This window comes from Micromonospora tarapacensis, assembly GCF_019697375.1.
Taxonomy (GTDB): domain Bacteria; phylum Actinomycetota; class Actinomycetes; order Mycobacteriales; family Micromonosporaceae; genus Micromonospora; species Micromonospora tarapacensis.
Genome location: NZ_JAHCDI010000004.1, coordinates 713854 through 829196 on the forward strand (window position 1 = coordinate 713854; position 115343 = coordinate 829196).

Genomic DNA, 115343 nt, shown 5'->3' on the forward strand with positions numbered 1-115343 from the left:
CTGCAACGATCGTAGTGCCATGTGCAACGCTGTCAACGGTCAGATTGCGTCTGGGGCGTACTTCATTGCATACGATGCAACCGGCGGCCGTCGGGGCTGCCGCGCGGAGGGAGACATCACCGTGTCGCAATCGATTCGCCGCGCGGTCGAGCTGATCCGTCGCGCCGCGGAGCACCCGCTGTCCCTCACCGAGGCGGCGGCGGTCCTGGGTGTCCACAAGTCCACGGCCCTGCGGATCCTCCAGACGCTCGAATCGGCGCGCTTCGTCCGCCGGACCGGCGCCGGGACCTACGTGCTCGGCAGCGGCATCATCGAACTGTCGGAACTCGCACTCGGCTCGATGGACCTGCGCCAGTTCGCCGCCGCGCCCCTGCGCGCGCTCCAGCGCGAGACCGGCCACACCGTGCACCTCGCGCAGTTGACCGGCGACGAAATCGTCTACATCGACAAGGTCGACAGTCCGGCTTTCGACGCCGTCAAGCTGCCGTCCCGGATCGGGCGCGCGGTCCCGATCTACGCGAGTGCCGTCGGCAAGATCATTCTGGCGTCCCTGCCCGCGGAGGAACGCGACCGCCTCCTCTCCCACGTCGTCTTCGAACGATTCACCCCGACCACGTACGCCGACCGCGAGTCTCTCGACGCCGAACTCGTCCACATCCGGGAACAGGGCTGGGCCGTCGACAACGGCGAGCACGACACGTACGTCATGTGCGTGGCGGCGCCGATCAGGGACTCGCGCGGGCGGGTCGTCGCCGCCGCCTCCCTTACCGCGATCGAGGTCATCGCGAGCCTCGACCAGCTGAAGGCCAGCCTTCCTCTCCTGCTCGACACCGCGAACCAGATCTCCGGCGAACTCGGCCACACCTCGGACATCGGTTGAGCCCAGCCGGCCTATCTGGACCGGACCGGCACCCAGTCGGTGAACCGGCGGTGCAGGTCGGCCGGCGGCCCGCCGCCGCCCAGCCCGGCGAGTTGCTCGGTGGCCTCCTCGCGCAGAATCACGAGATAGACCATCAGGCCAGGCATGTTCTCCCGGTACTCGGCGAGCAGCCGCAGCTTCGCCGGAGAGCAGGGCCAGGCGATCCCACACGCCTGGCATCGCCAGGTGGGGCGGGACGCGACATGCTCCTGCGGCCCGGCGCTCATCCGGCTACCCGCGCGGGGCGTGAGCGGGGCGGGTGCCGGTCGGCCAGCTCGCGGATCACCCGTACCAGGATCGGGCTGACGAACTGCGGCGAGGTTGCCCGATCCAGGAGGTACACGCCAGGCTGGACCGTCGGTGTTCCGTCCGCCCGGTGCGCGGTCACCGGACATCGCGGCGGCCGACCCGGTCGGACCGGCGGAAGGTCGGTCCGGCGTTCGTGGGCTTCGGCACGGGCACGGTGGGGCCTCCCCAGTCGACACGGAGTGTGGGAGGGCCGCCCGAGAGTGCTCGCCCGCCGGGCGGCCCGGTGCTGGTCCCGCCGACCGGCCGTGCCACGCCCGCGGTTCCGCTGGTGACACTCTGATATGGAACCCGCTACTCTCGGAAGGTGCTTCCGGCGTCCGGGCTGAGCTGGCGAAACGGCCGCCGGATCCGTGGCGGGCTGGGTAGTCGATCTATGGTGTGGGGAGCCCTGAATGCCTGACATGCCGAACCCCGTAGCGGCCTTCATCGTGGGTGAGATCCGTCGGGCGCGCGGCACGGCCGGCATGACGCAAGAGGCGTTCGGTCGCGGTGCCGGCTTCAGTGCCTCCCACGTCAGCGCCGTTGAAGGCGGCACCCGGGCAGTGACGTTGGACTTCGCCCGAGGCGCCGACCGCGCGCTGAGCAACGGTGGCCTGTTCGAGCGGCTGGCGATGAAGCTCGGGGTGCCGTCCTGGTTCCTGCCGTGGCTCGATGCCGAGCGCGGTGCGACGCAGCTTCGCTACTTCGAGCCCAACCTGATTCCGGGCCTGTTGCAGGTGGAGCACTACGCCCGCACGGTTCTGCGCACCGTGGACAGCCTGACCGATGACGAGGTCCCGTCCGCGTGGCGCGCGTTCGTCGCCCAGGTCACCGATCGGGCATGACCGAGACGCGCGAGTGCGCCCGCCTCTTCACGGGGCGGGCGCTTTCGCGCTTTCGCGGCCGGCGGCGCGAACGTTTCCAGCAGAGTTAGCCGTCTTGTTTCATCTGCGCCTCGACGACGTCCAGCAGCCCCACAAGGTCGAGCCCTTCCGGCTGCCTGGCCACCCGCTCGGTGGTCAGTGCCCAGCCGGCACTCGCCACCACCGGATCCGGATCGGCCGACCAGGCCCGGCGTAGCTCCTCGGCGTGCGGGTTCTTCTTCACCACGTAGTTGACGAGCCAGTCGTGCACCTTGGGGGTGCGCGCCTCGCGCAACATGACGGCCGGGCAGTCAGTCGCCGGGCTCCGGCCGACCCGGCTCGTGCGCCAACGCCTCCAGTAGGTCGGCCTCCCGGCCGCCGCTCAGCCCAGCACGCCGGTCCCGGTGCAGGCCCGCCGTGCGCTCCCAGGCGAGCGTGTCGCGCAACAGGTCGGTGCGTGGCCGGTGACGCAGCCCGGCGGCGACGGCCGCCGCGCCACTGCGGGCCGACCAACCCTGCCAGCCGGGCTCGACCAGCCACATCGCCAGCGACTCCGGGCCCATGTACTGGGTGACGCCCCGGGCCACCAGCCAGTCCGGGTCGACGTCGACCACCGGACCGGTGTGCCCGCCCACCTGGCGGGACCGGAAGATCCACTCACCGAACGGCACCATCGGGCCGACCGCGTCGAACGTGCCGACCGTCCCGGACTGTGCGCTGTCCAGCAGCCAGGTCGCCAGGTCGCGTACGTCGACGACCTGGGTCGGCAGATCGGGGGTGCGGGGTACCAGCATCGGCGCCTCGGGGTCGCGGGCGGCGCGGGCGACCCAGTAGCCGGAGCGACCACTGTGGTCGCCGGGCCCGCCGATCAGGCCGGCACGGGCCACCAGCAGCCGGTCGCCCACCCGCGCGGTGGAGAGCTGCTCGCAGGCCACCTTCGCCTCGCCGTACTCCTCGCGGTCGACCACGTCCGACGCCGCCGCCGGCAGGGTGGTCGCCGATTCGTCGGCGCCCGGTGCGTCGTGGCCGGCGTAGGCGCTGACCGAGGAGACGTAGCACCAGTGCCGCGCCCGGTCGCGCAGGGCCTCCAGGGCGTCGCGGACGAAGCCGGGCTGCCACGACACCTCGATCACGGCGTCCCAGTGCTGGTCGCGCAGCGCCTCGTACGCGGTGGGATCCGCGCGGTCGGCGGGGACGAGGACCGCGCCGGGCGGCACCGCACCGCTCTCTCCTCGGGCCAGGCAGGTGACCGCGTGCCCCCGGTCGACGGCCTGCCGGGCCACCTCCCGCCCGAGCCACGCCGTCCCGCCCAGCACCAGCATCTTCATGCCCGCCAGCCAAGCAGCGGACGACCGTACCTGCCAAGGATCTTCGCCGTGGGCAGAAGGCCCGCCGGACACCGGGCTGCGGCTGCGTCGACCAGCCGAAGCTGACCGGCGGCAGGGCCCTGCCCCGAGGACGCCGGCGGGTCAGCCCGCCCAGGTGACCCGTGGTGGCAGGGCGAGGAAGTCGGCATAGCGGCCGAGCGCCTGCTCGACCTGCTCGCGTCGGGCCGGATCGAGGTCGACCAGGGGCGCCACGGCCAGCGTGACCCGGGTCTTGGCCAGGGTGCGCTTCCAGGTGCCGACGACCCGGCCGCCGATCACGACGGTGGCCTGGAAGACGCCGTTACCGCCGGGGATGATCGCCTGCTTGTGCTCGGGGTCGAGCATCAGCGCCCGGTCCTTGTAGCCGAGCAGGTATTCGTCGAAGCCGGGCAGGGTCAGCACGGCGCCCGCCTCGGCGCGGGGTGCGTCGAGCAGCGGAGTGTGCAGCACCGCCTCGACGCCGTCCACCAGGACCGTGGTCAACTCGTCACCGGCGGCGGCGATGGCGCGCTTGGCGTCGGTGGCGGTCAGGCCCGTCCAGCCGGCGAAGTCCTGCCGGGTGGTGGGGCCGTGGCTGCGGAAGTAACGCAACGCCAGGGTGGCCAGCGCCTCCTCCCGGTCGAGTTGGTGCTGGCCAGGTGCCCACTCGTCGAGCAGCGCGAAGGTCTGCTCGGTGCCGATGTTGGGGGCGATGCAGGTGACGCCGCGCTGGGCGGCATACCACAGCAGGTGGTAGCCGCGTTGGCCCGCGCCGTCGATGCCGGCCGCGACGAGCGCGGCGACGCACTCGTTGCGGGTCAGCCGGCCGCCGCCGGACAGGGTGCTGCCCAGCACGTCGGCCGCGTGATCCGCCGCCGACTCGGTGAGCCCGAGGAACTCGCGTCGCCGGGCGGCCCCGGCCAGGGCACGGACGCCGGTCAGCTCCAGCAGCCAGCGGGCGTCCCGGGCCGGCACCAGGTGGATGGTGCCGCGCATCGGCCAGGTCCGCAGGGCCTCCCGCCGCTCCAACGCGCCGTGCACGTCGGCGTGGGTCGACCCGGGCAGCCGGACGCCCAGCGACCACATGCCGCTGGCGAGATCCTGTGCCTGCATGGCGCCGAACCACTCCACCACCTCGGCCACGCTCCCGGGCGGGGCGGCGGTGGGATGGGGCCGCAGGCGGAGGCTGGTCATCCGCAGGGCGAGCGCCTCGGCGCCGGTCAGCGCCGTCGAGCCGGTGGATGCCACGGGATCGCCGCCTTCCGTCGATGGTCGACGGCAGCATAGGCGCGGGCACCGACAGTCGGGGCCGGATCGGCGCCCCCTGATCGCGCTACGCCAGCGCCGTTGGTGGCGGAGCGCGATCCCCCGTTCAGGTTCGCCGGCGCGGGGCGGCGATGGAGGTCGCCGGCACCGGTGCCATCAGGATGGCGCTTTCCGGCCCGGCCGAGAACTGTGATCCAGACAACTTGCGGACATCTTGAGCAAGCTTCCGCCCGGTCGGCGCGGCGGCGGTCAACCCTGGCGGGGCTGCGGCACCCGTACCGCCGCCATGCCGGCTGCGGCGGCGGCCCGCATGCCCAGGTCCGCGTCCTCGAAGACCAGGCAGGACCGCGGGGGTACGCCGAGCAGTTCGGCGGCGCGCAGGAACGGCTCCGGGTCGGGCTTGGCGCGGCGGTAGTCCCCGGCACAGACCAGCACGTCGAAGCGGTCCAGGATGCCCAGCGCGTCGAGTGAGGCGGTGACCGCCTCCCGGGTGCTGCCGGAGACCACGGCGAACGGGATCCGGCCGTGTGCGTCGTCGATGTGGTGCAGCACCCCCGGGATGCCGGTCGCCGTGGGCAGCAGTTGCTGGAAGCGGGCCTCCCGGCGGGCGACGACCGTCTCCAGCGGCATGTCCAGGCCGTGTTGTTCGTTGAGGGCGGCCACGATGTCGGCCGTCGGCCGCCCGGCCCAGGCGTAGAAGAGTTCCTCGGGGAAGGCACAGCCCCACTGGTCGAGGGTTTCCCGCCAGGCGGTGTAGTGCTGGGGCATCGAGTCGACGATGGTGCCGTCGCAGTCGAACAGGTACGCCTGGAACGCGCCGGTGGGCAGGGGCAGCATCACCGGCCCAGGCTATCGGGCGGTTCGGACCGGCTGCGCGGCCGGTCAGAGCCGCTGGTACATGACCAGCAGGTCGACGTAGCCCCCGGATGGATGGTGGAAGCCCTCCGGGATCCGGCCGACGACCTCGAAGCCCAGCGACCGCCACAGCCCGACTGCCCGGGTGTTGCTGGCCACCACCGCGTTGAACTGCATCGCGCGGTAACCGTCGGCGCGGGCCAGGCCCAGCACGTACGTCCCCAGGGCGCGGCCGATGCCACGCCCGGCCGCCCGCGGAGCGACCATGAAGCTGGCGTTGGCGACGTGGTCGCCGGGGCCGAGCTGGTTGGGGGCCACCTTCGCCGAGCCGAGCGCGGTGCCGTCGGGGTCGACGGCGACCACGGTGCGGCCGGGCGGAGGCACCAGCCACATCTCGCGGGCCCGCGCCTTGTCGACGTCCCGGGGCCAGGTGTACGTCTCGCCGGCCGAGACGATCTCGCGCAGGAAGGGCCAGATGCCCGGCCAGTCGTCGGCGGTCGCGTTCCTGATCTCCATCGCCGTGAGCATGGCAGGCACCGCCGGCACCGGCCAGCGGAATATCCCCGACCCGCGCCCACGGCAGGCCGGCGGCGATCGCCGGTGTTTGTCGGCGCAAACATCGGGTAGTCGCCGGAGCTGATCCCGAGATGGAAGGACAAGCCATGGCAGCACAGGTCAACGTGGCGGTTATCTACTACAGCGCGACCGGCATCACCTACCAGATGGCCCAGTCGGCCCGGGAGGCCGCCGAGGACGCGGGAGCGCAGGTGCGGCTGCGCAAGGTACGCGAGCTGGCGCCGGACGAGGCGATCCGCTCCAACTCGGGATGGGAGGCTCACCGCCTAGAGACGCAGGATGTCGACGAGGCACAGCCGGACGATCTGACCTGGGCAGACGTGGTGATCTTCGGCTCGCCGACCCGCTACGGACTGGTCGCCGCCCAGCTCAAGCAGTTCATCGACGGCACCGGCCCGCTCTGGGCGCAGGGCGCGCTGGCCAACAAGGTCTACTCGGCCTTCACCTCCACCGCCACCCAGCACGGCGGGCAGGAGTCCACGCTGCTGTCACTGTTCCACGTCTTCTACCACTGGGGCGGCATCGTGGTCACCCCCGGGTACACCGACCCGAGCCAGTTCACCGCCGGCAATCCGTACGGAGCCTCGCACACCAGCAACAACGGCGAGACCGCCCCAGACCACGTCGCGCTCGGGGCGACGGCGCTGACCGCCAAGCGTGCGGTGCAGATCGGCGCCGCGCTCAAGCAGGGCCTGGCCGGCTGACCGACGCGGACCGGCGACTCGGGCGGGGGCTCTCAAGACCCGCCCGGGTCGCCGGCTGTCCACAGCGCTACCCCCGATCGGCCCGGCTATGCCTGGCGCGCCGTGGACAACTCGCCGGCCGGTGCCGGCAGCAGTTCGCGCAGCAGGTCGGCCAGGACCGCCACGCCGTCCGGGCTGAGCACCGACTCGGGGTGGAACTGCACGCCGGCGAAGGCCCGCCCGCGCAGCGCGTGCACCGCGCCGTCGGTCTCGTCGCGGGCCAGCTCGACCGGGCCGTACGGGCCGTCGGCGCGGTCGGCGGCGGCGCGGGCGGTGAAGGTGGCGTAGAAACCCACCCGGCGGGGGGCACCGAAGAGTGTGATCGTGCGCTGCATCCCCTGGTACGGCGCATCGCGTCGGTGCACCGGCAGACCGAGCAGTCCGGCGAGGAGCTGGTGACCGAGGCACACGGCGAGCGTGGGGTGCCCGGCCTCCAGCAGAGTGGCGAGCAGGCCGCGCAGCCGGACCATCTTCGCCGTGTCGCCGGTCGGGTCGCCCGGCCCCGGCCCGACCACCACCAGGTCGTACCCCTGCACCGGCTCCGGCACGTGCCACGGCCGGACGGTCACCGACAGCCCCAACGCCCCCAACTGGTGGGCCAGCATGCCGGTGAAGGTGTCCTCGCCGTCGACGATGAGGGCCCGGCGGCCGGCCAGCGCGGGCACGGCCAGCGCGCCGGACGGACGCTGGTCCAGCCAGAACCGGGCCAGCGGAGCGTTGCGGGCGGCCAGGGCGGCACGGACCTGCGGGTCGTCGGCGAGGCGGGCCGCCGGTCGGGCGTCCGGGTGCGGCGCCTGCGGTCCCAGGCCGAGGGCGGCCAGCACGCCGGCGGCCTTGGCGTGGGTCTCGGCGACCTCGGAGGCGGCCGTGGAGTGGCGCACCAGAGTCGCCCCGACCGCCACCCGCAGCTCGCCCGTGGGGGAGATCTCGGCGGTGCGGATGAGGATGGGCGCGTCGAGGATCTGCCGGCCGGTGTCGTCGTGACCGAGCAGGGCGAGCACCCCGGAGTAGTAGCGGCGCCCGGTGCGCTCGTGCCGGGCGATCACCCGGCAGGCGTTCTCCATCGGGCTGCCGGTCACGGTCGGGGCGAACATCGTCTCCCGCAGCACCTCCCGGACGTCCTTCGAGCCGCGTCCGGCGAGCAGGTACTCGGTGTGCGCCAGGTGCGACATCTCCTTCAGGTACGGCCCGATCACCTGCCCGCCCCGCTCGGCGACGGTCGCCATCATCTTCAGTTCCTCGTCGAGGACCATGTACAGCTCCTCGGTCTCCTTCTCGTCGGCGAGGAAGCGCAGCAGGGCGGCCCGGTCGGCGGCGACCCCGGTGTGCCGGAACGTGCCGCTGATCGGGTTCATCATCACCAGCCCGTCGTCGACGCTGACGTGCCGCTCGGGGCTGGCGCCGACCAGGGTGCGCGTGCCGGTGTGCACGACGAACGTCCAGTACGCGCCCCGCTCGCGCAGCAGGCGAGCGCAGCGCGGCCAGCGCGGCGGTCAGCGGGGCACCCTGCACCCGGCCACGCAGCGTGCGGTGGATGACGAAGTTCGCACCCTCGCCGCGGCCGATCTCCTCGGCGAGCACCCGGGCGACGATGTCGGCGTACTCGTCGTCGGTGATGTCGAAGGCGGCGTCGGCGGTGCGTACCGGCCCCTCGGGCAGCGCGTCGAGGGCGGTCGCCAGCGGCAGCCGGTCGTGGCGGACGATCCGCAGGCACTCCATTGGTACCCCGTCGTCGACACAGGCGAAGCCCCGCTCGGCGACCTGCCGGTAGGGCACCAGGGCCAGCGTCGCCGGGCCGGGTGCTCCGGCGGGCAGCGGGATGTCGGCGAGCCGGTCCACGGTGCACACGGTGCCGGTGAACAGGTCGAGATGGTCGGCGCCGTCGCGGCGTACCAGTGCGAACGGGCCGGGGTCGGCGCCGGCGGCGAGCGCGGCGAGCAGGTCGGTCAGCGAGTTCATTCGGTCTCCTCGGGCCGGGTGCCGCCGTCGTGGGCGGCCCTCGGGCCGGAAACTGACCGGCGGTCGCCTCGTCGGGCGGCCGCGTGGGGGAAGCTACGCGCGGGGGAGGGCCGCCGGATCGGCGGGCCACCAGCAGGACAGTCGCGCGGGCATGCGAACACCCTACGCGTCGAAGGCGGGTGTGCAAAGCCGATCGGCGTACCCGGTGCGCGCTGGCGTTGCGGCAGCGCGATCACCGGGTACGTTGACCCGCGATGAAGATTCTCGCGCTGGACCTGGGCACCTCGTCGGTGCGTGGGCTCGTGCTGGACGGCGACGTCCGGCCGCTACCGCGGGCGCTGGCCCGACGCGGCATGGTGGTCACCGTCGACGACGACGGTGCCGGCACTCTCGACGCCCGCCACTACCTGGACTGCCTGATGGAATGCCTGGACGAGCTGGGCGGGCAGGGTTGGCTGGACGGGGTGGAACTGGTGGCGGTCAGCGCCCAGTGGCACTCGGTGGTGCCGCTGGGCGTGGACGGTGAGCCGCTCGGCCCGGTGCTGACCTGGCTGGACACCCGGCCCGAGCCGGTCACCGCGACCACCGGCCCGGCCGACCCGGACGCCTTCCACCAGCGCACCGGCACCTGGTGGCACCGCTGCTACTGGTCGGTGCGGCTGCCCTGGCTGCGGGCGCAGAGCGGGGCCCGGGTGGCCCGCTTCAGCGGCCTGGCCGAGTACGTGCTGGCGCACCTGCTCACCGACGCGCCGATGTCGGTGTCCCAGGCGTCCGGCACCGGTCTGCTGGACCTGCGCACCCTGGACTGGGACGCCGAGGCCTGCGCGCTGGCCGAGATCCGTGGTGCGGACCTTCCCGAGTTGGCCCCGCGCGACTGGCAGGGCCGGCTGCGGGCCGGTCACGCCCGGCGGTGGCCCGGCCTGGCAACGGCCCGATGGACGCCGCCGATCGGTGACGGCGCCGCCTCCAACGTCGGTTCCGGCTGCGTCGACCCCACCCGGGCGGCGGTGACCGTCGGTACCTCCGCCGCGGTGCGACTGCTGCAGCGGATGCCCGCGCACACCGACCTGACGGTCCTGCCGCACCGGCTGTGGCGCTACCGCGTCGACCACGACCACGTGGTGACCGGTGCGGCGTACTCCTCCGGCGGGAATCTGTTCGCCTGGGCCGAGCAGGCGCTGCGGCTACCAGCCGGCGAGGCGTTGGCGGAGGCGTTGGCGTCGCTGCCGCCCGACGGTGTACGGCCGGCGAACATCCGCTTCGGCGGCGACCGCCCACCCGGCCACGAGCGGGCCGGTCTGGGCGAACTGCGCGGGCTGGGCTTCGGGACCACCGCCGTGGAGATGCTGGCCGGGTTGATGCGCGGGGTGTGTGAGCAGGTCGTCGACGATCTGGCAGTGCTGGAGTCGACGGTGGGTCGACCGGTGGAGGTGGTCCTCGGCGGCGGCGCGATGGCTGCCTCACCCTGGTGGCGCGAGGCGTTCGCCGCGGTGCTGGCCCCGCGGCAGGTCCGGTACGGGCGCCACCCGGAAATCGGTGCGACCGGTGCGGCGCTGGTGGCCACCGGCCGGATCACCGACGCCGTGGCGGTGGCCGACATCGGCCGGACGGATGATCAAGCCTCGGCGACCACGGCATAGGGTGGCGGCCGGCAGTACTCTTCCTGAACCATTCATAAGGGCAGGACGTTGACACTGCTCCGGGGCCTGGTTGGATGGGCGGCGCTCGGCGGGCCGCGGCGCAGGTGTGGGGGGAGGAGGAACGGGTGGGTGTAGGACCGGACCAGACGCACGGGGTGTCGCACCACCGTCGGCGTCGGTTCGACGTCCGGGTGGTGCCCCACCGGCGTCGCTCCCCGCTGCGCCTGCAGGACTGGCGGATGCGCACCAAACTGGCGACGGTGCTGGTCATCCCGTCGGTCGCCTTCCTGGTCCTGGCGGGCGTGCAGACCCAGAGCCTGGTCGGCCGGTCCAGCACCCTGGGTGACTTCGCCGCGCAGGTCGGCATCGGGCGCGAGATCACCGCGCTGGTGCACCGCCTGCAACAGGAACGCGACCGCACGGCCGGCGAGTTGCCCGCCCTGCGCGACGCCTCCGACGAGGAGAGCGCGGAGATACTGGTCACCCTGCAGCCGTACCGGGACGCCTCGGACCAGGCGGCGGCGGTCCTGCGCCGGGCGGCCGAGCCGCTCGCCGACGCGGACGCCTCCTGGCGCGACACCTACGTAGTGGCCTCCCAGGCGTACCAGCAGGTCGGCTACATCCGCAACACCATGGCCACCGTGCTGCTCAGCGACGACACCATTCTCGGCAACTACCACCGCGCGGTCGACTCGCTGCTGACCCTGCTCGCGCAGCCGACGCCCGGTTCCGACCGGCCGGAGCTGGCCGACGCGGTGTTGCGGTACGTGCAGTTCGCCCGGGCGAAGGATCTGTCCTCGCGGGTGCGGGCGGAGCTGTACGCGGCGGCCCGGGCCGGCGGCTACGACACCGAGGACGCCGCGCAGCTGCCCGACCTTCGGGCCCGTCAGCTGACCGCGCTCGGCGCGTTCCGGATCGCCGCGACGAACGCGCAGGTCTCCCGCTACGACGAGATGAGTGTGGATCCGGCGTTCGTCGCCGCCGCACGCCTGGAGGAGCAGGCGCTCGCGCAGGGTACCGCCGGTTCGCCGGTGCTGGACGCAGAGCAGTGGTGGGCGGCCAGCGAAGAGCGGCACGAGCTGATGCGGCGGTACGAGGCCGAGGTGGTGGCGGCGTCGGCGCGTCAGGCCGACGACGCGAGCGACACCCAGCTGCGCGAGACGCTGTTGGTGGTCGGCGGGATCATCGCCGTGCTCATGGTGGCGGTGCTGATCTCGGTGCTGATCGGTCGCTCGCTGGCCCGGTCGATCCGGTTGCTGCGGTCGCAGGCCCTGCGGATCGCGCAGATCGAGCTGCCCGAGGCGCTGGCCCGGCTGCGGTCGGTCTCCGGTGGCGTGCCGCAGATCGAGGTGTCACCGGCGGTGGTGCGGTCGTTGGACGAGATCGGCGAACTGGCCGAGTCGTTCGTGGCGGTGCACCGCAGCGCCGTCGGCGTGGCGGTCGAGCAGGCGACCATGCGCCGCAACGTCAACGCGATGTTCGTCAACCTCGCCCGACGCAGCCAGGTGCTGGTGGAGCGGCAGCTGGAGCTGCTCGACGACCTGGAGCGTGAGGAGGGCGACCCCGAGCAGTTGGAGAACCTGTTCAAGCTGGACCACCTCGCGGCCCGGATGCGCCGTAACGACGAGAGCCTGCTGGTGTTGGCCGGCACCGAGTCGACGCGCCGGTGGAACCGCCCGGTCGGGTTGAGCGCGGTGCTGCTGGCGGCCAGTGCCGAGATCGAGCAGTACCAGCGGGTGCGGCACGAGGCGGTGGCGGACCTGCACGTGGTCGGGCATGCCGTGGGCGAACTGGTGCACCTGCTCGCCGAGCTGCTGGAGAACGCGACCGCGTTCTCCCGTCCGGACACCATCGTGCAGGTGATGGCCCGGGCGGAGGGTCCGTCAGCGGTGATCGAGGTCGCCGACCAGGGCCTGGGCATGAGCCCGACGGCGCTGGCCGAGGCGAACGCCGTGCTCGCCGTGCCACCTGCCGCGGACGTGGCGGCGGTCGAGCGGATGGGTCTGTTCGTGGTCAGCCACCTGGCCGCCCGGCACGGTATCGAGGTGCGGCTGCACGGTGGGGCCGGCGGGCTGGTGGCCCGGGTGCGGCTGCCCGGTGCGCTGCTGGCGGTGGCGCCGCCGCCGAGCCTGGACCCGGCGCCGTCGCCGCGCGGGCTGCCCGCTGCGCCATCCCGGCCGGACGCGCCACGGACCCCTGGAGCGGCGGAGCTGCCGGTGGCCGGGCGCCGGCCGACCACGGTGCCCCGCCCGGCCCGCCCGGTGCCGGTGCGCGCCGCGGACGTGCTCGCCCCGGCAGGGACGCCGGCCGGTGGCGCGGGTTGGTGGTCCCGGGAGGGACCCTCGTCGGCGGTGGCGGCGGTGGGTGCCGGGATGCCGGCGCCGCCGGCGGTGCCGGTGACGGCGGGGACGAACGAGCGGGGCCTGCCGGTCCGGGTGCCGATGGCGCAGCTGAGCGCCGTGACCCAGCCGGCTCGTCCGGAACGGCAACCGGCGGCCCGGCACGATCCGGACCCGGCGGCCGTCGGCGGCATGTTGTCGAGGCTGTACGGCGGTGTGCGGCGGGCCGAGGCTGAGGAGACCACCGAGATGCCCGTGCCGCCGCCCGGGGTCCGGAGCGAAGGAGGACGGAAGTGACGATGTTGTCGCAGGAGGCTCGAGACCTGAGCTGGCTGGTCAGCGGGTTCGCGGAGCGGGTGCCGGGCGTGGCGCACGCGGTGGTGGTCTCCTCCGACGGGTTGCTGGTCGCGATCTCCGACCACCTGCCGCGCGACCACGCCGACAAGCTCGCCGCGGTGACGTCGGGGCTGATGAGCATCACCGCCGGTGCCGCGCAGATGTTCGACGGGGACATCGTCAAGCAGACCGTGGTCGAGATGGGCCGCGGCTACTTCCTGGTGATGCAGGTGCGGGACGGCTCGATCCTGGCCACCCTGGCGGCGGCGGACGCCGACATCGGCGTGGTCGGCTACGAAATGGCCCGGTTGGCCAAGCAGGCCGGCGAGATGCTGACCCCGGCGCTGCGCGCCGAACTACAGCAGGCGCTGCCCCGCTGACCGACCGGCCGGCGGGTCGACGGCCGGCAGCGCCCGATCGGCGGAGGCGGTGGTGGTTGCGGATCGGCGCAGGTGGAACCACTCGCCGGCGACCGGTGGCCGCCGGCGAGCGGATGCGGTCGGGGCGACCGCTGCTCCTGCCTCAGAGGGCGTTGTCCGCGATGACCTGGCGATACCAGTGGGCGCTGCGCTTGAACACCCGCCGCTGGGTGGGATAGTCGACGTAGATCAACCCCCAACGCTGCTCGTAGCCCTCGGCCCACTCGAAGTTGTCGAGCAGGGACCAGACGTGGAAGCTCTCCAGCGGCACCCCGTCGCTGATGGCGCGGTGGGCGGCGGCGAGGTGGTCGCGCAGGAAGGTGACCCGGCCGCTGTCCTCGACGGCGCCGTCGGGGGTGAGCACGTCGGGGGTGGGCAGGCCGTTCTCGGTGACGGTCAGCGGGATCGGACCGTAGTCGCGGGTGACCCGGGTCAGGGTGTCGTACATCCCGTCGGGGTAGATCTGCTGCCACTCCGCCTCGGAGGTGGGCCAGCGACGGACGGTGCCGCCGGCCGGGGTGATGTAGAGCGGGGTGTAGTACTGCACGGCGAGCAGGTCGATCGGGCTGGAGATGATCTCCAGGTCGCCGTCGCGGATGCCACGGACCATCCGGCTGTCCGGCCCGAGGTCGGCCAGCACGTCGGCGGGGTAGCTGCCGGTGAGTGCGGAGTCGAGGTAGAGGCGGTTCTCGTAGCCGTCGTAGAGACGGGCGGCCTCGGCGGCGGCGGGGGAGTCGTCGGCGGGGTAGCAGGGGTGCAGGTTGAAGGCCGGGCCGATGCGGCCGGTGCCGCCGGTGGCGCGCAGGGCCCGGACGGCGAGGCCGTGGGCGAGTTGCAGGTGGTGGGCGACGAGGTAGGCGGCGTCCGGGTCCTGCCGGCCGGGGGCGTGGTGACCGGAGAGGTAGCCGTTCTGCACGACGGTCTTCGGCTCGTTGACGGTCAGCCAGACCGGCACCCGGTCACCGAGGGCGGCGAAGACGATGTCGGCGTAGTCCGCGAAGCGGTATGCGACGTCACGGGACTCCCAGCCGCCGGCGTCCTGCAGGGTCTGCGGCAGGTCCCAGTGGAACAGCGTCGCCATCGGCGCGATGCCGCGCTCGTGCAGGCCGTCGACGAGGCGGCGGTAGAAGTCGAGCCCCCGTTGGTTGGCGGCGCCGGTGCCGTCGGGCTGGATGCGCGGCCAGGAGATGGAGAACCGGTAGCTGCGCAGCCCCAGGTCGCGCATCAGATCGAGGTCGTCGGCGTAGCGATGGTAGTGGTCCGCGGCGACGTCGCCGGTGTCGCCGTTGCGGGTGCGTCCGGGTGCGCGGCTGTAGGTGTCCCAGACCGACTCGCCGCGGCCGTCGTCCTTGGCGGCGCCTTCGATCTGGTAGGCGGAGGTGGCGGCGCCCCAGCCGAAGTCGGGCGGGAAGGTCAGCCGGGTGGCCGGGCTCGGGGCCGGCGCCGTGCGGTCCGCGGGTTCGTCGAGCTGGCTGCCGTCGAGAGCCTCGGCGTCGAGAGCCTCGGCGTCGAGGGCGGCGCCGGCCGGGTCGGCGGCGGTCGCCGGAGGCGCCGCGTGGCGCGGCAGGTGGCGCCTGGTGGGTGTCGACATGGGTTCTCCTCGTGGATGGGTTGACCGCCTGAGCCCGGGAGCGCTCCCAACACAGGGTAGAGGGTAGGCGGTCGCCGCCGGTGGCCGGTCGTCGCAGAAACGGCCGGCAGCCGCGGTGGCGGTGGGTTGCTGGGGTGGGAAGGACGCTGGGCCGGTCGGGCGGGGTGCGGCGGGACCGGGTGCGCCGAGTCGCGCGGGCGGACCGGCGGTGCGCGCCCGGACGGTCGGCGGGGCGTCGCGGATGGCGGTCGGCGGGCGGGTCGACTGCCGTGCGGGGCGCGCGGGTGATGCGCGTCTGACCCGTCGGCCTCTTTTCCCATCGTGAACGGGGGTTTAGTGTGGGGACGGGGGAGGGCAACCCCCGTCCCCACCGTGTTGCGGTACACGCACAAGCGGATTTGGCGTCCCAGTAGTGCGTGTCGCGCGGGAGCCGGGCCACGCGAGTGGCTTGAGGATCCACCTCCCTCCACTGTGGTGGGGCGACGGCTGACGGCGGTGTCCGGGCTGGCCCGCCGTCGGCCTGCGGTCTGCTCACCGGCACCGTGGGCACGACGCCGGTCGATCTTTTGGGTGGAACTTTGTCGATGGAAGCGCTCCCATCGACGTTGTTGCGACTGTAACGCCCGTCACGGCATTGTGAAAGCCCCAAAACGAGATCGAAACAACTCAGTGTTTCCGGAAGTCCTGTCCCTGGTGCTGGGAGCGCTTCCATGGCACACTGTCGATCGACCGCGCGGAGCCAGGAAGCGTGAGCGTGGGTCGCCGAGGGCATCCGGCGCGTCCGGTACGGCGTCCCGCCAGCAGCGGGTGCAGCAGTCGTCCCGACGCCACCCCGCCGCCGCCGGCCATCGGGCCGGACGAGACCACCATCCACTGGCGCCCCCCCGGACCCAATCGTCCGACGCGGGCGTCACCGCCGGGGCGTCACCGTCCCCGGCCTGGTCCGAGGAGACACCGCGCAGATGAGAAATCTGGCTAGACGTCGGCGCTTGGCGTGGCTCGCCGCCGCGGCGCTGGCGATCGGTGGGGTAACCGTGCCCGCCGCCGCCGCACAGGCCGCTCCGGCCTGCGACGTGGTTTATGCGACCAACGACTGGAGCAACGGCTTCACCGCCAACGTCACCATCAGGAACCTCGGCGACCCGATCAACGGCTGGACGCTGAGGTTCGCCTTCCCGGGCAACCAGCGGGTCACCCACGGCTGGTCAGCCCGGTGGAGCCAGACCGGCAACGAGGTCACCGCCGTCAACGAGTCCTGGAACGGCAGTATCGCCACCGGGGCCAGCACCATCATCGGCTTCAACGGCTCCTACACCGGCAGCAACCCGAAGCCGACCTCGTTCTCGATCAATGGAGTCACCTGCGGCGGCGCACCGCAGCAGCCGCCGACGGTGAGTCTGTCGGTGCCCGCCGGCCCGTTCGCGGCCCCGGCCGACGTGCCGCTGACCGCCACGGCCAGCGATCCCGACGGCACCATCGCCAGGGTCGAGTTCTACCGCAACGGCCTGCTGGTCAACACCGACACCACGGCGCCCTACGGGTACACCCTGGAGGACCTGCCGGCCGGCAGCTACACCGTGCAGGCGCGGGCGTACGACAACGCCAACCTGTCCGCGGTGGCCGAACGGTCGTTCACCGTCACCGCCGCCTCCGGCCCGGCGCTGGTCGCCACCCCGTCGTCGGTGAGCGTGCCCGAGGGCGACAGCTCGACGGTCAACCTGAAGCTGGACCAGGCGCCGACCTCGGACGTCGGGGTGACCCTCGCGCATACCGGTGACGCCGACATCAGCGCCACGCCGACCTCGTTGACGTTGACCCCGTCCAACTGGAACGCCGGGGTCGACGTGACCGTCCAGGCGGCCGAGGACTCCGACACGGTGGGCGGCACCGCCACCGTCACCGCCTCGGCCACCGGCTTCGCGCCGCTGGCGGTCACCGTCACCGAGATCGACAACGACGTGCCGGGTGGCGGCGACGGCGAGTACGTCGAGCGCTTCCTCGACCAGTACGGCAAGATCAAGAACTCGGGCTACTTCAGCCCCGAGGGTGTGCCCTACCACTCCATCGAGACGCTCATCGTCGAGGCGCCGGACCACGGCCACGAGACCACCTCGGAGGCGTTCAGCTTCTGGCTGTGGCTGGAGGCCTACTACGGGCGGGTGACCCAGAACTGGGCACCGTTCAACAACGCCTGGACGGTGATGGAGAACTACATCATCCCGTCCGACGCCGACCAGCCGACCGCCGGGTCCGCCGGTGACGCCACCTACGCCGCCGAACACGACCTGCCCAGCCAGTACCCGTCGCAGCTGGACTCGAACGTGCCGGTCGGCCAGGACCCGCTGCGCTCGGAGCTGCAGTCGACCTACAACACCGGCTCCATCTACGGCATGCACTGGCTGCTGGACGTCGACAACGTCTACGGCTACGGCCGCTGCGGCGACGGCACCACCCGCCCCGCCTACATCAACACCTTCCAGCGGGGCACCCAGGAGTCGGTGTGGGAGACCGTGCCGCAGCCGTCCTGCGACACCTTCGCCCACGGTGGTCAGTACGGCTACCTGGACCTGTTCATCGAGGAGTCGCAGGCGCCGGCCCAGCAGTGGAAGTACACCAACGCCCCGGACGCCGACGCCCGCGCCGTGCAGGCCGCGTACTGGGCGCTGACCTGGGCCAAGGAGCAGAACAAGGCGGCCGACGTCGCGGCCACCGTGGCCAAGGCCGCCAAGATGGGTGACTACCTGCGGTACGCCCTGTTCGACAAGTACTTCAAGCGGGTCGGCAACTGCGTCGGGGCCAGCGCCTGCCCGGCCGGCTCCGGCCGCGACTCCGCCCACTACCTGCTGTCCTGGTACTACGCCTGGGGTGGCGCGTACGAGACCAGCCAGAACTGGTCGTGGCGGATCGGTTCCAGCCACAGCCACTTCGGCTACCAGAACCCGTTCGCGGCGTGGGCGCTGACCAACGTCGACGAGCTCAAGCCGCGCTCGCCGACGGCGGCGGCGGACTGGACCAACAGTCTCGAACGCCAGTTGGAGCTCTACACCTGGCTCCAGTCGGCCGAGGGCGGTATCGCCGGTGGCGCGACCAACAGCTGGGGCGGGCACTACGGCCAGCCGCCGGCCGGCACGGCCACCTTCTACGGCATGTTCTACGACGAGGACCCGGTCTACAACGACCCGCCGTCGAACCAGTGGTTCGGCATGCAGGCCTGGTCGATGCAGCGCATCGCCGAGCTGTACCTGGTCAGCGGCAACGCGCAGGCCAAGGCGCTGCTGGACAAGTGGGTGCCCTGGGCGATCGCCAACACCACGCTGGGCGACGACTGGTCCATCCCGTCCGACATGCGCTGGACCGGGCAGCCGAACAACTGGAACCCGGACAACCCGCAGCCGAACACCAACCTGCACGTCGAGGTGACGGTCCAGGGCCAGGACGTCGGCGTCGCCGCCGCCTACGCCCGCACGCTCATCGCGTACGCGGCGAAGTCGGGCGACACCGCGGCGAAGGACACCGCCAAGGGGTTGCTGGACGCACTGCACTCCGTCAGCGACGACCAGGGCGTCTCGACGGTGGAGACGCGGGGCGACTACGAGCGCTTCGACGACGTCTACGACGCCTCCACCGGACAGGGCCTGTACATCCCGCAGGGCTGGACCGGCGAGATGCCCAACGGCGACGCCATCGCCCCGGGCAAGAGCTTCGTCGACATCCGGTCGTTCTACAAGAACGACCCGGCGTGGCCCAAGGTGCAGGCGTACCTCGACGGCGGGGCGGAGCCCGAGTTCCGCTACCACCGGTTCTGGGCCCAGGCGGACGTCGCCATGGCCTACGCCGACTACGGGAAGTTGTTCCCGAACGGCTGACCGAACTCCTCCGGGTGGGCGGTGACCCGCCCGAAGGCGTGGCCGGGCCTCGGGGGTAGAGGCAGGTCCGGCTGAGCGGCCTGACACCCACGGTCAGGCCGGGGTGGGTCGACCCTCTGGCCGACGCAGCGGAGCGGTCGGCCCACCCCACCACGTCCGAGCCGCCCGGCTCGGTGCGCAGATCGCGAAAAAAAGTGGCCGCCCCGGGATCACAACCCGGCCCGGGACGGAGTAACGTACATCACCGGAGAGGCCGCTCCCCCCGTGGCGGCCTCTCCCTTAATGTCCCGGCCCGTATTGTCCCGGCCCGTTGTCCGGCTCCCGCACCGGCTCGCCGTCGTCGCCCGCCGTCGCGGCCGGTCCGCCGTCCGGCGTCACCGGATGCCGCAGCCCCGGATGCCCGGCCGGCAACGACCGGCGCACCACCGCCCAACTGAGCGCCAGGGCCGCCGCCACCAACGGCCAGGTCAGCCCGACCCGCGCCGCGGTCAGGGCGAGCACCTGCCCGCCGAGGTACAGCGGCAGGAAGACCGCCACCCGCAGCACGTAGGTCGCCGTCCACACCCAACTGCCCAACCCGTACGCCCGCAGCAACGCCGGATCACGTCGCCACCGCCCACCTTGGCCCAGCGCCACGCCGACGACCACCCCGAGCAGCGGCCAGCGCACCACGATGCTGACCGCCCAGACCAGGGCGCTGGCGGCGTTGGCCAGCAACTGCACGAGGAAGAAGTCCTCGGCGCGACCGGTGCGGACCACGACCAGCGCGGCCACGCAGACCGCGAGCAGCCCGACCAGCACGGACCGGGGCCGGTCGCCCCGGCGCAGCCGCCCCCGGCCACCAGCGCGCCGGTGGCCAGCGCCGCCACCACCCCGACGGTCACCGACTGGCCGGCCAGCAGCCAGCCCGCCGCGAACGCGACAGGCGGCGCAGTGGCGTCGACGGCTCCCCGACGGCCGCCGAGCAGGTCGGCGAGCGACTCGGGCCGCCCGGCCGCCACGGGATCACGTTCCGACGTCCCGGTCACCGTCGCCTCCTTCACCTGCGCCCCAACCTATCGCCACGACTGGGCCGGGCCACCGGGCGAGGGGCGCCGGTGTGCCGCTAAGTTGTGCGGGTGCGCGTGACGGCGAGGGGCGGGACGGCGGTCTGGCTGGTCGTGCTGGCCCTGATCCAGGCAGCGGCCTTCATCGCCGTCTGGCAGTTCGCGCTGCACGTCGAGGTCGGGCAGTGGATCGACACGGTGGCGTTGACCGGCAACCAGATCGGCCGCAACCACATCGACGAGCCGGTGGACCGGATCCTCAACGCCATGTCCGTGGTGTCGCTGCTGGCGGTCACCGTGATGATCGGGTTCATCGCGCTGATCCGGGGCCGGATCGCCCTGGCCGTCGCGGCCACCCTGCTGATCGCCGGCGCCAACGTCACCACCCAACTGCTCAAGTACGGCCTGACCCGACCGGACTACGGCGTCGATCCGGAGCGGATGTACGTGGGCAACAGTCTGCCCAGCGGGCACACCACGGTCGCCGCGTCGGTGGCGGTGGCGTTGGTGCTCGTGCTGCCGCCGAAGGTGCGGGCCTTCGCCGCCGTGATCGGCGCCGGCTACGCCGCGACCGCCGGGGTGGCGACCCTGTCGGCGGGCTGGCACCGGCCCAGTGACGCGGTGGCCGCCTTCCTGGTGGTCGGGGTCTGGGGGGCGCTGGCCGGCCTACTGCTGCTGGTCACCCAGCGGGAGCGGGCGGAGGTCGCCGCGGGTGACGCGCACCGGCGCACCGCGCTGCTGCTGGGGCTGGGCGGCGTGCTGGCGCTCGCGGCCTGCGCGCTGGCGCTGTGGTGGCTGGTGAGCCTGCGGGCCACCGCACCGGCGGAACTGCCCCGCCGGCCCCTGTTCGTCGGCTACGCCGGCGGCGCCGCCGGTATCGCCGGATCCATGGCCGTGGTGATGGCGCTGATGCTCACCGCCGTGCACCGCCTCGTTCCCCGCCACCAGGGCTGAGGCCGTGGCCGAGGTACGCGACGCCTTCCGGGACGAGTGCGCCAGGCTCGGCGAGGTGCTGCGCACCCTCGAACCGGCGGACCTCGACCGGCCCACCGGATGCCCGCCGTGGACCGTGGCGGATCTGCTGGCGCACGTCCACACGGGCGCCGCCCGGCTGGCGGGCATGCTGGCCGCCCCGGCACCCGCCCGGGCGCGGGTCGACGCCGCCGGCTACTTCGATGCGACCAAGTTCAGCCCCGAGGTGGATGCCGCGCGGGTCGAGGCGGCCCGGGTCGAGGCGGTGCGGGTCGAGGCGGTGGAGGCCGGGGTTCGCGTCGGCCCGCCCGAGCATCGGCGGGCGTCCGGGCCGGGGCTGGCCGCGGACTTCGAGCGGGCCTGGCGGGCCACGCTCGCAGCGGTCGACGCCCACTCGCCGGACCGGGTGGTACGCACCCGACACGGCGACGCGATGACGACGACGCAGTTTCTGCGCACCCGCGTGGTGGAGGTCGGCGTGCACGGCCTGGACCTGGCCGCGGCGCTGGGCCGGCCGCCGTGGCTGACCCCGGCCGCCGGCCGGGTGATCGCCGACCTGCTCACCGGTGGGCGGGCACTGCCGGCCGAGCTGGGCTGGGACCGGCTCACCCTGATCGCCAAGGCCACCGGTCGTACCGCCGGTAGCCCCGCCGAGCAGGCCACGCTCGACGCCGCCGGCATCCGCCTGCTCCGCTTCGGCCGGCAGCCCACCAAGCTGTCGTAACCCCACCGGACGCCCCTGAGGTGGGCGGACCCGGAATCCGACGAGATCTTGCCCGGCACCCGAACGCCGGGGCACGATCGACCGATGACGACGCGATGGGCAATGACGGTGCCGTTGGGCGGAATCCCGCTCGCCGACCACGCCGCGGTGTACGCGGCCCTGGCCGAGGCCGGCTACACCGACGTGTGGTCCTCCGAGGTCAACGGCACCGACGCGTTCACCCCGCTCGCCCTGGCCGCCGCCTGGCAACCCCGGCTGCGGCTGGGCACCGCGATCACCCCGGCGTTCACCCGCGGGCCCGGACTGCTGGCGATGAGCGCCGCCGCGCTCGCCGACGTCGCTCCCGGCCGGTTCGCCCTCGGCATCGGCGCGTCGTCGCCGGTGGTGGTCTCCGACTGGAACGCCGTCGAGTTCACCGAGCCGTTCCGGCGCACCCGCGACATGCTGCGATTCCTGCGCGCGGCGCTGCGCGGGGAGACCGTCGACGGGGCCTTCGACACGTTCGCCGTCCGGCGCTTCGCCCTGGAACGGCCGCCGGTGGTGCCACCGCCGCTGCTGCTGGCCGCGCTGCGTCCCGGCATGCTGCGGCTGGCCGCCGCCGAGGCCGACGGGGTCATCCTCAACTGGCTCGCCGCCGCCGACGTGCCCCGGGCGGTCGCCGAGCTGGGGCAGCGGCGTCCACAGTTCGACGTGGTCGCCCGCATCTTCGTCTGCCCCACCGAGGACGCCGCCCACGCACGTACCCTCGGCCGCCGGATGATCACCAGCTACCTGACCGTGCCCGCGTACGCGGCGTTCCACCGCTGGCTCGGCCGGCAGGACGCGCTGGCCGGCATGTGGCAGGCATGGGCGGCCGGAGACCGGCGCGGCGCCCTGGCGGCCGTGCCGGACGAGGTGGTCGACGCGCTGATCCTGCACGGCTCGCCCGAACAGTGCCGGAAACAGGTCCACCGCTACGTCGAGGCGGGGGTGGACGTGCCCGTACTGGCGCTGCTGCCCACACCGGAAGTGGCCGCCGGGGACGCCGCGGCGCTGACCACGCTTGTCGCCCGGCTCGGCCCCGGCGTGCAGGAGACGCTGTGAACCTCACCGGCCGGGTCGCGGTGATCACCGGTGGGGCCGGCGGGATCGGGGCGGCGCTGGCCCGCCGGTTCGCCGCCGAGGGCGCCGCGGCGCTCGTGCTGGCCGACCTGGACGGCGCCGCCGCCGCCGCGGTCGCCGCCGCCGTCGGCCCGCCGGCCACCGGCGTCGCGGTCGACGTCGCCGACGAGGAGCAGGTACGCGCCCTGGTCGCCGACACGCAACGCCGCTACGGCCGGATCGACGTGTTCTGCGCCAACGCCGGAGTGGCCACCGGTGGGGGAGTGGAAACCGACAACGCCAGCTGGGAACGGGCCTGGCAGGTGAACGTGCTCGCACACGTCTACGCGGCGCGGGCGGTGCTACCGGCGATGCTCGCCCGGGGCAGCGGCTACCTGCTGCACACCTGCTCGGCCGCCGGCGTGCTGACCTCGGTCGGCGACGCCGCGTACGCCACCACCAAGCACGCCGCGGTGGGGTTCGCCGAATGGCTCTCGGTGACCTACCGCGACCAGGGGGTGCGGGTCAGCGCGCTGTGTCCACAGGGCGTCGACACCCCGATGCTGGCCGACGGACTGGCCGCCGGGCACCTCGGGGCCCAGGTCGTCGCGGCGTCCGGTGCGGTGCTCAGCCCGGACCAGGTCGCCGCCGCGGCAGTGGCCGGGATGGCGGAGGAGCGGTTTCTGATCCTGCCGCACCCGGAGGTCGCCGGCTACGCCCGGCGTCGTGCCGAGGACCCCGACGGCTGGCAGTCCGGCCTCCGTAAGCTGGTCCGCCGCCTAACGGCCACCGGATAGCCCGCCACCCCTTCGTCGATCATGGAGTTGTGGTGCCGGAAAAGTCGCTGATGACCTAATTTGTCAGGCGCCACAACTCCATGATCGACGCTGCGGGTCAGCGGTGCCAGCGCAGCGGGCCCGGATGCACCGACCAGAGCAACCGACGCCATCGGGAGCGGGCCGCGCGCAGCGCACCGTGGTAGGTCGTGGCTGCCCCGGCGGCTGCCCGGGCCTGTTCGGCGGTGGCCGTGCCGGGCGCGAAGCCGACGTGGTTGATCAGCCTGGCCAGGTCGTCGACGGCGCGGTGTGCCGCCGTGAGCCCCGGACGATCGCCGCCGGCACCATGGCCGGCACCGTCCTCCGCGCCCCAGCCGTCCGTGTCACCGGCACCGGCGGCACCGGCACCGGCACCGGCGGCACCGGCACCGGCACCGGCGGCACCGGCACCGGCACCGGCACCGGGGCGGCCGTGGCGAGGGTGGGGGCGGGGTGCCCCGGCAGGTCGCTGCGGTCAGGGCGTGCCGGGCCCGCTCGGCGACCTCGGTGGCGGACAGGTCGGCGGCGACCGGCCAGCCGGCCAACCGCAGCGCATCGGTCAGCTCCCGCCAGGCGCCGGCGATGCGGTGGCCGGGGTCGCCCCGGTACAGCCGACCGCGGGACTGCGCCCGCCGCAGCCCGGCGAGGGCGGCCAGCAGCGCCACGACCACGAGCATCAGCCCACCGCCGGCGCCACCGACCAGCACCGGCGTCGGTACGCCGCCGGACTCGGCCCGGCCGGCCGGCCCCGCCAGCGGTGGCGGCGAGGCGCTTGGCTCCAGCGTCGGCTCCGGCTGCTCCGACGGCGGCGGATCCTCCGGCTGCGGGCGGAAATCCTCCGCCACCGGCCGAGGCTCGTCGTCCGGGCGGGGCAACGGGTCGAACGACACCCACCCCAGACCCTCGAAGAGCACCTCCGGCCAGGCGTACGCGTCGGCGGCCCGCACCGGCCCCGAACCCGGGGCGGCGAACCCGACCACCACCCGCGTGGGCAGCCCGGCCAGCCGACCCAGCACCGCGAAAGACGCCGCGAACTGTTCGGAGGTGCCGCGCTGCCCGCCACCGGCCGGCGGTCCGAACAGGAAGAACTCCAGGTTCGGATAGGCGTGCCCGCTGGGCGCGTCGGCAACCAGCCGGTAGTGCTCGGCGAGCCACTGCTCGATGGCCGCCGCCCGGGCGTACGGAGCACCGTTCTCCTCGGCCAACTGGGCGGCGAGCCGGCGCAACTGGTCGGGCACCCCGTCGGCGACGTGCAGCACCCGGGCCACCTCGTCGCCGGCCGGGGTGTTCGCGGTGGCCAGCAGGTTGACGTCCGGGTGTTCCCGCGCCGACGTCACCGTGTAGCGCAGGCCCGGGGTGAGGCCGTCGGGGCGGAGCAACGTGCCGGTGTCCACGTCGTAGGCGACCCGGGCGCCGCTGACCTCGCGCGGGGTCGGCACGGCGGGTAACAGCCGACCGCTCAGCTCGCCCACCGTGATCTCCTGCCGCACCGTCTCCACCCGCGCGTGCGCAAGCGGCTCCGCAGCCGGCAGGATCCGGCCGGCGTTGCGGTACGTGGCGCCGACCCGCCAGGTCACCCCGTCGTAGTCGCTGAGCACGGCGAGCCGGACCCGCACCCCGCCGCCGTCCGCCACCGGATCAGCCGCCGCCGACGCCGGCCCGGACCCGCCGGGCCGGTCGGTGGCCACCTGGAACAGCTGCTGGTCCGGATTCAACGCCCAGCCGGAGATCCGGATCAGCGGGCTCTCGTCCAGCGTCTGCACCTGCGGCGGCTCCACATAGCGCCGCGGATCCACCGGCCGGGTGTCCACCAGCGCCGCCACCGCCGGGCCGAGCACCGCCGCCAACGCCACCACCAGCGCCGTACCGGCGGTCGAGGCCACGGCCAGCCGGACCCGCACCCCGGACCGCACGGCCGGGACGAGCCCGTCGACCGGGTCGCCGCCCACCGGCCGCCCCGACACCGCCAACCCGAGCGCCGCCACCGCCACCAGCACCACGGTCTGCCCGATCGCCGGCTCCGTGTTCGGCCCGACCACGTACAACGCACCGACGTAGAGCAGCACCGGCGGCAGATAGCCCAGCAGCACCCGCCCGGCCCGCACCGCCACCTCCGCACCGGCCAGCCCGGCCAACCACGCGGCGACCAGCGGCAACAGGATCGTGTCCGGAGTCGGCTCCACCGGGATCATCGCCGTCAGCAACCGCGGAATGGCGTTGCGGGCGGCATCACCGGCGACCTCGGCGAAGCCGCCCGGCAACTGCGCCGTCGCCGCCGCCCGCCACAGGCACCACGCCGTCCACGAACCCATCGCCAGCACCGACACCGGAGCCACCAGCCAGGACGGCAGCCGTCGCATCGCCACACTGATCAACACCGAGCCGACCGCCGCGCCGGCCATCAGCACCGGCAGCAGCGACCCCGCGTACACCCGGCCGAGCACCACGCCGGCCAGCGTGACCATGGCGACCAACGCCGCCGGTACCGGCGCCGCCCGCAGCAGCCTCACCACCGGCGCACGCCGTCCCACTCGGCGGCGAACGCCGCCCCGTCGACGGCGTCGACGACGACCAGACCCGCCCCGCCCGGCGTCGGCTCCGCGGCGCCGAACACCCCGACCACCACCGACGGGTACGCCCCCCGCAGCGCGCCGACGTGCCCCAGGTCGTCGCGGCCACCCGGCCCGGTGAGCACGACCAGGGTGTCGCCGAGCCGATCGCGGCGCAGCCGCGCCGCCGCGGCCTCCAGCGTGCCGTCACCGGCCAGCGACACCGCGGCCAGCCGGTCCAACGGCCCGACGGCGTGCCGGTCCGTCGCCCCACCACCGCCGGTGGACCCGCCCCCGCCCGGCTGCGCCACCGCCCCGCCCCGACCGGGCCCGGCCGGCCCGGCCGGTTCCGCCGCCGGATCGGAAGCGACGAAGACCAGCACCACCGGCAGATCGTCCCGCACCGCCGCGGTGACCACCGAAGCCGCCGCCTCGCAGGCCGACTCGAACGACTCGGCCACCCCGGCGACCCGCTCGGGGTGCGCGGCAACCCGGTTGTCCACCAGCACCACGATCCGGGGCAGGCTGGTGTCCACGTTCTCCCGCACCATCAGCTCACCGACGCGCGCGCTGGTGCGCCAGTGCACCCGGCGCAACTCGTCACCGACGACGTACTCGCGCAGCGAATCGAAGGTGATCGAACCGTGCGGCACCGCGTCGACCCGCCCGTCGAGACTGCGCCCCGCGCCGGTCGGCACCGCACTCAACGGGTGAATGCGCGGGTGCACCCACACCGGCACGCTGCCACCGTACGAACGGGCCAGCACCAGCAGACCGAGCGGATCGCGTCGGGTCACCCGCAGCGGCCCGACCGGCACCACCCCCCGCCGGCTCGTCGGCACCTCGTAGCGGGCCGTGGTGTCCGCGCCGGCACGCAACCGCAGCACCGGCACCGGCACCACCCGGTCTCCGCAGCGGTCGGTGGCCAGCAGGCTCGCCGCCGGCAGCCGCCCCGCGTTGCGCACGGTCAACGTCATCGTCGCCGGCTCGCCCCGGGCCACCCGGTCCGGCTCGGCCTGCCGGTGCACGGTCAGCCGGGGCCGCCGGGCCGCGACGGCCGCAGCGACCGCCAGGGCGGTGCCGGCCGCGGCGCCGAGCAGCGTCAACTCCGGGTACGCGAACCGGAAGCCGGCGCCGAGCAGCAGCACCGCGGCGACAAGCAGCCCGATGCCCCGGGCGGTGATTCCCACGCCGACCCTCGCCGGTCAGGGGTGCGCCGGAGCCGGCTGGCCCGACGGCAGCGGCACCGGCACCGAGGCGACGGCCTGGCGCAGCACATCCGCGGCGGTCACCCCGCGCACCTGCGCGTCGGGGGTGAGCAGCAGCCGGTGGGCGAACACCGGTTCGGTGAGAACCTTCAGATCCTCCGGCATGATCCAGCCACGCCCGTCGATCAGCGCGTACGCACACGCCGCCCGGGTCAACGCGATCACCCCGCGAGGGCTGACGCCGACCCGCACCTGCGGATGGGTACGGGTCGCCGCGGCCAGCCGCACCGCGTACGCGTACAGCGGCTCGGCAATGTGCACCCGCAGGGCCATCCGCACCATCTCCCCGACGGTGGCGGTGTCGGCGACCGCGGCGAGCGCCTCGGGGGACCGCACCGTCGCCCCACGCAGCACCTCGACCTCCACCGACTCGTCCGGATATCCCACCGACAACTTCACCAGGAACCGGTCCAGTTGCGCCTCCGGCAGCCGGTAGGTGCCGTCCATCTCCACCGGATTCTGGGTGGCCACCACCAGGAACGGCTGCGGCACCGGATGACGCACCCCGTCCACCGTGACCGTCCGCTCCTCCATCACCTCCAGCAGCGCCGACTGCGTCTTCGGCGACGCCCGGTTGATCTCGTCGGCGATGACGATGTTGGCGAACACCGGCCCGGGATGGAACTCGAACCCCCGGCTGGCCTGGTTGAAAATGGTCACCCCGGACACGTCCGAGGGCAGCAGGTCCGGCGTGAACTGGATCCGCCGCCACTGCCCCTTCACCGTCGCCGCGATCGCCCGAGCCAGGGTCGTCTTGCCCACCCCGGGTACGTCCTCCAGCAGCACGTGCCCCTGGGCGAACAACGCGGTCAGCGCCAGGCGGACCACCTGCGGCTTGCCGAGCACCACCGCGTTGACGTTCTCGGCCAGCCGGGCGGCAAGGGCGGCGAAGCCCTGCACCTCCTGCTGGGTGAGCGGTTCGTGGCTGTTCACGGTGGTGCTCCTCGGCTGGGCGGATCAGCAGGTGGGCAGGACGTCGACGTCGTCCCCGCCCTCCAGGTTGAGCCAGGCCCAGGGGATGTAGTTGCGCCCGCTGTACTCGACCTGCACCCACCAGGTGCTCTGCTTGTTGTCGTTGTAGATCCAGGAGTCGATGTTCGTACCCCGCACCCGGCAGTACGCCCTCAGCCGGGTGCCGGGCTCCGCCCAGCCCACCTGCCGGTCGTTGTCCTGCCGCGGCACCGCGAAGACCTCGTTGCCGTTGCGGCCGTCGCGGTCCCGGTCGCAGTACGTGCGCTGGTCACCGTCCGGGCCGTTGTTGCAGGTGGCGACCCCGTACAGGGCGTCCGTCGGCTGGGCCCGGGTGGCCGTCCCGTCACCGGCGGCGTTGGTCGCCGTCACCGTGAACGTGTAACCGGTGCCCGGCGTCAACCCGCTCATCGTGATGCTCGAACACGGCCCGCTGCGCGCCGGCTGACCCGACCTGCTCAACGTGCAGGTCGCCTGCCCGCCACCGGCGTCCACGGTGAACGTCACCGTCGCCGCCGTGGCAGTCGCCGACGACCCGGTCACCGTCACCCGGGGCGGCGCCACCGTTCGCGCCGTCGTCGTCGCCTCCGGACCTTCGCCGGCCTCGTTTACCGCCCGGACCCGCACCGTCACGTTCTGCCCGTCACCCAGGCCACCCACGGTCGCACCGGTGTCGGTCACCTCGCTGCGCCGACCATCGACGTCCACCACGTACCCGGTCACCGGCCGGCCGTTCGCCACCGCCGGCGCCCACCGCACCGCCACCGTCCCCGGCTGGTCGGCCACCGTGCCCGCCCGCAACTCCAGTGGCTCACCGGGCACCGTGAACGGCACCACCGTGTTGCTCACCGGCGACGCCTCCGACGCCGCACCCTTGTCGTTGACCGACACCACCGCGAACGCGTACTGGGTGCCGTACTCCAACTCGCCGGCCTCGACGACCAACTCGGTGCCGGTCGACTCGCCGACCGGAGCGTTCGTACCGGCCGACGTGGCCGTCACCGCGTACCGGGCGATCTTGTTGCCCTGCCCGTTCGCCTCCGGCCAACTCACCACCACCGTGCCGTCCGCCCGTGCCTCGGCCGTCACGGCGGTCGGCGCGTCCGGCACGTCCGCCGTCGGCGTCACCGGGTTGCTCGTCCGCCTCGGCCCCGCACCCTTCGCGTTCACCGCCTGCACCGAGAACCGGTACGTCTCGCCGTTGGTCAGCTCACCGACCTCCACCGAACGCTGGTTCGCGCCGACCTCCAGCCGCTGCCCGGCACCCTCCACCACGTACCGGATGATCTCCGCGCCGTTGGCCGACGCCGGCCGCCAACTCACCCGAGCCTGCGCGTCACCGGCCGCCGCGGTCACGCTGCGCGGCGCACCGGGCGGCCCGCCTCCGGCTTCCTCGGCGGCGGAGGCGGCGGCGGGGGCTCCGGCGGCGGGTCACCGCCGAGCACGTCGTTGGCGTACTTGTCGACCTCCCGCACCTGGTGCGAGTCGTCGACCACCCGTGCGGTGGCCGCGTCGGGGGCGTTGATGAACAGGTAGTTCTCCCGCACCTCCAACTCCAGCGGACCACCCCACCTGCCCCGGATCGTGTCGGTCAGCCGGCCCTGCGCGTCGAACGCGTACACCGTGCCCGCCGCCTCGTCAGCGCAGTAGAACCGCCCGGCCCACGCCACCGCCGCACCGAGCCGATCACCATCACCCGGCACGGTGAACGAGCGCATCTCGCCGCCGTCGGCGATCGCGTGCACCTGACGCTGACCCGGCACCGTCACCGGCACCACCGGCCCGCTGGTGCGCACCGGCATGATGCCCGGCCCGGTCAACGTCGAGGCCAACGCCGTGCGCCGCGTCGTACCCCGCACCACCGTCACCAACGCCCCGGCCGTGCGATCCAGCACCGCCACCCCGTCGTCCAACGTGGAGACCACCAACTCGTGGCTCGCCTCCGCCACGTCGTACGTCTCCACCTGCCGCGGACCCACCGGCGAGCCCTCCGCCGGCGCCGACGGCAACGCCGCCGGGGTGATCGCCGAGACCGTACCCTCCGCCGGCACCGCGATCCACAACCGGCCCTCGCCGTCGAACGCCCCACCGGTGATCCCCGGCGGGTAGCGCACCGGCTCACCCACCGGGGCCAGCGACCGCGGGTCCAACTGCCGCACCACACCCTGCACCGCGTCCACCACGAACGCCGCGTCCTCGTGCAGCGCCACACTCACCCCCAACCCGGGGGTGGTCGGCGTCGTCGCGGTGAGCTGCAGCGTGGCCAGGTCCAGAGTGCTGATCTGACCCGTGTTCAGGTCCCGCAGCACCAGCAACCGGTCCGTCTGCACCACCTGCATCGGATGCCGCCGCGCCGCCGGCACCTCCATCCGGGTGTCCACCCGGGCGGTCACCCCGTTGACCCGGGCCAACTCGCTGCGCGCCGCGCTCCACAGCCACGAACTCGCGTCGTAGCTGGCCACCGCATTGTCCGCCGAGCCCAGCCCGAGCACGGTCAGGCCCATCGCCGCCAGCAGCGCCAGCACCGTGCCCACGGTGACCAGACCACCGCGCATCCGGGACCGGGAACGGGCGGTGCGGGTCGGAACGGCCTCGTCGATGCTAGCCACAGCCGGCTGCCTCCCGTGTCGTCTCGGCAGGTGGCGCCCCCGTACGGCGACCCCTCCCCTGAGCCGGGAGCCATCATATGGTCACGCTGCGGACCCCGGGAACCCACACCGTCCGCCTCCGGACACCCAGCGTGGCGTGTCGTCGGCGTGTCCCACCACGACCGTCCGCCCAGGACCGGCCGGCCACCTCCGGCGCGAGCCATCGCACGGCACCCCGACACCGCCGATCCGCACCCCCGACCCGGCCCGGCCGAAACAGAATCGGTCCCTGGTCGCCGGGCATGGCGACCAGGCGCCGACCACACCAGGTCGAGCGGACACGGGCCGTTCAGTTCGGGGTGGTCGGCTCCCGCGAGGTACACACCTGGCCGGAGGTGGCGAACCGGTCGGTGTCGTACACGGCCAGCACCGCGAAGCAGTAGTCCACCCGGGAATTCAATCCGTTCACCGTATGGCTGGTCCTGCCCGGGTCCACCGTGGCCATCATGCCCAACGGCTGTCCGACCCGCCCACCGGCCACCACGAACGGAACGACCCCGTCCGACGGGTCGGTCCAGGTCAACGTGATCGTGTTCGTGTCGTCGCGCATCGCCAGGTCGCCCGGTGGCGGACCGGCCTGCGCCGGTGACGGCCGCGGGGCGGGCGCGGCCCGCCGGTCGAGGACCAACACAGCCACCCCGACCACCGCGGCGAGGGCGACCACCACCGCGACGACCGCCACCACCACCGCCGTCCGGTTCCGACCCGGCACAGGCTCCACCGCCGGTATCACCAGCGGACCCTGGTACGGCGCAGCGACCGTCGGCCGAGGCGCCGCCCCGGAAGCTGCGCTGCCGGCTCGCCCCAGGCCGGCGGCGCGGCGTGCGGAGAATACGGCGGTGCTGCGGCGCCAACAGGGTAGGCACGGGCCGGCTCGCGCCTCCCGCCGTCCGGACCGTGCGGGGTGGCCCCGCTACCCAGGCCAGCCCCGCTGTTCAGGCCCGTCCCGCTGTTCAGGCCCGTCCCGCTGTTCAGGCCCGTCCCGCTGTTCAGGCCCGCCGGGGGCGGGCCACTGACCGGCGCGTACGGGACAGGTCCGCTGACGTCTGCGACCATGGGTGGCCCGCTCGTTGGTGCCTGGCCGGGCGGGCCGCTGCCGGGTTGTTGACCGCCAGTGGATCCTGGCTGGGGCAGCGGTGCGGTCAACTCGTGCAGACCCGCCGTCGGGCCCGTTGATGTGAAGTGATCCGCAACGGCGGGCGCTGGGGTGTGGTGTGCCGGAAGACGCGGCGGCGAGGGACGATCCGGCGGCGCGCTGACGGGCTGCGTGGTCCCGGGTGGTGCGCTGACGGGCTGCGTGGTTCCGGGTGGTGCGCTGACCGGCCAGGCTGACGTCGGTGGTGCGCTGACGGGTGGTGCGCTCACCGGGGATGCCGTGTCGGGGGTCGGATCTGGAAGGCGCGGCGGGCTGCCGGCGCGGGCCGCTGCCGCCTCCTGCGCCAGGAGCGGATCGATCTGCTGGACCCGGACCGTCGGGCGGGCCCACCCCGGGTGCCCAGGCGACCCGGCGACCGACCCCGATCCATCGGCCGACGGCGCAGGCGGAAGCCCGCCGGTCTGGTCCTCCTGGCCCTGCCGCCGGTGAACCGACCCGGTCGCGTCAGCGCCCGAAGCCGGCGGCACCGACGGCGTCGGATAGCGCGAGGTGGCTGGGGCGGGCACCCCCGCAGCCGACGCATCATGCGGCTTCCAGACGGTGGAAAGCGCGGCCAGCGACACCGTGGGCTCGTCCAACGCACCCCGCGCCGACCGGCTCACCGACTCAGGCCGGCGAGCAGGAGAGGCCGAGGACCGCGGGACGGGTGCGGCGTCACCGAGATACTCCCGCGCCACGCGTACGGCCGGATGGTCGGCGCCGAGCACGGCGGGGCCGGCGGCGGCCACGCGCGTGTAGTTGCGACGCGCCTCGTGGCGGTTGCCCAACTCGTCCGCGACGGACCCCAGCTCGAAAGACAACGCGAGCATCAACGGGTCCCCGTGCGGCCACCGGCGCTCCCCGGCGGCGAAAGCCTCCTCCAGCACCCGGCGGGCCGCGCTCGGTTCGTCCGCCTCGCGGTGCAGCCGAGCCAGCAGATGCGCGGTGCTGAGCACGTCCGGATGATCCTTGCCGAACGGCGGCGGAGCGGACTCGACCGCGTCGGTCAGCAGGTCACGGGCGTCGTCGAGGCTACCCGCCCCGCGCAGCGCGAGGGCCCGCTGCTGGGCGACAGCCAGGGGAGAGGCGTGGGGCACGTGGCCCATGCTGCCGCCTAGGGCCGCTCCGACGCCACCCGGCTCACGGCCCCATCGGTGGGCCAATCCGGGCCGTCAGGCAGACCCGAACGGCACCGAACGGCGATGTGCATGATCCACCTGCGGCGTGTACAGTAACTCCCCGTGCAGCCCAGCGGGCGGCCTGTGGGGTGGTGAACCACCGAGGCCGGCCGGGTAGGCTGGGCGAAGCAGGTCCGGGTGGCGGAATGGCAGACGCGCTAGCTTGAGGTGCTAGTGCCCGTATAGGGCGTGGGGGTTCAAGTCCCCCCTCGGACACAAAAACGCGGCGTTTGCGCCCAATCTTACGTCCTGGTGGTCAAGCATGCTTGACCACCAGAATCTCGTCTTGTCGATGGCCCCAGCCTGGTTGGTTCCGGGTGGTGGTGGCCGTGGTTGACACCTCGTTGGGTCTGGTCATCCCGCCGGTGGTCCTGTCCGACCCGGGGCAGGTAGCCGAGCGTCCGACAGGCGGCGCTCTGCGTCGTGGACCGTTGCCGTTGTCGTCACTGCCGGAGCGGCTTGCGAGTGCCTGCGTGTGCGGGGTTGCCGCGCTGGAGGGCAGCGGCCGGCTGCGGGACCGGGCTGTGGTCCGTGCCCTCGGCTGGGGGCCGGGTACCCGGTTGGACATTCGGGAGCGCGGCGGGGTCATCGTCGTCCGTGCTGACGCCCAGGGCGTGTTCCGGCTGACGGGCCAGGGGTACCTGCGGCTGCCTGCGTCGGTCCGTCACTGGTGCGGACTCACTCCGGGTGATCGTCTTCTGCTGGTCGCGGACACCGCGCTCGGCGTGTTGGTGGTGTATTCGGTGGCGGTGTTGGACGAGTTCGTCGCCCAGAGCTGTGCCGCGGTGCTGGGTGGCGGTGTGTCGTGAGTGGTGCGAGTCAGGCGGAGTTGGACGCGGCGCGGTTGTTGCTGGCGCGGATGGGGATTTCGGCGGCGGACCTGGTGGAGGCGCCGACGTCCCGTCCTGTCGCGCCGACGTTCGCGGAGTATGTGCCGGTGGTGTCGGCGGCGGTCAGCGCCGGGACGCGGCGGGCTTATGGTTCGTACTGGAAGCGGGTGGTGCAGCAGTGGGGTCAGCGTCGGCTTGACGAGCCGACGCCCTCGGAGATCGAGCAGCTCGGTGAGTATGTGAAGGCGCATGTGGTGGCGCGGCGGAACGCTCGGGGTGGGCGTAGTGCGGTGGAGCATCTGGTCGCGGCGTTGCGGTGTCTGTACAAGCGGGCGGTGGCGGACGGGTTTGTCGCGGCGGCGGATGATCCGGCGGCGAAGGTGGCCAAGCCGCGTCGCCTGCCGAGTACTCGGCGGGCGGTGGCGGACAGCCGGTTGGCGGAGATCAACGAGGTCGCGGCGAGTACCGGGGATGATCCGGTGTTGGACAGTCTGCTGTTGCGGTTGCATACGGAGACGGCGTGTCGGCGGGGTGGGGCGTTGGCGTTGCGGCCGGTGGATCTGGATCCGGAGCAGTGTCTGATCCTGTTGCGGGAGAAGGGTGACTCGGTGCGGTGGCAGCCGGTGTCGCCGACGTTGATGCGGCATCTGCGACGGCATGCGGCGGAGCGGCATGTCCCGGCGGTCGGGCAGTTGTTGCGGTATCGCGACGGGCGGCCGATCACCCGGCGGCGTTATGATCATCTGTGGGTGCGTGTCGGGGCGCATCTGCCGTGGGTGTATGTGCAGCAGATCAGCACGCACTGGCTGCGGCACACCACGTTGACGTGGGTCGAGCGGAACTTCGGCTACGCGGTGGCCCGCGAGTACGCCGGACACGCCGACAGTGGCAGCAGCGCCGGCACGACCGCGACGTACGTGCGGGCCACGTTGCAGGAGGTCGCGGGGGCGTTGGCGGCATTGACCAGCGAGCCGCACCCGCTCGCGTAGCCGATGTCCGCCAGGTGTCCGTTGGTCGGCGGCGACCCGGTCCAACTGCCGTCTAATGCCGTTCGCGACCAAGCCGCAGCAGGCGCGGGCGATGCTGGAGAGGGCGATCGAGGCGGGGACGCCGTTCTCCTGGTTCACCGCCGATGAGGCATACGGGCAGAACCCGGGTCTGCGTGGCTGGCTGGAGGAGCAGGACATCCCGTATGTGATGGCCACCGCTGTGACGACGCGGTGACATCCGGGCTGTTCACCACCACCCGGGTTGACGAGGCCATCGCGAGGGTGCCGGCGGGGACGTGGACCAGGCTGTCGTGCGGTGACGGCGCGCACGGCCCACGTCGGTACGACTGGGCGCGGGTGCCGATTCGGCGGGATTTCCCGCACGGCCGCCGCGGCGGGGTCCTCGCGCGGCGCAGCATCAGCGATCCCACCGACATCGCCTACTACGTGTGTTTCGGCCCGCGCGGCACCCGGCTGCGGGAACTGGTCTGCGTCGCCGGGTCCCGGTGGGCGATCGAAGAGTCCTTTCCAGACCGCCAAGAACGAGGTCGGTCTCGACCAGTACCAGGTCCGCAGCTATGACGCCTGGTACGCCCACATCACTCTGGCCATGACCGCCGCCTTCCTGGCCGCCACCCGCGCCACACAAGCCGAGAAGGGGGTGCCGATCCCGGCGCAGACACGCTCATCCCACTGAGCAGCAACGAGATCCGCCGCCTCTTCACGAAACTCGTCCTAAAGGATGCACCGCCGCCGACCACGTGCTGCACTGGTCGGACTGGCGCCGCTACCGGCAAGCTCAGGCGAAAGCCAGCCACTACCACAAACGACTCGAAGCGCCCCAAAGTAACGAACCGCCGTAGCAGTACTAGCCAGCGCGGCCGGGGCACCCCCACGTGCGTGGGGAGGACGAGATCTGGGGACTGCAGCTGGAACACGTCGACGGAGGCCCCACGTGCGTGGGGAGGACGCGGCGGGCTCGCTGGCCGGCAGCGCGCCAGGCGGAGCACCCCACGTACGCGGGGAGGACTTCGAGAGTTGCGCGCGTCCCTGCTCGTAGACCGGAGCACCCCCACGTGCGTGGGGAGGACCCACCTCCGTAGACCTTCCCGAAGCCGACCGCCGGAGCACCCCCACGTGCGTGGGGAGGACGATGGGCTGGTATCTGAACCGAGCCCCCACCAAGGAGCACCCCCACGTGCGTGGGGAGGACGGCGCCGTGTACAGCTTGATCGCCGCATCGGCCGGAGCACCCCCACCTGCGTGGGGAGGACTCGGGGAAGTCGACAACGAAGTGCTTGCACGTCGGAGCACCCCCACGTGCGTGGGGAGGACCCGCCTCGTGTGGTCCGGCCGTTGGCGCCGATCGGAGCACCCCCACGTGCGTGGGGAGGACGCGACGAGGCCGCCCGGCCGCCCGCATCGTCACGGAGCACCCCCACGTGCGTGGGGAGGACGTGGGCGGGCGGCGGCTCCTCCCACACGACCGCGGAGCACCCCCACGTGCGTGGGGAGGACACCTGGGCGGCCGTCGTGCAGCTGTCCCACCTGGGAGCACCCCCACGTGCGTGGGGAGGACTTCCACTCCGTGGTGCGCGAACGGCTGCGTGAAGGAGCACCCCCACGTGCGTGGGGAGGACCGCACCACCCGAGGCGGCGTGTCCGCCACCACCGGAGCACCCCCACGTGCGTGGGGAGGACCGCATCAAGCCCTGCGCCACCTGCGGGAAGCCCGGAGCACCCCCACGTGCGTGGGGAGGACGTCGACGCCACGACGTGGGTGGGCGGCTACGACGGAGCACCCCCACGTGCGTGGGGAGGACCCGAACGTCGGCAGCGTGTTCAACGCCGACACCGGAGCACCCCCACGTGCGTGGGGAGGACTCCCGGTGCTGGTCCGGCGTCATAGCTCTCTCCGGAGCACCCCCACGTGCGTGGGGAGGACGGGTGGTGGTCAGTTCGTCGCCCAGAACGGAACGGAGCACCCCCACGTGCGTGGGGAGGACACCGTGGTGCTGGAGTCCGACGAGGACGACGACGGAGCACCCCCACGTGCGTGGGGAGGACACCGTGGTGCTGGAGTCCGACGAGGACGACGACGGAGCACCCCCACGTGCGTGGGGAGGACGTTGACCAGCAGCAACTCGGCGAGCCGGTGCTTGGAGCACCCCCACGTGCGTGGGGAGGACGGCGGCGTCAACCTCCAGACGTTCGAGACCGACGGAGCACCCCCACGTGCGTGGGGAGGACTCGCCGGACTCGGTCTTGCTCTGGCAGTGAATCGGAGCACCCCCACGTGCGTGGGGAGGACGCAGTACGCCGACCACACTGACCCCGCCGAGGCGGAGCACCCCCACGTGCGTGGGGAGGACACCACGCGGCCCGGCGTCGTAGTGGGCGGCAGCGGAGCACCCCCACGTGCGTGGGGAGGACAGAGTAGTCCCCACACCACCCTCCGCGACATTCGGAGCACCCCCACGTGCGTGGGGAGGACCCGGCCCCTCCGAGTCCTCCGGCGATGACAGCCGGAGCACCCCCACGTGCGTGGGGAGGACGGCAGCACCTGCGCGAACGACCCGGAGTACTGCGGAGCACCCCCACGTGCGTGGGGAGGACCCACTTGGTGGGCCGGCCGACATACACCGCGCCGGAGCACCCCCACGTGCGTGGGGAGGACTCCCGCTCTCGCTCATGTCTGCGCTGCGCTCCCGGAGCACCCCCACGTGCGTGGGGAGGACCACTTCGCGACCTGCGGTTTTACCGGGGCTCGGTGCGGTTTTTCGTCAGTCGGCCGAGAGTGTCATACGGCTGTGGTTGCATGCGGCTGCCGTTGTGAGCGTGGGTGTGGTTGGAGGGCATCGCGGTGGGCGCCGATCAGGAAAGGGTCGATTCCAGGATTTGGGGCAAGTCTAAGGGTCTTTCGACGCCGTACCCGCTGCTCTGGCATCTGATCGACACCGCTGCTGTGGCTGGTGTGCTGTGGGATCGTTACCTTGCTCCGAACCAGCGCAGGATCGTTGTCGAAGGGCTGGCCACCGATGCGGGCCACGCCAGGTCATTGGTCATGTTCTGGGCTGGGTTGCACGACGTGGGTAAGGCGACGCCGGGCTTCCAGCAGCAAAACGAGCGTGCGTTCGCTGGTCTGCGCCGTGATGGTTCGTATGAGGGCTGTGTCGGTGACGGCTCGTTACGGCATGACACCGCTGGTCAGCTGGCCCTGCCGGATCTTCTTGGTGCTCTCGGGTATTCGCAGCTGGGGCGGCGGGTCAGCGGTCGCGTGGCGTATCGCGTGGCTCAGATCGTCGGTGGTCACCATGGGCGCTTCCAACAGACCAGTGGCCCGCACGGCGGTCGTCTCCAACTGGGAGAGGGACGTTGGGGTGAGCAGCGGTCGGCTCTGGTGCGGGTGGTGCACGGTGCGGTGGGTTCGCCGCAGCCCCCTGCAGCGGTGGACGCGGCGGCCAGTGTCCTGATCACGGGGTTGGTGATCTTGGCGGACTGGTTGGCCAGTCAGGAGCACTTTCTGGTTCAACAGATGTCGCTGTCAGGGGTACCGACGTCTATGACGGTGGCGTCCGGCGCAGCGCGTCTCGCTGCCTTGGCCGGGCCAGCCGCGACTCTGCTCGACGAGGCTGGGCTGGGTGCGCCGTCGTATCGTGCCTTCGGCTTCGAGGACTTGTTTCCGCATCGTCCGAACGCTTTGCAGCTGTCGATCATCGATGAGTTGCTGCCGGTGGTGGAGGGTCCGGGGCTGCTGGTGGTGACGGCGGCGACGGGGGACGGTAAGACCGAGGCTGCGCTGGTGGCGGCTCGCCGGTTGGCCGAGGTGTGTGGGGCGAGCGGTTTCTTCTTCGCCTTGCCGACGATGGCGACCTCGGATGAGATGTATCGCCGGGTGCGGGACTTCGCCGTCAGGCTTGCCGATGGTCCGGCGGCGGTGACGTTGCTGCACAGTATGTCGTGGTTGAACGCCGAGTACGGAGCACGGGCGGTTGCCGAGGTTGGTGAGTCGGGTGCGGTGGTGTCCGACGATCCCGGACGCGATGTGGTGGCGCCGGAGTGGTTGCGCGGTCGTAAGCGCGGCCTGTTGGCTCCGATGGCGGTGGGCACCGTCGACCAGGCCCTGCTTGCCGTGTTGACCACCAAGCACAACGCGTTGCGTCTGCTCGGCTTGTCCGGCAAGGTGTTCATCCTCGATGAGGCGCACGCCTACGACGAGTACATGACCGCCCTGTTGAGGCGGTTGATGAGCTGGCTGGGGCGGTACGGATGCCCCGTCGTACTGCTGTCGGCGACGTTGCCGTCGTCGCAGGCGGCGGCTCTCATGCGGGCGTACGAAGAAGGTGCCGGCGCGGTGCTGGCGCGGATGTCCGTACCGTATCCGGGTTGGACGTTCGTGCCCGCCACGAAGGGTCATGCGGTCACGATCTCGCCAGCGGCCCGGGAGCGGGTCGCGGCCGGCCGGACGATGACCTTTCAGCTCGACGTACGCCCGGTCCGTCACCTCACGGGAGTGGTGACCGAACCGATTGATCGCCGTGCTGTTCTCAAGCAGGTGTTGGCGCCGGTGGCGCAGGGCGGTGGTTGTGCCGCCGTGGTCTGCAACACGGTCAACGACGCCCAGCAGACCTATCGCCTGATCCGTTCGTGGGCGCCCACCGGCGTCGACGTGTTGCTGCTGCATTCCCGCTTCCCGGCACGCCGGCGGGAGGAGATCACGAAGGGCATCACCGGCAGGCTGGGCAGGGACGGAGACCGGTCGGTTCCGGTGATTGTGGTCGCTACCCAGGTGATCGAGCAGTCGCTCGATCTGGATTTTGATCTGCTGGTGACCGACCTGGCGCCGATGGCTCAGCTGCTGCAGCGGGCGGGCCGGTGTCAGCGTCACCGCCGCAATCGACCGTTGTGGGCGGAGCAGCCGCGGGTGGTGGTGCTCGACCCGCGGGACCCGTCCGGTGACGAGCATGTCCGGCCCGTCGTCTGGGGTGACGTGTACGCACGGTATCTGCTGCGGGCCACGCACCTGCGCCTGGCGGGAATCGACAGCATCGCCGTCCCGCAGTCCGTGCAGGAGCACGTGGAGGCGGTGTACGTTCCCGCGACGATAGACGACCCGGTGCTCAGCGCGGAGTACGACGAGTACTGGGCCGGGACATCGGTTGATCGTGGCGTCGCCGAGCTGGGTGCCGTGCCCGATCCGGCCTAGGTGGCCGACCTGGGGGTGCTCAGTCACAACGACACCCCCGAGTGGAAAGCCTCCACGCGCTTGGGCGCCGACTCCGACCGGCTGCTCTGCTGCTATCTCGACGGGGACGGCCAGCAGTGGCTCGATCCGGACCGGCGCATCCCGCTGCCGCAGCGTGGCTCCAGGCATGGCGGCCGGTTCAGCAACGACGACGTACGGGCGATCCTCCGGGAAACGATCCCCGTGCGGGCGGACCTGCTCAAGGGATACGAACCTGCCATGAGCCTGCCGGCGAGCTGGGGCGACAACGGCTGGCTTAAGGAGCTGCGGCCACTGTGGTTTCCGATCGAGGCGACCGGACCGATGCCAGCTGCCTGGGGCCGTCGTATGGCCCGCCTCGACCACGAACTCGGCCTCGAGGTTCTCTCGACCGAGGAAGCCAGGTCATAAAGGCTGATGGTGAAGACCCCGCACATCCGATGGATCGCTAAGACCGCATCTCATTTGGGGTTGTTGCTGTTCAACAGGTTGAGCCGGTTGGCTCGCCGGTAACAGATCAGAGCGCAGGCCAGGCGCAGGAATCCGGTGTCGTGGGAGGCCTTGCGTTCGTAGCGGCGGGCTAGCCGACGGAACCGGGTGACCCGCTCCAGGCAGCGTTCAACAACGTAGCGATGCCGGCCGAGGCGTGTCGATGACTCGACGTCCTTACGTGCGATCCGGGCGGTGATACCGCGCCGGGCCGGGATCTTGCGGCAGGAAAGGTAGTCGTACCCCTTGTCACCATGCAGTTTCCCGGGACGTTTGCGGGGCCGACCGACCGGCTGACACACCGGCCGGACACCATCGATGACATCTGCCAGAACGATGTGATCGTTGACGTTGGCCGCGGACACCTCCACGGTCAGCGGCAACCCGCCACGGTCACTCATGGCGTGGATCTTGGAGCCGGGCTTGCCCCGGTCTACCGGGCTCGGCCCGGTCAGATTCCCCCTTTGACCGCCCGCACATGCATCGCGTCCACACTCGCCCGGCACCAGTCGATCTGCCCGGCCGCGCCCAGCACGTCCAACATCGCTTGGTGCAACGCCTCCATCACTCCCACGACCACCCACTCGGTGAACCGGCGATGCGCCGTCGCCCGGGATATCGGAAACGACTCTGGTAGCCCGTCCCATGCACAACCGGTCCCCAGGACGTACACGATCGCCGCGAGAGCGACCCGATCGTCGACACGCCGCCCACCACCGCCCTGATGCCGTTTCGGATGCTCCGGCAACAGCGGCTCCGCGAGACGCCACAACGACTCCGGGCAGTACTTCTCAACGTCACTCACACCCGTACAACGGATGATGTTGCATCACAACACGCCCAAATGAGATGCGGTCTTAGCTGCGTGCATCACTTCGAGCTGTGGAAGAAGACCGGCTGAGTCAGTCGGCCGCCAGTCGTGCCGCGACGAACCGCTCGATCGTGTTTACCGAGCGAAAGTCGGCCAGATCGAGAGCGTCCTCGGCCAGTGGGACGGACCATCGGTCACCCAGCCAGGCCACCACGACGTAGACGCCCAGGCTGTCCAGGATTCCGGTTGCCACCAGGTCTTCGTCGAAGGAGAGTTCGGTGGCCGGCACGCCGGGCAAGAACTCGGCCAGCAGGAAGGCGCGGATCTCGTCGTGTCGGCTCACGGCGTCGCTCCGAGATGGACGCTGGCGGTGGCGATCCGGTCCGGCTTGCCGCTGCCGGTGCGTGGCAGAGGTGTAGTGACCAGGTGGAACCTGCTCGGGACCGAGGTACGGGCGAGCTGGCCAGCGCAGTGCCGCCGCAGCGCCATCTCACCGGCCCGGGTGCCGTCGGCGATGCGTACCACGGCGTGCAGGCGCTTGCCCGCCACCGGGTCGTCGAGGGCGACGACCACCGCCTCGGCTACCCCCGGACACTCCAGCAGGACCCGCTCCACCGCCTGCAGGTTCACCTGGACGCCCCGCACCTTGACGTGGAAGTCGATCCGGCCCTGCAGATGCAGCGCGCCGTCGGCGCAGCGCCGGACCACGTCGCCGGTGCGGAAGAACGGCTCGTGGGGAACGCCGGCCAACGGGACCGCGAACCGCTCGGAGGTACGCGCGGCGTCCAGGTAGCCGCTGGTCTGGAAGGGGGTACGCACCCACAGCTCACCGGATCCAGGGCCGTCGACGGGCCTTCCGTCGTCGTCGGCCAGCAGCCATTCGACGCCGGGCACCGGTTCGCCCAGTGGCACCGGATCCGGTGCCGGCCGGCCGGGAGGTATCTGGTACACGAAGGCATCGTTGATCTCGGTACAGCCGTACACGCTGCTGATCGCGGCCTCCGGCAGGAGACGGGGCAGTTCGGCGAGGAGCCGGGCCGGTGCCGCATCGCCGCTGTAGAGCGTGTGCCGCACCGACGGCAGCGGCGACCGCGGCCCGGCGGCGACGAGGAGCTGGTAGAACATCGGCACGGCCTGGACTATCTCGGGCCGTTCCCGGGCGAGCAGGTTAAGCAGCCGCCTTCCGTCGGTGGCGTCGTTCCGGGCGACGGGCACGACACAGCCGCCGCGGTGCAGCGTCGTCCATACGTCGAGCAGGCTGAGGTCGAAGTTGAGCGGCGCGTAGCTGAGCACCCGGGTGCCGGGCCCGATCCCGAAGCGTCCACCCGCCCATTCGGCGAACCGGTGGATCGCACGGCCGGAGACCGGCACCACCTTCGGTACGCCCGCGGACCCCGAGGTCGTCAGCAGGAAGGGGGTACACAACCGTGACGCCGGCCCGTACCGGCGGAGCGGAGAACTGCATCCGGTTGACCGGTTGCTGGGTCAGAATTAGGGACTGAACGGGGTTCGGATCCATCGGTGCCTACTCCAGAGTCAGATGAGGGCGGCAAGCACGGCCTGGGCGGTCTGCGGCGCCTGAGCGCTGCCCGGTTTCGACATCCAGCCGCGGACCATGTGCCGGACGAGCTTCTCGGTGCGCTCGCTGCCGGCGCAGACGCGCGCCAGCATCAGTGCCAACGCCTGGCGCGCCTGCTCATCCGGCTCGACGCGTTCGGCCCAGGAGCCCGCGATGTCCTGCGCGAAGCGGTGAAACATTGCGCCGTTCAGGGTGAAGTTCCACGCTGCTGCCACGGCGTGCGAGAGCCCGCGGTCGGTACGGGCGAGTTGCAATAACAGCGGCCAGCGAACGTGCCCAGTATCCGCCGCCCCGACCAGGTCGGCCGCCAGGGTGAGAAAGGCGATCTCACCGGTGGCGCTCTGCCCCTGATGCTGGCTGCGCATCCATTGCACCGACAGGTCGGTGGCGGGAAACGCATGGCGATGGTCGGCCTCGGTCAGCTCGGCGAGGCTGTAGCTGATCGCGAAGGCGACATCCGCGTACTCGGTGCGCGACAGCCGGTCGAGCTCCCGGAACGCCCGGTCCGGCATGGCGGATCCGAGCGCCGACCCGTATACTCGCGCAGCGGTCGCATTCAGCTGCCACGAATCGCTCGTGATCCACTCGCCGACCAGGGTCAAAGCCTGCTGCTGCAGCTTCCGGGAGCGGCCGGCGGTGCGCAGCGCGAAGGCGGCCATCTCCCGTTTGTTGTCCTTGGAGTCGTTCGCCCACGGGCGCAGCACGATCTTGCTGATGTAGTCGAACGCGGTGGTGGAGATCAGCCCGATCGCGGCGGCCGCCCGCACCCGCACCGCGTCGACCGGATGGTTGGCCAGGTCGCCCAGCCAGCCGAGCAGATCTCTGCGCAGGCCGTCGTACTCACGCCACACCAGCTCGATGACGGCCCGCGGGTACGCCGGATCGAGGTACCGGATGATCTCGGCGGGTACCCTTCCGAATCTGGTGGTGATCTCGGAGCGCACCACCTCGGCCCGGATCTGACGGACACGATGGGTACGCCCGGTGGCGAACGGGTCGACCGCGGCTGCCGCCGGCGCAGGTGTCGAAGCAGTCGGGCGGGTGAGCCGCCGTTCCAATGACTCGGCCGGTTCCACCACGCTCTGGTAAGGCAGCCCGTCGAGCAGCGCGACCGCGATCGCCAGGTACTTCAGCGACGGTGTGGCCAGCCCGTTGAACCAGCTCTCCACCTCACCGGTCACTGACGACTTCATCCGGGACCGGAGCAGACCCAGCTCCAGCTGTCCGCGGGCCATCAACTCCTCGACGTACACCGCGAATTGGGCGGCCCGGTCGCGGGCGGAGTCGGAGGTGACGGCGTCGTCGAAAACGGCGCAGAAATCCGGCTGGCTCAGCAGATTGTCCGCGCGGGTGTCGCCGAGCCGATACCTCAGGTGGCTTTCCATGATCGAGCGGTGGCTCGGCGGTTGTTCAATCGTGATCACGAAGCTCTGCAGGCCGGGATCGGAGAGAGTCAGGTCGGCGGCCATTGTGATAACCAGCTTCGCGCCGAGCGCTCCGAGCTTGGCGTCGAGATCGTTCAGGACCAGGGTAGTGAGCGTGTGCGCCCTAGTGTCGTCGATCTCCTCGATCAGGTAGCCGCCGGCCTTGGTGATCGTCGTAGCCACGTCGCCGATCGGCACGTCCGGCGCGAAGCCGAAGATCTCGGTCTGGTGATTGTCGAGCAGGAGCCGCTGGGCGGTGGCGCTGCGGCCGGCGCCACGCGCCGCCTGCAGGATCACCACGTTGCGGGTCCGGCTGCGACCGAGCAATGCCGCGTACGCGGCATCGGCCACAAAGGCCTCGCGTAACAGCCGAGCCTGCGCGGGGTCAATGCTGTAGAGAACGGTGGATCGACCGCCCGGCGACGTGACGTGGTAGACGTACTGGTTGCCGGACACGCTATTTACCGATGCAGCGCTGCCGAAGAACGTCCCGCCGGAGGCGAACACAACCTCGGCCTCGCGGCGCAAGTTGTTGGTCTCAGCGGCCTGACCGGGCTGTTGCGCGTTGGCCGCGACGTCGGTGCCGGCCTGCCTGACCCCGCGCGGCTTCGTGGCCGGAGCAGGTGACGACGGACCTTGGGTGGGGACGGTGGATGGAACGGGCGGTGCGCCGACCGGGTCGGTGCTCACGGCATACCGCCGTAGACGTTCTTGTCCCCGCTCACGACGTCGGCATTTCCGTGCAGGTCCTTGATGTAGGTGCCGCCGCGCTCGAAATAGACGCCGTCCGACCCGAAGTTGCCCCGCGTCGCCGACGGTGCAGCCTGGTCATGCGCCCCTACCGTCGTGCCCTTGATCGGGCAAACCCATTTCGACAGCTCGTTGACGATCGCGGGCAGGTCGATCTCGGACTCGCGCTGCCGCAGGTGCATGGCTTGCCGGTTGGTCAGGCCGCGCACCGTCACCGGCAGGTCGTCCACCCGGGGAAGCTTCGCACCGTCGAGCAGCACCGGGATGACCCGGATCCCGGCGAGCAGTGCGGCTTCGATCTCCCGGCGCACGTAGTCGTCAGGGTGGTCGATCCGCCGTCGCGAGCTCGCGTCCGTCAGTGCCAACCAGCGCTTGCCGATCAACACAAGCAGCACCCTGCTGCCCATGAGCGCCGACCAGAGTCTTGGCGGGAAGTCGGTGCCCGCTTCGATCGACCGGCTGTCCTTGAATACGTTCTCGTCGCCGAAGACGGTACGCAGATGGTTGTCGAGAAGAGGAGCCGCATAACTGTCGTCGTCCGACCGGTAATTGATGAAAATTTCGGACAAGGAAAGCCGCCTCCGGTAGTATGGAACAGAGCACAACCATGTCACCGGATCAGACAGTGGGCAATCCGTTGCCTGGTGCCAGTAGTTGCCGCTTCGGGCAAGGCGGCAACCCGACCCGTGCCGAAGTCGTGATTCTCGGATGATCGGGGTGCGAAGAATGGCCGGACGGCCACCGGCTGTCATCGCGCGGATCAGGCGTAGGGGGCTGGACCGGCGTGGTAAGGAGGTTCCGGTTACTTGTACAGCAGATAAAGGCCCACGCCGAAAGCCACCAGAAGGGACATGCCATAGAGGATCACCAGGACCGGGCTGCGCAACCCCCGGATAATCTGGCCCGGCGTGGGACGACACACGGTCAGGCTCCAGCCGTCCTGATCGTTACTGGCCGAACGTAGGTAGAGGTCCCTGTATTTGCGCTCGAGGACCAGGTAGTAGGCATCGAGGATCGCAAACGCGACAATGACGTAGAGCGCCAGACCGATAATGATGGGGGTGGCTGCGGTTGCGCCATAGCCGAGCAGAGCGGCGGTCGGGGTCACGCACCACCCCTTGATGGTGGTGGACTGAGCGGCCAGCCGGGACACTACCGCTTGGATCATCTGCAGGTGAGCCTCGCGTGCCATGATTGCATGGTGTCAGGAGCGCACGACAGTGGATAGACAGTAAGGTATGCCATGAACGCCACCGGGGAGTTCGGTCCTGAGCTGCGGCGACGCAGGTCGGAGCAGGGCATTTCGCTACGTGATCTGGCAGTTCAGGTGCATTGCAACGCGGGCTACCTGAGCCGGGTGGAGCGTGGTTTGCGGCAGCCGTCGGCAATCATCGCGCGCATGTGCGATCGAGCGGTCTCGGCCGACGGCGCCCTGTTGGCCCTGATGACGCAGCCCGTGCCGATGGGTGCGGCGCATGCTCGTCCCGAACTGCCGGAGCCACGACCGGCGACGTTCCTGGTGCGATCGTTCGAACGCGTCGCTTCGGGCGCCACAGTGCTCACTGATGATCATCAGAACACTGTGAACGAGGCACGGTCACTCTTTCAGGTACTCCGGGCTCAGGGCCACGTCAGTGCGCCCAGGGCACTGTTGCCGGCGCTGGCGCGCCCAGGGCACTGTTGCCGGCGCTGGCAATTCAGTTCGGCATGCTCCGCGCCGCCGCGGCGCAGGCCGGCGGCGCGGAGTGGGACCGGCTGGTGTTGCTGGCCGCGCACTATGCCGAGTACGCCGGTTGGATGATCCAGGAGTGTGGTGACGACGCCGGCGCGCTCGCCATGACCGAGCTCGCCGCCGCCCTGGCGAAGCAGGCCGGCGATGTGTCGTTTGTGTCATACACGCTCCTAAGACGCGCGGACGTGGCGCTGTACAACGATGACGGTGCGGCCGTGGTCGCCCTGGCCGAGGAGGCCTCGGCCGGGTCGTCGTCGCTCCGCGTCCAGGCTTTGGCCACGCAGCGGGCGGCGCAGGGATGGGCTCTGCTCGGGCGTGCACCGCAGTGCCGGTCGGCCTTGGCCTGGGCGGCCGACGCGACTGCGGCAGCGGACGCCGAGGCGGTGCAGACAGGCATGGACAGCGCTCTCGGGCCAGGCGGCGGCGGGCAGTTAATGGACGTCGTTCGTGGTTGGTGCTATCTGGACCTAGGCGTACCGGAGCAGGCGGTCGAGTCCCTGCAGACCGGGCTGGGCCGCGCGCCCCGATCGGCCCGCCGGGCACAAGCCTTGTACGGCATACGTCTCGCGCTGGCCCACGCCGTCACCGGTGATCTGCGACGGAGCTGCGAGGCGGGGACGGTCGCGCTGGACGAGGCGAGCAGGGTCGACTCGGCATCCGTCCGACACCAGTTGCACACGCTGGCCACCGTGGTGCGGCGTTGGCCGGCCGTTGCGGACATCCGGGACTTCCGAATACGTATCGACCACGAGTTGCGGCCTTCGCCAGTCAATTCGTGAAGCAATGCTGACCGCACGGTCTCGAGTCGAGGATGATTGGCAGCATCACCCGTCGGCCGATCGGCGAGGGTGAGTTCGCTTCGTCTATCAGATAGGCCACGCGCCGTCATCCTGCCCTTCGTTCATCGTCGTGCAGTGCGACTGCCCAGGGGCAGACCAGTCCCCTTACCGTGGGGATTCACCCAGTGGCGCACCGACGGCGATCATGAACGGGACGGGATCTTGGGCGCCGGTGCTGCTGGAATCGCCGTTGGTGTGGATCTCGTAGTGTAGGTGTGGGCCTGAGCTGTGGCCGGTGGAGCCGACGATGCCGATGGGTTGGCCGACGGTGACGGGCTGGCCTGGTTGGACCGGGGGCGGCTTGTCCATGTGGCAGTAGCGGGTGATGATTCCTTGATCGTGTTGGATGTCGACGTACCAGCCGCATCCGCTGGTGTGGTGGGGGTTTCCGTCGCGGTGGCAGCCCCAGTTTCTGCCGTCGCGGCGGTGGATGGCGTTGCAGCGGACTTGGGTGACGGTTCCGGTGGAGGCGGCGCGGATGGTGGTGCCGCGTGGGGCGGCGAGGTCGACGCCGTCGTGTCCGGGGCGTGCGGCGGTCCGGAATCCGGATCCGACGGGGGCGTGGATCGGCTGGATCCATGGGCCGGTGACGTGGCAGTTTTCGGCGGCTGGTGATCCGTCGGACCGTGGGTCGGTGCCGGTGATGGTGGTTGTAGGATCCGGAGGATCTTGAGCAACGCCGAGTTGGAACGGTGTCCGTTCCGGGCTGTCCGAGCACTTGGGAGTCCAACACCGTCGCCTGATCTTGAGCAGTAGGTGCAACCCGAAGCATGGGCCCCTCAGGCCCTCGGGTGGATGAACGGTCCATGGACGTCGATTACGCGACCACGCCACCGTTTACAACCCCGATGGCCGCACCATCGGACACGCCTACGTCGAACCCGGCAAGACCTACGCCCATTACTTCCGACCAAGATCACTAAGGTGCGACACATCTAACCGGGACATCACCTTGACGGATGTACCGGGACACGACAGGCCGGCACTACGAAGTACACGTCCACTCGTCGGTCAGGCCTGGACCAGTCTCGATGTCACCCCGCCGTCGTCTTGCAGTGTGCACCACCGTGCACCGGTCGTGCGCGCTCCGCCGACCACTATTGAATCGACGGCGTGCCGGAATGCGATCAACGAGGATGGACAGCCCAGCACCTCTATGCCGCTCGCCTCAGAGTCGAATGGGTGGTGGAGGTGCCCCGAGAGAATCGCTCTAACGTAGGGACGCTGAGCCAAGGCCATAACCAATTCAGCCGCACCCTCTAGCTGAAACCAACGATGAGACACGGGGGAGACCGGCGGATGGTGCATGGCTAGCAAGGTCGGGCGTTGGTCGTACCGGTCCAGCCGGGACATCTCGGTGGCGACATCGGCCGTGCCGTGGATCTGCCCGGGGCGCGAGGTGTCGATGCCGACGATCCGCCACTCACCAACCTCCAGAATGTCGGGGCCAAAAACCTCGCGGACGGCGCACGGATCGTCGTGGTTGCCGGGCACGGCCAGAATCGGATGGCCGAGCGGCGCCAACGCATTGGCCAGGTTGCGGCAGCCAGCGTAACTTCCGTCGTCCGTGAGGTCGCCGGTGAGAACGACGACGTCGGGGCGCGTTCCCTCACTCCGAACCACGTCCAGCACAGTACGCAGCCGCTCCCATGGATCGCGACCGTGCACCGGCCGGTGGTCTGCGGTGAGATGGATGTCGCTGAGCTGCAAGAGGTGAACGGGCACAACGGGCTCCTTCTCGATCACCCGACCCCTGGTCAACTGTCCGCATGCACTTGATCAAGGATGTTCAGTTCCGCGGCGAGGCGTGGTGCCTCCGCGGTGCCCATACGCTGGTAGATTCCCAACGCCTGTCGCAACGTCGTGATTGCCGTCTTCATGTTACTCGTGGCCAGTTCGCAGCGGCCGATTCCTTCCAGTGCCCGGGCTTGCTCCAACGTGCTGTTTATGGTGCGAGCGATCTGGAGCGCCTGGTGGTGATGAAAGCGTGCCTGCTGCGGGTCGCCGGCGATTAGGTGAAGCGAAGCTATGGGGTTGAGGGATTCCACCTCACCAAGCTGGTCACCGATGTCGCGGAAGATGGTCAGAGCCTGCTCCAGTGCGGCACCGGCGGCCGAAGGGGCACCGGCCATGGACAGCACCGCGCCCATGTGGTTGAGGGCGTCTGCCTCGGCGGCCCGGTTGCCTAGATCACGATGCATGGCCAGAGCCCGCTTCAATACGGCACGGGCGGCCGGAAAGTCACCGATCAAATACCGTACCTCCCCAAGGTGATTGAGGGTGTGGGCCTCTCCTGCCCGGTTGCCGAGGTCACGGTAGATGGTCAGAGCCTGCTCCAGTGCGGCGCTGGCAGCAGGAAAGTCACCCGTCATGGACCGCACCGCCCCCAGGTGGTGGAGGGCGTCCGCTTCACCAAGCCGCTCACCGATGTCACGGAAGATGGTCAGAGCCTGCTCCAGTGCCGTGCTGGCAGCAGGAAAGTTACCAACCAAGTACTCCATGTCTCCCAAGTTGTTGAGAGCGGTGGCCTCTCCGAGCTGCTCAGTGAGTCGGTGGGCAGCGTTGGCCGCTGAAGTATGAAGGCTGATCGCGAGTGCCCATGATCCATCGGTGCGTAGGTGAGCGGCGATAGCTGCAGTCAGACCCACGACCCGCAGGTGCTGGTCCTGGGTCGTGGCGTACTGGATGCAGGCTAGGAGGTTGGCCCGTTCTATGGTCATCCATGCCTGTGCTTGGCTGCGGTCCCGGAATCCTGGCGCGGCTGCCGGCGCTGGCACTGGAATAGGGGTGGTGACTGGCTGAGGATGGCGGTCCAGGTAAGTATCGGCTAGTTGAGCCGTATATTGATAGTAATCTAATAGCCGGCCGATTGCTTGGTCACGTTCGCCAATAGTCGTTGCCTCGGTTCGGGCGTAGTCGCGGATCAAGTCGTGCATGCGGTATCGGCCGTGATGGGGTTGTTCGAGCAGCCGGTGTGCATGCAGAGCCTGAAGGTGACGGCGAGTCTCGTCCACGGACAAGCAGGCCAAGGCGGCAGCGGCATAGGCGTCGATGTCGGCCCCCGGCACTAGGCCAAGATGGCCAAGGACCCGCTGCTGCTCTGGGTCCAGGTTTTGGTGCGAGAGGTCAAACGCGGCCCGTACCCCCAGCTCATCGTCATCGAGGTGGGAGTCAACACCGGAGAGCCGGTCCTGCGCGTTCTCCAGGACGGCCAACAGTCTGGCCAGGCTGGTATCAGATTCCACGGTCGCAGCCAAGATGCTGACGGCCAGCGGGAGATACGCGCACAGTCGCACCAAGCCTGCCGCCGCTGCGTGCTCATGTTTCACAGGCCCCCGGCCCGCGATCCGACTGAACAGGGCCACTGCTTCATCCTCTGGCAATGTGCCCAGTGTCAGCGTGACGGCGCCGTACCTGCGCCTCAGTCCGCTCAGACGGCGGCGGCTGGTAACCAGCACCAGGCAATGCGGCGAAGCGGGTAGCAAGGGTACGACCTGTTGCGTGCTGGCGGCGTTGTCGAGGATGACCAGGGCGCGCCGGCGGGCCATCCGGTCACGCCATAGCGCGGCGCGCCCCTCCAAGTCGTCGGGTAGGTAGCGGGGGTCGACTCCATCGGCGACCAGGAGGCTGGTCAGAGCATCGGCAGTGCTGGTGGGCTGGCGGCCCGGGGTGTGGGCATGAAGGTTGACGAACAGACACCGTTCGGGAAACTTATCCGCGACTAGATGCCCCACATGAACGGCCAGCGCAGTCTTGCCTATTCCAGGCATGCCGTCGATTGCATGGACGGCGATCACTCGTCCGGGATGGGTCGCATCCGTCGTTGCCGTGACGATGCGGTTGATTTCTTGGGCTCGGCCAGTGAACGCGGCAGTGTCGACGGGGAGGGTGTGCACTGCGATCGGCCGGTTGACCGTCGTACGCAGGTGAATATCGAAATTGTTCTGGTCGCCAGCGACCTGGTTGAGCGTGCTGTGAGAGTTGCCAGTCATCGTGACCTGCCCGATGCGCATGTCGTGCGTCGACGTCAGCATCGGCGCCAGGGTCTGGTCCAGAACCCGCCGTAGTTCAACAGCCAACCCAGGATCATTCTCCAGTAACTCCTGCACCCGGGCCTGCCACTCATCCACCAAGGTAGACTCGCCGTCCGCTTGCATGTCACGGCGAGTGTTTAGTACCCGCTGCCGCAGGGCGTCCAGGTCTGCATCGATGGTGTTGGCCTGCCTAGCGGGACGGACCCCCCGCCACAGCGCGGCCACCGCAGTGCGAGCGCGCTGCCACGTCTCTGTGGCTGCCGCTCCGATCAGGGCGCTCACAAACGCCGCCACTACTGGATCCATTGTCCACCTCGCCTTGACGCCAATGGCGGTGCTCCCGTGACTGGGACTCAGATGGTGCCAGCATAGATAGTGCGATCCAGCGGGATGGATCGAAGACTCCGCTGCCTGGCGGTGAGCGCGGCGAGGCGGCCAAGCTGCGGCGCCGATGGTGGTGCTCTCCCAGGACGAGGCGTGGCGTGTCAGCGGCCAGTTGGGATGCCTCGGGTGCGGCCAGTGGGGCATCACGCTTTGTGACCGACGCGGCAGGTTCGATGCGTTGATGTCTGAGGTCGCTGCGCTTGCATCGACGTTGGTTATCCAGCGCTTTGCCGATGGTGGTCCAGCCGTTGTAACGCTCGGGCTGCATTGCGGAGGAAGAGGGCGCCTTCGGCGGTTGGGGTCAGAGGGTGGTGTGGTTGGAAGATGCGGATACCGGCAGCCTTTTCGACGTGTTGGCGGTGGCGCATGAGGACGACTTCGTGGAGGCCGAGGGCGGTGGCTGGCAATTCGACACCGTCGGCAACCGCACCACCCAAACCGACCACAACCCCGCCGGCGACACCACCTGGACCTACACCCATCCCAACCCTGGTACCAGCCAACCCCACACCCTCACCAGCGTCACCGCCACCGGCCCCCTCGCCGGCACGCCGACCAGGTCGTTCACCTACGACACCGCCGGCAACACCCTCACCCGCCACACTGACACAGGCGTGGCCCAGCAACTGGCCTGGGACGCCGAAGGCCGCCTCGACACCCTCACCGAAGGCACCGACGAAACCACCTACATCTACGACACCGAAGGCAACCGGCTCATCAGCCGCGCTCCCGACAAGACCACCCTCTACCTCGGCGCTACCGAACTCACCCTCACCACCGGCAGCAACCAACCCGACGGCACCCGCTACTACAGCTCCGCAGAACGCACCATCTGAAGTGCCTCGGACTTTCCGGACAGGTGGACCAAAGTAGAATTGGTCTGCCTGGAGAGGGAAATCATTGGCACGCGCGAAAAGGAAATTCTCTCCCGAGTTTCGGGACGAGGCCGTGAGGTTGGTGATCGAGACATCGCGCCCGATCGCCGCAGTCGCCCGTGAAATTGGAGTCGGGGAAGGGACGCTCGGGAACTGGGTCGCCGTCTATCGGCGTGAGCACGCCGGCGAGGAGCCTGCGCTGAACATCAGCGAGCGGGAACGGCTACGTCAGCTGGAACGCGAAGCCCGGGAACTGCGGATGGAGAACGAGTTCCTGAAAAAAGCCGCCGCGTACTTCGCCAAGGATCATCGGTGAGCGACACGTTCGAGTTCATCGACGCCGAGTACGCCGGAAGCCTTTCACGGAACATGACCGAGGCGCCGCCTATCGCGAAGATGTGCGTGTGGCTGGACGTTTCGCGATCCGGCTATTACGAGTGGCGGAGCCGGCCTGAGTCGGCGACCGCCCGCCGACGCGACGAACTCAAATCACGGATCCGCGATTCGTTCGAGGCGTCCGACGGCACCTACGGCTACCGGCGGGTACACGCCGACCTGGCCGACTGGGGTGTGGCCTGCGGGCCGGAGCTCGTGCGCGCTCTGATGCGGGATCTAGGGCTGGAGCCCTGCCAGCCGAGGCCCTGGCGGCACAGCCTCACCGAGGCCGGCGACCTGCCACACGCCATCCCGGATCTGGTCAACCGGAACTTCACCGCTGACGCACCGGGCGAGAAGATGATCGGGGATATCACCTACATTCCGACCTGGCAGGGGTGGCTTTTCCTGGCAACCGTCATCGACTGCCACACTCGGGAGGTCGTCGGGTGGGCGATGGACGATCATTACCGCGCGCCCCTCATCAACGCCGCGATCCACATGGCGGCCGACAACGGCCACGTCAAGCCGGAAGCCATATTTCATTCCGACCGCGGATCCAACTACACCTCCAGCGATTTCAGCGCAACTCTGAAGCGACTGCGGATCCGGCAATCTGTCGGCCGGACCGGGATCTGTTACGACAACGCCATGGCCGAGTCGTTCTTCGCGACCCTCAAGAAAGAACGTGTCCACCGAACCGCCTACCCGACTCGTGAACACGCCCGCAACGACATTGCCAGATACATCGAACTCCGATACAATTCCCGCAGACGCCACTCGAAACTCGGCTACAAGACCCCACACGAGGTTCGCACCGATTTCGAGGACCGGCAGCTCGCAGCATGAATTAGCCACAAACGAGCCTGTCCGGAAAACGCGGGGCACTCCAATCGCCGTACGCACCCTGATCGGCCTGGTCTGGAGCGGCAGCGACCACCACGGCACCGAACAAGTCCAAATCAACGCCGACGACCTCACCACCAACCGCAGGCGCCACCTCCCCTACGGCGAAGACCGCAGCGCCACCCAACCCACCTTCTCCGGCACCCGAGGATTCGTCGGCGGCACCCAAGACGACACCGGCCTCACCCACCTCGGCGCCCGCGAATACGACCCCACCCTCGGCCGATTCATCAGCATCGACCCCATCATGGACCTCGCAAACCCGCAACAGATGCACGGGTACGCGTATAGCAACAACTCCCCGGTTACCTACAGCGACCCCAGTGGCCTCTACTTCGAGGAGGGTAGCCACGGCGACGGCCAGCGTGGCTTTGTCACCGAGACTTTCTCTGGGAAGAGTAAGGTGAGGGTAAGCGGAAAGCCACTTGGGTTGAGCACGCGGCCGGAGCAACCCGCAGGCGGCACCAGCAAGCTGGTGCCCAACCCTGTTCCCCCGCTGCTGCGGCCTTTGGGCGCGCCGGACTTGGTCGAACCTTGGGCGCCGGCCCATCAGCCGGCTGTCCAACCTGCACCACCGGCTGGACAGACCACCCAGAGTACACCTAAGAAAAGTTGCAAAGCGTGGTCCTGGCTGTGCAGTACCGGGCAGTTCTTACTCGATAATCGGGGCGCGATCCTCAACGGAGCAGCCGTCGTAGCGATGGGCGCATGTATCGTTGCTACCGCTGGTGCCTGTGGTGCAGTGGCGATTGGTGCAGCAGCTGTCAGTATCGGATATCGTGGCTATGATTTTGTGCAAAGTGAGAGGACGGCAGCCGACCTAGGCAAGCTGGGCATCGGAGTCGTCACGGATGTGGCCCTGACGCGCATCCCGACCGCAAGGGTTCGCGTACCCGGGCGTAGTAAAAAATATTGGGGGGACTGGGATATTCCTCTTGGTCGAGTGGGGCAGAAGTTGACAGGCGCAACGAAGCTGCATTTATCGCCTGGACGAATGGAGCAGGCATACCCAGTAAGTCCTTATCGGGCCACTGGTGTAATCGCGGGGTGGTCGATCGGGACTAATCATGATCCGGCGACCAGTGCCTACAGCTATCTTGTTGAGCGGTAATGGAAGTGGCCACCGTGCTGACGTTTTTCATCGTTGCATCCTTCATCGTTGCAGGGCTTGGGGCGCTATTTCTGCTCGGCTATCCGTCGCGTTTTGAGTCCAGGATGGTCGATCGGAGTGATGCTGAACGTGCAGCGATGATTGAAGCCGACCGCCGCCACCACCATCTTGTTAACCGGGGGATGGCATTGGTTGTGTCGGTCATTTCTGGCGTTCTCGCGATAGTTATCTTCGCGGATTCGAGGAACGTGTCGAGTGGAGTCTTTATGGCGGCGGCGTCTGTGGCGAGTGCCTCCCTGTTCTTGCTGCTTGTCCGCCGTGATCGACTACGTCGAAGAAGGCGCGACGACGGATCTCCGGATTGATTGCTGCGGTTCCTGTATCCCTCGGTCGCGTGGCGCTTTGCCGCTGTCACCTCTTCCAAGGTATTGACCCGAAGGCCAAACATGTGATGGTCAGCCAGCGGCGTAGCGGACCTCTGGCTTGCCGAACAACGCTTTTACGACCTCGGGCTGGTTCTGGCGGCGGCGCAGATGCGCGGCGGCTGCTGCGGAAGTTCGGCGGGGGTGGTCGGGTTCGCTTGGGCCACATGCCGTTTGATGTCGCCGTTGAGCAGTTCCACGGGGTTGAGTTCGGGTGCGTAGCCGGGCAGAGAGTGCATCTCAATGCTCACGGCCCCGTCGTTCTGCCTTTCTGTCCGATTTAGGTGTGGTTCGCTAGATGCTGTAGACGGCGAAGACATCGGCGCGGTCGTGGAGGTCGCGGCGGGCGTGGGCGATGTTCGCGCGTCCTGCGAACCGGAAGGTACTCGCCGAAAGGTTACGGAAAGTGGCTGCGGCTCGGGGTGCGGTACCGGTTCTGAGCTGGGATGCGTCTTCTCGGAAGGTGACGTCCCTGACGTAGTGGAGTCGGTTTTCCACGGTCCAGTGTCGGCGGATGTAGTGGTTGAGATGTGCGGGTGGGGTCAGGTCGGCGGGCATGCTGGCGATGCCGTACACGATTTCCTTGCCGGTGCGCACGCCGTCTAGTACGGCAGCCGCCATTTGCTAGTTGAGCAGGGCATACTCTCGCCCGAGTCGGGTTCGTTGGTGGTGCCAGCGTGCTCGGGCTTGGTGGCGGCGTCGCCAGTTGCGCCAGTGGGTGTCGTGGTCGGCGGGTTTCGGCTGGTGCCAGGTTGTGGCGAGTGGGCGTGCGGTTTCGGGGATGGTCAGCGGGATCATGCCTGGTTCGGTGGGTGGCTGCTGGTCGGGTGTGTTCGGTGGCGGGGCTTGGGTGTCGGTGCGGGTGTTGAGGCGGGCGGCGGCGATCGCGCAGATGGCCAGGGCGGTCATTCCTGATGTCCAGGTGGAACAGCGATCCCGTGACATCGACCTGGACCGCGCGGGCGTCGGAAGCTACGCGGATACGGTGGCCGGTACGGCATCGAGCCCGTCATCACATCAGACCCTTGGGGGGTGACGTGTACGAGTTCCACGGTTGGTTTCGCCTCTCGGAGACCACCGAGGAGTCGGACGCAGGCCAACTCGACGCCAACATCGACGAGCTGAACGAGTTGGTGGCCGGGTTGGAATTCCCGACGAACGTCTCGGCGAAGGTGACCGTACTCAACGGGGAGTACTACCTGTTCCTGCATGGGGTGGCCAACCGACGACGGGACGAGGCGGTGGGGATGCGCCAGGTGCTCCAGTTCGTCGCCCGACGGCTGCCAGGGTCCTACGGCCTCCTCTACGAGAAGGACGAGGAAATGCCCGTCCCTCCCGGTCCGAACGCGTTCCGGGTGCACGTCATGGCGCGGGGTGAGATCACCGAACGTCTCGATCCGTTCCTGTCACCCATCCATCCCGTCATCGAGGACTGATCGCCGGACTGATCCGGGTGCGCCTGACCCATGGATCAGAAGCTCGGTGCTCCGTTGTCACCGTGCTGATCGGGCAGGGGTCCGTGTCAGCCCATGCTGAGCAGTGCTTCTGCGGCCGCCTGGCCCGGATCATGGTCGGGGGAACCGTCCTGGAGGCTGGTAATCGCTGTCCACCATGGTCAGTCAGTAGATCTTCGTCCCGGGTGACTGCGGAGCGGTGTGCGGGCGTGACCAGTGGGTCGGGCTCGGATGGCAGCAGTCGTACGACCGCAGCCGAGTCGTGGCGGTACGGGGTTCGGTCATCTGATTTGCCTTTCACACAGAGCCGACGAGATCGGGTTCGGCTGCCCGCCGGGTCGCCCGCTGCTCACCGGCAGGCACTGTGCGGCTCGACCGACTGCCATCCTCCCGGATGCTCGCCGCCGGCCCTGCGGACCCCTATGGGATGACGGAACGGGACCTCGAACGTGCACCCCCGCTGCGGCCGCTGCCAAGGTAGTGACGCGCAGCGCCCCCGGCAATGCAACCGACTGGCGCACTGTCATAGCCGATGTGCGGATGGTTGTGGTCGGCGCTCACGGTGACTCGTGCAGTGGCCATACCTCGACTACGCCGTGCGCGACGGCGCAGGGTGTCCGCGACACCATGTGGATGGCCTCGGCTAATGTCGCTGCCTCGATGATGGCGAATCCGGCCACCGGCAGTGCGGAGGACATGAACGGCCCGTCGGATGTGGTCACTTCGACACTATCATGGTTGCGGACCTGGACCGGCTGGCCCGCGATGCCCATGTCAGTTCCATCCTGGCGCAGTCGGGCGTCGTGCGCGTGCGCTGCGTCCCGGACGCTGGGGTCGACGCGGTCGTACTCCGCCTGGTCGCCGTATCCGATCGTCACGAACTTCGCCATAGCAGGCCCCTCTGGTGCGGTGTCAGGCTTTCGCCACAGAAACTGATTGCGTTTAACAACCAGAATGAGAGTACGTAGACTGATCCCGTAATGCAACCAGCTGGTGGAGGCTCAATGGTCAACGTCCATCGCTCCGGCTGCCCCATCAACCTGTCGCTCGAACTGCTCGGCGACAGGTGGAGCTTGCTGATCCTGCGGGACATGATCTTCGGCGACCTGCGGCATTTCCGGGAACTACTAACCGGATCCCAGGAGGGCATCGCCTCCAACATCCTCGCGAACCGGCTGAAGACGCTGGTCGAGCAAGGCATGCTGACCAAGGGGAACGACGCAACCCACAAACAGAAGGTCATCTATAGCTTGACCGAGCCGGCCATCGGACTGGTGCCCGTCATGGCCGAACTCGGCGCCTGGGGAACCCGGTGGCTGCCGGTCGACGATGAAATGTCTGCCCGTGCCCGAGCTCTGCGCGACGGCGGCCCGGAACTCTGCCACCGCTTCATGGCCGAACTCCGTGAGGAACACCTCGGAATCCCCGCGCGCACGGCGGCGGACGGCCACACCGTCCGTGAACTCCTTCAGATGGCCTACCTGTCCGTCACCACGGCAAGCAAGACGTGAACGACGCCCCAGCGGTCCACGGTCCCGCCACCCGTCGACGAATCCGGATCTGCCGCGAGGTTCGTGCTCCTCGGCAGGGTCCGGGCCACGGGTCCAGGCCTTGTGGGTGTGCGGAGAGCCAGTGCTGATGTCGGCTCCGCAGGGCGTCGCGGTCAGCGGTGGTGGGCAGGACGACGTCCATGCCACCGTCGTACGGGTGATAGAGCCAGCTCAGATCGACGTCACAGACAAGGACATTGCCGATGACGTCGTCGGCTACGTGGCGTAGCAGCGGGTCGAGGCAGCCGGACCCCAGGGTGTTTCGCTGGCATAGAGATGCATCCAGCTTTCGAAGCCCGGCTCGTCATCGACGCAGACACTCGTCCAATACACGCCGGACGGGTGTGCCTCGATGGTTTCAGCTGACCGGCCGGGTTCCTGCGGGTCGGGCTGGTCCGAATAGCCAGCGGTTATCACCAGCACGGCGGGGCCGGTCACCAACTCCGCCAAGACGGTGTTGTGTCGAGCCAGAACGATGCCGTACTCGACCTCGGTGTCGGGGTAACGCTTCGAGCCTGGCAAGGCGTGGAACCGCACCCACTGGTCCCGGATCTCCCGCACTTCATAGGGCAGCTTCGAGCATCCCGGCCACCGTTGCTCCCACAACGTCGACAGCCGGGTTGAATCGATCACGACGCCGATCATCGGCCAGTACCCGACATCCAGCAATATGGCACCCCGCTTATCCCGCCGAGCACTCGCCGCGGAAGGCGACGTCGGCACCGTGATCAGATACGCGCTCATGCCGCGTGGCGCGCTCGCCGTCGTTCGCCCGACTGCTTCCACCTGGGCGCTACTGTGAGTATTCGGCGTGCAGTTCGGCGTACGGCCGGCGGCGGTCAGGGTGGCGGCGGGTTCTGCCCATGCCGATCTCGGCGCAGCAGTGCGTGCCCCGGCGTGCGGGCACGATGCGCCGGACGCTCCTCGGCCAAAGCGCGAACCTGGTCGGCTTCCAACTCGAATGCCTCGCGGCTGCCGGTCAGCACCAACGTGTCGGCGGCGATGTCCCATCGAAGGTGATCGCGAAACTCCTGATGCCAGGCTCGTTGATGGTCGCCGATCGACCCTCGCCCCACTTGAGCGGCTGTCGGCGTCGGGTACGTCGGCAGTGCCGTACCGGCGACTACTGCGGAGGTACGATTCGTGACACCCTCAGCAGGGCAGTGGCATCGATCCGAAGTGGTGGACAGTGAACCTTTGGATGGCCGTCGTCTGGGGCTTGATCGGCAGCGCGGTCGCGGAGTCCCTCAACCTGTACGGCATGATGCGGCCCACCGTCGAGACCCGGGGCCGCTGGCAGTGGCCATGGCGGGACCGCCGGGACCGACCGATCGTCCTCTTCGCCGTCGCTCTCCGGATGATCGTCGGCACCGGTCTGGCCGCGGCGGCCTTCAGCGGCGGCGTGGCGACCACCGCGTTCAGCCTGTTCATTTTCGGCGTCGTCGGCCCGCTGATAATCGCGAAGCTCTTTGACCAGATACGGGTACTCGACAGCGCCACCCCTACCCCGTACGAGGCTGCTGCGTCCGCACGGCCCGGCGCGGCGTACGGCCTGACCGCCAGGCTCGAACCCGACGAGCGCCGGGTCGTCGAGGCGTTGTCGGACGGGGTCAGCTACGACGAGAGCCAGATCAGCAGCGCCACCCTGATGCCCCCGTCGCAGGTCTCCGCCGTGCTCGACCGGCTGGTCGACCGGCGCCTGCTGCGCACCGAGCCGGCTGCGCCGTCGGTTGCGGAAGAGCCGGTGAACCGGCGCTACCGACTGGAGTTGGCCCACCAGCCGGAGGAGGGGCAACCGTGACCGGCGGCCCGTGGCTTCCCCTCGGTGCGATCGGTGTCGCCGCCCTCGTCTCCATTTTGGCGCTGCCCGGCGCCCGGAAGAAGCGGCCCTCCTGGCGGGCCGGGCACTGGATCGCGCTGCGGGTGGGGATGGACGCGGCGTCCGCCTACGTGGTGTTCCGGCTGGGCGCCGAGTGGGTGCCCGGCGCCGACCCGCTGCCGCTGATGCTGGTCGCCGGCCTGTCCGGTCCGGCGATCCTGCGTACCCAGGTCTCCTTCCTCACCAACAGCCACCAGCTCAAGCACTACGGTCCGGCGACCATGTACGGCTGGATGCAGCGCAACCTGGACAACCGGATCGACGAAATCAGCTCCGCCGAACAGTCCCGCTGGGTCAGCCGGGCCCTGCCGGTAATCGAGCGGCTCGGCATCGACACCATCCGTACCCAGGTGGAGTCCTACCTGCGTGGCCTGGACAAGCTCAGCCGGGAACAGCTCAACCGCGAACTGCTCTATCTCCGGCAGGTGGCGGAGGACCCCACCGACCACTCGACCAAGTGCCGCTCCATTGTGCAGCGCCTGCTCGACCGGGGTGACCACACCATGCTGCGCAGCCTGGAGAAGGAGGGTGGCCGGCTGGCCGCCGTACCCGCCAGCAAACCCGTCCAGGCCCCTTGAGCGGGAGTAACCAGGAAAGATCAACCCAGGTCGGGTGGTTCGGCTGGGTCGGGGCTCCGCGACGGGGAGCGGCTCGTCGGGTCCAGCCGCCGGATCCTCTTGCCTGGCACTCGCGTCAGCGACCGGCCGGACGGTCTGTCACCCGCTGGTTGGCTGCAACAGGTGGTACTCGACGATCCGCAGCCGCTGCAGGACTATGGCTGCTTCCTTCCCGTGGATCCCTTTGCGGTGCCCTCGTCCCCGGGCGGTTAGCGGCAACGCTTGCCAGGCGCCCCAGATAACTGAACGAGCGCGGCGGCATGCGCACGCTCATGCGCCGATAGGGCGTCGCAAACGCTGTCACGTTGTTTGGGAGCTTCGAGGTCGTGGCGGGTGAGGGCGGCGTGGAGTTGTAGCGCCTCGGCTGCCAGGTTCTCCCGACCGCTTGCTCGTGGTCGATGGCGCAGACCACCGTCTCCACCTGGGCGCCGATCACCCGTAGCTGCCGGCACGACGCCAGGAGCGCGTCACGACGTCCTCGATCACCACGACCCGCCGGCTGTCCACGGAACCCGCCCTCAGCGGCCTTGCCGGGCCGTCGGCCTTGGCCCGCTTGCGCACGAAGGCCGTGGGCAACCCGAGACCGACAACCCGATGAGTCGGGCTGGGGCTTCGAGTTCACTTTCCGGGCCGTCCGGATACCCGGCACGGGCGTTTCAAGATCATGGCGTGGGTCCGAGGATGGCGAAGGGCCTGGTCATGTTGCGGCTGGCCCAGCGGGTGGCTTCGGTGATATCGCAGCGTCCGGCCAGGCGTAGGGCATTGATGGCCAGGTTGCGCATGGAGGCCAGGACGCGGGGTCCGTTGCGGGTACGGACTTTGCTGGCGTCTTCGCGGTGGCAGGTGTCTCTGATCCAGTGCAGTGATTCGATGGCCGAGTGGCCCTGGTTGAAGGCGGCGATTCGGGCGGGCGTGGCGTGTTCGGGGGTATGGCTGGCCACGCCGAGTTGGGCGGTGGCGCGCAGGTGCCGGCCGCTGGTGTCGGTGACGTAACGTTCGATCAGCCAAACCTGGTTGACGTGCGGGAACGGCAGGTCGGCCGGGGCGGGCAGCACCCGGATGGTGCGCCGAGTGGTCCGTCCGTGGCCGATATCGGTGCGGCTGGCCGCGATCGGACGCGCGGCCAGGGCAGCATGTTGAGAGCGTCGAACAGGGCCTGCCGGTTCTCCGTGACCGGGAACACGAACTGGCCACCGCGGGAGTGGATGAGCTCAGCGGTGGCCTTGACGGTGTGTAACGCGTCCGCGGTGACGGTCCTGCCGTCGAGGTCGAGGGTTTCCAGCAGGTCACGGGCGCAGGCCGGTTCGTTGGTCTTGGCCCCGGCGACGTGGACCTGGCCGATCACCACCGCAGGTGTACCGGGCTCGACGCCGCCGGCCAATGCCGCGAGCAGGTGCAGCTGCTGCCCGTCGGCGTCGACGGCGCCGCAGACCGTCTTGCCGTCCAGGCGGACCAGATCCGCGGGTTCGGGCTCCGGTGCCACAGCGTCGCCGGGCGGGGCCTCACCCTGCCGATCGCGGCCTGATCGGCGCGCCGTCGTCCACGCCCCGATCGCGGTGTCCAGGGCCTGCGGATCGGTATCGGTGCACACCCGCCACAGCGTCGACCGTGACGGCCGACCGGCCGGCAACACACCGGCCCGAAGATACAAGTCAGTCAACGCCGGTTGTGGCACGTCGGCCACCCAGCCCGCCATCGCCGTGTACCCGGTCATCCCCGCCACCGTCACCGCCGCGACCAGCACCAACACCACCACCGCCGGATGATCCCGGCCCTGCGACGACCGGCCGTCCGACACCCCGGGCCAGCAACTCCAGCAGGTCAGCGCACGCCTCAGCTACCGGGACACCCGCAACCGACGCAACATCAGCGTCGGACATGACACACTGCACCACGACGAAGCTCCGTCAAGACAAGATCCGTGAGAAGACCTCGTCCTACCGGAGCTTCGTCCCCACCCCGCCACGCGACACGCCACCGTGGCCAGACCGCGATCCGACACTCACACCACCCTCATGATCTTGAAACGGCCATGCGACAGGGGGAGAGCACGCACGATCGGCGGCAGATCAGGGCGTTTGCGGACCCGCCAAAACGGTTTCGCTGGCCATGCTCCCGGTTCAGTCCTGCTCTGGTCGAAGAGCAACCCAGCCGAGGCCATGTCCCACGAGGACAACAGCCACTCACCGACCGGCAGGGCAGACGACGTGAGCGACATCGAGTGATTCCAGATGCGGCGACGAGGACGACGGCATCCCTTTGCAAATGCGTAAGTAAGCGCTAACGTATCCGAGTGGCCGACGCCCTCTCCGCAGCAGCCGAGCCGACCCGGCGACGCCTTCTTCAGCTGCTGGCGACAGGTCCGCGGACAGTCAACGAGCTGGCCGAGCACTTCACGGTGACCCGACCGGCGATCTCCCAACACCTCGCGGTGCTGGCTGACGCCGGGCTCGTGACCGCCCGCAAGGACGGTCGGCAACGCCTCTACAGCGTCGTCCCCGCCGGCATCGCTCAACTGCGGGCCGAGATCGACCGCTTCTGGAGCACCGAGCTCGACCTCTTGGTGCACGACGCCGCCAAGAGAGCCACCACGCAACCCAAGGAGCATCGCTAATGATCGTCGAGAAGACCGTGCTGTTGCCCGTCTCTGCCGACGAGGCCTTCGCGCTCATCACCCAGCCCGACCGTCTGCGACGCTGGCTCGCCGTCTCCGCCCGAGTCGATTTGCGTGCGGGCGGACAGTTCCGGTGGACACTCACTCCCATGGCCGTCGCGGCCGGTACGGTCATCGAGGTTGAACCCGGCCGGCGGATCGTGCTCGGATTCGACTGGGAGCCGTCGGGCGAGCCCCGCACGGACACGGTGACTATCACGATCGAGCCCGCGGAAGGCGGCACCCTCGTGCGTCTGGTCCACGAGGACCTTCCCGAGGACCAGGGCAACGAGGTCCTCGAAGGCTGGACCCACTTTTTCGAGCGGCTCGAACGCGCCGCCGCCGCCGGTGACGCGGGTCCCGACGAGTGGACCGCCGCCCCGGCGCACCTCGACCCGCTCACGTCTGCCAACGCCACACTCGCCGTGTTGCAGCATGTGCTGCACGGCATCGGCGAAGACGACCTCAGTAAGCCGACGCCGTGCACCGCGTTCACGGTGGGTCAGCTCGAGGCGCATCTGCTCGGTTCGCTGAGCTCGCTGACCAGCCTTGCCGGCAGCACGCTCACGCCCGCGTCAGCTGGCGACCTCGAGTCACGGATCGCCGACGCGGCGCAGCAGGCGGTCGAGACCTGGATGAGGCGAGGACTTGGCGGCACTGTGCAAGCCGGACGGCAAGAGCTGCCGGCGAGCATCGCCGCGAGCATCCTGTCCGTCGAGTTCCTCGTCCACGCGTGGGACTTCGCGTCAGCCACGGGGCAGAAGGTGGCCGTGTCCGACAAAGTCTCCACCTACGTCCTCGGCCTCGCGGAACAGATTGTCACACCAGAGCTGCGCGAGAGCGCAGGCTTTGACCCTGCGATCCCGATCAGCGCAACGGCACCTGCTCTGGATCGCCTCGTCGCCTTCTCAGGCCGTGCCGGCTGAGGGAGTAGAGCGTTCACCGGCGGCTGCGGGCGTCGCCTCGCCGTTGCGGTGACACCACTGAACGAGGAGATACCCGTCACGTGCCCCTCGCACAAGCCGCCGCCTACCCCGACACCAGGTGGCGATGACTTCTCCCAGCGGGATGCCGGCCGGGCGAGACCTGCCACGGCTGACGGCCTGACTCGTCAGAGGCCATCGCGGTCCTGGCCGCCCAAGCTCCCCACCTGCACGGCGCACTGCTGGCCGCGAAGGCCGTCGGCTACGACTACGTCCTACTCGACGGCACCCTCATCGAGACCGACCGGATCGCCACCCCGGGACCCACCCCCGGCGTCGACCTGTGGTGGTCGAAGAAGCACAAGAACCATGGCGGCAACATCCAGGTCCTGACCGCACCCGACGGCTGGCCGCTGTGGACTTCACCGGTGCGCCCCGGCCGGGAACACGACACCAGCTGCCTGCGCACCCACCCCGGCCTGCTGTCCACCCTCGCCGAGATCCGCGACAACGTCCGAACCCTGGCCGACCTCGGCTACGAGGGCGAAGCCGACACCATCGCCGTCGCCTTCAAGACACCCAAGAACGGCCAGCTCACCAACCAGCAGCTGACCTTCAACCGTGCCCACAACCGGCTCCGCGCGGTCGGCGAACGCGGCAACAGCCTACTGAAAGTGACCTTCAAAGCCTTACGCAACGTCAGCCTCTGCCCATAAAAGATCGGGAGCATCGTCGCCGCAGCCCTGGTCATCCTCCACATCGAACATGACCGAACCATCTGAAAACAGGCACTACACAGAGTCGTAGACCGTTACTCGGAAAGGCTCACTGAGAATCCGCCTCGCCTCGCCCCCCAGACGGCGGCCGGGCACGAGTCCGTCGTCACGCCGGGCGCACCGCTTGAACTGTCCGCCGGGACCGCGACCGGCTACGACGCGCCATGCCGGAAAGCACCCGCCGCGCCTACACCGGAGACCTGCGCCGCTTCCTGACCTGGTGTGCCGTACGCGGCCTGATGCCCGCCGTCCCACCGCCCACCGACGACCGCCTTGCCGCAGACCTGCAGCAACTACTCGCCGCCGACACCGACCCGCACCTGGTCGTCACCGAGTACGTCAACGCCCTGGCCGACGCTGGCCGCGCGCCGACCAGCATCGAACGCGCCCTGGCCGCGATCACCGCCGCGTACCGCACGGCGACCGGCGATCGGCTCCGCACCGACGGCCCCCGGGCGGTACTGCGTGCCTACCGCCGCAACCGGGCCGCTGACGGCACCGGGGTACGGGTACGCAGAGCCACCCCGGTCACCATCACCGCCATCACGACGGCGCCGCCGCAACCGGCCACGCCGACGTCAGCACGCCCACGATCTGCGTCACCCACACTCACCCTCGAGACTTGGGACTGCATTACGCGCGTGCAGCCTATGGATACAGAGGTGAACGTGTCTCCGCGCTCCTGCCGTGACTTGCCAAGGTGGAAAGTCATCGCTACTCTTTCCGTACTGGAAAGAGAGGAACCTGTGGTCATTTTCCCCGACGACCCCACGCCGGATGAGGCGACGAGGGCCTTGACATCGATCGAGCGGATGAAGCAGTTCGGGCTGAGCAAGGGCCTGTATTCGCGATGGTTTGCCGCAGCCGTGTCATTGTGGTCCGCCGCCATGGCTGTCGCCACCGTCTACGACGGCCCACTCGCTACACGGAGCGTCGCTACCCTTCTCATCGCCGGGCTCCTGGCCCTCGGCGCGTGGCGGCACCACGTCGTGGCGCGGGTGAGGGCCGTGCACGGCACTGCCGAAGCCCTCGCCATCGTCGTGGCCGTGCCGCTGGTGATGCTCGGATTCGGATTGTTCGCAGCTCAGGCGTTCGACGCGTCCCGGCAGTGGTGGATCCCGTCGGCATCCGGAGCGGTCGCGGGTCTGGTGCTCTTCACGGTGCTCGAGCTTCTGCGCCACTCGACTCGACGAAGGGTCACGGGACGACCGTCATGAGCGCCTGCACCCCCGCGTCCGCAGAGACGCCGTGGTGACCGTGCCCCGCCTCGATCCGGTCATTCACGCACCCCACCGCCTGCACATCTGTTCCCTGCTGACCCCTCTAGACGAGGCCGAGTTCCAGGTGCTGCGAGAGGCGCTCGGGATCAGCGACTCGGCACTGTCCAAACACATCAAACAGTTGGAGGATGCAGGCTACCTCAGGCTGCGCAGGGCTACGCTCAACGGTCGCCGGCGGACGTGGGCGCAGCTTACGCCTACCGGACGGCGGGCCTTCGCCGCACATGTCGATGCGCTGACGGAGATCGCATCGCTCGCGCACAGCTCCCAGTAGTGTCGTGTGGTGCCGACGCCGCGAGCGGGGCGGCCCGTCGGTTCACGGATCGAGACCGCGATCGAGGCCTGCCCAGGGATCGCGGCCTGCACGGCTCGCGCCGGCCGGGCAGACACGACGGAACGTGCCGTCGACATCCAGCAACAGCACCGGGCGGACATCGCGCCTGTCAATCATCAGCGGCAACATTGTGGGTGCCGAGAACCTCATCCATCCTGGTCACAGCAAGCTTGATCATCGAGGTGGGAGGCTCCGGTGAGACGTGGAACTCCTCGGCTGGATGGTGATGGCCCGTCTACATTGGGCACTGCGCGAGGATGGGGATGTGCTGTTTCGACTGGCGCACCTCGGCGTGATCAACACCCTCGCCCTACGCCGGCTGCTGCCGATGATCGACCTCGACAAGGGCACCGAGATCCTCGCGTTACGACACCAGATCATGGTCCTCGAACGGCAACTGCACGGCGACCGGGTCCGGTTCACCCCAGCGGACCGGGCGTGGCTTGCGGCTCTGCTGCACCCGCTGCCGCGAACCGTGCTGAGCCATTTGCGGTGCTGGTGCGCCCGGAGAACGTTCCATGATCTGCTTGATCCTGGAGTGTCCGGCAAGTCGGATCAGGGCGATCGTGGGCGTGGCCCGCCATCGTGGTCGCATTCTGCTGGCGGTCACCGGTGCCGCCGTTGAGGCACCGTACGAGGATAGTTGTCCCGATGGCGGGGACGGCCCAACCGAGCTACGGATCATGACCTTGACGACTGCCACGGCCAGCGCCGTCGATACCGGTGTGCGCGTGCCAGCGCCGTTTGGTGTGAAGGAGGTGCTCGGCGCGAGCCTGGCCTGCGACGGCGAGGTCGTGCACCTGTGGTTCAGCGCGGTCATTGGTGATGGGCGCTGGCGGATCTATTACACGGCCAGCGCCGACAGCGGCGCCTGGTCCCCGCCCGCCGCGGTTGCCGGTCTGACTCTGGCGGGTGGGAGCGAGCCGGCGCTCCTGCCTTCGGTGCTGCGGCGGCCGGACGGCTGGTGGATGTGGCACGCCGGCAACAACGGGCGAGGGCGACGTGTGCATGTCGCCCGCTCCGTCGACGGGCGGGCGTGGCAGCGCTGTGGGACGGCCGTGGATCACGGGGAACCGGGCAGCGCGGACGTCGACGGCGCCGATTGCCCATCTGTTGTCGAGGCCGCCGATGGCACCCTGGTCATGGCCTACGGCGCCGCCAACTCGCGCAGCATCGCGGCGGCGGTATCCCGCGACGGCATCGTCTGGCGCAAGCTCGGTCCGGTCCTGCACCGCAGGCTCGACGGTCCGGACTCCCGCCGTGTCTGGTATCCGGTGTGGCTGCCCACCGGGCCGGACACGGCGGACCTGCTCTACTCCGGGCAGGACGATCACGGCCGCTGGAGCATCCTCACCGCCGGCCGGGTCGACTTGGCGCTGCTGGCCGCACGGCCCACTCCGCTGCCGCTGACGAGCGCGGCCGGCGCCGCGCTCACCCACATCCGGGCCGCCGTCACCTCCGACTACCTGGTCGAGCCGGACTACCACCTGCCCGCGCTGGTCTACCGCTCGCCGGACGGCCGGGTCGAGCAGCTCCGGCCCAGCACCAGCCCGGTGTTCGCTGTCCGGGACGGGCACGGCTGGCCGGCGGGAGTGGTGAAGCTCGGCCGGGACCGAGCGGGGGTCGAGCGCGAGTTCTCCGGCCTGCAGGCGCTCGCCCGCTACTACCCGGTCCCGGCCGCGACGCTGCACTATCGGCGGGGGCAGGCCGCCCTGGTCATGGAGCACCTCGACGGCATCCCCCTCGCCCGTTTGGCCGGCACCGACCCGGACCGGTTCGAGCGCGTCCTCGACGACGTCGCCACCTGCCTGGCCACCGCCGCGCGGGCCACCCTCCTCCCCGCCGATCAGGTCGACGGGGCACCGGATCACACCGAGGAGGCCCCAGCCGTCCTCGCCGGCTGGGCCGCCGCACTCGCCACCCGACTCCGCCCGTGGGCCCACCTTCGGCTCACGCTCGACGGCTACCCGCTCGACTTCACCCTCGCCGACCTCATCGACCTCACCCACCGCCGGCTCGCACAGCCGCCGGCGTGGGTCGTCCACGCCAGCGGCGACCCGCACCTCAACAACATCCTCGTCGCCCGGGAGGGACGGCGGTGGTGGCTGCTCGACTGCGAGTACGCCGGACTGCACGACCTGGAGTACCTCCTGGCCAAGCTGGTCACGTCGTGCTTCAAGCACACCGGGCTGCTCACCACCCAGGCGACCACCAGACGCGACTGCCTGAACCTCACCGCCGACGTCGAACACCCGGTCGCACGGCGGCTGTTGACCACGCCGTGGCTGCTGGACCGCCTCGCCAGGCTGCCCGTAGACCGAGAGCGCCTGGCTGCCCATCTGCTGCCGCTGCTGTACTTCCGGTTCACCACATCCGACGGCCGCCCGCCCGCGTTCGGCGTGACCGCCCTCGTCCTCGCGGCCGGAATGATCCTCGGCGAGCGATAACTCGACACCGAGTCCCCGCCCGGCCGGAAAGAGGGATCAGCGGGGTATCGGTGGCGACCGATCTTGGCGCGCCGAACGGCTGGGGCCGGGCGTGGCTCGATGTGCCACGCACTGGTCGGGTTCACCCGGCGACCGGACTGGGGACGGCGAGGCCAGCGGCGTGCTGGATGAACGCCACAGTCTCCTCCAGCGAGGAGGACTCGGGGATCACCAGCTCGTCGTGCATGCCGAGGAGGTCGCGGGGCCGGTACCAGCCGCGCATGTCTTCGGCGGTGAACTCGGCCGCCTGCGGCCGGAGCGTGTGCCGACGCAGCGTCTCCTCCAGTGACACGTCCAGGTAGAACACGTACGTGTCACCGCGATGGTCCCGGCGCAACGCCGAGATCATCGGCCCGTACCGGTGAGAGATGAGGATCCCTTCGAGGACCACGTGGTAGCCGTGCCGCAGGGCGAGCCGCACGGTCTGCGAGATCAGCTCGGGGGCGAGGCCGCCGTCGACGTCGCGTTCCCGAAGGACGATGCGGCGCAGGTAGTCCTGCTCCAGCTTACCGACCGCCATGCGTGGCCGAATAGCCTCTGAACTGGGCATGCACTTCGTGAAGATGTTCGTGACGTCGGCGATCGGCGTGCGGATCCACGACGCCGATCCCTCGCAAGACCCAAGCCATGCAGCGACCGACGCGCAGAGCTGGATGCAAAGCGTCGCGCTCGCATCGCGGCTAGATGAGGATGGATTCGTCGGCCCGCGTGCTGTCTGCCGGGGCCCCGCCCGGACACCGGACCGTTGGTGAGCAGGTTCTGCGTATACCGCGACTGAGCTGGTCACGGTCGGCCCGGTGTCCGCGGCGGCGGGCTTCACGCCGTAGGACTTACACGGATACCTACTGTCGAAGGTCGGTCGTCGCGGGGCCGGCTGGGACGGCGGGGGTTCGAGGCCATTTCCAGGCCGAGCGCAGGATGAAGGCCAGGAGCAGCACCTCGATTCCGATGGAGAGGCCGTAGAAGGAGGCCCAGTCCCAGGACTCACCTACCGCGTTGAACACCGAGAAGGGGATGTAGAGCAATGCAACGACGAGGTTCGTGGCGCGGTTCACCCGGGCCGGCAGCGTCATGGAGAGCATCCCCATCAGGGCCGGGATCGCCACGGACGCGACGAAAATGGTCAACAACGTCGGGCTGATGTCGAACTCAAAGACGACGCCACCCCGGATTTCGTCGATGGCGCCAGGCTTGTAGAGGTGGAAGTAGTCGACGTAGATGTAGAGGAACATGAAGCTGGTCCATGCTGCCGCGAGCTTGGCCTGCACGGGGATCGGCGGGTTGTCGAGCAGGCTCGGGGTGTTTGTTCGGATGTCGCTCATCGTTTCTCACTTCCTTTCCGCATCATTCGTTGGTGCAGGAATGGTCGGAATTGGTTTCGGAGTCTTTCTTTGGCTGTCCGTTCCGGCCATGTGGAACAGATTGCTGGAGCGGCCGGATACGCCGCTACGAGCCGAGGTCGATAATGGTGTGTCCAAGGTCTACACCGCGGGATCAACTTTGGTCGGATGCCGTGGGCCCGGACCGGCCGTACCCTTTGATCATGACGGCGCCGGCGGACCCGCAGGATCGGAGCCCGCTACCGGCGGGCGTGATCAGCGATGCTGGCAACGACCCGGTGCGCCCGGCCGGGCCTACGGCGCGCGATCGGCTGGCCGACGCCCTTTGTTTCCTGCTGGCCGTCGGCGTCACGGTGCTGACCCTGGTCGACAGCCGCGCGCAACACATCGCACCGGCGCCGCTCGCCGTGGACCTCATCCTCGGCGCGCTGTGCTGTCTCGGGGTATGGCTGCGCCGGCGCTGGCCGGTCGGCTTCGCCGTGGTCGCGGGTCTGGTCAGCGTCTACTCGACGTCGGCGGCGGGCGCGGCGCTCATCGCGCTGTTTACCGCCGCGGTCTACCGGCGCTTCGCAGTGGTCGCCCGGATCGTGGCCGGGTACGCGCTCGTACCGTTCCTGACGCTGCTGGTCCGTCCGGACGTCCCGGTCGGACCCTGGTCGCAGATCATGCTGGGCGTCGTCTTCGCGCTCGCGGTGCTCGCCTGGGGCATGTTCGTGCGGGCCCGGCGCCAGTCGCTGCGGGAGCGGGCCGGGCGGGTCGAGGCCGAACAGGAACTGCGCGTCGCCGAAGCCCGCCAGGGCGAACGCAACCGGATCGCCCGGGAGATGCACGACGTGCTTGCCCACCGCCTGTCCCTGCTGAGCCTGCACGCCGGGGCACTGGAGCTACGCCCCGACGCCGCGCCGGAGGAGGTTGCCCGCGCCGCCGGGGTGGTCCGCGACAGCGCCTACCAGGCGCTGGAGGACCTTCGCGAGGTGATCGGCGTCCTCCGCACCGGTGTCGACCGGTCCGACGAGACGCCGGAACGGCCGCAGCCCACCCTGGCCGACCTCCCTGACCTCGTCGACCAATCGCGGCGCGCCGGGATGCGGGTACGGCTCGACTGGCAGACCGACGCGCTTTCCGCCGTACCGGCTGGTGTGGGGCGCAGCGCGTACCGGATCGTGCAGGAAGGGCTGACCAACGCCCGCAAGCACGCCCCAGACGCCGAGGTGGCCGTCACCGTCCGGGCAACCCCGGGCGACGGCGTAACCGTCGAGATCCGCAACCCGTACCCGGCCGAGACCAGCCCTGCCGGCATCCCCGGCGCCGGCATCGGCCTCATCGGGCTCACCGAACGGGCCGCCCTCGCCGGCGGACGCCTCGAACACGGCCCCACCCCCGCCGGTGACTTCCGGCTGGGGGCCTGGCTACCGTGGCCTACCCTCTGATCGCGGCCGGAACCGGCCTCCGGCCCAGGTGAGCACGGACAAGGAGCCCAACGTGAACGCACCGGTGCGGGTCCTCATCGTCGACGACGACCCGCTCGTGCGGGCCGGCCTCACCATGGTCATCGGCGGCTCGCCGGACATCACCGTGGTGGGCGAGGCCGGCGACGGAAGCGAAGTGGCCGCCGCCGTCGACGCATACGCCCCGGACGTGGTCCTGATGGACATCCGCATGCCCACCCTCGACGGCCTCGCCGCCACCGAACAGCTGCGCGCCCGACCCAACCCACCCGAGGTCATCATCCTGACCACCTTCGACGCCGACGAGCACGTCCTCCGCGCGCTACGCGCCGGGGCCAGCGGCTTCCTGCTCAAACACACCCCACCCGCCGAGATCCTGCGCGCCATCGCGCGGGTCGCAGCCGGCGAACCCACCCTGTCGCCGACCGTCACCCGACGGCTCATCGCCCACCTCAGCGACACCGGCGCCGCCGCCCGGCAACAGCATGCCACCACCGCGCTGCATCAGCTCAGCGAACGCGAACGCGAGGTCGCCATCGCCGTCGGGCACGGCAAGTCCAACGCCGAGATCGCCAACGAACTGTTCATGAGCGTGGCCACCGTGAAAGCCCACATCTCCCGCATACTCACCAAACTCGATCTCAACAACCGTACCCAGGTCGCCCTACTCGCCCACGACGCCGGCCTCACCGGCTGACACCGGAAGCCTTCTGGCCCCCGCCCGCACCCGGCGTGGGCAGGCGAGCCGACCCGCTGGCCTGCGAGCCGGCCAACCCCTCACCGCCAGACAGCTCAGGCGGGGGCCATCGACCACTTGCTATTGCCAACTTCCGCATATCGGCATGTCCGCGCGCCGAGCCGCGGCTACGGGCTGTCACGCCGCATGGTGCCGGGATCATGGTGGATCGCTCTGCCCGTTCATGGTCTTGCTCACCCCTCGACAGAGGGTGGTGGCCTTGGCTGAGGCAAGCCACTCGCGCCGGGCAATGGTCACTGAGGACGGTGGCAGGTGCGTCCCGGTTCGACCACCTGGGAACAGAGCGTGCACCACGGCGCCGGCACGGTCTCGTGGACGGTTGCCCTGAAGACAGTGGGGTTCGCCCCAGCAGCCTGCGCCGGCGTTCGGGCGAAGTACCGCAACGTCCACTCGTCTCGCTCCTGCGGCCACCCGATCAGCCTGGCCTGGAGGGCGATGCCCGCGGTTTCGTCGAGCCACCAGAGTTCGGTCGGGCCGGTCGCCTCGGGCACAGGTTGCGGCAGATGCCGTTCGGCCACCACCGGCATGACGTCACGCGACGTATAGCAGGTGAAGGTCCGGTGCCACCAGCCGCTGACCGCAACGAGCAGTGCGTGACTCTCCAAACGCTGGTCGACGGAGCGGTCGACCACGCGGTAGAACCAGTTGCCGGGTCTCATCGCGGTCCGGCCATCTGCGAGAACATCGACGGCCCAGGTTCGGTCGCCGTCCAGGATGCCGGTGAAGGCCGGCCCGAGCGGGCTGCGGTGAGCTGCCGGGTCACCATCGAGGCCGTAGTTCGTACCGTTGGAGCCAACAACCGGGTACCACAGGCCGCCGTAGCGCTCCTCGAACCTGATCATCGCCTCGACCAACTCGCAGGGTGCCGGCTCGGTTCGGTCATCCAAGCGGAGAACGGCCATCGAGCGGATCTGGGTGGCGGTCATGCGGGGCATTCGGCGGGACCGTTGCGCGAGGAAAGCCCGGGCACGGCCGGACAGGCTCACATCGTCGAGAACATATACCCGACAGGCTACCAGCAGCGACTGAACGTATCCGTGAATCGTGAGGCCAGGCACCGACAGGACGACCGCCTACGCCAATCGCCCGCGCTCGGTTTATGGCCGTTGGCCTGCTGCAAACTCCGACCGATGACGCACTCAACTCGGCACGACCGTACTTGGGGAGGTGCGGGGCGCCGTCAGTGATGTACACGCAGAGTGACACGGTCAGCCCGCCGACGAGCCCGGTCGGCGGCAGATGCGGATGGCTGTGCGCGCGGCAGATCCTACTTCCGTCATTGGACTCAGATCCACGTCCAAGGACGGATCGCTTTCCACACGCGTCCGCGCCAACGTGCACGTTGCGGATGGAGGAAGAATTCTATGTCCTCCAGGGCGTTGGCGGCGGTACCGCTGATGTGTGGAACCGACCGGGCTCGGTGCAGCGCGGTGACTACTCGGCGTTCGTCCAGCTGGCGATAGACCCTTGCCAGATGTCCCAGACATGTTGCGGCAAGGGCGCTGACTTGGCGGTCGTCGTGCTTAAGCAGCTGGAGATGCAGTTCCTGCAGCTCTTTCCAGTCTCCGTCGCCGTACAGTGCGGTGCCGACCGTGGCATCCAGTGCTACAGGAATGTCGCCGCGATCGAGCGCTGCGCGTACCTCGGCCGGCGTCGCTGACGGCGGGTTGTGGAAGACATGATGCTCGTGGCGCACAGTCACATCCTTGCTCACGCGAGTCGGTCAGTAACCCCTAGATCACGGCGAAAGAGCACATTTATTTACTGATCTTGAGATCGCAGCGCGGTACGGCTATGCTGTCCGGCTGCCCTAGCAGCGGCCAGCAGACGACATAAGGAGTAGCCGCCGATGAGCCAGGGCTTGCGCGACGACCCGCGCGACGAAACGCCGCTACAGCCCGTATACCCTTCAATCCACCGGGCGCCTCCGTCGTCCTCTACGAAGGGCCGATCGCCGGTCTCGCCGATGACGAGCGGCTCGGTCGTATCGAGCTGGACTGTGGACCGAGAGTCGGTGTGCGCTGGCGAGCCGAACTACAACCAGAAGACCACCGCCTCGAGCTCGGCAAGGCGTCACTCACGGTACAACGGGCTGGACGGGATTGGACGATCGACGCTCACGAGCGCAGCAGCGGCGAAGGCTGGATCAACGTGGCCGCGTTCCTGCGGCCGAACGTCCGTCTGCAGCGAGTCCTGGTCCAGTGGATGAACCTGCCGAACATCATCGGGCCGATCGGCCTGTTCGTCTCCAGCGGCGACACCAAGCGCTGGTGGCTGGGGCGTTGGCGGGCCGACATCGATGGCTGGCGCCTGACGTTGGACGCGCGCCCCGACTACACCGAAGCCTTAGATCACGCACACGAGACGCATCTCTACGTGTTCACCCACGTGATGGAAATCCGCAGGACCGATGACAGCCATTTCGACGTCGATGCCGTCATGCGGCTCCTGGACTGCCTGCGGGTGACATTCTCGTTCGCCTTCGGCCGCTGGGTGGCCCCTGTCCTACCGGTCGGGTACGACCCCGCCGGGAAAGTGGCCTGGGAGATGTGGACCTCTCCGATCTGTGATCCGGCCAGGTCCATCGGTTCACCGTGCCTTTACCGGGGACGGCCGAACGACCCTGACCGAACTCGTCCGGTGCGCCGTCCCCGCGTTCAACGACACCGCCAAGCCGGGCAACACGCGCTTCCAGATGTCCCTTGCCATTCAGGCCGTAGAGGCCGGTTACGTCGAGCAGCGCATCCTGGCTGCGGCGCCAGCCCTGGAACACCTTGCCTGGACCGAACTCGTCCTGAACAACCGATGGACCCGCAAGGACTACGAAGACCGTTACGCCGAAGACCGGCTCCGGTATCTCCTTCAACTGGCCAACATCCCCACCGACATCGACCCGACTGCGCTGCCCGCCCTGGCCAAGTTCGCTCAGGCGAACCGACTCGACGGACCGACCGCCGTCACTCGGATGCGCAACCGCTTGATCCACCCGCAGACACCTCAGGACCAGATCTACAGGCACGATGGGATCGTCGAAGACACCTGGCAGCTCTACCGCCGCTACGCCACGCTGCTGTTGCTGCACTCCATCGGCTACCACGGTGAATACATCGACCCGGTTCGAAATATCGGATGGGTGGGCAACACCGTGCCGGTTCCATGGGGCACCGCTACCCCAATCCCGACACCAGCGATGCCGCCAGCGAAGAGCACCTTCCGACGGTCAAACCGGCGGACGGCAAGGTAACCGCGATCCAAGTGCCTCTGAAGAGACACCGGTCAGCGGCAGAAGCGTGCAGTCGGAGTCAGTAATGATGAGGCGTCCGTTCGGAGGGTGATGATGGGGCAACCGACACTGTTCCTGACCGTGGGGCTCCCCTGCACTGGGAAGACCACGGCCGCTCGGCGCATCGAGATCGAGCAGGAAGCGCTTCGCCTTACGAAGGACGAATGGGTGAAGGCTCTCTACGGGCGCGAGAACCCGCCATCGGCCGGGGACGTGATCGAGGGACGGCTCCTCCAGATCGGGCTGCGCGCCCTCGACCTCGGCAACAACGTCGTGATCGACTTCGGCCTCTGGGACCGGAACGAGCGCTCCGCGCTACGCCAGGCAGCAGCAGACCTCGGTGCGGCGGTGGAGATGCGCTACTTCGAACTCACCCTCACGGAGCAGCGGAGACGACGCGACCAGCGTCAAGCCGCAGCGCCACACACCACGTGGCCCATGTCCGATCAGGAACTCACCGAGTGGGCTGACCGCTTCGATATCCCCGCGCCAGGTGAACTCGACGGCAGTGAACCCGTTGACGGCCCACCGGCCGGGTTCACGACATGGGACGAGTGGCGCAGGCATCGCTGGCCGCCATCAGTCTGCTGAGGCCTGCTCGTCACACGCGCCACCGCCCCCGTCCACCGGCAGGATCCAATCCGGGCAACTGATCTTCGTCACGAAGTGCGAACCGCGCCACACGCGGCAGATCCGTGCGTTGCTGGAAGCCGCCTGCGCTGACCCTCATCGCGATAGTCGGCCTTGCGCGCTGCGGCGGCGTCTGCCCGGTTCGGGGCGATTGCATGTCCCGGGTTCGTTGGGCGTTACGGCTTGGGGGCTTGTGCCAGGTACGTGATGTGGGCTGCCCGTTGTATCAACAGTCGGCGTAGGTAGGGCGCGATGAGCGCCCAGGTGACCACTGCGCCCAGCGGCCCCAGGGGCGCGCTGATGGTCATGCGGTCGGTCATCTGTGTGCGTAGGCCGTCGAGGTCCTGGAACTGGTGCTCGTGGCGCAGCGAACGGAAGGGGCCTCGCGTCTGCTCGTCCACGAAGTGGTACGGCCGTTTGTAGGCGGTGATTCGGCTGGTCATGCGCCAGGTCAGTCCGAGGTGGCGGGCGTGGAAGGTGACTTCGTCGCCGAGGGCGAGTTGACGTCGTCCGGTGCTGGTCGTGGCCGTCTCGCGGCTGGCGTGCAGGGACGCGGTGTGGACGTCCACGTCGAGGGTCAGGTCGAACACCACACTCGGGGCGGCGTTGATGACGGACACGACCTCGACGAGCGCCGACACGTGGCGAGCCTAACCCTGGGCGATACCACAGGCCGCCCGGCCATGACTGCGTCCGGACGCCACAGCGGCCGGGCACCAACGTCGTCTCCGCGGCGAGCGCTCCGCGGAAGAGTGTGGCCTCGGTAGCGGAAGAGTGTGGCCTTGGTAGATGGGCTCGCTGTCGGCATGCCGGAGCGAGACGATGTATGGATGGCCGGGCCGATCGAGGAGACGCAGGGCGAGGTTGGCTGGTTCTGCGTTCGCTGCGTCTTGCGCGTGGGTGGCGACTCGGCGAGCCAGTTGTCCGAGGAACGGCTGACGTTGTGGCGGGCCGAGGGTTTCGACGAGGCGATCGGACTGGCCGAGGATGAGGCGAGCGGCTATGCGGCGGAGCAGCCCGACCTGGACATTGTGGGACTCTCCCAGGCGTATCGGCTGTTTTTTGGACCCAGGCATGGGGCGGAGGTCTTCTCGCTGCTGCGGGCCAGCGATCTGGACCCGTCGGCCTACCTGACGAGGTTCTTCGACACCGGCGAAGGGAAACAGGGCGACACTGATCCCGGCACCTGACCGAGCGGTTTCCAGCAAGCTTGCGCCGACCTCGAAACCATCCGCGGCCATGACCCTGGAGACCTCGGATGTTCGGTGGACCACATCGGCTTTCGGCGCCGGGCTGCCGTGCGTTCAACGAGGACGAGGTCGTGGTTGAGTTGCCGGGTTCGTTGATGATGTGTGGGTGTATCTGCGCCGTCCAGTCGGCTCTCGCGTGTTCGCGGTGGTTGTCGCGGCGTTGCTGGTGGGGTTCGTCGGTTATCTGGTGAGTTTGCAGTTCACTGTCGGCGGCTCGGTGTCCGGGCGTCTCTGCGCTGGCGTGTTCTCGCTGATCGTTCTGTTCACGGCGGTCAGTTTTCTCGGGTATGGGTTGCAGCGGTTTCAGGTTGATGTCGACCGGGACGGTTGGACGGTGCGGATCGGCCGGTACCGACGTGATCTGCGGTGGGCCGAGGTCTCAGCGGTGGTGATCGAGAACCGGGAGATCGAGGGGCGGAGTCACCGCCGGCCGGTTCCCGCGCTGTACCTGGTGCCTGAGCGGGGCGTCAGTCTGGACGTGCCGAGTGACCTGCGCGCCACCGTGGACGGGCGGGCGGCGGTACGGCTGTTCGACCTGAGCGACCTGAAGATTGAGGAGATGCAGTTCGTCCGTGACCTGGCTGGTCTGGCCGGTGACCGCCTTGACGTTCGGGTCCACCGCCTCCAGGTGATGCTGCTGAGCGAGGACGTCCAGCAACGGCTGAACGGCGGGACCGTTCTCTCCGCCTTCCCACCTGGCGCGCAGGGCGTGCGAACGCAGCGCTGGTTGAACCGGCGGCGCTTCCTGCTGTTCGTCGGCTGGTACCTGTTCGCCGTGGTCCCCGCGCTGCTGCTCACCGGCTTCACGGCCCGGCTGCACGAACTGCTCGGCGCCGCGGTCGCGGTCTTGGGCCTGCTCGCGGTCATCGCCGCGTACGCCCAGTTCGTCACGCTGTTCAGCGATGCCGCCGACCTCGTCGACATCGAGGTGACGATCGCCGGCACGGAACTCGTGCGGATGATCGGTGACCGCACCTACCGCGACGACATGCACGGCGGCACAGTCGTGGTGCTGCCACCGGGGGCGCAACGCGGCTACGGCAAGGCGTGGCTGCTCGGGTTCCCGCACACCGTGGCGCTCCTCGCCGATCCACGCACCGGACGGCTTCGTCACCACGACGACCTGCACGCCCTGTCGGCAGTGCTGCACCGGTCACCACATGCCACTGACCAGGCCGCCGCCCGCGACATCGACGACCTCGCCCTGCAGTCCCAGGTCGGCGACTCGACGGCGCCAGACGGCGCCGACAACGCCCGCCTGTGGATGTCGCTGACCAAAGCAGGCCGCATCCTGGCCTGGGCCGTCGTCGTGGTCTCCGTCCTGCTCACCGGCGGCTGGATGCTGGAGAGCACCCACTACCTGGGCGGCGCGGTCATCCTCATCGGTGTATCACTGGCCACGGTCTGGGCGCTCTACGCGCTGTACCGGATACTCGCGCTGCTCGGCGCGGCGTGGCAAGCGGTCCACAAGACCCACTGACCAGCTACAAACCTCCACCACCACAGTACCTCGGCGGCAAGAAGTCCCTCTTTCGTACTTTTGATCACGCTTGCCGGAGTCCTACCCGCAACCGTCCGCCAAGCCGCCACGCCGGAGGCGTCAGCCGAGGCCACCCTCAGCGACGAGCGCTCTGCGGCATGACCGGACGTCCGCGCTCTGCGGATGCGGTCATCTCGTTCGGCCTGAGATGCTCGGCGCATGGGCGATCGACCACCGGAGGGATACGTTGAGCCGATCTCGGTATGGCTCGTGGAATTCCTCGACAGCCGCCAGCCAGGCGAGAGGTTCCAAGCGGGAGCGTTCACTACGGAAGAAGAAGCCCAGCGGCTTCGAGAGGCCTTGGGGCAAGCCGGCGACTATGAAAACCTCTGCGTCAATCTGGTGCCAGTTCACGCCCGGCTGGAGGATTGGGACTGGGACCGCTGACTGTCCCACTCGCGGCTGGTGGCACTACGAGGTGGATCCGGAACCCCACGATGGTGGGACGCCTGACGCTCATCGATCCACGATGGGCCGCTGGGCGATAACTCGCGCAGTGCGGCAGATCAGGATGCCTGACGCACCTGACCGACCTGCGCCTGCGGTCTGGCCGGCGCGTTCAGATGCCGTTTGCTGCGGCGTAGAGCACGTACCACAGCGCCGCACTCAGGGCACCGCTTGAGATGGCTGCGGTAAGCAGCGTCGGCCACACGCGCCACAGGCGGTGCGCCGTGCCCAGCCAGGCCAGGACGACGATCGGAAGCACGATCTTGACGAGTTCCCCGACCACAACACCTCGGAAGAACTCTGCTTGGTACGGGTCGGACACTGTCAACATCTGCCAGGGCGGTGCCAGCATCACGGCCTGCCAGCCCTCGCCAGAGAGAAGGCCGCATACCGTCCCCGCAGCCAGCGCCGAGGTCGACACTTTGCCGACTCGCACGATATGGCCGAGCAGCCCGAGCACCGGTCCCCCGACGAGGGACCCGGTCAGCCACAGCGCCGTCATCATGGCAATCGAACGCAGCCCCAGCAGGTCGGCCGACGTGCCGTCCTCCAGGGTGCCCCCACTCCAGCGACGACTGACCATCAGCACAAGCAGGTAATAGAGCAGCGTGGCCAGCACCAATAGCGCGGTAGCACTGCCAACCGCTCGTTTAGCTGTGGCAGCCGAACGGCCGGCCAGGAACGCCGCCAAGCCCCAAGCGAAACCGCTGCTGGTCAGCGCGATCAAGACCTGCCCCACACCGCCCGCAACGAAGTCGGCCGCGAACGCGAGCAGGCCAAGCGCGACAGCGGCAGCCGCGACCACCGCCGTATGGGTACGACAAGATCCCCCAACAGCAACGTCGGTCACGCCCGCCTCCTCCGAAGGGTCGCCGACCATACCAAGATCGAGCATTGCCGCGGTTCCTCCCGGCACCGAAGGAAGCATCGGCATCTCGGCACGTCCGGACGGAACCCGGGCCGGCTCAGCGGGACGCTGCGTAGCGCGCGGCTCGCGGCAGATTAGGATGCCGCCCGTGCCAGGCGTCGGGCTGGTGCGGTACCGGCGACTGGCTATCCGGCAAGATCGTGTTTCGAGCTTCACTTGACGGGCGTCGCGCAGGGTGATGCCCGGACAGGCGCGATGCATAGGGTGTGGGGGACTTAAGCATCGATCTCGTAGCGGTACCAACGCCGGCGATCGCCGTCGACCTGAAGCCAGAGCATCTCGTCACGGCCGACTTTTCCCCGCGCCCAACCTGACGGTTGCCGGCCGTCTGGCAGCAGCAGCTGCTCGCGTTCCTTCTCGACCACGACGTCGCCGTCTCGGCGGGCTCGACGAATGTCCCAGCGGTACCTGCCGCCCTCCCGGTGCTGGTCGAGGAAGGCAACATCGGCGCCGGAGACGGCCAGGCCGGAGCAGCTTCTGATGGTGTTCGACATGACCGCCCGGACACCATGCGCGTCGAGTTCGACCAGGGGGAAGTCAGTGTAGGGACAGGCGTGTACGCGCTGTCGGCCGACGTTGAGGGCGTAGCAGTCGCACCAGGCCACGGTTGGGGTGTCGGATGAGACCATCCAGGGCTCGCCGCCGCTGCTGTCCCAGCGTGCCAGACCGATCATGAACCCGTACGAGCGTGTGCCGTCTGGATTGGCCGACCAGTAGCTCGACTCGTCGAAGTAGCTGGTCCAGATGTTGCCGTCGGCATCGGTCACGAGTTGCTCGATGCCGTCGCCCACATAGAACGACGCCCGGATCTGACCCCGGCTGTCGAACACCCGAAGGTTCTCCGTGAGGTGAAGCTGGTCCTCCGGCACCGGCTCCCCGTAGCGTTCGTACGAGACACCCGGCGGATCGCAGCGGGCGGCGGCCAGCACGACACCGTCGCCGAGAGTGTCGATGTCGGAGAACCACAGGTCAAGATCCGTCAGCGGGATCTCGTGAACCTCCACGCCATCACAGATGAGGGCGGTCGCGTCGTAACGCGGCGGCGGACGAAGCGCGGAGAAGTAACGAAAAGGGACGAATCCTTGGCCGGGATCGGCGACGAGGGCGACGAGACGGCCGAGGTGATCGATGGTGCAGGCCACGACCTCGAGGTGGGCGTAACGGTCCGGAAGCGTCGCGTCGAGCGCGAGCCGGCGGTCAGTGGCCATAAGCCTTTCTGGTCGTCATGCATTGATGATCGCACATCCAATGCGCACCCCGGCGTGCCGATCGGCAGCAGCCCGTATCCCCCCAGATCTGCCATCCTTGAGTGAACCACCGCCACCTCCGGGGCTGCCACCTGCCGGCACGAGCAAGCCCTCAGAGCCACCTACCCTTCGTCCGCACCGTGACGCCTGGTCATCGGCCAATCGAGGGCTGGGGTTACCTTCGGCGGCAACGACTCGCGGCAGATCCGCGTGCTACCCGCCGCGTGTGAAGAGGTCCTCACCGCTGATCACGGTGCAGCCGAACATCTCGCCGAGGACGGCCCGCTGGTGCTCAGTCAGCGGGTTCGCGAACACCACCACCTGAACCTGCCTGGCCCGACACGCATCGGCGACTTCGCGGGCCTTGCCCGCGCTCACCAATGTCCGCCGCGAGAAGGGGCAGCCATCTTGTCCGCACCGCCGTGCGAGACACCTCGGCGCTGAACGAGCCGGCCTACAACCCGCGCACCGTACGCCTCCACCGCAGCGGCCAAGAGGTCCAGTTTGGTGTTCATCTCGGAGTCCTTCGCTGAGAACAGGCCCACGAGTAACGCCTCGGCACCCGGCAGCGCTCGCGCTGACTCCGTTCGGCGTTGGATCACGCAGCGATCTGCCAACGCTGACCGCTGGGCGCACTCATCAGCACGAGCGCGCACACCCCGCCCACGCCGAACAGGTGAAAAATCAAGTTAGGGACGTGTGGTGGATGCTGAGGCGAGGCGGGCGTTGAGCGTGCTCGCTGCGCCGTGGGCGGCGTCGGCGAAGTCGTCTCCGGCTGAGGCGTACAGGATGTCGCGGGAGGAGTTGACGATCAGACCAAACGTCGCACCCGCCGTGCCGCCGCTCAGGCACGCGTCGATGTCGCCGCCCTGTGCACCGATCCCGAGGAGGAGGATCGGCATTTCCCCGACCGCAGTGCGGATGCGAGCGAGCTTGGCAGGATCGTTCGCACCCGCGGTGACCGCACAATTGGCGTGGACATTCCACTTCTCCGCGACCGTTCGACAGACGTGCTCGAACAGCGACGAACCGTCCGCGAGAGCGAGGTCCTGGAACTCGGTCGCCCCAGGATCGGAGTTGGCGCCCATGACGATGGCACCCTTCTCCGAGCGGCGGAGAAATGGATGGAGCGAGGCTCCACCGAAGTACGGGTGAACTGTCACAACGTCGGCGCCCCATGTGTCGAACACCGCAGTCGCGTAATACTCGTTGGTGTTTGCGATATCGCCGCGTTTCGCATCCACGATGACGAGGACACTCAGGTACCGATCCTTGATGTAAGCGATCACCCGCTCCATGGCCACGATCCCGTCGGCACCGAGCGCTTCAAAGAACGCACTGTTCAGTTTGAACGCGGCAGCGTAGTCGTGGGTAGCGTCAACGATCTCACAACAGAAGTCAGCGGTGCGACACGCTTCACTGCCCCGGATGACCGACGGCAGCCGAACTGGATCGGGATCGAGCCCGACACACACAAACCGCCCCGCAGCCCACCGGCCGCGCACCATCTCGTAGAAACCCATCGCCCCCTCCACCGACCAGGCTACCGACACAGGCGCTGGACCTGACCGGCCCCAGGTCCAGGAGGTTCATGCAACCCCGCCGCGAGTCGAAGCTCTGACCAGGGCCGCTCCCGAGCGTCCACTCATCGGCAGTTCGGGACGCTCCTGCACGGATCAGGGAGCTCGAAGGTCTCCCCGCCAACCGGCGCGCACGGACGGCGGCATGAGCGTGTACCGGTTGTCCATCTGCTCGTCCGAGCGGCCGGGGCTGGGTGGCCCGGTGTGTCGACGACGCGTGAAAAATTTCGAATGTCGTTGACACGGTGGTCCCACCACCCACCGAGTTCGTCACGCCGAGTCGGCCAGCCGTCCCGCGAGTAGCTCTTCGGAGCATCTCCACAGTTCACGGGCGAGATCAGCGTCGAGAGCTTGCGGGTTTCGCGGTGTAACGGCTGTGCGCTTGTAGTAGTAGGAACCCGGCTGCCAGTCCGTTCCGGGGGTGCCTTCGGTGAGCCACACGATCTGGTCCGCGCCCTGGTCGGGTGTGGACAGCCGCATGAGGCGCGGCATTAGGTGGTGTCCTGCGGATCATGGAGTGCGGTCGGGTACGGCACGGAGCCAGTCGAGCATCTCGATGAGGTCCAGTGTGGCTTCGTAGCTCTCGATGAGCTTGTCGTACCTGGTCGCCAGGCCTCGCCAGTGTTTGCGTCGACCGAAGCCACGTTCGACCTGGTTGCGGTGGGTGTATGCGCTGGTGTCGAAGTCTGGGGGACGGCCGCCTGATGATCCTTTCCTTGTCCGGTTGGCTTTCTGGTCGGCGCGTTCGGGGATCACGGCGGCAATCTTGCGGGCCCGCAACGCGGCCCGGTTCGCCTTGGACGAGTACGCCTTGTCCGCGGTCAGCGAGTCCGGACGCTTACGGGGACGACCGACGCCGCCGGGCCGGGTCACGGCGATCTGATCCAACAAGGGCACCAGTTGCTTGGTATCGGAGGCCTGGCCCGGGGTGATCCGCGTGGCGAGCGAACGGCCTCGCCCGTCGGCCATAGTGTGCACCTTCGTGGTCAACCCTCCCCGGGAACGACCCAGACCCTGACGTGCCTGCGAATCGGTGGTGGTGAGCCCCCTTTACGGGCACCGGCGGCGTGCTGGTGAGCGCGCACGACCGTGGAATCGGCCTGAGCGTCCCAGTCGATGTCACCGTCAGCCTCAGCCAACGCGACCACCTGCTGCTTGAGCCGGGTCCAGGTGCCGTCGGCAGCCCACCGGCGAAACCGTTCATGACTGGTCTTCCACGGCCCGTACCGCTCGGGCATGTCCCGCCACGGCGACCCGGTCCGTTTCACCCAGCAGATCCCGTTGATCACCTGCCGGTGATCACGCCACTGCCCACCACGACGGGACTGCGCGGGCAGCAACGGCTCCAACACCGCCCACTCGGCATCAGTCAAATCAAAACGCGCCACGACCAGAACAACGAACCACCACCAAGATCCGCCGGACACCACCTAGCGGCTTGGTGGCGAGGAAGCGGACGAGACGCATGATCGGGCTGGTGGTATCGGAGGCGAAGTTCGTTACGACGTTGCCTGGGTAGAAGGAGGCTGCCGAGATGCCGCTGGCGTGGTAGCGCCGGTGGAGTTCTGTCGTGAACAGGATGTTCTCCAGCTTCGCCGCACCGTATGCGCGCACCGGGTCGTAGTTGCGGTCGTGATCGAGGTCGTCCAGGTCGATCTCCTTGGCGAACCTCACCGTGCTGGAGGTCTGCAGCACCGACGCCCGTGACGCGGTGAGCGTGTCCAGGAGTCGCCGCGTGAGCAGGAACGGTGCGAGATGGTTGATCTGGAACGTCTTCTCGAAGCCATCCACGGTCTTGGTCTGCGCGCCGAAGACTCCACCGGCGTTGTTGGCGAGCACGTCGATCCGCGGGTACGCGGCACGGAGTTGACTGGCGAGGTGCTCGACATCGTCGAGCCGGGTGAAGTCCGCGACATAGCTGTCGACGTTGAGTTCCCTGGCAACAGCGCGGGTCTTCTCGACCGAGCGGCCCACGACGACGACAGTATGCCCGTTTCCGCGCAGCCGCCGGGCTGCGGCTGCGCCGATGCCGTCGCTCGCACCTGTGATGACGACCACCTTGTTATCGCTCATCGCTCTCTACCTCCGAGGGACTGGATCGCATATGTGGGACACGGTACCACCTTTGATTTGTAGTACCATAGCGGTATGGATCCGAACCCGGCCACGCGCGGCGTACGGGCGCGAGCGCGTCAGGCCATGCGCGCCGAAGTTGCCACCGTCGTTCAGGACCTGGTCCTTGAGCGGGGCTATGAGGAGACGACGGTGGATGACATCTGCGCGGCTGCCGAGATCTCCCGCAGCACGTTCTTCCGGTACTTCCCCTCGAAGGAAGAGGCGCTCTTCGGTGAGTCGGTCGACGCCGGTGAGCGCCTGCGTGACGCGCTCACCGCTCGACCGCCCGGCGAAGCGCCCTGGGTCGCCATGCGGCGCGCCCTCGATTCGCTGATCGAGCAGTACGAAGCCCACGACGAGCGCACCCGACGTCTCACCCGCCTGATCGTGAACACGCCGTCACTGGCCGCCCGCCATCGGGAAAAGAACGCCCGATGGCAGGAACTGCTCCGGCCGGAGATCGCACGTCGCCTCGGAGCCGACTCAGCCGACGATTCCGACCCGCGCGCCAACGCGGTGATCGCCGCCGCCCTAGGTTGCGTCGAGGCAGCACTGACCGCGTGGACCGCAAACGCTCAGCCGCAAACACTCGCGAAGATCCTGGACCGCGCCATGCAGGCCCCTTCCCACCTGCAGTGAGGGTGAGGGCGCGCACGTCAACCCGTCTCCGTCACCGAATCCCGCCAACTCTGCCGCTCGAACCGCCGTCTCGTCTCAGCCATGACCATCTATCCCCTTAGGTCTGGCCTCCACGCTATCGGGGGAACCTCACACTCCCACATCCCCTGGGACAGCGAGGCCCCCGGCGGTCTGCGGTTGCTCAATCCCGGCTCGCCGACCGACCGGCGCCGCCAGCCGTACGCGACATACCTCACCGCCGAACTGGCCGACGGTCGGCTCGACGCCGTCACCCTGCACGAGGTGCCGCGCTAGCGTGAGGACCGCCAGGTCTCAGCCGGTCAGGACGTTGGGCGGGGGCACGAGGTGCCGGAAAGAATCCGCCGCTTGCCGGATCTGCGTTCCAGCGTCGCGGAGCACCTGCTCACCGTGGCCCGGGAGCAGCACGTCGACGTTGCGAGCGGCCAGCGCGATGACGGTCTCGGCGTACCGGTCGAGCCGGCAGTCGTGGATCGCCTGGAGGCTCACCTTCCCGCCAGCGAACAGACAGTCTCCGCTGAGCAGGATGCTCCGCCCGGCGCTGTGGAGCAGTACGACGAGGTGACCGTCGCAGTGGCCGGGCGCCGCGATGATCTCGATGTCCAGGCGGCCCGCGTGGATGATGTCCCTGCCACCGACGACCCGGTCGACGGTCGCGGCAGAGAGGCGGTAGTCGGCCGGGTAGACGCCGGCAGCGCGGGCCCGGGCCAGGAGGTGCGCGCCTCGTCGGCGACCGCCAGCGCCGTACGGGTCTCTGCGCTGGCGATGACCGGCAGCCCGGCGGCGCGAGCGGCGGCGGTGCCGCCCGCGTGGTCGGCGTGGTAGTGCGTGACGACGACTCCGGACAGCACGGCCGGATCGCACACCTCGGCGATGTTGGCCAACCACGCGTCGGCGCCGAGGCCGGTGCCGGTGTCGACCAGCAGGCCACCGGTACCGTCCCAGACCAGATAGCAGTGACAGTCGTGCGGATCGGTGAGCGCGTCGGGATGGGTCCCGCTGCCGACCAGCCAGACGGAGTCGACGATCTCGACCGCGGGCACCGTCAGCTCCCGGTGACCGGGCCGGCGGGGCCGGGCCGTACCGCCACGACGTCGACCTCGACCAGGATTCCGGCGAGGGTGCTGCCGACGGTCGTGCGGACCGGGTAGGGCGGCCGGAAGCGCTTCGCGTACACGTCGTTGTAGGCGTCGAGATCCCGGTCGAGGTGTTGCAGGTGGACGGTGGCCTTGACCACGTCGCCGAGCCCGAGACCGACGGTACGCAGCGCCCCCTCGACGTTGTCGAGCACCTGCTCGGTCTGTGCGGTGATGCCGTCCGGAACGAAGCCGGTGGCGGGGTCCTGCGGGCCGAACCCGGCCGTCCAGACGATCGCCCCGGTGTCGACGACGTGACTGTACGGCCCGGCCGGTGTTGGTAGGTGGGCGCTGGTGTGCGCGGTCCAGGTCATGGGTGCCTCCTGCATCGTGCTGTCTCACTCATCAGGTCCGCCGCCGGGGGGTCGGTCGGCGTTACGGGACAGGTCGGAACGGACCTCGTACCGGTCGTGGCGGTATCGGGACCGGGAGCGGTGGGCCGGACGCCGGTTGGTGTCGTAGAAGACGTCCACGATCTCCAGCGCCGGGGCGTGTTCGGCCAGACCGAGCAGTTGAGCGTCGCGCGACGGTGCGGGTACGGCGCGGACCAGGCGGTGAGCCGAGGCCATGACGAATCCTGCCGTCGCGAGGATCTCGTGCAGTGACTGTTCGAGGTCGGCGTCGTCGAGGATGCGTTGGAACCGGGCGGGAAGGTACGCGTCCTCCAGGCACATCGGCTCGTCGTCGGCGAAACGCAGCCGCTCCAGCCGGATCACCGGGCTGCCGGCGTCGAGGCCGAGGTCGAGGGCGATCTCGGCGGTGGCGGCGACCTCCTCGATGGCGATCAGCCGGCTGCTCGGGCGCAGGCCACGGGCGCGCATGTCCTCGCTGAAGGAGGTCAGGTTCGGCCCCATCGCCACGGTGGGACGACGGACGAAGGTGCCCAGGCCGGGGACACGTTCCACCCGTCCATCGCTGGCCAGGGCATCGAGCGCCTGCCGGACCGTCATCCGACTGACCTCGAAGCGGGCGGCCAGTTCCTTCTCGGCGGGCAGTCGCGAGCCGACCGGGAGTTGTCGGCACTGCTCCCGGAGCTCGTTCGTAATCGCGACGTGTTTCGGCGTTGCCATGACGTGATCATCCCGTAGTTTCCGTTGTCGCCCGTACCCGACCGGTGCCTGATGGCGGTCGGTCCCGATTCATGTCTTGACTGGTCTAGACCGCAGCGGTAGCGTCCGGAACCATATTCCAATGCACGACCAACCGTCTAGCCCGCAGGGGCATCGTAAGCCGCGCCCCGGCTCGTGACGATCCCCAGCAGGTCGCGGAATTACCGGAACGCCGTCAGAGGAGTGGCAGCTCATGAGGTACGGAAAGTTCAAGCGGCTGACCGCCGTGGCCGCCGTGTCGGTGTTGGGCCTCGCGGCCGCCGCGTGCGGCGGATCCAGTGGATCGGCCGGCAACGACAAGACACTTGTGCTGTGGCACATGGAGCAGCCGCCGAACCGGGTCCAGGGGTTCCAGCAGCTGATCGACGCCTACAACGCCACCGATCCGGAGTACCAGGTCCAGGCGCAGGTTCAGGACTGGAACCAGATCTACACGAAGATTGCGGGCGCGGTGCAGTCACAGACGCAGCCCGACATCCTGTTCACCATTCCCGACTTCACCACCTACGTGCGTCCGCTCGGCGAGGTCCGGCCGGTGACGTCGCTCGTGGAGGAACTCGACCAGGCACACACCTTCGGCGAGGCCGCCAAGGCGCCGTACCGGGACGACGACGAGTACTGGGCGGTGCCGCTGTTCGGCATGGTGCAGATGCTCTGGTACCGCGCCGACCTGCTCCAGGCAGCCGGCATCAGCGAGCCGCCGCGTACCACCGCCGAGCTGTTGGCCGCAGCCGAGAGACTCAGCAGCGGTGACCAGAACGGGATCGCCCTGCCGGCCGGTCGTAACCTCGCCACCGACCAGGTCCTCTACAGCCTGATGCTGACCACCGGGGCGGGAGACTTCTTCACCGAGTCCGGTGAGATCAACTTCAACACCCCGGAGACGGTACGGGCTCTCACCCTGTACCGGGATCTGCTGAAGTTCTCGCCCAGCGACAGCGGCAACTACTCGTGGGGCGAGCCGCAGGCAGCCTTCAACAGCGGCGCGGCGGCGATGGCCATCGAGAAGGGACAGTACCTCGCCCCCTTCGAGCAGGAGTCCGGCCGACCCGCCAGCGACCTGGGCTGTGCCCCGATCCCGGTGGCCGAGTCCGGGGGGCAGCCGGGCAGCATCTACTACTCCAACGCCGCGATGGTCATGTCGAAGGACGACGAGAAGGCCGCCGGTGCTGAGGAGTTCCTGAGGTTCGTCCTGCAACCGGAGAACTACGGCACCCTGCTCAACGCCGAGCCGGGTCTCTTCCTGCCGCTGACCGCCGACGGCGCGACCGCCGAGTCCTGGACCAGCAACGAGGTCGTGCAGAAGTACCGGGGCTGCGTCGAGGCCATGCTGAAGCAGTCGGAGACGGGCGCGCTGTTCGGCTTCGTCGACGGCCAGTACGTCGACAGTGTCGGCAAGATCTCCGGACAGAACGTGCTGGCCCAGGTGGTGCAGCGGATGTACAGCAACGGCGAGTCGCCCGAGGCTGCGGCTCAGTGGGGTGAGGAGCAGATGCGGGCGGCGGTCGCTGAATGAGCGCCCCCGACATGACCGTTCCGGGTCCGGAGGGCATCCTCCGGGCCCGGACGGGCACCTCCGGACCCGGGTGCCGCCGGCGGGCCGCACCCGGCGCCGCCGGCCCTGGACCTTCCACCTGCTCGGGTACGCCCTCGTCGCGCCGCTCGGACTGCTCATGCTCGGCGTGATCGGCTACCCATTGATCAACACCGTGCTGCTGAGCCTGCAGAACCAGGGCGTCGTAGGTAGCCAGTCGACCTTCGTCGGCCTCGAGAACTACGCCCAGGCACTGACCGACAGCGCGCTCTGGGCAGCGATCGGTCGCTCCGGCATCTGGCTCTTCGGCAACCTGCTGGTGCAGACGCTGATGGCCTTCGGCACGGCGTTGATCATCGGCGGGCGCAGCCGCTGGTCCCGGGCCTCCCGGACCTGGGTGCTCTTTCCGTGGGTGATCCCGACCGTCGCGGTCGCCGTCATCTGGCAGTGGCTGAGCAACAGCAACTACGGCATCGTGCCGAAGATCGCCAGCGCCGTCGGCATCGACGGACTCGGCAGTCCCTTCGGTGACAGTGCCCTGGCGATGCCGGCACTGATCCTGATGAACAGTTGGCACTGGTTCCCGCTCGGCGCGGTCGTCATCTTCGGTGCGCTGCAGACGATCCCGAACGAGATCTACGAGGCCGCCCGGGTGGACGGCGCCAACGCGTGGCGGATGTTCTGGCGGATCACCTTCCCACTGCTGCAACCGGTGCTGTTCGCCCTCGGTCTGGTCGGGTCGCTCTGGTCGTTCAACATCGTCGACTCGATCTACCTGGTGACCAAGGGCGGCCCCGCCGACGCGTCGATGACCGCCCCGGTCTTCATCTACAACAAGGCGTTCAACCAGTTCCAGGCCAGTGACGCCGCCGCCGTCAGCGTCATCACCATCATCCTGCTGGCCGCCGTCGCCGCCGTCTACATCCGGGCGGCGAAGCCGAAGGAGGACCAGTGACGCCCCGCCTGCCCTGGGCCCGACTACCGCGGCTGGTCACCTGGATCCTGCTCACCGTCGTCGTGATCGGCCCGCTCTACTGGGTCACCATCTCGTCGTTCAAGGACCGCGAGGAGATCCTGCGGACCACGCCGACCCTGATCCCGACGAACCCGACGCTTGACAACTTCCGACAGCTCTTCACCGCCACGGACTACCCGAGCTATCTCACCAACAGCCTGGTCGTCGCGCTGCTCACCGCGCTGTTCACGGTGCTGGTCTCATTCGCGGCGGCGTACGGGCTCTACCGGTTGCGCATCCCCGGCGGCAACAAGGTGGCCGGGCTCATCCTGGTGGCGTACATGATCCCCGGGACGCTGCTGTTGGTACCGCTCTACCAGTCGTTCGCTGCGGTGCAGCTGATCGACACCCGCAACGCGCTGGTGATCGTGAACGTCGCCTTCACCGCGCCGTTCTGCACCTGGCTGCTGCGGGGCTTCTTCATGGCCATCCCGCGCGACATCGACGAGGCCGCGGCGGTCGACGGCGCCGGACCGGTCCGGATGATGCTCCGGATCGTCCTGCCGCTGCTGGCCCCGGGCATCGCCACCGTCGCCGTCTACGCCTTCGTCTTCTCCTGGACGGAGTTCGTGTTCGCCTCGCAGCTGGTCATCAGCGATCAGCTCAAGACCCTGCCCATCGGCCTCAGCGCGATCATGGGGCAGTACACAGTGAACTGGGGTCTGCTGATGGCCGGCACGGTCTGCACGATCATTCCCGCCATCGTCCCGTTCCTCTTCGCCGGGCGGTACTTCGTCGGCGGCCTGACCACGGGAGCACTCAAGTGACGACTCGACAGGCGACCGTCACCGGCCGCGCAGCGGACTGGTCGCCGACGGACGTGACCGCCGTCAGCTACGCGACGAGGGTCCAGGCCGTGCTCGGCGACGCGCTGCGGGAGGAGCTACCCGCGGTTCGTCGGGCGGCCGCGCTGGTCGCCGACGCGTTCGCCGCGGACGGACTGTTCTACATCTTCGGCAGCGGGCACTCCCACATGTTCGGCGAGGAGGCGTTCTACCGGGCCGGCGGCGCGGTGCGGGTCTGCCCGGTCCTCAAGCCGGCGCACATGCTGCACGAGGGGGCGGTGCACAGCACCGTCCTGGAGCGGCAGCGCGGTCACGCCGGCCCGCTGCTCGACGGGTACCGGCTGGACGCCACCCGGGACATCATGCTGATCGCCTCCAACTCGGGGGCGAACGCGTTCCCGGTCGAGGTCGCTCAGGCGGTCAAGGCGCAGGGCCTGCCGTTGATCGCCATCACGTCTCGCCGGTACGCCTCGTCGATCGAGCGTTCCGGGCCGCGACTGCACGACATCGCCGACGTGGTGGTCGACAACCACTGTCCGCCGGGTGACGCGCTCGTACCGCTCGGCCCGGAGCTGCCCTCCGCCGGTCCGTCGTCGACCGTGGTCGGTCTCGCCCTGCTCGACGCCATCATCGTCGAGGCCCTCGGCATCCAGTTGCGGCGGGGCGAGAAACCGGAGGTCTTCATGAGCGCGAACATGCCCGGCGCGTCTGCGCACAACGCCGAATCGGCCCGCCGGCTGTCCCCGCTCGTCCCGCATCTGTAGCACCGCCTGATGGGAGAACCACCATGAAGATCAGTTTTGAAGTCTGGCCGAACATGCCGTGGGGACGCCTGGAGGCCGCCGGCCCGGCCTGGAACTCCTGGGGAGACAAGTCGGCGGCCTGGTGCGTCGAGCAGACCGCGAAGTACGGGTACGACGGGGTCGACTTCATCTTCGCCAAGCTGCTGGAGGTGCCGAAGGCCGAGTACGACCAGCAGTTGCTGGACGTCCGCGGCGCAGCGGAGCGGACCGGCATCGACATCGGCTACCTCGGCCACCACACCACCTTTGTCAGCCCCCGTGAGTTCGACCGCGAGCGCGGTATCGAGTCGTTCAAGAAGGCACTGGACGCGGCGGCCGTGCTCGGCGCCAAGTCGGTGTGCACGCTCATCGGTGACGGCTACTACGACCCGCCGTTGAACGTCCTACTGACCCGCAAGGAGGCCTGGCGGCAGTGCCGGGAGGCGATCACCGAGGTCTGCGCACACGCCTCCGGTCTCGGGCTGAACGTCAGCATCGAACTCCTGCAGGGGACCATCCTCAACCGGGTCGAGCTGATCGAGCGGATGTTCGACGAGGTGGGTGCCAGCAACCTGCGGATGACGATGGACACCGGGGCGTTCTACGTAGCGGTTAAGCCGTTCATGAACGTCAAGCAGGCGATCAAGCGGCTCGCCCCGTACATCGACATCGTCCAGATCAAGGACGAGGTGGGGTTGCCGACGATCGTGCACAGCAACCACATCTGGTTCGGCGGCGGCCTGGTCGACTTCCGGGAGACGTACGAGGCGCTCGCCGAGATCAACTTCGACGGGTACGTGAGCGTCGAGTGGGAGGGCTGGCAGGTCGGCGGGAACATCGGGGTCGGTGAGCCGGCCGGTGTCGGGCTGGCCGACTTCGACCGGGTTGCCGAGGAGTCCCTCGAGTACCTGATGGACTTCGGCTTCGTACCTCGGCGGGGGCGTTGACCGGCCGTGCACCCGGTGCCGTCCTCGTCGGTCTGGACCTGGGTACCACGGGCGCGAAGGCGGTAGTCGTCGACGCGGGCACCGGCGCCACGGTAGCCCGATCGCACCGGGACTATCCCTCGGACACCGGCCGCGCCGGGCGGCACGAGCAGGACCCGGCGCACTGGTGGACGGCGTCGGCCGGGGCGTTGCGGGAGGCGCTGGCCGGGGTCGACGCCGGTTCCGTCGTCGCTGTCGGCCTGAGCGGCCACATGCACGCGGTGGCGCTTTTCGACGACCAGGACCAGCCGGTACGTCCCGCGCTGACCTGGGCGGACCGCCGGGCCGCCGAGCAGGTGCACGAGCTGCGCCGACACGGCGCGCTCGTCGGTGAGCTGACCGGGAATCCGGTGGTGGAGGCGTTCACCGCCCCCAAGCTGGCCTGGGTCGCGGCCCACGAACCCGACGCGGTTGGCCGGGCCGCGCGTCTGGTGCAGCCCAAGGACGTGCTCCGTCACCACCTCACCGGCGGCTGGGGCACGGACCACACCGACGCCGCCGGCACCCTGCTGTACGACGTGCACCGGCGGCGATGGGAGCCGAGGCTCTGGGCCCTGTGCGGGGCCGACGAGCGACTCGCGCCGGCTGTGTCCGGTTCGGCGGAGATCGTCGGTACCGTACCGGCCAGCGTGGCCGAGGCAACCGGATTACCCACCGGCACTCCGGTGGTCGCCGGAGCGGGCGACGTCTCCTGCGCGGCGCTCGGCGCCGGCGCGGTGACCGGCGGCCGGGTCTACGTCAACGTCGGCACCGCCGCGCAGATCATCACACCGCTGGACGACCCGCGTCCGGACGTCGACCGCTTCGTCTTCGCCCGCGCCGGTGGGGACGGCTTCCTCGGCATGGTGTCCTCGTACGCGGCCGGGCTGGCGATCCGTTGGTGCGAGCGGAACATGCTGCCCACCGGCGCGGACCAGCGCGGTGGTAGCACCGACGGAACGGCGGACCGGCTGGCCCGAGACAGTGAACCCGGCGCGCGGGGGCTGACCTTCCTGCCGTACCTGCTCGGTGCCAGCGCCCCGATCCATGACCCGCACGCCCGGGCCGCGCTGCTCGGCATCGGTCCGGAGCACGGACCCGCCGACATCGCACGCGCCGCGCTGGAAGGCGTCGCGTACGCCTGTGCCGCCGCCGTTGACCAGCTCCTCGATGGTGCGGGCGCGGCGACCGGGATCCAGGTCGGTGGTGGGGTGACCCGATCCGAGGTCTGGTGCGAGACCTTCGCGTCCCTGTTCGACGTGCCCGTGCGCCGACTGCGTCAGGACGCCTCGCCGCGTGGCGCTGTCGCACTGGCCGGGATCGGTGCCGGCGTGTGGCCGGACATCGCGACGGCCGCGGCGGTCCTCGACGACAGTGAGCCACTGCCGGTGACCGGCCAGCATCGGGCCGCCTACCGCCAGGCCCGTCGTCGCTACGACACGGTCGTGGCCGCGACCGCCGCGCTCTCCGGTGATCCGAGCCCCCATTCTGGAGCCGACCGGTGACCGGCCCGACCGAGTCGGGCGGCGCCGCGGCACTCGCCGCGCGGCTGAACCTGGACGCGATCGTGGCGGAGGCGTCCCGGCTGATCGCGATCGAGGGCCACCAGGACCACCCCGCCGAGGAACGTGCCGTCGCCGGCCACGTCGCCGAGCGGCTGCGCTCCTGCGGAGCCGAGGTCGACCTTCAGCCGGTGACGGGCGACCGGGTGAACGTCATCGCCCGGTTGCGCGGCAGTCGACCCGGACCGACGTTGATGCTCAACGCGCACCTGGACACCGTGCCGCCGTACGGCATGGTCGACGGACTGGTGCCCCGGGTGGCGGACGGGCGGCTCTGGGGCCGGGGCGCGAGCGACATGAAGGGTGCTCTCGCGACGATGATCGCCGTTGTCGAGCTGCTGGCCGGGGCGGACGTCGACTTCGCCGGGGAGTTGCTGCTCACCGGCGTCGCCGGGGAGGAGAACGGCAGCCCGGGGATGCGGGCACTGGTCGAGTCGGGGGTGACCGCCGACTTCGCCGTCGTGGGCGAACCGACGATGCTGAGGGTCGGGCGGGCGCACAAGGGTGCCATGTGGGCGCAGGCCACCTTCCGGGGTGTCGCCACCCACGGCAGCGTGCCCGACGACGGGGTGAACGCCGTCTACCACGCGGCCCGTTTCATCACCGCCATCGAGCGGAACCTGGTGGAGACCCTGGACCGCCGCCGCCACCCACTGCTCGGGCCGGCGACCGTCAACGTCGGGATGGTCAACGGTGGGGACCGTCCGCCAATGGTCCCCGCGTCCTGCGTCGTCGCGCTCGACCGCCGGTGGCTACCCTCGGAGCGGCATGACGAGGTGCTGGCCGAGCTGCGGGCGATCGTCGCCGACCTGCGGCGTACCGACCCGACCGTCGACGCGACGGTCGAGGAGATGGAAGGTACGGCGACGTTCGTACACACCCCGCTCGACTGCCCGCCCGACAACTCGTACCTGCGGATGCTCTGTGGTGTCGCCGCGGACCCGGAGCCGGTCGGGCTCCAGTTCTGGACCGATGCCGCCTTGCTGGCCACCGCCGGGATCCCGGCGGTCGTCTGCGGGCCGGGTGACATCGCGCAGGCCCATTCGTTGCGGGAGTGGGTCGCCCTCGATCAGCTGCACGGCGCGGCCAAGGTCTACCTTGCAATGGCGCAGCGGATGCTCTCGGTGCGTCCGCACCAGTGTGACGCCGAGGTAGAGGTATGACCGTGCCCAACATCGAACGGGGACCCGACGGCCTGCGGGCGGTCGAGCGGGCCGCCGCGGTGCTGCAAGCGCTCGCCGAACGCCCGTCGGGTGCTTCGCTTACCGAACTCGGCAGGGCGACCGGGATCCCGACCACCACGGTGCACCGGATGCTCGGTGTGCTGCGCGGTGTCGCCCTGGTACGGGAGACCGTCGACGGCCGGTACGCCCTGGCGGCGGGGACCGTGGCCCTCGCCCACGCGTATCTGGACGGGTTGGACCTGCGCCAGGAGGCGCTGGAGGTGATGCGACCGTTGTCGGCACGGACCGGCGAGACGAGCCATCTCGGCGTCCTCGCCCTGGTACACGTCGTCTACATCGAGAAGATCGACAGCCCGTCGCCGGTACGGATGTACAGCCGCGTGGGCCAGACCAACCCGGTGCTGAGCACCGCGATCGGTCGCGCCATCCTCGCCTATTCACCGGGGCACGTCGTGGACGAGGTCGTGCAGGCGCAGACCCGGCTCACCGGTGAACCGGTCGACCGGGCGGCGCTGGACGCGCTCTGCGCCCGGGTACGGGCCGAGGGCTACGCCTGTGACCTGCAGGAAAACGAACTCGGCATCTCCTGCGTTGCGGCTCCGGTCCTTGACCACAGTGGACACGTCGTGGCCGGGCTGAGCATCTCGGCACCGGCCGCCCGATTCGACCGGGAGGGGGCCGCCCGACTCGGCCCACAGGCTCGCGCCGCCGCCGTCGAACTTTCCGGCCGGCTCGGCTGGAGCGGCGGCAACCCCGCCGAGGCGGCCGGTGTCCCGGCCCGGTCCACTGCCCAGGCACCGGCCCCGCGCTCCAGGGCCAAGGCGTCGGTAGTGCGCGGGAGAACCGCCAACAACCCGGGCGCGGAGTCGACTCCCCCGGATGAGGGGTCGGGATGAGGAGCTTCACGACCGGGTGTGCTCGGTGCGGACACGTCGCGGCGTTCCCCGCGTACCGGTGTCGGGCATGCGCGTCGCCGCTGGTGCTCGACCTGGCACCGGTCAGCGCCGCGGACTGCCGACCCACCTCGGGGCGAGGGCTCTGGCGGTATGGCCGGATGCTGCCCCGGGTCCGGCACTCGGTGACCCTGGGCGAGGGCGCGACACCGCTGCTGCCGCTGCGGCACGGTGGCGCGACAACCCACGTGAAGCTTGAATCGGTCAACCCGTCACTGTCGTTCAAGGACCGGGCGATGGCACTGGCCGCGTCGGCGGCGCTCGACCACGGGATGACCGGTCTGGTCCTGGCATCCACCGGCAACGCGGCCGTCTCGGCCGCCACCTACGCCGCCGCCGCCGGGCGGCGCTGCCGGATTTTCTGCGCCACCGGTTCGAACGCCGGCAGCAAGCTGGCGACCGCCCGTGCACACGGTGCCGAGGTGGAACTCGTCGCCGGCCACTACAGCGACGCGTACGCCGCGGCGACCCGGGCCGAGGGCGAGGGCTGGCTCAACGTCACCACCACCTACCGGAACCCGTTGTTGACCGAGGCGTACCGGCCGATCGCCGCCGAACTGGTCGACGACCTCGGTGACGTACCCGATGTCGTCGTCGTGCCGGTGGGTGCGGGACCGTTGTTGCGGGGCATCTGGCTCGGCTTCACCGATCTGGTCGCCGCCGGCCTGACCGGGCGTGAGCCCCAGATGGTGGGCGTACAGGCCGAGGCGTGCGCGCCACTGGCACGCGCCTGGGGTGCCGGTGACCGTGGCCGCGCGGAATGGGCGGCCGCGCTGCGGCAGCCGTTCGAGGTCGGACCGACCGCCGCCACCGCCATCGCCGACGCCCTGCGTGGCTACGAGGACGAGGGCCTGCTGACGCTGGACGCGGTCCGGCGGAGCGGCGGGCGGATCGTCGCCGTCGGCGAGCCGGCGATCGCCGAGGCAGGACACCGGCTGGCCGGCGAGGGGCTGTTTGTCGAGCCCGCGGCAGCCGCCACCCTCGCGGCCCTGCGGAACCCCGTCGTCGCCGGCTCCGAACGCGCCAACGCCTGCGTCGCGGTGCTCACGGGCCACGGCGCGAAGGAATCGTCCACCCTGACGGCTGGGGGTATGGCATGACCGGACCGAATGATCCGTCAACCGGACCGAGTGTGGTCATCGCCGGGGTGGGGCGCTTCGGTGACCTGCACGCCCGTGTGTGGGCCGAGGCCGGTGCCCGGATCGCCGGCCTCGTGGACCCGGACGCCGACCGACTGGCGGAGGTGGGGCGTACCCACCGGGTCGCGCGGACCGGAACCGACCTCGCCGCGCTCCTCGGCCAGGTGCGAGCCGACATCGTCGTCATCGCCTCCGACGAGGCATCCCACGCGGAACTGGCCATGACCGCGCTGACGACTGGCAGCCACGTCTTCGTCGAGAAGCCGCTGGCGCTCTCCGCGGCCGACGCGTGGCGGATCGCCGACATCGCGCAGGCCCACCAGCGGCAGGTGGTGGTCGGTCACATCTCCCGGTTCACCGACCAGATGACCCGGATGCGGGCCCGGGTGGAACGCGGTGCGGTGGGCCGGCTCTGCGCGTTGCGCCTGCGCCGCGACTTCAGCCGTGCCTGGTTTCTCAGCTTCGGTGACCGGGTCGACCCGGTCTGGGAGTCCTGCGTACACGACATCGACCTGGCGATCTCGTTCGCCGGCACGCGGGTCCGCCGGGTGATGGCGATGCGCAGCGGTGCCGCCGGTGACGCGGCACCCAGCGTGGTCACCGCACTGCTCGAATTCGACAGCGGCGTGATCGCCACCGTCGAGTCCGCCTGGCTCGTGCCGTTCTCCGCCCCCGGCACCCTCGACGACGGGCCGTTGGACCTCGACGGTGCGATCGTCGGCGAGGCCGAGGTGCTGGGTCTGGACGGGATGCTCAAGCAGCGCCTGGTCAGCGACGCGCTGGTGGAATGGACGAAGGCCGGCGTCCAGGTGCCGGACCTGTCCCTGTGGCCGGAGGAGGATGGCGCCGTCGGCGGTGCGTTGCGCCGAGAGGTCCGATACTCCCTGGCGGTCTGCACCGGCCGGGGCCGTCCGGACCTGATGCCGTTGGAGCAGGCCTGCTGGGGCGTCGAGGCGGCCGAGGCCATCATCGAGTCCCTGCGTACCGGCGCTCCGGTGGAGCCTGCCCGGCGCTGACGGCGAGGCCGCCGAGGACCTTCATCCTAGGACGGCTAAGTGGCTGTGCGGTTTGTCGCCGCAGGTGGGAGGCGCCAGTGGACGCTTGCGGGGAGTCGGACCGAATACGGCGACGCGCGATCGGGGACGGCTGCCAGAAGTCAGTGACGCATCCCTCAGTCCCGCTGCGCATCAAGATGATCTAGGGTGGCAGCCGAGGAGCGCGGATGATGTCACGACCGGGGGTACAGCGTGCGCTGATCGCTGCCGTCCAGGTGCTCAGCCTGGCGGTGTGGTTCTCGGCCTCCGCCGTGGTGCCGGCGCTACGCGAGTCGTGGCAGATCGGCGCCGCCGCATCCGTGGGCTGACCGCGTCCGTGCAACTCGGCTTCGTCGCCGGTGCCGTCACGTCCACCGTGCTGAACCTGGCCGACCGGATCAGGCCGCACCTGCTGATGGCCGGCTGCGCGACGCTGGCCGCCGCCTGCACCGGCGTCTTCGCCCTCACCGTCGACGGGCTGGCCGGGGCCATCCCGCTGCGGTTCCTCACCGGTGTCTTCCTGGCCGGGGTGTACCCGGTCGGCATGAAGCTACCGGGTCCTGGGCACCGCCGGCCCGCCGGGGGCTCGCGTTCGGCGTCATGATCGGCGCGCTGACCCTCGGCTCGGCGCTGCCGCACCTGATCGGGGGGCTGGGTGACCTGCCGTGGCGCGGCGTGATGGGCACCGCGGCCGGCTGCGCGTTGCTCGGCGCGGTGGTGGCCGTGACCCTGGTGCGGGAGGGTCCGCAGTTCGCCCCGGGCACGCCGCCGCGGCCGTACCCTCGGTACGCCCTGGCGATGTTCCGCCAGCGTGGTCCCCGGCTGGTGAACCTGGGCTACTTCGGGCACATGTGGGAGCTGTACACGCTGTGGACCTGGCTGCCCAGCTTTTTGATCGCCGGCACGGCGGCCCGTACCGGGCGCGACGACGCGAACGTCAGCCTGCTCGCGTTCCTGGCCATCGGTCTCGCCGGGGTCGCCGGATGCCTCGCCGGCGGTTGGGCCGCGGACCGGTTCGGACGACCCCGAGCGGCGGTCACCGCGCTCGCGGTCAGCGGGGTCTGCTGCCTGACCTCACCGTTGTTCTTCACCGCTCCGCCCGGCGCCGTCGTGGTGCTGGGTGTGGTGTGGGGTGCGGCGGTGATCGCGGACTCCGGCGTCTTCTCCACCGCGTTGAGCGAGGTCGCCGACCGGCGTTACGTCGGCACCGCGCTCACCGCCCAGACGGCCATCGGTTTCGCCTTGACCGTCGTCACCATCCAACTCGTTCCCCTCCTGGCCGACGCGGTCGGCTGGCGCTGGGCGTTCTGGTTGCTTGTGCCAGGTCCACTGGTCGGCGCGCTGGCCATGGGCGCGTTCGGCCGGCAGCCCGCCCGAGCGTGATCCGTGGGAGGCGGCCGGTTGACACCCTCCGCGTACCCACCGCGCGCCCCGCGGCAGCAGCCGGCGTGCCTTCGTGCCCACCGGAGCTGCCCGTCATTGAGGCGACAGCGCCACCGGCGCCCGGTCCGGGGTGGTCGTCGATGAGCATGGACTGGTGCCAGGTTGATCTGCATGAGGACGGAGGGGCGTCAGGCGGGGGCGATCTCGCCTTGGGTCAGTAGACGTAGCGGCTGGGATCCGATAGATCAGCTTTGTGTGGAAGTTGATCGAGGGCCAGCCGCTGCGCTGTGAAAGTATGACAGGACTCCCGATCGACCGGCTCGCTGACCTGATCGGCCGGGTCCGCGAGATCGTGGGCGATGAGTGGGAGAAGCCGCCGGTCGGGCGTCCGCACGTGTTGCCGCTGCCCGTGGCGGTGATCGCGGTGCTGTTCGGCCTGCGGCACAACATGCCCGACGAGGTCCTGGCTGAGGTGTTCGGCTGTTCGCAGGCCACGATCACCCGCTATCACCAGATCCTGCGGCCGATCCTGCGCTGGGTCACCCGCCCTGAGGTCGACCAGCGCCTCGAGCAGACCCGCCGTGATGGTGTGCTGGTCGACGGGTTCGTCGCCCCGGTCGGCGAACGCGAGTCCTACCACGGCCTGTACTCCGGCAAGAAACACGTGTCCGGGCAGAACGTGCAGGTCATCGCCGACCTCGACGGCCGCCTCGCGGACGTCGGCGACCCGGTCAACGCCACCCGCCACGACGCCGCGGCGTTCCACGTCTCCGGCATCGCCGAACGCTGGGCCGACCACTACACCCCTGGCGGACCAGGCATGATCGGCGACGGCGGCTACCAGGGCACCGGCCCGATCACCCCACACAGGAAGCCACCCGGCAGAGAACTCACCACCAAGCAGAAGGCCTACAACTACAGCGTCAACCGGCTACGCGCCGCCGTCGAACGCGCCATCAGCCACCTGAAGAACCGGAAGATCCTCAAGACCGGCTACCACCGGATCATGACCAACTTCCCCGACGTGTCATGCACCGTCACCGCCCTAGAGATCTTCAGAACCGCCACACCCGAGTATTGAATGACCCTCCAGGAGGCGTGTACCGGGGTGTGGATCATGACGGCGTTCGGGTAGCGGCGGCTGAGCCGGTTGGCGGCGGCCTGGCCTCGGTGGGAGGAGCCGTTGTCGACGATCCAGAACACCCGGTGGGCGGAGGTGTACGGCTGCTGGGTCATGACCTCGTCGACGAGGTCGGTGAACGGGTCGATGCCGGTGGTGTCGTGGCAGAGTCCGATGACGTGGGCGCGGTGCACGTCGTAGGCGGCCAGGTAGGCGAGGGCGCCGCCGCGGTCGTACTCGTGATTGACCCGCATGGTGCGGGCGGTACCTGGGGGCAGGGTGGGGTGGCAGCGGCAGCGGGCCTGGACGGAGGTCTTCTCGTCGGCGCTGATGACGTACTCGTCGTCGCGTAGTGGCTGGCCGTCGAAGACGCGCAGGTAGAGGTCCAGGACGCGGGCGGCGCGGGTGGCGAAGTCCGGGTCCCGGATGAGGATCCACGACTGGTGTTGCCAGGGCTTGATCGTGTCGGCGGCCAGGAACCTGCGGATCGTGGCCGGTGAGATCGCCTCGGCGATGCCCCGGGCGACGACCTCGCTGGCCAGATCGGGGCAGCTCCACTTCGACAGCGGTGCGCCGGTCTCGGCCGGCAGTTGGCAGGCCAGGGCCTTGACCTCGGCGATCTGGACCGGGGTGAACCGGGGTGGGCGTCCGCTGCGGTGTCGGTCGGTCAGCCCGGCGATGCCGGCGTCGGCGTACCGGCCGCGCCAGCGGCGCACCGTGTCGACGGTCACCTGCCGCCGGCAGGCGATCTTGGCGTTGGAGTAGCCGTGGGCGGCGTCGCGGACGATCCGGGCGCGGATGACCTGCTGGTAGCCGGCGGTATGCGAGTAGGCCAGGGCTTTGAGCCGGGGCCGATCGGCGGCGGACACGGTGATCTGACGGGCGCGGCAGACGGGCACTCAAGACTCACGATCGATCGACGGTCCCCCGCAGTGGATCACCGACCTTGCCGGATCACGCCCCCGACGGCGACGCGCGACACGCCGCGGGCGGGCAGGATGAGCCCATGCCCACGATCCCCGCGTCGACCAAGGCGTCCCTGATCCAGCGGCTGAGCGGGCACGCCCGCCGGAACTGGCCACAGTTGGCGACCGTGCACGTGCGGCACCACGGCCAGTTCGCCTAGGTCACCGGTGAACTGACCGATGGTGAACAACTCCCCCTGATGCGGCTGCGCTATGGCGGTTCCGCCCACCGGTGGGGTGCTGGCCGTGTAGATCGCGGTGCCCCAGCGGGTGCGCGGATCCGCCGTAACGCAGCCGCATCACTGGTGCCGCAGCACGACCACCTTGACCGCGTTGGCGTGCCCAACGCAGGCCAACAGGATGATCAACTGACAGGGGCGGTGCCGTGGCCTATACGCCAGTTGTGCGGAGGTTGTACGGGTCCCACCGTATCGTCCCACCGTCAGATCGGCCCATGGGAGAGATCCCGTTGACCTGGCTGTGACATGGCGCTGAACCCGCTCGATGTCCTTGGGCCCACCGCCGCGCCCCTGAACATCACAGGTCAGCTGACAAGATCACATTTGCAGATGAATCGGAGGAAACATGGATAGCATCACCCGACGAGTGCAAGCGGTAGCTGACCGGATACTTGAGGTTGTTGTGCCTCGTGCCGACGTCCAGGCCATCGACTGCTGGAGCGAGTACCGGTGTATGACCCTCAACAGCGTGCGGTACCGCTGGACCCGGCGGTGCTGCTACTACGGGCCGAGTCGGCCCATGAGCTGCACCTCATGGACCATCTTCTCCACTGAGGGCTGTTAGCACCGGCGCCATCCGGAGTAGGGAGCAGGGCATGGCGGGAGGCGGCTGGTGATGTATCTGGCGGTGGCCTGCCGTGCTCTGATCTTCGGCGTCTTCCTGTGCTCGCTGGTCAGCAAGCTTCGCGGTCCGGCGGCGTATTCGAGCTTTGTCGCTTCGACCGGTGGGTTGTTGGGCCGGCCGCGCCGCGGTGTGGCCGTGGGCGTGGCCGCGGCCGGTACGGTGATGGCCGAGGCTGCGGTGACGGTGCTGGTGGTGATTCCGGCGACGGCGCTGACCGGGTTGACGCTGGCGGCAGCGCTCCTGGTGGCGTTCTCGGTCGCCATCGTGCTGGCAATGCGGGGCGGGCGGCGGGCACCGTGCCGGTGTTTCGGCGCATCGGAGACTCCACTCGGCCTGCCGCACGTGGCGCGTAACATGCTGTTGGCTGTCGCGTGCCTGGGCGGCCTGGTGGCGACGACCGCGGCGACGGGTGTCGGCCGACATCCCGCCGGCGTCGCCGTGGCGCTTGCCGTGGCCGCAGCGGTGTTGCCTTTCGTATTGCGGCTCGATGACCTGGTGGCGCTGTTCCGCCCCACCTATCATCCCGGAAACCTTCGGAGGAAGTGACGATGCCCTTCGTCGTCGCCGCAGTCGCCCTGCTTGGGGCGTTGTGCATGGTGAACCTGCTGTTGACGTTCGGGGTACTGCGCCGGCTGCGGGAGCAGACCGCTGAGCTGAACCGACTCTCGGGCGCCCTACCGCCCGAAATGCCCGCGCCGGAAGAGCTGGTGGGCACGCCTGTGCCGGCATTCGCGGCGACCGCGATCGATGGCACACCGGTCACCCGGGACAGCCTGGTCGGCCGACCGCGGTTGGTCGGATTCTTCTCTGCCGGATGCGCGCCGTGCCACGAACAGGCACCCCTGTTCGCCAAGTGGTTGGCTGAGCAGGGCGGCGACGCCAGCACGGCGGTCGCGGTCATCACCGACTCCGGTCCGGAAGCCGTTGAACTGGCCACGTCGCTGACCGACACGGCGACCGTGGTCGTCGAACCGGACGCTTTCCCGGTGTCCCAGGCGTTCGGGATACGAGGCTTCCCGACGTTCCTGCGGGTCGATGCCGACGGCGTCATCGCGGGTGCGGACGCCACCGTGCGCGGCGTGGTGGGGCACGTGGCGGCCACGTCCTGACGATGCCAGCTTCCGAGATACCGGTGACAGAGCCGGCCAGCCCGCAGCGCCCGCTCCACGAACTGGCCGGGGTGTGGCGGACCGCGTGGCAGGCGGGTCCGTGGTTGACCGTGGCGCAGATGGTGACGACCGTTGCCAGCGGTCTGCTGCCGGCGACCACGGTGTGGCTGACCAAGCTTGTGGTGGATGGGCTGGCGGCCGGTCGGGTCGAGGCGGCCGTCGGCGCCGGAGTGGGCCTGGCCGGCGCCGGTCTGGTCGCCGCGGTACTGCCACACCTGGCCAGCTACCTGCAGGGTGAGCAGCAACGGCGGATGGACCGCCTGATGCAGGACCAGCTGTACACCGCGGTGAACTCCTTCCAGGGGTTGTCCAGGTTCGAGAACCCTCGGTTTCTCGACCGGCTGCGGATGGCGACCGAGGCGACCGGTCCGGCACTCAGCCCGCTCACGTCCGGCCTGCTCGGCATCGGCCGGGACGTGATCACGCTGCTCAGTCTGCTCGGCACGCTGTACTTCCTCAGCCCGGTGATGACCGCGGTCGTGGTGGTCGCGGCGGTGCCGGCGCTGCTGGCGGAGATCTCGCTGGCCAGGCAGCGGGTCGGAATGTACCTGGGCCTGTCGGCGGCGATGCGGCGGCAGGCCTTCTACGGCCAGCTGATTACCGACGTCGGAGCCGCCCAGGAGGTACGCCTGTTCGGCCTTGGTGACTTCTTCAAGGGTCGGCTGCTGCGCGGACTGCGCGAGGTCCAGGACGGGGAACGGCGCCTCGACCGGAAGGTGCTACGTAGCCAGTCACTACTGGCGCTGCTGAGTGCGGTGGTCTCTGGGCTCGGCCTGGTGTGGGCGGTGCACAGCGCCACCACCGGCCGGCTGACGTTGGGCGACGTGACGGCGTTCGTGGTGGCTGTCGCCGGTATCCAGGGATCGCTCATGGGTCTGGTCAACGGCATTGCCAGCGGGCACGAAGCGCTGCTGATGGTCGGTCACCACTCCGCCGTACGCCGCCTCGGTGACGACCTGCCACCCGCCCGCCGACCGGCACAACTCCTGCCGTTGCGGCAGGGCATTGAGGTACGGGACGTGTGGTTCCGTTACCACGACGACCATCCATGGATCCTGCGGGGCGTCAGCCTGACCATCTCCCAGGGCCAGGCGGTCGCACTGGTCGGGCTCAACGGCGCGGGCAAGAGCACTCTGGTCAAACTGTTGTGCCGGTTCTACGACCCGAGCCACGGCGTGATCCGCTGGGACGGTGTCGACATCCGTGACCTGGATCCGGCGCAGTTGCGGCGCCGGATGGGCGTGTTGTTCCAGGACTTCGTGTCGTACGACCTGAGCGCCGCCGAGAATATCGGGGTCGGTGACGTCGACGCGATAGCCGACCGGCGCCGGGTTGAGGAGGCGGCCGGGGCAGCTGGCATCCACACCAATGTGGCCGCGCTGCCGCGGGGCTACGACACGCTGCTCAGCCGCCTCTTCTACCTGGAGGAGGAGAAGGACGACCCGGACACCGGTGTAGTGCTGTCCGGCGGCCAGTGGCAGCGGCTGGCCCTGGGCCGGACGTTCATGCGTGACACCCGGGACCTGCTAATCCTCGACGAACCGAGCGCGGGCCTGGACGCGAAGGCCGAACACGAGATCCACCAGCGCCTCCGGACGCATCGTGCCGGCCGCACCAGCCTGCTCATCTCGCACCGGCTGGGCACGGTTCGGGACGCCGACATGATAGTCGTGCTCGACGGCGGCCTGGTCGCCGAGCAGGGCAGCCACGACGAACTGATCGCCCTCGGCGGCCGGTACGCGCAACTGTTCCGGACCCAGGCCAGCGGCTACGGCGCAACGGCGGTCGAGGAGATCCGATGATTGCTCGGGCGGTGGCCAGCGCCCTGGTCGTCGGCGCCGTAACCGGTGGTGTGGCGTGCTGGCTGCGGCACACCTTTCTCGTCACCACCGTGGCCGGGCGAAGCATGCTGCCCACGTACACCAGCGGTGACCGGATGCTGGTGCGGCGGGTGCCACTGGCCAGGGTCCGCTCCGGCGATGTCGTCGTCCTCGCCGACGGCGACCTGCCAGCGCGTCCCACCCGGTCGGCCAGCACGCGACGCGATCCACCAGGCGAGCTCATCGTCAAACGCGCCGTGGCCGTACCAGGCGATCCCGTACCCGCCGGGGTACCCGTGCCCGACCAGGTCGTACCACCCGGGCACCTGATCGTCCTCGGCGACAACGCCGACGCCAGCTACGACTCGAGAAATGCCGGCTACTACGCCGCGGACACGCTGATCGGCGTCGTGGTCCGCGGTATGCGGCGTAACCAGCACAGCTGAGTCTGCCAGGCTGCTGCCCGTCAACGACGAACTCAACCGGGAGGCGGTGGCGCGGTGCGCCCGGGCCGCGTCGCACGGCCGGGGATCACCTGCCGTCGTCCCGGCTGGACCTCGCCGCCCATCTCTCGCCCGTCGGGTGCGGGCAACCCTTCCGGACGCCGAAGGTATCCGGACATGCTCGGCATCCAGGACGCCTTGGGCATCGAACGCGCGCATGTGGTCTGTCAGTCGATGTTCGGCGGGACCGGGCTCATCCTCAGTGTGGACCATCCCGATCGGGCCGCCGGAGTTCGAACCGGGTGTACGGCTCGACACCGTGCGCGGCGTACTCCGCGACGGCCCAGCGGCATAAGGAGAGCCAGATCTGGTTCAGCGGCACAACCGGAGAAGCCCTCGACTTCGTCTGCGACCTGCTCGCCGCACCCATCACCTGACGCCCGCATCCGAGCTCCGAACCGTCAACCCCCGAAGGACTTCCAGCGCGGACCACTTAGACCGCATCTCATTTGGGGTTGTTGCTGTTCAACAGGTTGAGCCGGTTGGCTCGCCGGTAACAGATCAGAGCGCAGGCCAGGCGCAGGAATCCGGTGTCGTGGGAGGCCTTGCGTTCGTAGCGGCGGGCTAGCCGACGGAACCGGGTGACCCGCTCCAGGCAGCGTTCAACAACGTAGCGATGCCGGCCGAGGCGTGTCGATGACTCGACGTCCTTACGTGCGATCCGGGCGGTGATACCGCGCCGGGCCGGGATCTTGCGGCAGGAAAGGTAGTCGTACCCCTTGTCACCATGCAGTTTCCCGGGACGTTTGCGGGGCCGACCGACCGGCTGACACACCGGCCGGACACCATCGATGACATCTGCCAGAACGATGTGATCGTTGACGTTGGCCGCGGACACCTCCACGGTCAGCGGCAACCCGCCACGGTCACTCATGGCGTGGATCTTGGAGCCGGGCTTGCCCCGGTCTACCGGGCTCGGCCCGGTCAGATTCCCCCTTTGACCGCCCGCACATGCATCGCGTCCACACTCGCCCGGCACCAGTCGATCTGCCCGGCCGCGCCCAGCACGTCCAACATCGCTTGGTGCAACGCCTCCATCACTCCCACGACCACCCACTCGGTGAACCGGCGATGCGCCGTCGCCCGGGATATCGGAAACGACTCTGGTAGCCCGTCCCATGCACAACCGGTCCCCAGGACGTACACGATCGCCGCGAGAGCGACCCGATCGTCGACACGCCGCCCACCACCGCCCTGATGCCGTTTCGGATGCTCCGGCAACAGCGGCTCCGCGAGACGCCACAACGACTCCGGGCAGTACTTCTCAACGTCACTCACACCCGCACAACGGATGATGTTGCATCACAACACGCCCAAATGAGATGCGGTCTTAGCGTCTGCCGGAAGGTATGGGTAGATGGCGCAGCGTCGAGGTCTCGAGGTGCCGGGATCGACACGTCTTGAAATGGGAGGCATACAGCGGGCGGGCAAGGAATTCAAGGTCCTCAGCGGCCAGTTCGTCGCTCATCGCCGCATTCTTCCCGACGGCGCTGTGGTCAGCACCCGGCCGAGCTGGCGCCGGGACTCCACGCCGAGTTTCCGGAACACCTTCCGCAGGTGGTAGTCGACCGTGCTGGCGCTGATGAACAGCCGCTCGGCGATTTGTGGATTGGTCAGGCCGTCGCGGGCCAGCGCGGCGATCGCCGCCTCCTGCGGTGTGAGGTCGCCGGCGGTCTCGGGACTGCGCCTGCGGGCGGTCTCGCCGGTCGCCATCAACTCCTGGCGTGCCCGCTCGGCGAACGCAGGCGCCCCAATGTCCTCGAACATCGTCAGCGCCGTCCGCAGCGTGCCTCGGGCGTCCCTCCGCCGGCGCTGCCGCCGCAACCACTCGCCGTAGAGCAGATGTGCGCGGGCCAGATCGCCAACTGCGGCGGTCCGGCCCAGGGTCGTGATCGCCGACCGGAAGGCGTCCTCCGCCGACGAAGCGGGCGCCAGCAGCGCCCGGGACCGGTGCAGCAGACCCAGCGCCCACGGGGTACCGCTGGCCGTCGCCCGCTCGGTGACCATCTCCAGGGCCTGCGCGCCTGCCACCCGGTCGCCGGAGTGAACCGCCGCCTCGACCAGATCGGGCAGCGCCCGGGTGTACGCGCGTGCGTAGTCGGACTCGATCAGTTCGGTGGCGACCGCGGACGCCGCCCCGTAGTTACCCAGTGCCAGCTCAAGCACGGTTAGCCCGGCCCGGGAGAGGCCGACACTGGACCCCAACCCGAGCCGGATCCCCGCCTCGTACACCCGCTCGATGCGTTCGCGCGCGTCGCCGGGTGCCCGCCAGCCGACCTGTTCCGGGCTGCGGTACACGTCCCACATGTACGGCGTGCTGGCCACCGCGCTGCGCAGCTCGTGAACCTCCAGCAGCAACTCGTCCGCGGCGTCCAAACGTCCGAGCGTGGTCTCGTGCGTCGCCAGCGCGTAGAGCGACGTCTCCAGTATCTGCAGCGCACCGGTGCTGCGCGCCACGCCCGCCGCCCGGTGCAGGATCGACTCCCGGGTCCGGTCGTCCCAGATCCGGGTGCAGGCGGTGACCGCCGTGACGTAGTGCGTGAGCACTTCGGCGTCGGGCAGCTCCCCGGCGGCGACCCGGGCCGTCGAACGGCGGATGATCGGAACCGCGTCCGCGTAGCCCCGCACGGTCATCGTCGCGATCCCGGCGAGCAACGACTCGGTGAGCGTCCCGCCGGGTGCCGCGTGGTCCAGCACCACTTCGGAGATCTCCCGCAACCCGGTGCCCTCGGTGAGGTACTCCGCGGTCAGCGCGGCGTCGAACGCAGCGAGCAACGCGCCCCGCCCCAGTGCCGGATCGACGGCGCGGAACTCCTGGTACGCCGCCAGGCAGGTCGCTGGGACCTGCGCCATCCCGCGTTCGCCGCCGAGGGCGATGAACGTCCTGGCCCGCAGCATCAACCGGTTGCCCTGCCCGGTCGGGTCGAGCAGAACGGGGTCGATCGCGTCCAGCAGCACTTGCGCCTGCGCCGGAGCGCCGGAGGTGTACGCGGCATCGGCGGCGGCGAGCAACCGCCCGGCCCGCTCCCGCTCGTCGGGAGTCAGTTCGGCGGCCCGGGCGAGGAACGTGGCGCGAGCGGCGTAGCCACCCCGGCCGGCGGCCCGTCCCGCTGCCGTGACCAGGTCGGCGGCGACGTCCTCGTCCGGTTGCAGCGCCGCCGTCGCCCGGTGCCACGCCCGCCGGTCGGCGTCCGAGGTACGGGTGGTCGCCCGGGCCAGCGCATGGTGCACCTGCCGCCGTTCAGAGCTCGTCGCGCCCCCGTACACGGCCGAGCGCACGAGGGGGTGCCGGAACCGGATCTCACGGCCGGGGAACACCAGCCGGGCCCGCTCCGCCTCGTCGGCGGCCTCGGGGGAGACGCCCAGCTCGGCGGCGGCCGCTGTCACGTATCCGACGTCGCCCTGGGGCTCGGCGGCCGCGATCAACAACCAGCGCCGGGTCGGCGCGGCGAAACGGCGCACCTGATTCAGATAGTGGGCCTCGAGCCGGCTGCCGACCGGCAACGGCTCCGGCAGCAGCAGCGCCCCGGACAGCTGGTTCTCGGTCAGGGACGCGGACAGGTCGGTGATAGCCAGGGGATTGCCCCGGGTGACCGTGACGATCCGCGCGGCCACCTTCGGGTCGAGCACGCCGCCGACCACCGAGCGCAGCAGGGCCAGGGCGTCCGCCTGCGGCAGTCCTTCGATCGGCAGCGTCGGAAGTCCTTCCAGGACGGCGACGTCCTCGGTGCCGGCGCGGACGGTGAGAACCAGGCCGATGCCCTCGGCGTACACCCGGCGTGCGACGAACGCGAGCACGTTCAGCGATTCCCGGTCCAGCCACTGGGTGTCGTCCACACAGCACAGCACCGGGCCGTGGACGGTGATGCCGGCCAGCAACGACAGCGCCGCGAGGCTGACCAGGAAGCGGTCCGGCGCCGGGCCGTCGGTTAGGCCGACGGCCACCGACAGCGCTTCGCGCTGCATCGGCGGCAGACCATCAAGATCCTGGAGGTACGGGACGAGCAGGCGATGCAGGGCCGCGAAGGAGAAGCCGGCTTCCGCCTCGACGCCCGCCACCCCCAGCACCCGCAGTCCGTCCGCTGCCCCGGCGACCGCGTCGAGCAGCGCCGTCTTACCGATGCCGGCCTCGCCGCGCAGCACCAGCACCTGGCTCATCCCGCCGCGGACCTGTGCCACCAGGGCGTCCAGCGCAGCTCGTTCGGTGTCGCGTCCCAGCAGCACGGCAGCAGACTACGTGAACGGCGCGACGACTACGAGGTTCGCCGTCACGCCTACGCGACGGCATGGACGCGATGCCCGGCACGCCGTACCTACCCTGACGGTGTGATCGAGTTGGACACCGCCCGGCATGTCATGCACGGCCGGGACGACGAGCAGGCCATCATCGCCGGTCTCCTGGCCGGTGCCCAGACCCGGCGCGGCGCCGCCCTGGTGATCCGCGGGCACCCGGGCATCGGCAAGACGATGCTGCTCACCGTGGCCCGCCAGGCAGCCGCCGAGGCCGGGATGCTCGTGCTTGCCGCGAACGGCGCGGAGGCCGAGGCGGCGCTGCCGTTCGCCGGGCTGCACCAGCTGCTCGCCCCGCTGCTGAGCAACCTGCCCGCACTGACCCCGGCCCTGCAGCGCACCCTGCGCGGCGCGTTCGGGCTCGAGGACATCCGCCCGGACCTGTTCACCGTCGGCCTGGCCGTCCTCGAACTGCTCGGCGACCAGGCCGCTCGCAGACCGCTGCTGATCGTCGCCGACGACGCACACTGGCTCGACCCGGAAACCCTGGCCGTCCTGGTGTTCGTGGCCCGGCGGCTGACCGTCGAACCGATCGCCGCGGTGATGACGGTCCGGTCCCAGCACACCGGTGTGCTCTCCGGCACCGGCCTCGGACAGCTACGGCTCGGCGAGCTCGACGACACCACCGCCGAGCGGGTGCTCGCCGACCATGCGCCCGACCTCACGCCGAGCCTGCGCGAGCGGGTCCTGGCCGAGGCCGCCGGAAACCCCCTGGCCCTGGTGGAGCTGCCGCGCCTGCTGGTCCCCGGTACGGAGGTGCCGGAGCTGCTGCCGGTCAACGAGCGGCTGGAATCGGCATTCGCCGACCGGTTCGCCCAGCTTCCGGAACCGACCCGCGCGATCGTGGCGGCCTTCTCTGCCGACGCCGGATGCCCGCTGCCGGACCTGCTGGCGGCCGCGCAGGCGCTGACCGGGACGGCCCCGTGGCCGGGCAGATCCAGCCGGCCATCGACGCCGGCCTGGTCCAGATCCACGACCGGCGGCTGCGGTTCCGGCACCCGCTGGTCCGGTCCGCGGTGTACGCCGCGATGGACGACTTCTCCAGGCTGACCATCCACGCCGTGCTCGCCGATCGCCTGGCCGACCCCGACCGCCGGGTCTGGCACCGCAGCGCGGCCACCCTCGGCCCGGACGAGGAGGTCTGCGACGAACTGGAGGCCGCTGCCGGCCGCGCATGGGAACGCGGCGCGCTCGGCGTCGCCGTCACCGACCTGGACCGGGCCTCGGACCTGACGGCCGACGCCGGCCGGCGTTCCTCGCTGCTGCTGCGCGCCGCGGAACTGGCCTCGCAACTGCACGACCGGCAGATCGCGGTCCGGCTTGTCGCCAAGGCCCACCCGGCGCAGGGCAACGCCGCGGACCAGGCCCGGCTGGCCCTCGTCCGCGACATCGTGGAGCCCGGCGACGTCCGCGACACCGACCGCATCACCCTGCTCTGCGACATGGCCCTCAACGCCCGGGCCACCGGGGACACTGGCCTGGCCGCGATGCTCTGCTGGCGGGCCGCATCCCGCTCGTGGTGGGCAGGCCTGCCGGTCGACGACGGCGAACGGATCGTCGCCGTGCTCGGCAAGCTCGGCCTGGCAGCCGACGAACCGGCCGCGCTGGCCATCGCCGCGTACGCCCAGCCCGACGTGCACGGGCCCGCCGTCCTGCGGCAGCTGCCGTCGCTGGTGCCCGACCGCAGCGACACCGACGGCATGCGGTTCCTCGGCGGGGCCGCCCTAATCCTCGGCGACTTCGTCACCGCGTCCTCGTTCATGGGCACCGCCTCGGCCGGCTACCGGGCACAGGGCCGCGCCGCGCTGCTGGCCCGCAACCTGTCCTCGACCGCCTTCATCCGGTTGTGGCTCGGCGGATGGCCCGCGATCCGCGCCGACCTGGAAGAGGCCGAGGCCCTGGCCGAGGAGACCGGCGACTACTTCTGGATCGTCGCGGCCCGCGCCGCCCAGGCCCTACTCGAAGCGATGTGCGGCAACCATCAGGCCGCGTCCCGGCTGGCCGACTCGGTGCTGGCCAGCCCGCTGGTGGCCGGCGTGCGGTTCGTCTCCCAGGCCGCCCAGCACGCCCGCGGGATGGCCGCGAACGCCGCCGGGCGCCACGACCAGGCGTTCGACCTGCTCCTGCGGGTCTTCGACCCTCAGGACGACACCTTCCACCCGGACATGTGCGGCTGGGCACTGCCCGATCTGGCCGACGCCGCCGCACGCTCCGGCCGCCACCAGGAAGTACGCGAGATCCTCGCCCGATCCCGGCGGCGGGCGGACCGGCTGCCCTCACCTATGCTGCGGCGCTCCCTGGCGTACGCCCAAGCCGTCCTCGCGCCGGAGGACGACACCGAGCGGGCGTACGAGAAGGCTTTCGCGATGGACCTCGCGGCGTGGCCGGTGCACCGGGCGCGGCTCCAGCTCGCCCACGGTTCGTGGCTGCGCCGCCGCCGCCGCATCCTGGAGTCCCGCCCGCCGTTACGCGCCGCTCGCGACGGCTTCGACGCGCTCGGCGCTGCCGCCTGGGGCCGCCTCGCCCGTGAGGAGCTCCGGGCCGCCGGCGAGGAGAGCGCCGGCCGGGAGACCCCGTCCGGCGAGCGGCTGACCGCGCAGGAGCTGCAGACCGCGATGCTGGCCGCGGCCGGCCTGACGAACCGGGAGATCGGGCAGCGCTTGTTCATGTCGCACCGCACGGTCAGCTCCCAC

Annotated in this window: 103 protein-coding genes, 1 tRNA gene, 12 pseudogenes and 1 CRISPR repeat array (1 of these 117 running past the window's edge); of the genes and pseudogenes, 65 read left to right on the top strand and 51 right to left on the bottom strand. The window is 69.8% G+C overall.

Features of this window, described 5'->3' with window-relative positions; all coding sequences use genetic code 11:
• The first annotated feature begins 121 nt into the window (after positions 1-121).
• Entirely contained in the window at positions 122-880 is a 759-nt protein-coding gene (locus KIF24_RS09275) for an IclR family transcriptional regulator (RefSeq protein WP_221083672.1), read from the top strand.
• Positions 881-891: 11 nt separating this feature from the next.
• On the opposite strand, the gene KIF24_RS09280 is transcribed toward KIF24_RS09275, so the two are convergent.
• Positions 892-1146: a flavin reductase gene (locus KIF24_RS09280; RefSeq protein ID WP_221083673.1), complete on the bottom strand. Its 255-nt coding sequence runs from the start codon at positions 1144-1146 to the stop codon at positions 892-894.
• Between the two features lie 474 nt (positions 1147-1620).
• On the opposite strand from KIF24_RS09280, the gene KIF24_RS09285 reads away from it, so the two are divergent.
• Positions 1621-2052: a Scr1 family TA system antitoxin-like transcriptional regulator gene (locus KIF24_RS09285; RefSeq protein ID WP_221083674.1), complete on the top strand. Its 432-nt coding sequence runs from the start codon at positions 1621-1623 to the stop codon at positions 2050-2052.
• Between the two features lie 85 nt (positions 2053-2137).
• Here KIF24_RS09285 and KIF24_RS09290 read toward each other — a convergent pair whose 3' ends face one another.
• The 5 genes from KIF24_RS09290 to KIF24_RS09310 all read right to left on the bottom strand — a co-directional run bounded on the left by KIF24_RS09290 (position 2138) and on the right by KIF24_RS09310 (position 6053).
• On the bottom strand, positions 2138-2368 hold the full coding sequence (locus tag KIF24_RS09290; RefSeq protein ID WP_230415414.1) for a DNA alkylation repair protein: 231 nt from the start codon (positions 2366-2368) through the stop codon (positions 2138-2140).
• Positions 2369-2381: 13 nt separating this feature from the next.
• Complete coding sequence (locus KIF24_RS09295; RefSeq protein ID WP_221083675.1) at positions 2382-3398, bottom strand: NAD-dependent epimerase/dehydratase family protein; 1017 nt, start codon at positions 3396-3398, stop codon at positions 2382-2384.
• Between the two features lie 141 nt (positions 3399-3539).
• Complete coding sequence (locus KIF24_RS09300) at positions 3540-4610, bottom strand: winged helix DNA-binding domain-containing protein (RefSeq protein ID WP_221087264.1); 1071 nt, start codon at positions 4608-4610, stop codon at positions 3540-3542.
• A gap of 321 nt (positions 4611-4931) precedes the next feature.
• Positions 4932-5519 carry an HAD family hydrolase gene (locus tag KIF24_RS09305; RefSeq protein WP_230416173.1) on the bottom strand — a complete coding sequence of 196 codons (588 nt, stop codon included), beginning with the start codon at positions 5517-5519 and terminating at the stop codon, positions 4932-4934.
• Positions 5520-5564: 45 nt separating this feature from the next.
• Positions 5565-6053 (bottom strand): GNAT family N-acetyltransferase, encoded by a 489-nt coding sequence (locus KIF24_RS09310; protein WP_221083677.1) that lies wholly within the window; start codon positions 6051-6053, stop codon positions 5565-5567.
• A 146-nt stretch (positions 6054-6199) separates the two neighbouring features.
• On the opposite strand from KIF24_RS09310, the gene wrbA reads away from it, so the two are divergent.
• Positions 6200-6817 carry an NAD(P)H:quinone oxidoreductase gene (gene wrbA, locus KIF24_RS09315; RefSeq protein WP_221083678.1) on the top strand — a complete coding sequence of 206 codons (618 nt, stop codon included), beginning with the start codon at positions 6200-6202 and terminating at the stop codon, positions 6815-6817.
• A gap of 86 nt (positions 6818-6903) precedes the next feature.
• Here the strand turns inward: wrbA and KIF24_RS09320 are convergent.
• A pseudogene (locus KIF24_RS09320) lies at positions 6904-8815 on the bottom strand (anthranilate synthase family protein).
• A gap of 254 nt (positions 8816-9069) precedes the next feature.
• Here KIF24_RS09320 and KIF24_RS09325 point away from each other — a divergent pair.
• The 3 genes from KIF24_RS09325 to KIF24_RS09335 all read left to right on the top strand — a co-directional run bounded on the left by KIF24_RS09325 (position 9070) and on the right by KIF24_RS09335 (position 13510).
• Complete coding sequence (locus KIF24_RS09325; RefSeq protein WP_221083679.1) at positions 9070-10455, top strand: FGGY family carbohydrate kinase; 1386 nt, start codon at positions 9070-9072, stop codon at positions 10453-10455.
• A 125-nt stretch (positions 10456-10580) separates the two neighbouring features.
• Positions 10581-13091, top strand: a complete 2511-nt coding sequence (locus KIF24_RS09330) for a sensor histidine kinase (RefSeq protein ID WP_331461052.1) — start codon at positions 10581-10583, stop codon at positions 13089-13091.
• A gap of 2 nt (positions 13092-13093) precedes the next feature.
• Entirely contained in the window at positions 13094-13510 is a 417-nt protein-coding gene (locus tag KIF24_RS09335) for a roadblock/LC7 domain-containing protein (protein ID WP_269440662.1), read from the top strand.
• A gap of 142 nt (positions 13511-13652) precedes the next feature.
• Here KIF24_RS09335 and KIF24_RS09340 read toward each other — a convergent pair whose 3' ends face one another.
• Positions 13653-15140, bottom strand: a complete 1488-nt coding sequence (locus KIF24_RS09340) for a GH1 family beta-glucosidase (RefSeq protein ID WP_221083681.1) — start codon at positions 15138-15140, stop codon at positions 13653-13655.
• 962 nt (positions 15141-16102) lie between these two features.
• On the opposite strand from KIF24_RS09340, the gene KIF24_RS09345 reads away from it, so the two are divergent.
• The gene (locus KIF24_RS09345; protein ID WP_221083682.1) at positions 16103-19006 is read left to right on the top strand and encodes a glycoside hydrolase family 48 protein; all 2904 of its coding nucleotides are present in this window, start codon (positions 16103-16105) and stop codon (positions 19004-19006) included.
• Between the two features lie 279 nt (positions 19007-19285).
• Here KIF24_RS09345 and KIF24_RS09350 read toward each other — a convergent pair.
• Positions 19286-20034 (bottom strand): annotated as a pseudogene (locus tag KIF24_RS09350) (DUF3159 domain-containing protein).
• Positions 20035-20118: 84 nt separating this feature from the next.
• On the opposite strand from KIF24_RS09350, the gene KIF24_RS09355 reads away from it, so the two are divergent.
• From KIF24_RS09355 to KIF24_RS09370, 4 genes are all read left to right on the top strand, one after another.
• Positions 20119-21006: a phosphatase PAP2 family protein gene (locus KIF24_RS09355; protein ID WP_221083683.1), complete on the top strand. Its 888-nt coding sequence runs from the start codon at positions 20119-20121 to the stop codon at positions 21004-21006.
• A gap of 4 nt (positions 21007-21010) precedes the next feature.
• The gene (locus KIF24_RS09360; protein WP_221083684.1) at positions 21011-21748 is read left to right on the top strand and encodes a maleylpyruvate isomerase N-terminal domain-containing protein; all 738 of its coding nucleotides are present in this window, start codon (positions 21011-21013) and stop codon (positions 21746-21748) included.
• 102 nt (positions 21749-21850) lie between these two features.
• The gene (locus KIF24_RS09365) at positions 21851-22831 is read left to right on the top strand and encodes an LLM class F420-dependent oxidoreductase (protein WP_221087266.1); all 981 of its coding nucleotides are present in this window, start codon (positions 21851-21853) and stop codon (positions 22829-22831) included.
• A complete protein-coding gene (locus KIF24_RS09370) occupies positions 22828-23625 on the top strand; it encodes an SDR family oxidoreductase (protein WP_221083685.1) in 798 nt (265 codons plus the stop codon). Before KIF24_RS09365 ends, KIF24_RS09370 begins: the two co-directional genes overlap by 4 nt.
• A 362-nt stretch (positions 23626-23987) precedes the next feature.
• Here KIF24_RS09370 and KIF24_RS09375 read toward each other — a convergent pair whose 3' ends face one another.
• From KIF24_RS09375 to KIF24_RS09400, 6 genes and pseudogenes are all read right to left on the bottom strand, one after another.
• Entirely contained in the window at positions 23988-26108 is a 2121-nt protein-coding gene (locus KIF24_RS09375; RefSeq protein ID WP_221087267.1) for a DUF3488 and transglutaminase-like domain-containing protein, read from the bottom strand.
• Between the two features lie 41 nt (positions 26109-26149).
• Positions 26150-27382 (bottom strand): DUF58 domain-containing protein, encoded by a 1233-nt coding sequence (locus tag KIF24_RS09380; RefSeq protein ID WP_221083686.1) that lies wholly within the window; start codon positions 27380-27382, stop codon positions 26150-26152.
• 15 nt (positions 27383-27397) lie between these two features.
• A complete protein-coding gene (locus KIF24_RS09385) occupies positions 27398-28393 on the bottom strand; it encodes an AAA family ATPase (RefSeq protein ID WP_221083687.1) in 996 nt (331 codons plus the stop codon).
• A 24-nt stretch (positions 28394-28417) separates the two neighbouring features.
• Positions 28418-30984 (bottom strand): annotated as a pseudogene (locus KIF24_RS09390) (fibronectin type III domain-containing protein).
• A gap of 382 nt (positions 30985-31366) precedes the next feature.
• Positions 31367-31789 (bottom strand): fibronectin type III domain-containing protein, encoded by a 423-nt coding sequence (locus KIF24_RS09395; protein ID WP_230415416.1) that lies wholly within the window; start codon positions 31787-31789, stop codon positions 31367-31369.
• 17 nt (positions 31790-31806) lie between these two features.
• Complete coding sequence (locus KIF24_RS09400; protein ID WP_221087269.1) at positions 31807-33309, bottom strand: tetratricopeptide repeat protein; 1503 nt, start codon at positions 33307-33309, stop codon at positions 31807-31809.
• Between the two features lie 213 nt (positions 33310-33522).
• Here KIF24_RS09400 and KIF24_RS09405 point away from each other — a divergent pair.
• The 6 genes and pseudogenes from KIF24_RS09405 (at position 33523) to KIF24_RS35300 (ending at position 40844) form a co-directional block, all read left to right on the top strand.
• Positions 33523-33606: transfer RNA gene (locus KIF24_RS09405), tRNA-Leu, on the top strand.
• Between the two features lie 113 nt (positions 33607-33719).
• The gene (locus KIF24_RS32415) at positions 33720-34199 is read left to right on the top strand and encodes a hypothetical protein (protein WP_230415418.1); all 480 of its coding nucleotides are present in this window, start codon (positions 33720-33722) and stop codon (positions 34197-34199) included.
• A complete protein-coding gene (locus KIF24_RS09415; protein ID WP_331461053.1) occupies positions 34196-35209 on the top strand; it encodes a tyrosine-type recombinase/integrase in 1014 nt (337 codons plus the stop codon). Before KIF24_RS32415 ends, KIF24_RS09415 begins: the two co-directional genes overlap by 4 nt.
• 37 nt (positions 35210-35246) lie before the next feature.
• A pseudogene (locus tag KIF24_RS32420) lies at positions 35247-35906 on the top strand (IS701 family transposase); the annotation flags it as partial.
• Positions 35907-36271: 365 nt separating this feature from the next.
• Positions 36272-37947: a CRISPR direct-repeat array (repeat unit 29 nt; unit sequence CGGAGCACCCCCACGTGCGTGGGGAGGAC).
• A 110-nt stretch (positions 37948-38057) separates the two neighbouring features.
• Positions 38058-40415, top strand: coding sequence for a CRISPR-associated helicase Cas3' (gene cas3, locus KIF24_RS09425; protein ID WP_269440603.1), 2358 nt, complete (start codon positions 38058-38060; stop codon positions 40413-40415).
• On the top strand, positions 40416-40844 hold the full coding sequence (locus KIF24_RS35300; RefSeq protein WP_456238344.1) for a hypothetical protein: 429 nt from the start codon (positions 40416-40418) through the stop codon (positions 40842-40844).
• Between the two features lie 50 nt (positions 40845-40894).
• Here the strand turns inward: KIF24_RS35300 and KIF24_RS09430 are convergent.
• From KIF24_RS09430 to KIF24_RS09455, 6 genes are all read right to left on the bottom strand, one after another.
• Positions 40895-41727 (bottom strand): IS5 family transposase gene (locus tag KIF24_RS09430; RefSeq protein ID WP_221083689.1). Its coding sequence is split into 2 segments (ribosomal slippage): positions 40895-41383 and positions 41386-41727, totalling 831 coding nucleotides; the frame shifts between segments, so codons are not numbered across the junction.
• Between the two features lie 97 nt (positions 41728-41824).
• Entirely contained in the window at positions 41825-42076 is a 252-nt protein-coding gene (locus tag KIF24_RS09435; RefSeq protein WP_221083690.1) for a phosphopantetheine-binding protein, read from the bottom strand.
• The gene (locus tag KIF24_RS09440; protein ID WP_230415419.1) at positions 42073-43158 is read right to left on the bottom strand and encodes an AMP-binding protein; all 1086 of its coding nucleotides are present in this window, start codon (positions 43156-43158) and stop codon (positions 42073-42075) included. Before KIF24_RS09440 ends, KIF24_RS09435 begins: the two co-directional genes overlap by 4 nt.
• A 111-nt stretch (positions 43159-43269) precedes the next feature.
• Positions 43270-45426 carry a hypothetical protein gene (locus tag KIF24_RS09445; protein WP_221083692.1) on the bottom strand — a complete coding sequence of 719 codons (2157 nt, stop codon included), beginning with the start codon at positions 45424-45426 and terminating at the stop codon, positions 43270-43272.
• Positions 45423-46055, bottom strand: a complete 633-nt coding sequence (locus KIF24_RS09450) for a toll/interleukin-1 receptor domain-containing protein (protein ID WP_221083693.1) — start codon at positions 46053-46055, stop codon at positions 45423-45425. The genes KIF24_RS09445 and KIF24_RS09450 overlap by 4 nt, the downstream gene beginning before the upstream one ends.
• A 233-nt stretch (positions 46056-46288) precedes the next feature.
• Positions 46289-46678, bottom strand: coding sequence for a hypothetical protein (locus KIF24_RS09455; RefSeq protein ID WP_221083694.1), 390 nt, complete (start codon positions 46676-46678; stop codon positions 46289-46291).
• A gap of 51 nt (positions 46679-46729) precedes the next feature.
• Here KIF24_RS09455 and KIF24_RS34970 point away from each other — a divergent pair, with 51 nt between their 5' ends.
• Complete coding sequence (locus tag KIF24_RS34970) at positions 46730-47287, top strand: helix-turn-helix domain-containing protein (RefSeq protein WP_221083695.1); 558 nt, start codon at positions 46730-46732, stop codon at positions 47285-47287.
• Positions 47245-47997, top strand: a complete 753-nt coding sequence (locus KIF24_RS09465; RefSeq protein WP_221083696.1) for a hypothetical protein — start codon at positions 47245-47247, stop codon at positions 47995-47997. The genes KIF24_RS34970 and KIF24_RS09465 overlap by 43 nt, the downstream gene beginning before the upstream one ends.
• Positions 47998-48162: 165 nt before the next feature.
• On the opposite strand, the pseudogene KIF24_RS09470 reads toward KIF24_RS09465, so the two are convergent.
• The 3 genes and pseudogenes from KIF24_RS09470 to KIF24_RS09480 form a co-directional block, all read right to left on the bottom strand.
• Positions 48163-48648 (bottom strand): annotated as a pseudogene (locus KIF24_RS09470) (M23 family metallopeptidase); the annotation flags it as partial.
• Between the two features lie 420 nt (positions 48649-49068).
• Complete coding sequence (locus KIF24_RS09475) at positions 49069-49803, bottom strand: metallophosphoesterase (protein ID WP_221083698.1); 735 nt, start codon at positions 49801-49803, stop codon at positions 49069-49071.
• An 11-nt stretch (positions 49804-49814) separates the two neighbouring features.
• Positions 49815-52187, bottom strand: a complete 2373-nt coding sequence (locus KIF24_RS09480) for an ATP-binding protein (protein WP_221083699.1) — start codon at positions 52185-52187, stop codon at positions 49815-49817.
• Between the two features lie 689 nt (positions 52188-52876).
• Between KIF24_RS09480 and KIF24_RS09485 the strand changes: the two are divergent.
• The 4 genes and pseudogenes from KIF24_RS09485 to KIF24_RS09500 all read left to right on the top strand — a co-directional run.
• A pseudogene (locus KIF24_RS09485) lies at positions 52877-53290 on the top strand (hypothetical protein); the annotation flags it as partial.
• Between the two features lie 85 nt (positions 53291-53375).
• Positions 53376-54574, top strand: a protein-coding gene (locus tag KIF24_RS32425) for an IS3 family transposase (protein WP_230415423.1) whose coding sequence is annotated in 2 segments (ribosomal slippage) — positions 53376-53637 and positions 53637-54574 — 1200 coding nt in all. Because the reading frame shifts where the segments join, the coding sequence is not laid out codon by codon here.
• Positions 54462-55742 (top strand): RHS repeat-associated core domain-containing protein, encoded by a 1281-nt coding sequence (locus KIF24_RS34975; protein ID WP_407939987.1) that lies wholly within the window; start codon positions 54462-54464, stop codon positions 55740-55742. The genes KIF24_RS32425 and KIF24_RS34975 overlap by 113 nt, the downstream gene beginning before the upstream one ends.
• Positions 55743-55747: 5 nt before the next feature.
• Positions 55748-56107, top strand: coding sequence for a hypothetical protein (locus KIF24_RS09500; protein ID WP_221083701.1), 360 nt, complete (start codon positions 55748-55750; stop codon positions 56105-56107).
• A gap of 134 nt (positions 56108-56241) precedes the next feature.
• On the opposite strand, the gene KIF24_RS09505 is transcribed toward KIF24_RS09500, so the two are convergent.
• From KIF24_RS09505 to KIF24_RS09515, 3 genes and pseudogenes are all read right to left on the bottom strand, one after another.
• Positions 56242-56415: a transposase gene (locus KIF24_RS09505; RefSeq protein ID WP_221083702.1), complete on the bottom strand. Its 174-nt coding sequence runs from the start codon at positions 56413-56415 to the stop codon at positions 56242-56244.
• A 43-nt stretch (positions 56416-56458) separates the two neighbouring features.
• Positions 56459-56761: a transposase gene (locus KIF24_RS09510; RefSeq protein ID WP_221083703.1), complete on the bottom strand. Its 303-nt coding sequence runs from the start codon at positions 56759-56761 to the stop codon at positions 56459-56461.
• A 27-nt stretch (positions 56762-56788) separates the two neighbouring features.
• A pseudogene (locus tag KIF24_RS09515) lies at positions 56789-57073 on the bottom strand (IS701 family transposase); the annotation flags it as partial.
• 116 nt (positions 57074-57189) lie between these two features.
• Here KIF24_RS09515 and KIF24_RS09520 point away from each other — a divergent pair.
• Entirely contained in the window at positions 57190-57600 is a 411-nt protein-coding gene (locus KIF24_RS09520) for an Imm7 family immunity protein (protein ID WP_230415425.1), read from the top strand.
• Between the two features lie 575 nt (positions 57601-58175).
• On the opposite strand, the gene KIF24_RS09525 is transcribed toward KIF24_RS09520, so the two are convergent.
• Positions 58176-58508 carry a YciI family protein gene (locus tag KIF24_RS09525; RefSeq protein WP_221083705.1) on the bottom strand — a complete coding sequence of 111 codons (333 nt, stop codon included), beginning with the start codon at positions 58506-58508 and terminating at the stop codon, positions 58176-58178.
• A 114-nt stretch (positions 58509-58622) separates the two neighbouring features.
• On the opposite strand from KIF24_RS09525, the gene KIF24_RS09530 reads away from it, so the two are divergent.
• Positions 58623-59129: a winged helix-turn-helix transcriptional regulator gene (locus KIF24_RS09530; RefSeq protein ID WP_221083706.1), complete on the top strand. Its 507-nt coding sequence runs from the start codon at positions 58623-58625 to the stop codon at positions 59127-59129.
• Here KIF24_RS09530 and KIF24_RS35305 read toward each other — a convergent pair.
• A pseudogene (locus KIF24_RS35305) lies at positions 59107-60179 on the bottom strand (DUF3885 domain-containing protein). The gene KIF24_RS09530 and the pseudogene KIF24_RS35305 overlap by 23 nt on opposite strands.
• Before the next feature lie 190 nt (positions 60180-60369).
• Here KIF24_RS35305 and KIF24_RS09540 point away from each other — a divergent pair.
• The gene (locus KIF24_RS09540) at positions 60370-60969 is read left to right on the top strand and encodes a hypothetical protein (protein ID WP_221083707.1); all 600 of its coding nucleotides are present in this window, start codon (positions 60370-60372) and stop codon (positions 60967-60969) included.
• Positions 60966-61625 (top strand): hypothetical protein, encoded by a 660-nt coding sequence (locus KIF24_RS09545; RefSeq protein ID WP_221083708.1) that lies wholly within the window; start codon positions 60966-60968, stop codon positions 61623-61625. The genes KIF24_RS09540 and KIF24_RS09545 overlap by 4 nt, the downstream gene beginning before the upstream one ends.
• A gap of 701 nt (positions 61626-62326) precedes the next feature.
• Here KIF24_RS09545 and KIF24_RS32440 read toward each other — a convergent pair.
• On the bottom strand, positions 62327-62719 hold the full coding sequence (locus KIF24_RS32440; RefSeq protein ID WP_230415431.1) for a hypothetical protein: 393 nt from the start codon (positions 62717-62719) through the stop codon (positions 62327-62329).
• The gene (locus KIF24_RS09555; protein WP_221083709.1) at positions 62665-63462 is read right to left on the bottom strand and encodes an ISAs1 family transposase; all 798 of its coding nucleotides are present in this window, start codon (positions 63460-63462) and stop codon (positions 62665-62667) included. Before KIF24_RS09555 ends, KIF24_RS32440 begins: the two co-directional genes overlap by 55 nt.
• Positions 63463-63957: 495 nt before the next feature.
• On the opposite strand from KIF24_RS09555, the gene KIF24_RS09560 reads away from it, so the two are divergent.
• The 5 genes and pseudogenes from KIF24_RS09560 (at position 63958) to KIF24_RS09580 (ending at position 67570) form a co-directional block, all read left to right on the top strand.
• Entirely contained in the window at positions 63958-64278 is a 321-nt protein-coding gene (locus KIF24_RS09560) for an ArsR/SmtB family transcription factor (protein ID WP_221083710.1), read from the top strand.
• Entirely contained in the window at positions 64278-65243 is a 966-nt protein-coding gene (locus tag KIF24_RS09565; protein ID WP_221083711.1) for a TIGR03086 family metal-binding protein, read from the top strand. The genes KIF24_RS09560 and KIF24_RS09565 overlap by 1 nt, the downstream gene beginning before the upstream one ends.
• A gap of 188 nt (positions 65244-65431) precedes the next feature.
• Positions 65432-66022: pseudogene (locus KIF24_RS09570) on the top strand (HARBI1 family protein); the annotation flags it as partial.
• Positions 66023-66180: 158 nt separating this feature from the next.
• Positions 66181-67233 (top strand): hypothetical protein, encoded by a 1053-nt coding sequence (locus tag KIF24_RS09575; protein WP_221083712.1) that lies wholly within the window; start codon positions 66181-66183, stop codon positions 67231-67233.
• 34 nt (positions 67234-67267) lie between these two features.
• Positions 67268-67570, top strand: a complete 303-nt coding sequence (locus KIF24_RS09580) for a winged helix-turn-helix domain-containing protein (RefSeq protein ID WP_331461054.1) — start codon at positions 67268-67270, stop codon at positions 67568-67570.
• Between the two features lie 42 nt (positions 67571-67612).
• On the opposite strand, the gene KIF24_RS33835 is transcribed toward KIF24_RS09580, so the two are convergent.
• The gene (locus KIF24_RS33835; protein ID WP_269440605.1) at positions 67613-67747 is read right to left on the bottom strand and encodes a hypothetical protein; all 135 of its coding nucleotides are present in this window, start codon (positions 67745-67747) and stop codon (positions 67613-67615) included.
• 148 nt (positions 67748-67895) lie between these two features.
• Here KIF24_RS33835 and KIF24_RS09585 point away from each other — a divergent pair, with 148 nt between their 5' ends.
• Positions 67896-68255 carry a hypothetical protein gene (locus KIF24_RS09585; RefSeq protein WP_331461055.1) on the top strand — a complete coding sequence of 120 codons (360 nt, stop codon included), beginning with the start codon at positions 67896-67898 and terminating at the stop codon, positions 68253-68255.
• A gap of 106 nt (positions 68256-68361) precedes the next feature.
• Entirely contained in the window at positions 68362-70077 is a 1716-nt protein-coding gene (locus KIF24_RS09590) for a hypothetical protein (protein ID WP_221083713.1), read from the top strand.
• Between the two features lie 121 nt (positions 70078-70198).
• Here the strand turns inward: KIF24_RS09590 and KIF24_RS09595 are convergent.
• Positions 70199-70621: pseudogene (locus tag KIF24_RS09595) on the bottom strand (kinase); the annotation flags it as partial.
• 43 nt (positions 70622-70664) lie between these two features.
• On the opposite strand from KIF24_RS09595, the gene KIF24_RS09600 reads away from it, so the two are divergent.
• Positions 70665-70868, top strand: coding sequence for a hypothetical protein (locus KIF24_RS09600; RefSeq protein WP_221083715.1), 204 nt, complete (start codon positions 70665-70667; stop codon positions 70866-70868).
• Positions 70869-70958: 90 nt separating this feature from the next.
• On the opposite strand, the gene KIF24_RS09605 is transcribed toward KIF24_RS09600, so the two are convergent.
• Entirely contained in the window at positions 70959-71438 is a 480-nt protein-coding gene (locus tag KIF24_RS09605) for a DUF6326 family protein (protein ID WP_221083716.1), read from the bottom strand.
• 221 nt (positions 71439-71659) lie between these two features.
• On the opposite strand from KIF24_RS09605, the gene KIF24_RS09610 reads away from it, so the two are divergent.
• Entirely contained in the window at positions 71660-72886 is a 1227-nt protein-coding gene (locus KIF24_RS09610) for a sensor histidine kinase (protein WP_221083717.1), read from the top strand.
• 28 nt (positions 72887-72914) lie between these two features.
• The gene (locus tag KIF24_RS09615; protein WP_407939905.1) at positions 72915-73601 is read left to right on the top strand and encodes a response regulator; all 687 of its coding nucleotides are present in this window, start codon (positions 72915-72917) and stop codon (positions 73599-73601) included.
• Between the two features lie 293 nt (positions 73602-73894).
• Here the strand turns inward: KIF24_RS09615 and KIF24_RS09620 are convergent, their stop codons facing one another.
• Positions 73895-74587, bottom strand: a complete 693-nt coding sequence (locus tag KIF24_RS09620) for a hypothetical protein (protein WP_221083719.1) — start codon at positions 74585-74587, stop codon at positions 73895-73897.
• 359 nt (positions 74588-74946) lie between these two features.
• Entirely contained in the window at positions 74947-75375 is a 429-nt protein-coding gene (locus KIF24_RS09625; protein ID WP_230415433.1) for a hypothetical protein, read from the bottom strand.
• Between the two features lie 852 nt (positions 75376-76227).
• On the opposite strand from KIF24_RS09625, the gene KIF24_RS09630 reads away from it, so the two are divergent.
• Both KIF24_RS09630 and KIF24_RS09635 read left to right on the top strand, forming a co-directional pair.
• Positions 76228-76905 (top strand): hypothetical protein, encoded by a 678-nt coding sequence (locus KIF24_RS09630; RefSeq protein ID WP_221083720.1) that lies wholly within the window; start codon positions 76228-76230, stop codon positions 76903-76905.
• Between the two features lie 90 nt (positions 76906-76995).
• Entirely contained in the window at positions 76996-77535 is a 540-nt protein-coding gene (locus tag KIF24_RS09635; protein WP_221083721.1) for an ATP-binding protein, read from the top strand.
• A gap of 215 nt (positions 77536-77750) precedes the next feature.
• Here KIF24_RS09635 and KIF24_RS09640 read toward each other — a convergent pair whose 3' ends face one another.
• On the bottom strand, positions 77751-78215 hold the full coding sequence (locus KIF24_RS09640) for an SRPBCC family protein (protein ID WP_221083722.1): 465 nt from the start codon (positions 78213-78215) through the stop codon (positions 77751-77753).
• A gap of 189 nt (positions 78216-78404) precedes the next feature.
• Here KIF24_RS09640 and KIF24_RS09645 point away from each other — a divergent pair, with 189 nt between their 5' ends.
• From KIF24_RS09645 to KIF24_RS09655, 3 genes are all read left to right on the top strand, one after another.
• Positions 78405-78764, top strand: a complete 360-nt coding sequence (locus KIF24_RS09645; protein WP_221083723.1) for a hypothetical protein — start codon at positions 78405-78407, stop codon at positions 78762-78764.
• 196 nt (positions 78765-78960) lie between these two features.
• A complete protein-coding gene (locus KIF24_RS09650; protein ID WP_331461057.1) occupies positions 78961-80304 on the top strand; it encodes a hypothetical protein in 1344 nt (447 codons plus the stop codon).
• A gap of 219 nt (positions 80305-80523) precedes the next feature.
• Complete coding sequence (locus KIF24_RS09655; RefSeq protein ID WP_221083725.1) at positions 80524-80751, top strand: hypothetical protein; 228 nt, start codon at positions 80524-80526, stop codon at positions 80749-80751.
• A gap of 172 nt (positions 80752-80923) precedes the next feature.
• On the opposite strand, the gene KIF24_RS09660 is transcribed toward KIF24_RS09655, so the two are convergent.
• The 7 genes from KIF24_RS09660 to KIF24_RS09690 all read right to left on the bottom strand — a co-directional run bounded on the left by KIF24_RS09660 (position 80924) and on the right by KIF24_RS09690 (position 86639).
• Complete coding sequence (locus tag KIF24_RS09660; protein ID WP_221083726.1) at positions 80924-81745, bottom strand: hypothetical protein; 822 nt, start codon at positions 81743-81745, stop codon at positions 80924-80926.
• 209 nt (positions 81746-81954) lie between these two features.
• Positions 81955-82947 (bottom strand): hypothetical protein, encoded by a 993-nt coding sequence (locus tag KIF24_RS09665; RefSeq protein WP_221083727.1) that lies wholly within the window; start codon positions 82945-82947, stop codon positions 81955-81957.
• A 252-nt stretch (positions 82948-83199) separates the two neighbouring features.
• A complete protein-coding gene (locus KIF24_RS33840; RefSeq protein ID WP_331461058.1) occupies positions 83200-83622 on the bottom strand; it encodes an HflX-like GTP-binding protein in 423 nt (140 codons plus the stop codon).
• Positions 83623-83675: 53 nt separating this feature from the next.
• Positions 83676-84509, bottom strand: coding sequence for an orotidine-5'-phosphate decarboxylase (pyrF, locus tag KIF24_RS09675; RefSeq protein ID WP_221083729.1), 834 nt, complete (start codon positions 84507-84509; stop codon positions 83676-83678).
• 327 nt (positions 84510-84836) lie between these two features.
• Positions 84837-85058, bottom strand: a complete 222-nt coding sequence (locus tag KIF24_RS09680; protein WP_221083730.1) for a Rossmann-fold NAD(P)-binding domain-containing protein — start codon at positions 85056-85058, stop codon at positions 84837-84839.
• 18 nt (positions 85059-85076) lie between these two features.
• A protein-coding gene (locus KIF24_RS09685; RefSeq protein WP_407939906.1) for an IS5 family transposase occupies positions 85077-85954 on the bottom strand; the annotation gives its coding sequence in 2 pieces (ribosomal slippage) (positions 85077-85588 and positions 85588-85954; 879 coding nt in all).
• Positions 85941-86639 (bottom strand): SDR family NAD(P)-dependent oxidoreductase, encoded by a 699-nt coding sequence (locus KIF24_RS09690; protein WP_221083731.1) that lies wholly within the window; start codon positions 86637-86639, stop codon positions 85941-85943. The genes KIF24_RS09685 and KIF24_RS09690 overlap by 14 nt, the downstream gene beginning before the upstream one ends.
• Before the next feature lie 75 nt (positions 86640-86714).
• Here KIF24_RS09690 and KIF24_RS09695 point away from each other — a divergent pair, with 75 nt between their 5' ends.
• Positions 86715-87320, top strand: coding sequence for an acyl-CoA-like ligand-binding transcription factor (locus tag KIF24_RS09695; RefSeq protein WP_221083732.1), 606 nt, complete (start codon positions 86715-86717; stop codon positions 87318-87320).
• Positions 87321-87452: 132 nt separating this feature from the next.
• Positions 87453-87614, top strand: a pseudogene (locus KIF24_RS09700) (YfcE family phosphodiesterase); the annotation flags it as partial.
• A gap of 18 nt (positions 87615-87632) precedes the next feature.
• Here the strand turns inward: KIF24_RS09700 and KIF24_RS32445 are convergent.
• The 4 genes and pseudogenes from KIF24_RS32445 to KIF24_RS09720 form a co-directional block, all read right to left on the bottom strand.
• Positions 87633-88226, bottom strand: coding sequence for an MBL fold metallo-hydrolase (locus tag KIF24_RS32445; RefSeq protein ID WP_331461059.1), 594 nt, complete (start codon positions 88224-88226; stop codon positions 87633-87635).
• Positions 88112-88381: pseudogene (locus tag KIF24_RS33845) on the bottom strand (MBL fold metallo-hydrolase); the annotation flags it as partial. The gene KIF24_RS32445 and the pseudogene KIF24_RS33845, both read right to left, overlap by 115 nt.
• A gap of 2 nt (positions 88382-88383) precedes the next feature.
• Positions 88384-88788, bottom strand: coding sequence for a RidA family protein (locus tag KIF24_RS09715; protein ID WP_221083734.1), 405 nt, complete (start codon positions 88786-88788; stop codon positions 88384-88386).
• 24 nt (positions 88789-88812) lie between these two features.
• Positions 88813-89544: a GntR family transcriptional regulator gene (locus tag KIF24_RS09720; protein ID WP_221083735.1), complete on the bottom strand. Its 732-nt coding sequence runs from the start codon at positions 89542-89544 to the stop codon at positions 88813-88815.
• Between the two features lie 232 nt (positions 89545-89776).
• Here KIF24_RS09720 and KIF24_RS09725 point away from each other — a divergent pair, with 232 nt between their 5' ends.
• The 14 genes from KIF24_RS09725 (at position 89777) to KIF24_RS09780 (ending at position 103000) form a co-directional block, all read left to right on the top strand.
• Positions 89777-91099, top strand: a complete 1323-nt coding sequence (locus tag KIF24_RS09725) for an ABC transporter substrate-binding protein (RefSeq protein WP_221083736.1) — start codon at positions 89777-89779, stop codon at positions 91097-91099.
• Positions 91100-91169: 70 nt separating this feature from the next.
• Positions 91170-92072, top strand: coding sequence for a carbohydrate ABC transporter permease (locus KIF24_RS09730; protein ID WP_221083737.1), 903 nt, complete (start codon positions 91170-91172; stop codon positions 92070-92072).
• Complete coding sequence (locus KIF24_RS32455; RefSeq protein ID WP_221083738.1) at positions 92069-92899, top strand: carbohydrate ABC transporter permease; 831 nt, start codon at positions 92069-92071, stop codon at positions 92897-92899. The genes KIF24_RS09730 and KIF24_RS32455 overlap by 4 nt, the downstream gene beginning before the upstream one ends.
• A complete protein-coding gene (locus tag KIF24_RS09740; protein ID WP_221083739.1) occupies positions 92896-93681 on the top strand; it encodes a sugar isomerase domain-containing protein in 786 nt (261 codons plus the stop codon). The genes KIF24_RS32455 and KIF24_RS09740 overlap by 4 nt, the downstream gene beginning before the upstream one ends.
• 23 nt (positions 93682-93704) lie before the next feature.
• Positions 93705-94646 (top strand): sugar phosphate isomerase/epimerase family protein, encoded by a 942-nt coding sequence (locus KIF24_RS09745; RefSeq protein WP_221083740.1) that lies wholly within the window; start codon positions 93705-93707, stop codon positions 94644-94646.
• Positions 94643-96169, top strand: coding sequence for a xylulokinase (locus tag KIF24_RS09750; RefSeq protein WP_221083741.1), 1527 nt, complete (start codon positions 94643-94645; stop codon positions 96167-96169). Before KIF24_RS09745 ends, KIF24_RS09750 begins: the two co-directional genes overlap by 4 nt.
• The gene (locus KIF24_RS09755) at positions 96166-97389 is read left to right on the top strand and encodes a M20 family metallopeptidase (RefSeq protein ID WP_221083742.1); all 1224 of its coding nucleotides are present in this window, start codon (positions 96166-96168) and stop codon (positions 97387-97389) included. The genes KIF24_RS09750 and KIF24_RS09755 overlap by 4 nt, the downstream gene beginning before the upstream one ends.
• Complete coding sequence (locus tag KIF24_RS09760) at positions 97386-98306, top strand: IclR family transcriptional regulator (RefSeq protein ID WP_221083743.1); 921 nt, start codon at positions 97386-97388, stop codon at positions 98304-98306. Before KIF24_RS09755 ends, KIF24_RS09760 begins: the two co-directional genes overlap by 4 nt.
• Positions 98303-99463 (top strand): pyridoxal-phosphate dependent enzyme, encoded by a 1161-nt coding sequence (locus tag KIF24_RS09765; RefSeq protein WP_221083744.1) that lies wholly within the window; start codon positions 98303-98305, stop codon positions 99461-99463. The genes KIF24_RS09760 and KIF24_RS09765 overlap by 4 nt, the downstream gene beginning before the upstream one ends.
• Positions 99460-100518, top strand: a complete 1059-nt coding sequence (locus tag KIF24_RS09770; protein ID WP_221083745.1) for a Gfo/Idh/MocA family protein — start codon at positions 99460-99462, stop codon at positions 100516-100518. Before KIF24_RS09765 ends, KIF24_RS09770 begins: the two co-directional genes overlap by 4 nt.
• Before the next feature lie 206 nt (positions 100519-100724).
• On the top strand, positions 100725-100865 hold the full coding sequence (locus KIF24_RS32460; protein ID WP_230415438.1) for a hypothetical protein: 141 nt from the start codon (positions 100725-100727) through the stop codon (positions 100863-100865).
• Positions 100832-101140, top strand: a complete 309-nt coding sequence (locus tag KIF24_RS34380; RefSeq protein ID WP_331461060.1) for a hypothetical protein — start codon at positions 100832-100834, stop codon at positions 101138-101140. The genes KIF24_RS32460 and KIF24_RS34380 overlap by 34 nt, the downstream gene beginning before the upstream one ends.
• The gene (locus KIF24_RS09775) at positions 101137-101919 is read left to right on the top strand and encodes an MFS transporter (RefSeq protein WP_331461061.1); all 783 of its coding nucleotides are present in this window, start codon (positions 101137-101139) and stop codon (positions 101917-101919) included. The genes KIF24_RS34380 and KIF24_RS09775 overlap by 4 nt, the downstream gene beginning before the upstream one ends.
• 295 nt (positions 101920-102214) lie before the next feature.
• Complete coding sequence (locus tag KIF24_RS09780; protein ID WP_230415439.1) at positions 102215-103000, top strand: transposase family protein; 786 nt, start codon at positions 102215-102217, stop codon at positions 102998-103000.
• On the opposite strand, the gene KIF24_RS09785 is transcribed toward KIF24_RS09780, so the two are convergent.
• Positions 102913-103938, bottom strand: a complete 1026-nt coding sequence (locus KIF24_RS09785; protein WP_221083747.1) for an IS630 family transposase — start codon at positions 103936-103938, stop codon at positions 102913-102915. The genes KIF24_RS09780 and KIF24_RS09785 overlap by 88 nt on opposite strands.
• 921 nt (positions 103939-104859) lie before the next feature.
• Between KIF24_RS09785 and KIF24_RS09790 the strand changes: the two genes are divergently transcribed.
• The 5 genes from KIF24_RS09790 to KIF24_RS33850 all read left to right on the top strand — a co-directional run bounded on the left by KIF24_RS09790 (position 104860) and on the right by KIF24_RS33850 (position 108737).
• Entirely contained in the window at positions 104860-105414 is a 555-nt protein-coding gene (locus tag KIF24_RS09790; protein ID WP_331461356.1) for a MauE/DoxX family redox-associated membrane protein, read from the top strand.
• A 2-nt stretch (positions 105415-105416) separates the two neighbouring features.
• Positions 105417-105977, top strand: coding sequence for a TlpA family protein disulfide reductase (locus KIF24_RS09795; RefSeq protein ID WP_221083749.1), 561 nt, complete (start codon positions 105417-105419; stop codon positions 105975-105977).
• Between the two features lie 23 nt (positions 105978-106000).
• The gene (locus KIF24_RS34385) at positions 106001-107839 is read left to right on the top strand and encodes an ABC transporter ATP-binding protein (protein ID WP_221083750.1); all 1839 of its coding nucleotides are present in this window, start codon (positions 106001-106003) and stop codon (positions 107837-107839) included.
• Positions 107836-108303: a S26 family signal peptidase gene (locus tag KIF24_RS09805; protein WP_221083751.1), complete on the top strand. Its 468-nt coding sequence runs from the start codon at positions 107836-107838 to the stop codon at positions 108301-108303. The genes KIF24_RS34385 and KIF24_RS09805 overlap by 4 nt, the downstream gene beginning before the upstream one ends.
• 299 nt (positions 108304-108602) lie before the next feature.
• Positions 108603-108737 (top strand): hypothetical protein, encoded by a 135-nt coding sequence (locus tag KIF24_RS33850; protein ID WP_269440606.1) that lies wholly within the window; start codon positions 108603-108605, stop codon positions 108735-108737.
• Positions 108738-108805: 68 nt separating this feature from the next.
• Here KIF24_RS33850 and KIF24_RS09810 read toward each other — a convergent pair.
• Both KIF24_RS09810 and KIF24_RS09815 read right to left on the bottom strand, forming a co-directional pair.
• Positions 108806-109638, bottom strand: a protein-coding gene (locus tag KIF24_RS09810) for an IS5 family transposase (RefSeq protein ID WP_221083689.1) whose coding sequence is annotated in 2 segments (ribosomal slippage) — positions 108806-109294 and positions 109297-109638 — 831 coding nt in all. Because the reading frame shifts where the segments join, the coding sequence is not laid out codon by codon here.
• A gap of 186 nt (positions 109639-109824) precedes the next feature.
• Positions 109825-112584 carry a helix-turn-helix transcriptional regulator gene (locus KIF24_RS09815; protein ID WP_331461062.1) on the bottom strand — a complete coding sequence of 920 codons (2760 nt, stop codon included), beginning with the start codon at positions 112582-112584 and terminating at the stop codon, positions 109825-109827.
• 102 nt (positions 112585-112686) lie between these two features.
• Between KIF24_RS09815 and KIF24_RS32470 the strand changes: the two genes are divergently transcribed.
• On the top strand, positions 112687-113700 hold the full coding sequence (locus tag KIF24_RS32470; protein WP_331461063.1) for an ATP-binding protein: 1014 nt from the start codon (positions 112687-112689) through the stop codon (positions 113698-113700).
• A gap of 1316 nt (positions 113701-115016) precedes the next feature.
• A protein-coding gene (locus KIF24_RS33855; protein ID WP_269440671.1) for a helix-turn-helix transcriptional regulator crosses the window boundary here: on the top strand, positions 115017-115343 show its 5' portion. The gene runs 87 nt beyond the window's last position; the window shows 327 of its 414 coding nt (coding positions 1-327); its start codon is at positions 115017-115019; the stop codon falls past the right edge of the window.

What these genes read in the sequence shown, in the direction of transcription:
- KIF24_RS09375 (WP_221087267.1), bottom strand. Translation starts at nt 26,108, where the DNA reads ATGGTCACGCTGGCCGGCGTGGTGCTCGGCCGGGTGTACGCGGGGTCG.
- pyrF (WP_221083729.1), bottom strand. Translation starts at nt 84,509, where the DNA reads ATGGGTTTCTACGAGATGGTGCGCGGCCGGTGGGCTGCGGGGCGGTTT.
- KIF24_RS09770 (WP_221083745.1), top strand. Translation starts at nt 99,460, where the DNA reads ATGACCGGACCGAATGATCCGTCAACCGGACCGAGTGTGGTCATCGCC.
- KIF24_RS09775 (WP_331461061.1), top strand. Translation starts at nt 101,137, where the DNA reads ATGATCGGCGCGCTGACCCTCGGCTCGGCGCTGCCGCACCTGATCGGG.
- KIF24_RS09720 (WP_221083735.1), bottom strand. Translation starts at nt 89,544, where the DNA reads ATGGCAACGCCGAAACACGTCGCGATTACGAACGAGCTCCGGGAGCAG.
- KIF24_RS33835 (WP_269440605.1), bottom strand. Translation starts at nt 67,747, where the DNA reads ATGATTGACAGGCGCGATGTCCGCCCGGTGCTGTTGCTGGATGTCGAC.
- KIF24_RS09680 (WP_221083730.1), bottom strand. Translation starts at nt 85,058, where the DNA reads ATGCCGCGCCTCATGCGGCTGTCCACACCCGACCAGGGCGCGGACCAG.
- KIF24_RS09600 (WP_221083715.1), top strand. Translation starts at nt 70,665, where the DNA reads ATGCACTTCGTGAAGATGTTCGTGACGTCGGCGATCGGCGTGCGGATC.
- KIF24_RS09280 (WP_221083673.1), bottom strand. Translation starts at nt 1,146, where the DNA reads ATGAGCGCCGGGCCGCAGGAGCATGTCGCGTCCCGCCCCACCTGGCGA.
- KIF24_RS32460 (WP_230415438.1), top strand. Translation starts at nt 100,725, where the DNA reads ATGATGTCACGACCGGGGGTACAGCGTGCGCTGATCGCTGCCGTCCAG.
- KIF24_RS09365 (WP_221087266.1), top strand. Translation starts at nt 21,851, where the DNA reads ATGACGGTGCCGTTGGGCGGAATCCCGCTCGCCGACCACGCCGCGGTG.
- KIF24_RS09610 (WP_221083717.1), top strand. Translation starts at nt 71,660, where the DNA reads ATGACGGCGCCGGCGGACCCGCAGGATCGGAGCCCGCTACCGGCGGGC.
- KIF24_RS09605 (WP_221083716.1), bottom strand. Translation starts at nt 71,438, where the DNA reads ATGAGCGACATCCGAACAAACACCCCGAGCCTGCTCGACAACCCGCCG.
- KIF24_RS09325 (WP_221083679.1), top strand. Translation starts at nt 9,070, where the DNA reads ATGAAGATTCTCGCGCTGGACCTGGGCACCTCGTCGGTGCGTGGGCTC.
- KIF24_RS09455 (WP_221083694.1), bottom strand. Translation starts at nt 46,678, where the DNA reads ATGGCACGCGAGGCTCACCTGCAGATGATCCAAGCGGTAGTGTCCCGG.
- KIF24_RS09565 (WP_221083711.1), top strand. Translation starts at nt 64,278, where the DNA reads ATGATCGTCGAGAAGACCGTGCTGTTGCCCGTCTCTGCCGACGAGGCC.
- KIF24_RS09525 (WP_221083705.1), bottom strand. Translation starts at nt 58,508, where the DNA reads ATGGCGAAGTTCGTGACGATCGGATACGGCGACCAGGCGGAGTACGAC.
- KIF24_RS09805 (WP_221083751.1), top strand. Translation starts at nt 107,836, where the DNA reads ATGATTGCTCGGGCGGTGGCCAGCGCCCTGGTCGTCGGCGCCGTAACC.
- KIF24_RS09310 (WP_221083677.1), bottom strand. Translation starts at nt 6,053, where the DNA reads ATGGAGATCAGGAACGCGACCGCCGACGACTGGCCGGGCATCTGGCCC.
- KIF24_RS09530 (WP_221083706.1), top strand. Translation starts at nt 58,623, where the DNA reads ATGGTCAACGTCCATCGCTCCGGCTGCCCCATCAACCTGTCGCTCGAA.
- KIF24_RS09790 (WP_331461356.1), top strand. Translation starts at nt 104,860, where the DNA reads ATGTATCTGGCGGTGGCCTGCCGTGCTCTGATCTTCGGCGTCTTCCTG.
- KIF24_RS09745 (WP_221083740.1), top strand. Translation starts at nt 93,705, where the DNA reads ATGAAGATCAGTTTTGAAGTCTGGCCGAACATGCCGTGGGGACGCCTG.
- KIF24_RS09290 (WP_230415414.1), bottom strand. Translation starts at nt 2,368, where the DNA reads ATGTTGCGCGAGGCGCGCACCCCCAAGGTGCACGACTGGCTCGTCAAC.
- KIF24_RS09335 (WP_269440662.1), top strand. Translation starts at nt 13,094, where the DNA reads ATGTTGTCGCAGGAGGCTCGAGACCTGAGCTGGCTGGTCAGCGGGTTC.
- KIF24_RS09645 (WP_221083723.1), top strand. Translation starts at nt 78,405, where the DNA reads ATGGCCGGGCCGATCGAGGAGACGCAGGGCGAGGTTGGCTGGTTCTGC.
- KIF24_RS09690 (WP_221083731.1), bottom strand. Translation starts at nt 86,639, where the DNA reads ATGAGCGATAACAAGGTGGTCGTCATCACAGGTGCGAGCGACGGCATC.
- KIF24_RS09780 (WP_230415439.1), top strand. Translation starts at nt 102,215, where the DNA reads ATGACAGGACTCCCGATCGACCGGCTCGCTGACCTGATCGGCCGGGTC.
- KIF24_RS09295 (WP_221083675.1), bottom strand. Translation starts at nt 3,398, where the DNA reads ATGAAGATGCTGGTGCTGGGCGGGACGGCGTGGCTCGGGCGGGAGGTG.
- KIF24_RS09300 (WP_221087264.1), bottom strand. Translation starts at nt 4,610, where the DNA reads ATGACCAGCCTCCGCCTGCGGCCCCATCCCACCGCCGCCCCGCCCGGG.
- KIF24_RS09575 (WP_221083712.1), top strand. Translation starts at nt 66,181, where the DNA reads ATGCCGGAAAGCACCCGCCGCGCCTACACCGGAGACCTGCGCCGCTTC.
- KIF24_RS09660 (WP_221083726.1), bottom strand. Translation starts at nt 81,745, where the DNA reads ATGCCGATGCTTCCTTCGGTGCCGGGAGGAACCGCGGCAATGCTCGAT.
- KIF24_RS09305 (WP_230416173.1), bottom strand. Translation starts at nt 5,519, where the DNA reads ATGCTGCCCCTGCCCACCGGCGCGTTCCAGGCGTACCTGTTCGACTGC.
- KIF24_RS09340 (WP_221083681.1), bottom strand. Translation starts at nt 15,140, where the DNA reads ATGTCGACACCCACCAGGCGCCACCTGCCGCGCCACGCGGCGCCTCCG.
- KIF24_RS09540 (WP_221083707.1), top strand. Translation starts at nt 60,370, where the DNA reads ATGGCCGTCGTCTGGGGCTTGATCGGCAGCGCGGTCGCGGAGTCCCTC.
- wrbA (WP_221083678.1), top strand. Translation starts at nt 6,200, where the DNA reads ATGGCAGCACAGGTCAACGTGGCGGTTATCTACTACAGCGCGACCGGC.
- KIF24_RS09795 (WP_221083749.1), top strand. Translation starts at nt 105,417, where the DNA reads ATGCCCTTCGTCGTCGCCGCAGTCGCCCTGCTTGGGGCGTTGTGCATG.
- KIF24_RS09760 (WP_221083743.1), top strand. Translation starts at nt 97,386, where the DNA reads ATGACCGTGCCCAACATCGAACGGGGACCCGACGGCCTGCGGGCGGTC.
- KIF24_RS09715 (WP_221083734.1), bottom strand. Translation starts at nt 88,788, where the DNA reads ATGACCTGGACCGCGCACACCAGCGCCCACCTACCAACACCGGCCGGG.
- KIF24_RS09765 (WP_221083744.1), top strand. Translation starts at nt 98,303, where the DNA reads ATGAGGAGCTTCACGACCGGGTGTGCTCGGTGCGGACACGTCGCGGCG.
- KIF24_RS09635 (WP_221083721.1), top strand. Translation starts at nt 76,996, where the DNA reads ATGATGGGGCAACCGACACTGTTCCTGACCGTGGGGCTCCCCTGCACT.
- KIF24_RS09345 (WP_221083682.1), top strand. Translation starts at nt 16,103, where the DNA reads ATGAGAAATCTGGCTAGACGTCGGCGCTTGGCGTGGCTCGCCGCCGCG.
- KIF24_RS09695 (WP_221083732.1), top strand. Translation starts at nt 86,715, where the DNA reads ATGGATCCGAACCCGGCCACGCGCGGCGTACGGGCGCGAGCGCGTCAG.
- KIF24_RS09665 (WP_221083727.1), bottom strand. Translation starts at nt 82,947, where the DNA reads ATGGCCACTGACCGCCGGCTCGCGCTCGACGCGACGCTTCCGGACCGT.
- KIF24_RS09620 (WP_221083719.1), bottom strand. Translation starts at nt 74,587, where the DNA reads ATGACCGCCACCCAGATCCGCTCGATGGCCGTTCTCCGCTTGGATGAC.
- KIF24_RS09655 (WP_221083725.1), top strand. Translation starts at nt 80,524, where the DNA reads ATGGGCGATCGACCACCGGAGGGATACGTTGAGCCGATCTCGGTATGG.
- KIF24_RS34970 (WP_221083695.1), top strand. Translation starts at nt 46,730, where the DNA reads ATGAACGCCACCGGGGAGTTCGGTCCTGAGCTGCGGCGACGCAGGTCG.
- KIF24_RS09725 (WP_221083736.1), top strand. Translation starts at nt 89,777, where the DNA reads ATGAGGTACGGAAAGTTCAAGCGGCTGACCGCCGTGGCCGCCGTGTCG.
- KIF24_RS09285 (WP_221083674.1), top strand. Translation starts at nt 1,621, where the DNA reads ATGCCTGACATGCCGAACCCCGTAGCGGCCTTCATCGTGGGTGAGATC.